General features: G+C 69.8%; 81 protein-coding genes, 1 tRNA gene and 1 pseudogene (2 of these 83 only partly in view). 49 read left to right on the top strand and 34 right to left on the bottom strand.

Features of this window, described 5'->3' with window-relative positions:
- Positions 1-1,748, bottom strand: the 5' portion of a protein-coding gene (locus GF068_RS08290) for an ABC-F family ATP-binding cassette domain-containing protein (RefSeq protein ID WP_153818775.1). The gene continues 271 nt to the left of window position 1, outside the view; 1,748 of the gene's 2,019 nt are visible here — the first part of the coding sequence; the start codon lies at positions 1,746-1,748; its stop codon lies beyond the left edge, outside the window.
- Positions 1,749-1,851: 103 nt separating this feature from the next.
- Between GF068_RS08290 and GF068_RS08285 the strand changes: the two genes are divergently transcribed.
- A complete protein-coding gene (locus GF068_RS08285) occupies positions 1,852-2,475 on the top strand; it encodes a hypothetical protein (RefSeq protein ID WP_153818774.1) in 624 nt (207 codons plus the stop codon).
- A 294-nt stretch (positions 2,476-2,769) separates the two neighbouring features.
- A complete protein-coding gene (locus tag GF068_RS08280; protein ID WP_153818773.1) occupies positions 2,770-4,062 on the top strand; it encodes an iron-containing redox enzyme family protein in 1,293 nt (430 codons plus the stop codon).
- A gap of 91 nt (positions 4,063-4,153) precedes the next feature.
- Here the strand turns inward: GF068_RS08280 and GF068_RS46160 are convergent, their stop codons facing one another.
- The 8 genes from GF068_RS46160 to GF068_RS08240 form a co-directional block, all read right to left on the bottom strand.
- On the bottom strand, positions 4,154-5,299 hold the full coding sequence (locus GF068_RS46160; protein ID WP_153818772.1) for a DUF4388 domain-containing protein: 1,146 nt from the start codon (positions 5,297-5,299) through the stop codon (positions 4,154-4,156).
- Positions 5,300-5,306: 7 nt separating this feature from the next.
- Entirely contained in the window at positions 5,307-6,332 is a 1,026-nt protein-coding gene (locus tag GF068_RS08270; protein ID WP_153818771.1) for a two-component system sensor histidine kinase NtrB, read from the bottom strand.
- A gap of 79 nt (positions 6,333-6,411) precedes the next feature.
- Complete coding sequence (locus tag GF068_RS08265) at positions 6,412-8,166, bottom strand: coiled-coil domain-containing protein (RefSeq protein ID WP_153818770.1); 1,755 nt, start codon at positions 8,164-8,166, stop codon at positions 6,412-6,414.
- A 19-nt stretch (positions 8,167-8,185) separates the two neighbouring features.
- A complete protein-coding gene (locus tag GF068_RS08260; protein ID WP_170319360.1) occupies positions 8,186-8,848 on the bottom strand; it encodes an OmpA family protein in 663 nt (220 codons plus the stop codon).
- A gap of 62 nt (positions 8,849-8,910) precedes the next feature.
- On the bottom strand, positions 8,911-9,285 hold the full coding sequence (locus GF068_RS08255) for a roadblock/LC7 domain-containing protein (protein WP_338046281.1): 375 nt from the start codon (positions 9,283-9,285) through the stop codon (positions 8,911-8,913).
- 186 nt (positions 9,286-9,471) lie between these two features.
- Positions 9,472-9,888: a V4R domain-containing protein gene (locus GF068_RS08250; RefSeq protein WP_206079420.1), complete on the bottom strand. Its 417-nt coding sequence runs from the start codon at positions 9,886-9,888 to the stop codon at positions 9,472-9,474.
- Positions 9,889-10,574: 686 nt separating this feature from the next.
- A complete protein-coding gene (locus tag GF068_RS08245) occupies positions 10,575-12,686 on the bottom strand; it encodes an ATP-binding protein (protein WP_153818767.1) in 2,112 nt (703 codons plus the stop codon).
- A gap of 48 nt (positions 12,687-12,734) precedes the next feature.
- A complete protein-coding gene (locus GF068_RS08240) occupies positions 12,735-14,453 on the bottom strand; it encodes an ATP-binding protein (RefSeq protein ID WP_240806737.1) in 1,719 nt (572 codons plus the stop codon).
- 194 nt (positions 14,454-14,647) lie between these two features.
- Here GF068_RS08240 and GF068_RS08235 point away from each other — a divergent pair, with 194 nt between their 5' ends.
- Both GF068_RS08235 and GF068_RS08230 read left to right on the top strand, forming a co-directional pair.
- A complete protein-coding gene (locus tag GF068_RS08235) occupies positions 14,648-16,012 on the top strand; it encodes a vWA domain-containing protein (RefSeq protein ID WP_153818766.1) in 1,365 nt (454 codons plus the stop codon).
- 122 nt (positions 16,013-16,134) lie between these two features.
- Positions 16,135-16,599 carry a DoxX family protein gene (locus GF068_RS08230; RefSeq protein ID WP_153818765.1) on the top strand — a complete coding sequence of 155 codons (465 nt, stop codon included), beginning with the start codon at positions 16,135-16,137 and terminating at the stop codon, positions 16,597-16,599.
- Here the strand turns inward: GF068_RS08230 and GF068_RS08225 are convergent.
- The 3 genes from GF068_RS08225 to groES all read right to left on the bottom strand — a co-directional run bounded on the left by GF068_RS08225 (position 16,539) and on the right by groES (position 19,581).
- Positions 16,539-17,465: a YihY/virulence factor BrkB family protein gene (locus GF068_RS08225; RefSeq protein WP_153818764.1), complete on the bottom strand. Its 927-nt coding sequence runs from the start codon at positions 17,463-17,465 to the stop codon at positions 16,539-16,541. The genes GF068_RS08230 and GF068_RS08225 overlap by 61 nt on opposite strands.
- Before the next feature lie 154 nt (positions 17,466-17,619).
- A complete protein-coding gene (groL, locus tag GF068_RS08220; RefSeq protein WP_153818763.1) occupies positions 17,620-19,248 on the bottom strand; it encodes a chaperonin GroEL in 1,629 nt (542 codons plus the stop codon).
- A 36-nt stretch (positions 19,249-19,284) separates the two neighbouring features.
- Complete coding sequence (gene groES, locus GF068_RS08215) at positions 19,285-19,581, bottom strand: co-chaperone GroES (protein ID WP_153818762.1); 297 nt, start codon at positions 19,579-19,581, stop codon at positions 19,285-19,287.
- A gap of 504 nt (positions 19,582-20,085) precedes the next feature.
- Between groES and GF068_RS08210 the strand changes: the two genes are divergently transcribed.
- Both GF068_RS08210 and GF068_RS08205 read left to right on the top strand, forming a co-directional pair.
- Entirely contained in the window at positions 20,086-20,643 is a 558-nt protein-coding gene (locus tag GF068_RS08210; protein WP_153818761.1) for a hypothetical protein, read from the top strand.
- A complete protein-coding gene (locus GF068_RS08205) occupies positions 20,643-21,260 on the top strand; it encodes a hypothetical protein (RefSeq protein WP_240806736.1) in 618 nt (205 codons plus the stop codon). Before GF068_RS08210 ends, GF068_RS08205 begins: the two co-directional genes overlap by 1 nt.
- A gap of 20 nt (positions 21,261-21,280) precedes the next feature.
- Here GF068_RS08205 and GF068_RS08200 read toward each other — a convergent pair whose 3' ends face one another.
- Positions 21,281-22,291, bottom strand: coding sequence for an NAD-dependent epimerase/dehydratase family protein (locus GF068_RS08200; protein ID WP_153818759.1), 1,011 nt, complete (start codon positions 22,289-22,291; stop codon positions 21,281-21,283).
- A 254-nt stretch (positions 22,292-22,545) separates the two neighbouring features.
- Here GF068_RS08200 and GF068_RS08195 point away from each other — a divergent pair, with 254 nt between their 5' ends.
- The 11 genes from GF068_RS08195 to GF068_RS08145 all read left to right on the top strand — a co-directional run bounded on the left by GF068_RS08195 (position 22,546) and on the right by GF068_RS08145 (position 38,824).
- On the top strand, positions 22,546-23,307 hold the full coding sequence (locus GF068_RS08195; RefSeq protein WP_153818758.1) for a response regulator transcription factor: 762 nt from the start codon (positions 22,546-22,548) through the stop codon (positions 23,305-23,307).
- 283 nt (positions 23,308-23,590) lie between these two features.
- Positions 23,591-25,582 carry a hypothetical protein gene (locus GF068_RS08190; RefSeq protein ID WP_206079419.1) on the top strand — a complete coding sequence of 664 codons (1,992 nt, stop codon included), beginning with the start codon at positions 23,591-23,593 and terminating at the stop codon, positions 25,580-25,582.
- A 52-nt stretch (positions 25,583-25,634) separates the two neighbouring features.
- Positions 25,635-26,639: an AAA family ATPase gene (locus GF068_RS08185; protein WP_153818757.1), complete on the top strand. Its 1,005-nt coding sequence runs from the start codon at positions 25,635-25,637 to the stop codon at positions 26,637-26,639.
- A 14-nt stretch (positions 26,640-26,653) separates the two neighbouring features.
- On the top strand, positions 26,654-27,601 hold the full coding sequence (locus GF068_RS08180; protein ID WP_153818756.1) for a DUF58 domain-containing protein: 948 nt from the start codon (positions 26,654-26,656) through the stop codon (positions 27,599-27,601).
- A 3-nt stretch (positions 27,602-27,604) separates the two neighbouring features.
- A complete protein-coding gene (locus GF068_RS08175) occupies positions 27,605-29,500 on the top strand; it encodes a vWA domain-containing protein (protein WP_153818755.1) in 1,896 nt (631 codons plus the stop codon).
- Positions 29,497-32,301, top strand: coding sequence for a VWA domain-containing protein (locus GF068_RS08170; protein ID WP_153818754.1), 2,805 nt, complete (start codon positions 29,497-29,499; stop codon positions 32,299-32,301). The genes GF068_RS08175 and GF068_RS08170 overlap by 4 nt, the downstream gene beginning before the upstream one ends.
- 201 nt (positions 32,302-32,502) lie before the next feature.
- The gene (locus GF068_RS08165; protein ID WP_153818753.1) at positions 32,503-33,447 is read left to right on the top strand and encodes a homocysteine S-methyltransferase family protein; all 945 of its coding nucleotides are present in this window, start codon (positions 32,503-32,505) and stop codon (positions 33,445-33,447) included.
- Positions 33,448-33,481: 34 nt separating this feature from the next.
- Entirely contained in the window at positions 33,482-34,843 is a 1,362-nt protein-coding gene (locus tag GF068_RS08160; protein WP_153818752.1) for a glutamate--cysteine ligase, read from the top strand.
- A gap of 72 nt (positions 34,844-34,915) precedes the next feature.
- Positions 34,916-36,268: a hemolysin family protein gene (locus GF068_RS08155; protein ID WP_153818751.1), complete on the top strand. Its 1,353-nt coding sequence runs from the start codon at positions 34,916-34,918 to the stop codon at positions 36,266-36,268.
- Between the two features lie 43 nt (positions 36,269-36,311).
- Positions 36,312-38,636 carry a S9 family peptidase gene (locus GF068_RS08150; protein WP_153818750.1) on the top strand — a complete coding sequence of 775 codons (2,325 nt, stop codon included), beginning with the start codon at positions 36,312-36,314 and terminating at the stop codon, positions 38,634-38,636.
- A gap of 114 nt (positions 38,637-38,750) precedes the next feature.
- Positions 38,751-38,824 (top strand) — tRNA-Pro (locus GF068_RS08145).
- An 11-nt stretch (positions 38,825-38,835) separates the two neighbouring features.
- Here GF068_RS08145 and GF068_RS08140 read toward each other — a convergent pair.
- From GF068_RS08140 to GF068_RS08125, 4 genes are all read right to left on the bottom strand, one after another.
- Positions 38,836-39,774, bottom strand: coding sequence for a glycoside hydrolase family 19 protein (locus GF068_RS08140; RefSeq protein ID WP_206079418.1), 939 nt, complete (start codon positions 39,772-39,774; stop codon positions 38,836-38,838).
- A gap of 52 nt (positions 39,775-39,826) precedes the next feature.
- The gene (locus GF068_RS08135; RefSeq protein ID WP_153818749.1) at positions 39,827-40,243 is read right to left on the bottom strand and encodes a hypothetical protein; all 417 of its coding nucleotides are present in this window, start codon (positions 40,241-40,243) and stop codon (positions 39,827-39,829) included.
- Positions 40,244-40,631: 388 nt separating this feature from the next.
- On the bottom strand, positions 40,632-41,708 hold the full coding sequence (locus tag GF068_RS08130) for a glycosyltransferase family 4 protein (protein WP_170319359.1): 1,077 nt from the start codon (positions 41,706-41,708) through the stop codon (positions 40,632-40,634).
- A 35-nt stretch (positions 41,709-41,743) separates the two neighbouring features.
- Positions 41,744-44,308 carry an efflux RND transporter permease subunit gene (locus GF068_RS08125; protein WP_153818747.1) on the bottom strand — a complete coding sequence of 855 codons (2,565 nt, stop codon included), beginning with the start codon at positions 44,306-44,308 and terminating at the stop codon, positions 41,744-41,746.
- A 273-nt stretch (positions 44,309-44,581) separates the two neighbouring features.
- Between GF068_RS08125 and GF068_RS08120 the strand changes: the two genes are divergently transcribed.
- Both GF068_RS08120 and GF068_RS08115 read left to right on the top strand, forming a co-directional pair.
- Positions 44,582-45,478 (top strand): CDP-alcohol phosphatidyltransferase family protein, encoded by an 897-nt coding sequence (locus GF068_RS08120; protein ID WP_153818746.1) that lies wholly within the window; start codon positions 44,582-44,584, stop codon positions 45,476-45,478.
- Complete coding sequence (locus GF068_RS08115) at positions 45,475-47,349, top strand: glycosyltransferase family 39 protein (protein WP_170319358.1); 1,875 nt, start codon at positions 45,475-45,477, stop codon at positions 47,347-47,349. Before GF068_RS08120 ends, GF068_RS08115 begins: the two co-directional genes overlap by 4 nt.
- Before the next feature lie 3 nt (positions 47,350-47,352).
- On the opposite strand, the gene GF068_RS08110 is transcribed toward GF068_RS08115, so the two are convergent.
- Positions 47,353-47,670: a hypothetical protein gene (locus GF068_RS08110; RefSeq protein WP_153818744.1), complete on the bottom strand. Its 318-nt coding sequence runs from the start codon at positions 47,668-47,670 to the stop codon at positions 47,353-47,355.
- A gap of 348 nt (positions 47,671-48,018) precedes the next feature.
- Between GF068_RS08110 and GF068_RS08105 the strand changes: the two genes are divergently transcribed.
- Together GF068_RS08105 and GF068_RS08100 are read left to right on the top strand one after the other, a co-directional pair.
- Entirely contained in the window at positions 48,019-49,335 is a 1,317-nt protein-coding gene (locus tag GF068_RS08105) for a fibronectin type III domain-containing protein (RefSeq protein WP_153818743.1), read from the top strand.
- Positions 49,336-49,409: 74 nt separating this feature from the next.
- Positions 49,410-50,255 (top strand): hypothetical protein, encoded by an 846-nt coding sequence (locus GF068_RS08100; RefSeq protein ID WP_153818742.1) that lies wholly within the window; start codon positions 49,410-49,412, stop codon positions 50,253-50,255.
- Between the two features lie 14 nt (positions 50,256-50,269).
- On the opposite strand, the gene GF068_RS46155 is transcribed toward GF068_RS08100, so the two are convergent.
- Genes GF068_RS46155 through GF068_RS08080 form a run of 4 tightly spaced genes read right to left on the bottom strand, consistent with a single transcriptional unit; the run spans position 50,270 to position 54,414 of the window.
- Positions 50,270-51,091, bottom strand: a complete 822-nt coding sequence (locus GF068_RS46155) for a hypothetical protein (protein ID WP_153818741.1) — start codon at positions 51,089-51,091, stop codon at positions 50,270-50,272.
- A complete protein-coding gene (locus GF068_RS08090; protein ID WP_153818740.1) occupies positions 51,081-51,689 on the bottom strand; it encodes a hypothetical protein in 609 nt (202 codons plus the stop codon). The genes GF068_RS46155 and GF068_RS08090 overlap by 11 nt, the downstream gene beginning before the upstream one ends.
- Positions 51,690-51,694: 5 nt before the next feature.
- Positions 51,695-52,768 carry a type IV pilus twitching motility protein PilT gene (locus GF068_RS08085; RefSeq protein ID WP_153818739.1) on the bottom strand — a complete coding sequence of 358 codons (1,074 nt, stop codon included), beginning with the start codon at positions 52,766-52,768 and terminating at the stop codon, positions 51,695-51,697.
- A complete protein-coding gene (locus GF068_RS08080) occupies positions 52,768-54,414 on the bottom strand; it encodes a type IV pilus twitching motility protein PilT (protein WP_240806735.1) in 1,647 nt (548 codons plus the stop codon). The genes GF068_RS08085 and GF068_RS08080 overlap by 1 nt, the downstream gene beginning before the upstream one ends.
- Positions 54,415-54,509: 95 nt before the next feature.
- Between GF068_RS08080 and GF068_RS08075 the strand changes: the two genes are divergently transcribed.
- The 5 genes from GF068_RS08075 to GF068_RS08055 all read left to right on the top strand — a co-directional run bounded on the left by GF068_RS08075 (position 54,510) and on the right by GF068_RS08055 (position 61,840).
- Entirely contained in the window at positions 54,510-54,800 is a 291-nt protein-coding gene (locus GF068_RS08075; protein WP_153818738.1) for a hypothetical protein, read from the top strand.
- A 67-nt stretch (positions 54,801-54,867) separates the two neighbouring features.
- A complete protein-coding gene (gene ung / locus GF068_RS08070; protein WP_153818737.1) occupies positions 54,868-55,596 on the top strand; it encodes a uracil-DNA glycosylase in 729 nt (242 codons plus the stop codon).
- 391 nt (positions 55,597-55,987) lie between these two features.
- Positions 55,988-57,400, top strand: coding sequence for a hypothetical protein (locus GF068_RS08065; protein WP_153818736.1), 1,413 nt, complete (start codon positions 55,988-55,990; stop codon positions 57,398-57,400).
- A gap of 20 nt (positions 57,401-57,420) precedes the next feature.
- Positions 57,421-58,302 (top strand): hypothetical protein, encoded by an 882-nt coding sequence (locus GF068_RS08060; RefSeq protein ID WP_153818735.1) that lies wholly within the window; start codon positions 57,421-57,423, stop codon positions 58,300-58,302.
- Positions 58,303-58,405: 103 nt separating this feature from the next.
- Positions 58,406-61,840 (top strand): DNA methyltransferase, encoded by a 3,435-nt coding sequence (locus tag GF068_RS08055; RefSeq protein ID WP_153818734.1) that lies wholly within the window; start codon positions 58,406-58,408, stop codon positions 61,838-61,840.
- An 18-nt stretch (positions 61,841-61,858) separates the two neighbouring features.
- On the opposite strand, the gene GF068_RS08050 is transcribed toward GF068_RS08055, so the two are convergent.
- Complete coding sequence (locus GF068_RS08050) at positions 61,859-63,364, bottom strand: serine/threonine-protein kinase (RefSeq protein WP_170319357.1); 1,506 nt, start codon at positions 63,362-63,364, stop codon at positions 61,859-61,861.
- Between the two features lie 273 nt (positions 63,365-63,637).
- Between GF068_RS08050 and GF068_RS08045 the strand changes: the two genes are divergently transcribed.
- The 16 genes from GF068_RS08045 (at position 63,638) to GF068_RS07965 (ending at position 84,446) form a co-directional block, all read left to right on the top strand.
- Positions 63,638-64,498 carry a hypothetical protein gene (locus GF068_RS08045; RefSeq protein ID WP_153818732.1) on the top strand — a complete coding sequence of 287 codons (861 nt, stop codon included), beginning with the start codon at positions 63,638-63,640 and terminating at the stop codon, positions 64,496-64,498.
- Entirely contained in the window at positions 64,495-68,673 is a 4,179-nt protein-coding gene (locus GF068_RS08040; RefSeq protein ID WP_170319356.1) for a serine/threonine-protein kinase, read from the top strand. Before GF068_RS08045 ends, GF068_RS08040 begins: the two co-directional genes overlap by 4 nt.
- 30 nt (positions 68,674-68,703) lie before the next feature.
- Entirely contained in the window at positions 68,704-69,231 is a 528-nt protein-coding gene (locus tag GF068_RS08035) for a hypothetical protein (RefSeq protein WP_153818730.1), read from the top strand.
- Between the two features lie 395 nt (positions 69,232-69,626).
- Positions 69,627-70,028 (top strand): RNA recognition motif domain-containing protein, encoded by a 402-nt coding sequence (locus tag GF068_RS08030; RefSeq protein WP_170319355.1) that lies wholly within the window; start codon positions 69,627-69,629, stop codon positions 70,026-70,028.
- Positions 70,029-70,170: 142 nt separating this feature from the next.
- Complete coding sequence (locus GF068_RS08020; RefSeq protein ID WP_153818729.1) at positions 70,171-70,353, top strand: hypothetical protein; 183 nt, start codon at positions 70,171-70,173, stop codon at positions 70,351-70,353.
- Positions 70,354-70,530: 177 nt separating this feature from the next.
- Entirely contained in the window at positions 70,531-71,691 is a 1,161-nt protein-coding gene (locus GF068_RS08015; protein ID WP_153818728.1) for a hypothetical protein, read from the top strand.
- A complete protein-coding gene (locus GF068_RS08010; protein ID WP_170319354.1) occupies positions 71,688-72,623 on the top strand; it encodes an AEC family transporter in 936 nt (311 codons plus the stop codon). The genes GF068_RS08015 and GF068_RS08010 overlap by 4 nt, the downstream gene beginning before the upstream one ends.
- A 19-nt stretch (positions 72,624-72,642) precedes the next feature.
- Positions 72,643-73,116 (top strand): transcription elongation factor GreB, encoded by a 474-nt coding sequence (gene greB, locus GF068_RS08005; protein WP_338046280.1) that lies wholly within the window; start codon positions 72,643-72,645, stop codon positions 73,114-73,116.
- Between the two features lie 56 nt (positions 73,117-73,172).
- Positions 73,173-73,823 (top strand): hypothetical protein, encoded by a 651-nt coding sequence (locus tag GF068_RS08000; RefSeq protein WP_153818726.1) that lies wholly within the window; start codon positions 73,173-73,175, stop codon positions 73,821-73,823.
- A gap of 14 nt (positions 73,824-73,837) precedes the next feature.
- Positions 73,838-74,815: a fatty acid desaturase family protein gene (locus GF068_RS07995; RefSeq protein ID WP_153818725.1), complete on the top strand. Its 978-nt coding sequence runs from the start codon at positions 73,838-73,840 to the stop codon at positions 74,813-74,815.
- Between the two features lie 4 nt (positions 74,816-74,819).
- Positions 74,820-75,401, top strand: coding sequence for a CDP-archaeol synthase (locus GF068_RS07990; protein WP_153818724.1), 582 nt, complete (start codon positions 74,820-74,822; stop codon positions 75,399-75,401).
- Positions 75,398-77,950: a PEP/pyruvate-binding domain-containing protein gene (locus tag GF068_RS07985; RefSeq protein ID WP_153818723.1), complete on the top strand. Its 2,553-nt coding sequence runs from the start codon at positions 75,398-75,400 to the stop codon at positions 77,948-77,950. The genes GF068_RS07990 and GF068_RS07985 overlap by 4 nt, the downstream gene beginning before the upstream one ends.
- Positions 77,934-78,575 carry a hypothetical protein gene (locus GF068_RS07980; protein ID WP_153818722.1) on the top strand — a complete coding sequence of 214 codons (642 nt, stop codon included), beginning with the start codon at positions 77,934-77,936 and terminating at the stop codon, positions 78,573-78,575. The genes GF068_RS07985 and GF068_RS07980 overlap by 17 nt, the downstream gene beginning before the upstream one ends.
- 11 nt (positions 78,576-78,586) lie before the next feature.
- Positions 78,587-79,570, top strand: a complete 984-nt coding sequence (locus GF068_RS07975; RefSeq protein ID WP_153818721.1) for a class I SAM-dependent methyltransferase — start codon at positions 78,587-78,589, stop codon at positions 79,568-79,570.
- Complete coding sequence (locus tag GF068_RS07970; RefSeq protein ID WP_153818720.1) at positions 79,567-80,298, top strand: 1-acyl-sn-glycerol-3-phosphate acyltransferase; 732 nt, start codon at positions 79,567-79,569, stop codon at positions 80,296-80,298. The genes GF068_RS07975 and GF068_RS07970 overlap by 4 nt, the downstream gene beginning before the upstream one ends.
- Complete coding sequence (locus GF068_RS07965; protein ID WP_153818719.1) at positions 80,295-84,446, top strand: AMP-binding protein; 4,152 nt, start codon at positions 80,295-80,297, stop codon at positions 84,444-84,446. Before GF068_RS07970 ends, GF068_RS07965 begins: the two co-directional genes overlap by 4 nt.
- On the opposite strand, the gene GF068_RS07960 is transcribed toward GF068_RS07965, so the two are convergent.
- Positions 84,441-88,238: a serine/threonine-protein kinase gene (locus tag GF068_RS07960; RefSeq protein WP_170319353.1), complete on the bottom strand. Its 3,798-nt coding sequence runs from the start codon at positions 88,236-88,238 to the stop codon at positions 84,441-84,443. The genes GF068_RS07965 and GF068_RS07960 overlap by 6 nt on opposite strands.
- A gap of 116 nt (positions 88,239-88,354) precedes the next feature.
- On the opposite strand from GF068_RS07960, the gene GF068_RS07955 reads away from it, so the two are divergent.
- Complete coding sequence (locus GF068_RS07955; protein ID WP_170319352.1) at positions 88,355-90,238, top strand: WD40 repeat domain-containing serine/threonine protein kinase; 1,884 nt, start codon at positions 88,355-88,357, stop codon at positions 90,236-90,238.
- Between the two features lie 1,032 nt (positions 90,239-91,270).
- Here the strand turns inward: GF068_RS07955 and GF068_RS47320 are convergent.
- From GF068_RS47320 to GF068_RS07940, 3 genes and pseudogenes are all read right to left on the bottom strand, one after another.
- Positions 91,271-91,384 (bottom strand): annotated as a pseudogene (locus GF068_RS47320) (VCBS repeat-containing protein); the annotation flags it as partial.
- 68 nt (positions 91,385-91,452) lie between these two features.
- On the bottom strand, positions 91,453-97,377 hold the full coding sequence (locus tag GF068_RS07945; RefSeq protein WP_153818715.1) for an AAA family ATPase: 5,925 nt from the start codon (positions 97,375-97,377) through the stop codon (positions 91,453-91,455).
- A gap of 145 nt (positions 97,378-97,522) precedes the next feature.
- Complete coding sequence (locus tag GF068_RS07940; RefSeq protein WP_153818714.1) at positions 97,523-98,068, bottom strand: GNAT family N-acetyltransferase; 546 nt, start codon at positions 98,066-98,068, stop codon at positions 97,523-97,525.
- 127 nt (positions 98,069-98,195) lie between these two features.
- On the opposite strand from GF068_RS07940, the gene GF068_RS07935 reads away from it, so the two are divergent.
- The 5 genes from GF068_RS07935 to GF068_RS07915 are packed head-to-tail and all read left to right on the top strand — an operon-like array spanning position 98,196 to position 104,212.
- Positions 98,196-98,816, top strand: a complete 621-nt coding sequence (locus GF068_RS07935; RefSeq protein WP_206079416.1) for a hypothetical protein — start codon at positions 98,196-98,198, stop codon at positions 98,814-98,816.
- Positions 98,816-99,589: a DUF4159 domain-containing protein gene (locus tag GF068_RS07930; protein ID WP_153818713.1), complete on the top strand. Its 774-nt coding sequence runs from the start codon at positions 98,816-98,818 to the stop codon at positions 99,587-99,589. The genes GF068_RS07935 and GF068_RS07930 overlap by 1 nt, the downstream gene beginning before the upstream one ends.
- Positions 99,586-101,913, top strand: a complete 2,328-nt coding sequence (locus tag GF068_RS07925) for a glutamine amidotransferase (protein WP_153818712.1) — start codon at positions 99,586-99,588, stop codon at positions 101,911-101,913. The genes GF068_RS07930 and GF068_RS07925 overlap by 4 nt, the downstream gene beginning before the upstream one ends.
- 17 nt (positions 101,914-101,930) lie before the next feature.
- Positions 101,931-102,698, top strand: coding sequence for an ATP-binding cassette domain-containing protein (locus GF068_RS07920; protein ID WP_153819135.1), 768 nt, complete (start codon positions 101,931-101,933; stop codon positions 102,696-102,698).
- Positions 102,695-104,212, top strand: a complete 1,518-nt coding sequence (locus tag GF068_RS07915) for an ABC transporter permease/substrate-binding protein (RefSeq protein WP_153818711.1) — start codon at positions 102,695-102,697, stop codon at positions 104,210-104,212. The genes GF068_RS07920 and GF068_RS07915 overlap by 4 nt, the downstream gene beginning before the upstream one ends.
- Positions 104,213-104,227: 15 nt before the next feature.
- Here GF068_RS07915 and GF068_RS07910 read toward each other — a convergent pair whose 3' ends face one another.
- The 7 genes from GF068_RS07910 to GF068_RS07880 all read right to left on the bottom strand — a co-directional run bounded on the left by GF068_RS07910 (position 104,228) and on the right by GF068_RS07880 (position 112,035).
- The gene (locus tag GF068_RS07910; RefSeq protein WP_153818710.1) at positions 104,228-106,543 is read right to left on the bottom strand and encodes a nitric-oxide reductase large subunit; all 2,316 of its coding nucleotides are present in this window, start codon (positions 106,541-106,543) and stop codon (positions 104,228-104,230) included.
- A 131-nt stretch (positions 106,544-106,674) separates the two neighbouring features.
- Entirely contained in the window at positions 106,675-107,499 is an 825-nt protein-coding gene (locus tag GF068_RS07905) for a hypothetical protein (RefSeq protein WP_153818709.1), read from the bottom strand.
- Positions 107,500-107,539: 40 nt separating this feature from the next.
- Positions 107,540-108,502, bottom strand: coding sequence for a Hint domain-containing protein (locus GF068_RS07900; RefSeq protein ID WP_153818708.1), 963 nt, complete (start codon positions 108,500-108,502; stop codon positions 107,540-107,542).
- A gap of 72 nt (positions 108,503-108,574) precedes the next feature.
- A complete protein-coding gene (locus GF068_RS07895) occupies positions 108,575-109,996 on the bottom strand; it encodes a class I SAM-dependent methyltransferase (RefSeq protein ID WP_153818707.1) in 1,422 nt (473 codons plus the stop codon).
- A complete protein-coding gene (fabZ, locus tag GF068_RS07890) occupies positions 109,993-110,463 on the bottom strand; it encodes a 3-hydroxyacyl-ACP dehydratase FabZ (RefSeq protein ID WP_153818706.1) in 471 nt (156 codons plus the stop codon). The genes GF068_RS07895 and fabZ overlap by 4 nt, the downstream gene beginning before the upstream one ends.
- Positions 110,460-111,422 carry a UDP-3-O-(3-hydroxymyristoyl)glucosamine N-acyltransferase gene (locus tag GF068_RS07885; RefSeq protein ID WP_153818705.1) on the bottom strand — a complete coding sequence of 321 codons (963 nt, stop codon included), beginning with the start codon at positions 111,420-111,422 and terminating at the stop codon, positions 110,460-110,462. Before GF068_RS07885 ends, fabZ begins: the two co-directional genes overlap by 4 nt.
- A gap of 10 nt (positions 111,423-111,432) precedes the next feature.
- Positions 111,433-112,035, bottom strand: coding sequence for an OmpH/Skp family outer membrane protein (locus GF068_RS07880; RefSeq protein ID WP_153818704.1), 603 nt, complete (start codon positions 112,033-112,035; stop codon positions 111,433-111,435).
- 183 nt (positions 112,036-112,218) lie between these two features.
- Between GF068_RS07880 and GF068_RS07875 the strand changes: the two genes are divergently transcribed.
- Positions 112,219-115,343: the 5' portion of an MYXO-CTERM sorting domain-containing protein gene (locus GF068_RS07875; protein WP_153818703.1), read on the top strand. Its footprint extends 1,633 nt past the window's final position; the window shows 3,125 of its 4,758 coding nt (coding positions 1-3,125); its start codon is at positions 112,219-112,221; its stop codon lies off the right edge, out of view.

Raw genomic sequence — 115,343 nt, 5'->3', positions numbered from 1 at the left:
GCGCGCTTCTTGTCGAGCGGCGACTCCGGCCCCTTCGCCTGCGTCAGCACCGTCGACGCGCTCCGCTTCACCGCGCGCTTCGATCGTCCGTCCTCCAGGGACCGCTCGTCCCCGTTCGCCTCGCCGTCCTCCTCGGGCGCGACGCTCGGCCGGGACAAACTCGCCTGGAAGTCACGGTATCCGCCGGGGAAGAGCTCGATCTTGCCGCCCGAGAACGCGCAGATCCGCGTGGTCACCGCGTCGAGGAAGCGGCGATCGTGCGAGACGAGCAGCACCGATCCCTCGAAGCTCGCGAGCGCCTCCTCGAGGATCTCCGCCGCCGGGATGTCGAGGTGGTTCGTCGGTTCGTCGAGGAACAGGAGGTTGCGCGGCTCGAGCAGGAGCTTTCCGAGGGCGAGGCGGCTGCGTTCTCCTCCGGAGAAGCCTTCGACTTTCCGCAACGTGTCGTCGCCGTAGAACCGGAACCGCGCGAGGTACTGCCGCGCGGCGTCCACGTTCATGTCCCCGCGCACGCTGCGGATCTCGTCGACCGCCGTCTTGTTCGGATCGAGCGAGCCGAGGTGCTGATCGAAGTATCCCTCGCAGAGGTTCGTCCCGCGCTTGACCTCGCCCTCGTCCTCCTCCGCGCCGCGGCCCGCGAGGATCTTCAAGAGCGTCGACTTGCCACACCCGTTCGGCCCGAGGACCCCGATCCGCTCGCCGCGCCGCACGAGCAGATCGAAGCCCGAGAAGAGCTGCCGACCGCCTCGCTCCGCCGCGAGCCCCCGCGCGTCGAGCACGATGTCCCCGCTGCGCGGCGCCTGCACGAAGCGGAAGGCCACCTTCTCCGCGCGCGCCCACACGTCCTCCGGCCGGTCGATCGTCTCCAGCTTGTCGAGCATCTTCCGCCGGCTCTGCGCCTGCTTCGTCTTCTGCCCCGCGATGTTGCGCCGGATGAACTCCTCGGTCTTCGCGACGAACGCCTCCTGTCGCTCCGCCAGCTCGCGCTCGCGCTCGAGGTCCTCCTCTCGCGCCTCCGCGTACCGCGAGTACGAGAGCGGATACACGCGGAAGCTCCGCCGCCCGAGCTCCATCGTGATCGGGCAGAGCGCGTCGAGGAACGCGCGATCGTGCGAGACCACCAGCATCGCGCTCGAGAGCCCCGCGAGGTGCCGCTCCAGCCACGAGATCGTCTCGATGTCGAGGTGATTCGTCGGCTCGTCGAGCAGGATCAGATCCGGCTCGTTCGCCAGCGCCACGCCGAGGTGCAGACGCCCGCGCTCGCCGCCCGAGAGGCTCCCGAGCGCGCGGCCCATGTCCTCGTGCGAGAAGCCGAGGTGCGAGGCCAGCATCTCGATCCGCCGCTCCAGCGTGTCCCCACCCGCGAGATGGTACCGATCCGTAACATTCGCCAGCCTGTCGAGCGCCTCCTTCGTCCCGCTCGCGGCCGCGTGGGACGCCTCGTCGAGCTCCCTCCGCAAGCCGAGGATCTCCTCGAAACCAGACAGGAACGCCTCGAGCACCGTGCCGACCTTCGGCAGCTCGTGCGACTGCCGGACGTACGCGACCCGCGTCCCGCGCTTGATCACCACCGAGCCCGCGTCGGGCACGAGCTCGCGCGCGATCAGCCGCAAAAGCGTGGATTTTCCTGCGCCGTTCGGCGCCACGAGCGCGGCCCGCTCCCCGAGGGCGATCGAGAACGTCACCCCCTGAAAGAGCTGATTGGCGCCGTAGCCGAAGCCGAGACCGGAGACCTGAAGGACGGTCATGGCGGACCGTCTTAGCATGTCAGGCAGGCCTCAACCCCCCAGCGGGTCAGGGGACGCCGGAACCTCGCGCCATCCGCCCCGAACCTGGATAGGATGTGCCCTGATGACGAACGCCACGGACCTCGAACCCACCGCCATGGCCTGGACCGAGGAGCTCGCGCGTGCGCTTCAAACACGCACGGCGTGGAGTCAGCTCGGCACCGTGGAGATCGTCGAGCACTCGGGCGCGGCCACGCTGGGTGGTGTCATCGATCGTCGCCTCATCCGCCTCGAGCAGGGCAAGCCCGTCGTGGAGACGCTGGAGAAGTGGCGCGGATCGGCCGACGGTCGCATCGTCGACAGGCTCGTCGTGCAAGCGAACACGATGCTGCTCCGACGCTTGCCGCCGGCGCGTATGGTCGAGCCCTTCGGCCCCGAGTGGCTCGCCGACTTCGAGCCCAAGGGGCCGATCGTCGTCCTCGGCACGGCCGCGGATCTCGTCCACGTCGTGCGCACGTTCCGCGACACGCCGCTCGGCGCGCGCATCCGCCCCTCGGCGGCGGATTGCCGCCCCGGCTCGCTCGTGGCCGTGGCCGGCGAGGGCCTCACGGCGACGATGGTGTGCATGGTGTCCCTGTCGATGACCCCGCAGGGCATTCACGTCGTCAGCGTCGTCGACAACAAATCCCGGACGAACGCGAAGCTCTCGCGCGCCGACGCCACGCTCGCCCCGCAGCGCCCGGCCTGAATGCCGGAACCGTGCTTCGACCGGCGCGGGCACGATTCTCACGTTTCGCGTGCGCCCACGCTCGACGGCGCCTCGATGTAGGCGCGTTCGTGGCGCCATTGCTGTGGTTTTACGCCAGCATCGAACTGCGTCGCGTGGATCGTCCGCTGGAGCGTCGATCCGTCTGTTTTCATGGGCAAGGGCTCTTGAAACGACTCGCGAGCCGCCCGCAAACGGGATACGTTCGACATGCTCCCCGTCAATACGGTGACGTGAGGATCTGCCTGATACATCCTGCCGATCGAGGAGAAGCATATGTCCGGAGAGGCGAAGCATGAAAGCAACAACGTGGGCTGGGATGCCATGCCGCCTTCATCACGCGCGCCGGCCTTCGTGGTGACGCCGGAGGGGACGAACGACCCCGATCGGAAGGGCGCCGAGGCGGCGCTGCACAACCTGAAGCAGGCCCAGGCGGAGCACCCGTTCTGGAGGAACCGCTTCTTCAAGGCGTGCACGGCCGGTCACCTGACGAAGGCCGATTTTCAATTCTTTTTCGGCCAGTACTACCTCTACAACCGGAACTTCACGCGATACCTCGCCGCGCTGATGGCGAACGCCGACAACGATTACCACCGCGCCAGGCTCTCGGAGAACCTGTGGGAGGAGGGCGGCGGCCTCGAGAAGGACAAACGCCACGCCGAGATCTTCCGCAAGTTCTTGCGCGACGCGCTCGAGATCGACATCGACAACACCGACTACCTCGACGCCACGCGCTTCTTCGTGCGCGAATTCCTCGATTTCTGCCTGCGCTCCCACCCCGCCGCCGGCTCCTCGTTCCTCTCGCTCGGCACCGAGGGCATCGTCTCGCGGATGTATACGATCATGGTCGAGGGCATGCTCAAGGCCGGGATCGCCGAGGAGCACCTGAGCTTCTTCCGCATTCACATCGGCTGCGACGACGAGCACGCGGAGACGCTCGAGGACATGATGGTGTCCTACATGCACACGCCCGACTGGTACAACACGTGCCTGTCGTCGATGAATTACGCGCTGAGCCTGCGCCACCGGTTCTTCGAGAGCCTCTACGACGCCCTGCAAGGCCGCAAGCTCCAGGGCGTGATGAGCCGCATCCAGGCGCGCCGCTCCCTCGCCCCGCAATACCCGGATCCCAGCCTGATCTGCTTCGCCTCCGGACAGCGCGGCGCCCCGCTCCACGAGGCCGAGGCCGAGCGCCAGAACGTGAAGGTCTCCGTCGAGCGAATCCCCTTCAAGTCGGAGATCATCGACACGCGCGTCGTCCGCATCCCGCCCGGCAAGCTCAACGAGCGGCACAAGCACGCCCACGAGATGATCCTCCACGTCGCGGAGGGCACGGGCCGCGTGCAGGTGAACGAGTCGACGGTCGAGGTGAAGGCCGGCGACACGATCTTCGTCCCGCGCTGGTCGCTCCACCAGACGCAAAATACGGGCGACGGCGAGCTCGTGATGCTCGCCTTCACGGATTACGGCCTCACGCGCCGCGCCTATCAGAACGAGCCTCCGGCGCGGCCCGCCCCGCGCCGCGAGGACGCCGCGGTCGCGCAGGCCGTCGCCGACGCCGAGGAGTGACGGCAGAAGCGCGCAAAACGACGATGGCCCGGCTTCGAGGAGCCGGGCCATTGTCATTGGGGGACCAACGATCGGAGGACGAACGTCCGCTTCAGAATCGCTTCGAGGGATCCTGATCGAGCTTCTTCAGGTTGAGCTCGATGCGGCGGTTGCCCGGATCGAGCTCCAGCGCCTGCTGCCAGAACTTGCGCGCGTCCTCGCGCTGGCCGTTGCGTAGCGCCGTGAAGCCCTGATCCATGAGCGACGCGACCTCCTTCTCCTTGAGGCGCGCGGCGATCTCCTCGGGCGTCTCCTCGGGCGGCGGCGGCGGCGGCGGCGGGGGAGGCGGGGGAGGTGGCGGCGCGAAGTGCTGCGACGAGGAGAGGTCACGCGGCACCGGCGGCGCGTTCAGCGCGTCGAGGCGCATCCGCGCGTTCGTCGGGATCTGCGCCTTCTGCTGGAAGCCCGGGTCCGGGCCGAAGTCCCAGTCGTCCTTGCTGCCCTGCTGCTGCGTGATGCGACCGGGCCGCACCGAGGGCCGCGGCGCGTCGTCGTCGGACGGTCCGAAGCGCGCCTTCTCGTCGAGCTTGCGCACGCCCTCCATGAGGATGTGCTGGTAGTCGCCGGTGATCGTGCGCTCGAAGTCCGGCGGGAACGGCGCCATGTTGAAGACGCCGTCCTCGACCGCGATCATCTCGTGCACCGCCTCCTCGCCGACGATGTTGTCCCAGACGGCGTGCACGATGTCGCCGTTCTGGATGAGGATCACGCCCGAGACCTGGCCGCGCGCGATGCGCAGCGCCGTCGTCTTGCGGCCGAGGCAGAGCATCTGGATGACGTCGACCGCCGAGAGCTCGGAGAGGCTGCCGAGCAGGCTGTCGCGCGTCTCCATGGCCTGCAGGAGCGCCGCGCGCAGCTCGTGCAGATCGAAGGGCTTGCGCATCAGCTTGAGGCAGCCGACCGCATGCGCCTTGTCGCGGATCGTGGCGACGTCGAACGCGGTCATCACGATCGCGCGCGTGTCCGGCGTCTCCACCGCGGCCCAGCAGACGAGGTCCATGCCGCTCATGCCGGGCAGGTGGACGTCGGTCACCAGGACGTCGATCGGCGTCTCGCGCAGGATCTGCCGCCCGACCTCGGCGTTTTTCGCCAGGAGGACGTCGTAACGATGGTTGTCCTGGTAAAGGAACCGATGGAGGGCGAGGACGATCCCGTCCTCGTCGTCGACGATCAGCACTCTGTGGCGTCGCTGAGCCATGGCTGTTCTACCTGCCGGTCATGATGGGCAACGTGATCGTGACGCACGTCCCCGAGACGTTTCCGCTCCGTCCGCCGATCGTGATCGCACCACCGTGGTCGGTCACGATTCGATAACATATCGAGAGCCCGAGCCCCGTACCCGTGGGCTTGGTCGTGAAGAACGAGTCGAAGACCTTGTCGACGATCTCCTCGGGGATCCCGCTGCCCGTGTCCTCGACACGCAGGACCATCCGCTCGTCCTCGATGCCCGCGTAGACCTTCAGCTCCCCGCCCTCCGGCATCGCGTCGGCCGCGTTGATGAAGAGGTTCAGGAGGACCTGCTGGAGCTGATCCTGATCGACCCAGAGCGGGCGGAGCAGGCCGTACCGCGTGCTGAAGTGGATGTTGTTGAGCCGCCCTTCGGCCGCGCCGCGCGCGCGGTTCACGATGCTCGCGAGCTCCGCCTTGCTGCGCCGGGGCGGCCTGTGGCGCACGAAGCCGAGGAGCTGGCCGAGCATGTTGTTCAGCCGGTCGATCTCGCGGTTGACCGCGTGTAGCGAGTCGCCGAGCCCGGCCTCGGCGGCCTCGTGCTCGATGGACTGGATGGTCGCCTTGATCGCCGCGAGCGGGTTGCCGATCTCGTGCGCGACCATCGCGCAGGCCTTGCCGACCTCGCTGAGCCGCTCGAGTTGCCTTCGTTCGGCCTGGAAGCGCTCGGTCTCCGTGACGTCGTGCATGGAGATGATCGTCCCGAGCCGGTTCGATCGGATGAGGCGGTAGCCGACGATGGTCTTGTTGCCCGCGTCGTCGAAGGCCTCGACCGTGAGCTCCTTCGTGCGCTGCGGGCCGTCGCGCCCGAGCTCGTTTTCTACATGCTCGAAGATCTTGTTGAGCAGGGAGGAGCCGCCGGCGCGGCGCGTGATCAGGTCGTCGGCGACGCGGTTCGTCACGACGACCTCGCCCCCCTCGTCCACGATCACGACACCCACCCCGATCTCGTCGAGCAGGGTGGTCCCCGATGAAAACGGCACGTTGGGGCGGTTCTTCCTCATGGTTTCGGGGAGGGAGGCGCAGCGGAAGCGCGTGGAATGATCCTGCTACGCCGCTCGCGCCACCCCCGCGGTCTCAACGTCAACCGTAACCAAAGAGCTTGGTCACCGTCTTCACGACCTTCTCCTCGGCCGGATCCGGCGCTTCGTCGCGGAAGCCGAGCACGCTCAGCGCGAGCGTCTCGTCTTCCCATCGCAGCCACCGCGTCCGCATGACCACGTTGTTCACGTCGAGGATGTGGACGATGTGCGGCTCGGCGATCGGCAGGAGGCTCCTCATCCGATCACTCACCTCGGAGACGACCGAGGCCGCGGCCGCGAGCTCGTTCTGATAACGAACCTCGCCTGCCGCCGCGATCACGAGGCCGCGCGTATCCGCGAGCACGACCGCGCGCCCGCCCGTCTCCTCGCGGAGCAGCGAGCTCATGCCCTCTTCGAGCAGCGTCTCCAGGCGTTTGTCCGAGTTGCGGAAGCTGATCGGCGCCTGGCTGGCCGGCGCCACGCTCGGCGGAGCCTTCTCCATGGAGCGCGCCGCCGTCATGGCGAAGGCCTGCGCTTCGAGGTCGATGATGCGACGGCGCATCTGCTTCGCCTCGAGCGCGATCGCCTCGAGCTCCTCGAGACGCCTGCGCAGGTCGCTGTTCTCGTTCGAGTAGTAGTCGAGCTCCGCGGCCTTCTGCTCGAGGACGCGGATCCGGACCGCCTGATCCGTGGTCTTCTTCTGCAGCGCCTCGTGCTCCTTCGGCGAGATCGCCGAGCGCTTGAGCACGTCGATCTCGCCGCGCAGGCGATCGACCTCGGCCGTGCTCGCGCCGCCGCCCGACGAAGCGTTCTTGAGCTTCGCCTCGAGGTCCTGCACCTTCGAGCGCGCGACACCGAGCTCCATGCCGAGCTTCGCCGCCTCGTTCGCGGCCTGCTGCAGCGTGGCGATCTGCGCCTGGAGCTGCGCCACCTTGGCCTTCTCGGCCGTGAGCTCCTGCGAGACCTTGCCCGAGTCGCCCGTGGACTTCTGCGCCGCCGCGAGCTTCTGCTCGAGGTCGCGCACCTTGGCCTTCTCCGCCTGGATGTCCTGCGCGAGCTTGCTCGTGCCTTCGGCCGTCTTCTGCAGCGCCGCGACCTGCTGCTGGAGCTGCGCCACCTTGGCCTTCTCGGTCGAGAGCTCGGCCGAGAGTTTGTCCGAGCCACCCTGGCGCGTCTTGAGCTGCGCGTTCTCGGCCGCGAGCTGCTCGGCCCGCTGCGCCGAAGCGCGGAGCTGCTGGGCCTGCGCCTGCGCGGCCTGCACCTGGGCGTTCGCCTCGGCGAGGCGGCGCTCGAGATCCTGCCGCGCGCCGTCGTCCCCGCGCCCCGCCTGCGCCTGCGCCATCGCAGCTTGCAGCCGTTGCTCGAGGTCGTGGGCGCGCGCGCGCTCGGCTTGCAGCGCCTGGGCGGCCTGATCGGCCGCGGCCAAGCGTTGCCGCAGATCGGCGTTCTCCTGGCGAAGTTGCGCCTCCGCGGGGGATGGACCACTCGCCGCGGCCTTCGCGCGGTTCACCTCCGCCTGGAGCTGGTTCACCTGCTCGCGGAGCCGCTGCGCCTCACCTTGGGCCTTCTGCGACGCCTCGGCGCGCGCTCGCTCCGCGGACTCGGTGGCCGAACGCGAGAGCTCGGCGTTCTGCTGCTGCAAGGCCGCAAGCTGGGCCTCTGCTTGCTGGCGTGCCTCTTTCTCGGCCTGGACGAGGCTCGGATCCGCGGCGGCGCCGTCCTTCGAAGGGAACGCCCTGCTCACGAGCAGGCCGGCCCCGAAAAACAGCCCGGCCCCTGCCGCGGAAGAAAGCCATATCGATTGGATCAGGTCCATTCCTTCCTCAAGTCCTCGGCTACCGCCACTCGATCTCGACGCGCCGGTTTCGGGCCCAGGCCGTCGGGGTGTTGGTGGGATCCGCGGGCTTCATGCCGCCCACGGCCTCGGTCGTGATCCTGGAGTGCGGGATGCCGTTCGCGTGGAAGAAGTTCTCCACCGCCGCGGCGCGCTTGCGGCTGAGCTCCAGGTTGTGCTCGCGCGATCCGAGTTGATCCGAATGCCCCCGGAGGTGGATGCGCAGGCTCGGGTTCGCCTTCAGCTGCTTGAGGACCTCGTCGAGCGTGCTCTTGGACGACAACGTCAAGAGGTTCGAATCGATCTCGAAGAGGATGTCGGAGACCGCCGCGGGTTTGCCCGTGGAGACCACGGGCGCCGGCGGAGGCTCCGCCGTGGGGGCCGGCGGAGTCGTCGCGACCGCCGAGACCACCGGCAGCGCGGAGGTCGTCGCCGTGGGCTCGGGGGCCGCGTTCGGCGGCTCGGGCGTGGGGGTCGGTTGCGGAGGCGGCGCGACGGCGACGCTCGGGGTCGGAGTGGCCGGAGGCCGAGGCGCCGAGGCCTTCGCCGAGGTCGTCCCCTCCGGCCGAGCCCCAGGCACATGGGACTGCTTCGCCTGCTCCTCGGCGTACTCGGGCGCGAGCTTGAGGTTGATCAGCCCGAGATCCGCGATGCCGAGGAGCAAGAGCCCCCCCAGTGCCAGCCGAGCGTTTCCTGTCGTGGATGCCATAACGATTCAGGCCGCCGTCATACGATCTTCGCCAGCTCGGTCACGCGACGGCGAATGTCGAGGAACACGAGGCCGAGCTTCGCGTCGGGCGTCGTCAGCACGATCAGCAGCGCATCCGCGCCGACCGCATTCAGGATGACGTACCCCTGGCGGCCACGCACGTACGTCTGCTCCATGGCGCCTCCCATGAGCTCATGAGCGATACGCTCACCGACACCGAGCAACGCGGCGGCCATACCGGACACCAACTCTTCGTCGATCTCGTTCGGGAGCAGCGAGGCGATGATGAAGCCGTCGGTGCTCACCATCGCCGACCCGATGATGTCGGGCGATACCGAACGAAGATTGCGAAGAATTTCCTGGATTTTTTCGACTCGACTTCCAGCTGCCACGTCTCCTCCTGTGCGGGCAAGCCGAGCCCGAGGACGTCCTCGAGCTCATGATTCAACCCGGGCGCCGCGTCCGGGACATGTCCTGTCCTCTCGCACGTCTCTCCCACGAACCTGGGCCACTTCTCTCGCGAGGCCCAGGGGAGATACGGCGAGGGCGAGGCCGCCACATCGTCGTGGCGGCGTCGTTCAGCCCAATTCGACCGTCACCTGGCAGGTGCCTTCGCCATTGGCGCCGCACTTCGTCTCGTACGCCTTCGGCTTCTTCTTGATGAGGATCTCGGTGATCCCAGCGACGAAGCCGACCTCGAAGTGGCAAATGCGTTTCGAAATGCTCGCCATGCCCGCGCAGGTGATGCACTCGTCCAGGTCCACCACGAGAAGCTTGTCGTCGAGCTGGCGGGGGATGAGAATGCCGATTCGTGAGTCGCGCACGAACTGGACGACCTCCTTGAGGTAATCGTCCGTGTTCGGCTTGTACAGCATCTGGCCGGCTTCTTTGCCGAGCTCCCTACCACCGTTCTGGAAAACGACCGCCGCCCCGCGCCCCAGCACCTCCTCCACGTAACCCGCGGAGAAGTGACGGAACACGCGAAAGACCAACAACGGAATGTCGTTCCCCAGAATCGGCCTGTGGGTCTGAGCGACTTCTTGGATGAGACCCATTAGAGCACCTCATTGTCCTTGGATTGACCTGGACTCACACCAACCTCCTCGTACATCGGACGGAACCCTGCACGGCCGGCGCGGGGACACCCGCCACCCGCCGCTTGCAAACACCCTCGCCCGGGCAGAGCCGCGGAGTGAACCGCGCGCCCGCTCGGCGGGGTAGAGGCAGAGTATACCGTCGGTTCGACCATCACGTGAAAAGTTGGCGGGATGTCCAAGCGTTGACGTTGCACCCCGGGGGCGTGTGCCTACGAGGTCGCGGAGGCCGGGCGCGGTCCATGGACCCGCCCCCGTGTTCCGCAGAAACCTTGAACCAAGGCAGGATAGACTGAAACGGACCCCGTTGCTAGCCAAGAAATCCCCGCCAAGGGGCTCCGGGCACCGCGAGGATACGCGGCATCGCACGCGATCACAAGAAACCAACAGCCCCGTGGATCCAGCCCGACAGACCCGATCGAAAAACCGGACGAACCGTAGGTCGAACCGCGGACGTTCGGCGATGTGATCTGTTCAGGTTGAATGGATTGCTATTTTAGAACACGGCACATGTGCGGGACTGTGCCGGATCGTGTGAGGATGGGCCGGGAAGAGACGAGGCCCGGGCAGGGGGGACGGGAACGACGTCAGGCAGCGACCGGCGGGAGCGCCTGGAACGTGGCCGCCAAGAGGTCGGGCGCAGGTAGGCAGACCGACGAAAGTCCACGCCTTGCGGCTGGCAACCACGAAGCAGGATCTCCGACGATGTTTTTCGACATCGCCTCGAGCAGGCGTCGTCGCAGGAGATCTTTCCGCCGATAGAAGCTCGCTCCGTGCTCGGCGTTGGCGTGCGGGACGTAACTCGCCAAGGAGACGTGTGTCTTCTCGTGCAGCATCAGATCCACGAGCGCCCCGAACGCCGCCGGATCGTCCTGCTGGAGCACCGACACGAGCAGCGCCCGCACCCGCGCCGAGGCGAGGTTCACGCTGATGCCACTGCCGTCCGTGTGCGCCATCTCGTCCGGGCCATAAAGATCCTGGTGCACCGAGACCGGCGAGGGCGTGAGCTCCGCCGCGATCGAGATCGCCGCGTCGATCCCCTCGAGCACCGTCATCGCAGCCGCGAGCGCGTCGACGCCCGGCACCGCCTTCGCCGTCGCGAGAAGCGTCTCCCGATCGATGCGCTGCATCGCGAGCGCACCCACACGCCGGCCTCGTCGATCCTGCGAGCTCGCCGCCGCCGCCGCCGCCGAGGTCGCGACGAGCCGCCGCCAGAGCGCGTCCGCGAGCGGATCGTCGAGCGAGACGTACGTGAGGCCCGGCCGCAGCGGCTCACCCATCGGCCGGAGCGTGCCCGCGCGATACGCGACGAGCAGGTGTCGCAAGGTCACGATGCGCGGGTGCTGCTCGTGCTCGTCGTCGATGCTGAGCACCCGGAGCGCCGGCGTGTCGAGCAAGGCGTCCGCGAAACGCACGACCTCTTCGGGCGCGGCCACCGTGGGGCGCTTCTGGCGACGCTCGGACTCGGGCGGCATCGAGAGCGGCGGCGGCAGGATCGTCGCGGCCCTGGCCGTGCGCGGGGTCTCCGTGAGCTCCTCGGGCGCGCTCGCCGCCGCAGGCTGCGTGGGCTGGCCCGCGAGCGCCGCGCAGAGCAGGCGATCGAGGACCGACGAGAGCCGATGATCCACGGCGCGGAGCAGCTCCCGATCGTAGAGCGCGTCGTGCAAGACGAAGCGCTCGAACGCCGCGATGAGCGCCGACTCGACGGCCGCCGCGGCGTGCGCCGCTGGCGCCGAGCGCCCCTTGTTGAGCGGCACCTCGGCGGGGAGCTCGACGACGATGCCGAAGCCCGCCGACACGATCGCCCGCGCGAGGTCGCGGTGCAGCGAGAGCTCGGGCGCGGTGAAGAGGTCCTGCCTCACCGCGACGAGCAGGCCTCGCTGGGTGATCGTGACGTGCGGCAAGGCGCCGTCGCCGCGGCCGACCCAGATGGAGAGCTCGCCCATGGGCCCCGTGTGCAGGCCGCCGACCTGCGCGCGCGCGACGCGGCGCATCCGCGTGCGGGCGACGTTGATGAGCACACCGTCGACGTAGATACGCGCGACGGCGGGATCGACGAACGACGCGGCCGCGGCGACCTCCGACGCGAGGACGGAGCGGCTGATCGGCTCGTCGAGCAGGAGCCTCACGGACGTGCCCGTCCAGCCCTCGACGTGCGGCAGCGGGCGGAGCGACCAGGCGAAGTCGTTGTAGGGCGGGCCCTTGCCGAGCGGCTCGACGCGCAGGAGGTGGCCCTCGGTGCGCGTGCGTGTCTTCACCTCGAGGCGCGGCGCGATCTCGAGCGCGCTGAAGAAGCCGATGCCGTGCTCGCCGATCGCGAGATCCTCGCCCTCCTTGCCGCTGCGGAACGGGACGAGCAGATCCCCGAGGACCTCGTCGGCGGTCATGCCGCGGCCACGATCGGTCACGATGATCTCGGTGCCGCCGAGCCCCGACTGCACGTCGATCGCAGCTCCGCGCGGCGAGGCGTCGAGCGCGTTCTGCACGAGCTCGCGCAGCGGCGCGATACGCGTGGCGCTCTGCGCGTAGATCGTGCGGGAGAGGATCCGCTCGGCGAGGTCGGGCACCGTCGCCTCTCTGCGGCAGGCCTCCACGATGCCCGGGCGGGACGCGCGGCTCGCCGCGAGGTAGGCCGAAGAGCGGCCGTGCACGCGCACGAGCAAGAGGTCCGAGAGACGGCCAGCGTAGACTTCGGTCATCGGTTCCCCCCCAGTTCCCCCTGAGCCGCGCCGACGAGGCTCGTTCGGCTACACCGCCCCCGTGACCCCGATGGGCTCGCTGACGATAAGCTCGCGCTCCAGATCCGGCTCACGCATGCCCGTCGCGCGATCAAACGCGACGCGCAGCGCGTAGTGCTCGGCCCAGCCCACGCGGCGCGAGACCGCGGGAGCGTCCTCGCGCACGAGCAACGCGTGGCGTGTCCCGAGGCAAGGCAGCGGGCCCGGCGCGCTCTTGCGGCCACGCGCGAGCGCCACCGGGACGGCCTCGGGCCGCTCGGATCGACGGGCGAGCTCGACGATCCCCGGCAGATCGGGGCGACGCCGCGCGAGGCTCGACAGGCTCTCGGCGTGATCGATCTCGAGCTCGCGCGCGAGCAGCTCCCGCTCCCCGGGGACGTACCCTTGCCACTCGCGTTCGGCCCAGAAGCTCTCGGGCACGAAGAGCCGGTTCTCCACGTTGCCGCCGAGGAAGCCGATGAGCGGCTCGCGTCGCTCGGGGCCGACGAGGTACCGATCGGGGCCGAGCAAGGCGCGCGCGAGCTCGGGCGCGACCTCGCTCCACGCGGCCGACTGCAGCATGAGCGCGCTGATCTGCGCGGCCACCTCGGCCAGGCGATCACACGTCTTGCGGTTCGCCCCCGGTGCGCGCGAGAGGTCCACGAGCTTGCGGTAGAACGCCGCCGCCGTCGCGCGGAAGGTGCGGCACGGCTTGAGCGCGTCGCGCCCCTCGGTGAGCTCCACGGCCGACGGGAAGTCGATGAGCGCGAGCTCCGGGATCGCGAGGCAACCCTCGACCTTCACGCCCGCGTGGTACGTCGCGGCGCTGATGCCCGTCACGAGCGCGCGGCCGCCCACGTAGAAGCGCGCGAGCCGGCTCGGATCGTCGGGCGAGAGCGCGTCCGAGAAGAGCGAGCCTCCCGCGAGGTAACGGCCGTCGTTCACCGGCACGCCGTCGAGGTTCACGAGCGCGCGCTCCTTCGGGAAGAAGTGCAGCGCGTCGCGCAGGTAGGCGCGTAGCGGCTCGGCCTCGAGCAGCGACGATCGCACCTGCACGCGTGTCCCTGCGCGAGGCGTGAGCTTGCGGATCGCGCAGACCAGCGACGAGGGCTCCGGCCCGTCGGCGAGCACCGAGAGCGACCAACCCGACGCGCCGTCGCCCGTCTCCACGTCGATCGACAGGCTCGAAGGATCGGGCAAGCCGAGGCCGATCACCGAGAAGAAGCCCACGCCGAAGCGCCCGAGGTCCACGCCGGGCCGCTTGTCGGTGGCGAACGGCACGAGGAGCCTCGACAGGATCGCGCGCAGATCCATGCCGATCCCGTCGTCGTTCACGGTCACCACGCCCTCGCGGACGCGCACGTCCACGCGCGCGGGGTGCTCGGGCGTCGCGTCGATCCCGTTGAGCACGAGCTCGACCACGGGCCGGAGCGGGTGACCGAACTGCCGGCCCACCTCCTCATCGAGGATCTTGAGCAGGTAGGATCGGTCCATCGGCGGACGCGCGGGTGAGCCAGTGCCCGAGACGAGGGCCGAGAGCGCGGGCCGGTAGAGCCCGATGGCCACGAGCTCGTGCAGCGAGCCGAGGAAGCAGAGCTCGCCCTCCCGCACGCCGCCGCGGGCCATGGAGCTCGCGCGGGCCGCGGCGAGATCGACGTGCGTCCTCGTGAACGGCCCTGCGTGCGCCGATTGCTCGGCCGGAGGCGTCCCGAGGGGCGTGGAGTCCGGAGCGCTGCGTGCCGTCGCCATCGAGCAAACAATGGTGGGCCAAGTTACCTCGCGCGCAAGGGGGGGAGACCGCGCCGAGCGTTCTCTTTGGCTTGTGTTCTGGGCGTGGAGCTGTCGTCCGCCCATTTCGTTCTTCGTGCCGCTCGTCGTGGTCGATTTCGAGATGTGGCATCTGTTACGCTCTGGTCGTTTCCCTTACGACTGAGGAGGAAACGATGGCGCGCTTTCTGCGGTGGCTCGGTGTGAGCGTGGGGCTTGGCCTTTCGATGGGAATCGGGTTCGGCGGGGGCTGCGCGGCGGGGGGCGGCAACCTCCCGGGCGGCGGGGGCGAGGGAGGCGAGGGGGGATCGGGTGGATCGGGCAATGGCGGGTCGATCGGGCCCGGGCCCGTCGGGCCCGGTGGCGGCGGCGTGGGCGGCGGGGGCCCGGCTTGCGCGAAGTTCACGGCCGAGGCCCAGCAGGCGCCCGCGGCCATGCTCACCGTGCTCGACGCGAGCGCCAGCATGAACAAGCAGTCCAAATGGGGGACGGCGCAGCTCGCGATCAAATCTGCAATCGACAAGGACGTCTTCGACACGATGTCGCTCGGCCTGACGGTGTTCCCCGCGAGCCTGACGGATCCGCCCCTGTGCTTGTGCCAGGGGCTCGATTACGAGCTCTGCAAGCAGTTCATCGGCGGCGTCTCGTGTGGCTTTTCGTTCCTGCCGCAGGTCCCGGTGGCTCCGGCGGGTCTGGAGAAGACGAACGCGGCGACGGGCGTGCGGCGGCAGATGTACGACTGGCTCGTCAGCCACCCGCCGCTCAGCAACGTCGACGACGGCTCGCCCATTTACGACGCGCTCCAGGCTGGGTATGCGTCCTTGAAATCCGAGAACATCGAGCGGCGCATGCTCGTCTTGATCACGGACGGCGGCTTCTCGTGCACGTCCGTCGCGAGCCCGGCGCGCGAGGGGTACCAGGATCTCAATGGTTGTCCGGACTGGGAAAAACCGAAGAGCGTGAACGACCTCATCACGGCCGCCCGCACCGATCCGAGCAAGCCCATTTTCACGTTCATCGTGGGCGTGCCTGGCTCGAACAGCACGGGCGCGAAGGTCGACGGCTTCGACACGCCGCCTTACAACATGCTGCTCGCGCTCTCGACGTACGCCGTCAGCGGCTCGCCGGACACGGTGGATCCGACCTGCGACAAGGAGGCGGTCTTCTCGGAGGCAGGGGCCGCCCCCGCCAAACCTTGCCACATCGATCTCTCGAGCGGCGCGGCCTTCAATGCCGACACCCTGGCGAACGCCATCGCCGACGTCCGCGGAAAGGCCCTCGGCTGCGTCTACGACCTGCCCCCGCCGCCGCCCGGCGAGCAGATCGACAAGAACCAGGTCAACGTGAACATCACGCTCGACGGCGCGCCGCAGAACCTGAAAAAGCGCACGGATCCGCTGGATCTCTGCCCGCAGGACGGCTGCTGGGACTATACCGCGGACGGCAAGGTCGAGCTCCTCGGCAAGGCCTGCACGTCCCTCGGCGCCGCCACCGACGTGAAGGTCGACATCCAGGTCGGCTGCGAGACCATCCTCAAATAGAAAAACGTTTTTCTCGCCAAGCGGGTTTTCCTCCCACCCCGCCTCCGTCGCAATCGTGCGCCCTCACGCGGCTCGCCCGGTCCTCGGGCCTCGCGTGGCGTGCGGCGTGCTACGCCACGGGCATGAAGCTCCGATCCCTGCTCTATCCCGATCCGAGCCGCACGGGCTCGCTGGGCCTCTTGCTCGTCCGGCTCGCGACGGGCGTGCTGCTCGCGGCGCACGGGCTCTCCAAGCTCACGGCCGGCCCCGCCGGGCTCGCGGGTGGCCTCGCAATGAAGGGTTTTCCCGCGCCGACGCTGCTCGCCTGGTGCGCGACCCTCGCCGAGCTCCTCGGCGGCGTGTGCCTCGCGCTCGGCCTGCTCACGCGCCCCGCCGCCGCGGTCGTCGCGTTCAACATGGTCGTCGCCTGGGCCTCCATGCACCTGCCGGACGCCGCGTTTTTCGGCACCGGCAAGGGCGGGCCGTTCGAATATCCCTTCTTGCTCTCGATCCTCGGCCTCACGCTCGCCCTCACGGGCGCCGGCCGCTATTCGCTCGACGCCGTCCTCTTCGGCCGCAAGATCGACTCCGGCGGCGGCGGCGGCTGAATCGAACGCGGCCCCTCCGCCTTGGGCGTGAGCCACCGCTCGGGCATGTCGTCGTGAGGATCTCGCACGCCCTCGAGCTGCGCGTTAACCTCGCCGCCGACGAGCAGCGCGATCGAGAGCAACCAGAGCCAGAACAGGAGCACCGCGACGTTCGCGAGCGTCCCGTACAGCGTCGCGTACCGCGCCAGGCTGCGCACGTAGATCGAGAACACCGTCGACACGATCGCCCAGAGCGAGACGGTCACGATCGCGCCCGGCCAGACGCGCCTGCGCACCGAGGGCGGGCGCGTGATCGTGAGGCGGAAAAACGCCGCGATGAGCGCGGTCAGGATGAGCGCCGGCCCGAGCGCGGCCACGAGGGCCCCGCCGATCGAGCCCGTCAACTGCGTGAACGCGAGGCCGATCAACGTCGCGAGCCCCACGGCCGGGATCGCGCCGAGCACGAGGCCGAGCCCGACGAGGCGCCGCTTCCACCAGGGACGAGGCGCGCACACGAACATCGTCTCGAAGACGCCGATGGCCGTCGCCGCGCCGGCCGACGAGACCCACAAGAACGCGATGAGACCCACCGGCGCGAGCACGAGGGCCTTTGCGTCGGAGATGCGGAAGAAGTCCTCGCCGAGCGCGGCCGAGACGGCCGGCGGCGCCGCGCTGAGCAGCGATCCGAGCAGCTCCGCCGCCGCGTTACGCAGCCGATGCAGCGCCCAGCCGGCCACCGCGAGCAGCGGGATGATGCTGAGGAACGCGTCGAACGCCATGGCGCTCGCCGCCCGCGGCGCCTCGTGCAGGTCGAGGTAGTGGACCAGCCGGCCGAGGGCCCGGAAGGCGGAGCTCGCCAAGCCGGAGACGTGCCGCCGATCCCACATGCCTCCACTGTAGCAAGGGTCCGGCCCTCATGGCGCGCTGCATCGTTCGTTCGTGCGCCAAGAAAAAAACGAAGGCCGACCCCGTCGTTGTTCGACGGAGCCGGCCTTGTTGTCCGTTCACGATTGCGCCGTGGGTGTCACGGCGCGCTTCGGATCAGAAGTCGTGGCTGTGGCCCGCGTGCGCGCCACCTGCCGCCGCCTTCTCCTCCTTCGGACGCTCCGCGATGAGCGCCTCGGTGGTGAGCATGAGGCTCGCCACGCTCGCGGCGTTCTGGAGCGCCGAGCGCACGACCTTCACCGGGTCGATGACGCCCATCGCGAGCAGGTCGCCGTACTCGCCGCTCGCGGCGTTGTAGCCGTACGAGCCCTGGCCGTCGCGGACCTTCTGGACCACGATCGAGCCCTCTTCGCCGGCGTTCGCCGAGATCTGGCGGAGCGGCTCCTCGATCGAGCGGCGGATGATGTTCACGCCGAACCGCTGCTCGTCGTTCACCTCGAGCGAGCCGAGCGAGGCCTGGGCGCGGATGAGCGCCACGCCGCCGCCGGGGACGATGCCCTCTTCCACGGCCGCGCGGGTCGCGTGGAGCGCGTCCTCGACGCGGGCCTTCTTCTCCTTCATCTCGGTCTCGGTCGCGGCGCCGACCTTGATCACCGCCACGCCGCCGACGAGCTTCGCGAGGCGCTCCTGGAGCTTCTCGCGGTCGTAGTCGCTCGTCGTGTGCTCGATCTGGGCGCGGATCTCCTGCTGGCGCGCCTTGATCTTGTCCTTCTTGCCCTGACCGCCGACGATCGTCGTGTTGTCCTTGTCGATGAGGATGGTCTTGGCGCGGCCGAGATCCGAGATCGTGACGTTCTCGAGCTTGAGGCCGAGCTCCTCCGCGATCACCTGACCGTCGGTCAGGACCGCGATGTCCTTCAGCATCTCCTTGCGGCGATCACCGAAGCCCGGCGCCTTGACGGCGGCGCAGTGCAGCGTGCCGCGGAGCTTGTTCACGACGAGCGTCGCGAGCGCCTCGCCCTCGACGTCCTCGGCGATGATGAGCAGGTTCTTCTGCTGCTTCGCGATCGCCTCGAGGACCGGGAGGAGGTCCTTCATGTTGGAGATCTTCTTCTCCGAGATGAGGATGTAGCAGTCCTCCATCACGGTCTTCATCGCCTCGGCGTCCGTCACGAAGTACGGGCTGAGGTAGCCGCGGTCGAACTGCATGCCCTCGACCACGTCGAGCGTCGTGTCGGCGCTCTTCGCCTCCTCGACCGTGATGACGCCTTCCTTGCCGACCTTCTCCATCGCGTCGGCGAGGAGCTTGCCGATCGTCAGGTCGCCGTTCGCGCTGATCGTGCCGACCTGCGCGATCTCCTTCGCGTCCTGCGTGAGCTTCGCGACGCTCTTCAGGTGCGTCACGATGGCCTCGACCGCCTTGTCGATGCCGCGCTTGATCTCCATCGGGTTGTGGCCCGCCGCGACGAGCTTGGAGCCCTCGCGGTAGATCGCCTGGGCGAGCACCGTCGCCGTCGTCGTGCCGTCGCCCGCGATGTCGCTCGTCTTCGAGGCCACCTCGCGCACCATCTGCGCGCCCATGTTCTCGAAGCGGTTCTCGAGCTCGATCTCCTTCGCGACCGTGACGCCGTCCTTGGTCACGGTGGGCGAGCCGAAGCTCTTCTCGATCACGACGTTGCGACCCTTCGGGCCGAGGGTGACCTTCACCGCGTCGGCGAGGGCGTTGACGCCCGCGAGGATCATGCTGCGCGCGGACTCGTTGTAGATGATCTCTTTGGCTGCCATCTCGATATCTCCAGATTCAGGGGGCCACGGCCCGCGTCACGCCTCGATCACGCCCAGGATGTCGTCCTCGCGCAGGATGAGGTGCTCTTCCCCGTCGAGCTTCACCTCGGTCCCCGAGTACTTTCCGAAGAGGACGCGGTCGCCTTCCTTCACGTCGAGCTTGCGGACGGTGCCGTCCTCGAGGACCTTGCCATTGCCCACGGCGAGGACCGTGCCCTCCACGGGCTTCTCCTTGGCGGAGTCCGGGATGTAGAGCCCGCCCTTGGTCCTCTCTTCTTCCTTGAGTCGCTTGACGATCACGCGGTCCTGCAGAGGCCTGATCTTCGTCGCCATCGTGAAACCCTCCGGGGGTGGCCGGCGGCCACCAGATCCCATTCGCAATGGGCAGGCGCGAGCGCGCGTTCGTGCTTGGGCGCCCCCGCCACATGCCCGATGAGCTTGCGGTTTTTCGATTGTTAGCACTCACGGGGGGTGAGTGCTAACGAACGGCGCGGAAGATAGTCATGGTCGTTCGGCTGTCAAGCGGCTGAAATTCTCGGCTGGGCCGATCGTTGGCAGCCGCCCCCCGGGGTGGCCACAAATCCTCGGAATCCCTCGTAAAACCGTCCGCCGTGTGCTGGGCGCCGAGCGCCCCCTGCGGTAGATTCCGTTCATGGGGCCCGCGTCCGGTCGAAAGCCGACCGCGAAGCCCCACTCTCCGGTCTTTCGAGGACGAGTTGTTCAACCGGGCGCGTGGCGCCTGCTGGATCCCGGTCCCGAGGCGCCCCGTCCAGGACGAGGTGCCCCGTGAGCCGTACAACCAGCATTGCGATCTCTCTCAGTATATCCGACTACTTCATGAGCGCCGTCGGTGATGCGCTGCGCTCGCGGAAGATCGAGGCCTCCGCGGCGGCGTCTCATTATCTCGTCGGTGTTCTGTGTGACTATGCGCACCCCAGCGAGGAGAACGAGTCGGCATTTTCCCGACCCCTCGCCTTCCAGCTCCACGACGCGCTCGAGGCCTCCGGGGTCACGCGCTTCAAGCGCCTGCGCGCGCTCGGCGACGGCGTGCTCTACGGGGTCGGCTTCTTCGGCGGCCACGTCGAGCTGCGCGGGATCAATCGCGGCTACGTGATCCGCGTCGGCCGGGCCGCGTACGACAACGCCTCGGCCATGCTGCGCGCGCCGGGCCAGCGCGCGACCCACGACGTCCTCACCGAGCTCGCCGACCGATTCGAGCAATTCGTGGCCGTCCTGAACGAGGTGGCCGACGGCGCGATCGCGAAGGGCGCGCAGGGCCAGCGTGGGCTGATCAAGCTCTACGAGCGCTGGCTCGAGACGGGCTCGTCGAAGATCGCGGAGGAGCTCGGCGCCCGCGGGCTCGTGCCGCAGCGCGGAAAGGAGGGCGTCCACTGATGGCGCCCTCGCTCCCTGCGCGGATCCAGGCAGAGCTCTGCCACACGTACGGCATCCCGGAGGCGCCGCCGGTCGAGGATTTCATCCAGCCCATCGACGAGGCGGACGAGGCGGACGAGGCGGGGCGCGAGGTGCTCTTCGTGCGGGAAGACGAGGACGGCGTCTCGCTCGCGCTCCACCTGCCGCGCGCGGCGCTCGAGCCAAAGAGCCCGCCCTTCGACCTGCTCTGCCAGGTCGTCGAGGGCGTGAGCCATTTCCTGTACCTCGCCGAGCGCGCGCGGCGCGAGCTGCCGGCGACGCAGCTCGAGCTCGAGCTCCAGGCCGAGGTCGACAAGTACGTCCTGCTCGTGCACGGCCCGCTCGCCGCGCGGCGCTTCGATCCGGCGCGCGCGGCGCGCATCCGGGCGCGCCTCTTCGAGGCCGTGGTGTACCTCCACCCGCCGGGCACCGAGCGCGGCGATCGGTACCGCCTCGCCAACGATCTCGCCGCGCGCTTCGCCGGCAGGCTCGAGGAGAGCTTCGCCCGCCGCGGCCACTTCGACCGCATGCGCCGCGCGCTGCGCTCCTTCTACGCGGCCGGCCAGTCCGACAAGATCACCCTCGCTCGGGCGGCCTGATCCTCCTCATCCGTTGGGGCTCAAACCATCCCGTTCGCCCGGAAGTACTCGATCGCGCGCTCGACCGAGGTCCGGAGGGGCGTCACGGGCAAACCGAGCTCGCGCCGGGCCTTCGAGCCGTCGTAGTAGGCGTGGTGCTGCATGTAGCGGACGCTCCTGTAGGTGGCGATCGGCGGCGTGTGGCTCACGTGATCGGCCCAGGACTCGAGGCCGAAGGCCATGGCGCGCGCGAGGCCGGCGGGGATCGGCAGCCGCGGCGGCTTCTTGCCGGAGACCTCGGCGACGAGCTCGAGGAACGCGCGGAACGTGACGTTGTGGTTGCCGAGGATGTACCGCTCGCCGATGCGCCCGCGGGTCTCGGCGGCGACGTGCGCGATCGCGACGTCGTCCACGTCGACCGCGCAGAACCCGCCTTTGCCCACGCCGGGCATCTTCCCTCGCAGGAACGAGAGGATGATGCCGCCGGTCGGCGTGGGCCCGATGTCGCGCGGGCCGAAGGGGAACGCGGGGTTCACGATCACCACGGGCAAGCCCGCCTCGGCGAGGCGCGTGACGACGCGCTCGGCGTGGTATTTCGAGGCGATGTAGTCGTTCGCGAGGTCCCAGAGGTTCCACGGCGTCGACTCGTCGGCGGGCGTGCCGTCGTCCTTCAAGCCGACCGCCGCGATCGACGAGGTGTAGATCACGCGGCGCACGCCCACGTCGCGGGCGGCGAGCAACGAGGTCAACGTGCCCTCGATGTTGACGCGGTGGATCGGCGTGGGATCGGGCATCCACACCTTGTAGATGGCCGCGAGGTGGTAAAACGCGCTCGCGCCTTCGAGCGCCTTGCGCATCCCGGCCGCGTCGCAGACGTCGACCTCCACGCGCTCGACGCGCTCCGCGGGCAAACCCTCGAGGTTCTTCGGGCTCGCTCCGGGCTCGACGAGCGCGCGCACACGGCGGCCCTGGTCGAGCAGCTCGCGTACGACGGCTGATCCGATGAATCCCGTGGCGCCGCTCACGGCGGCGAGGTCCTGGGTGGTGGTCATGGCGCGGCTGCATGATCGCAGGAGCCGGCGGGCGGGGGAACGAGGTACGTCGTGGCGAAGTTCGTCCGGCGATCCCCGAGGGCGCGCCTTCGCGTACGGGCAGGACTTTACGACGGCGTCGGGAATGTCCAGGTGTCCTCGCCGCTTGGGGGCGGCGGCGCCTTGCGCCGGGCCTGCCGAGGTGATGCGGCGAAAGTGCCGGGCGCATGTAGGCCTTGACCTTCCACCCTTCCGCGTACTCTCATCCCGACACGATGTCGTCCGCCAGCACCAGCACGAAGCCTCTCACCGTCGTCGTCGCCGAGGACGAGCCCGCCATGCTGAGCCTGGTGGCTCGCCATCTCCGGACCCTCGGCTTTCACGTCCACGATGCCGCCGACGGCGAGACCGCGTGGCGCCTGATCCAGCAGCATCACCCCGAGCTCGTGATGCTCGACGTGATGATGCCGCAGATGAGCGGCTGGGAGGTCGCGAAGCTCGTGAAGGCTCCGAACGCCGCGGGCGGGGCCCTCGCGAACACGCCGGTCCTGATGCTCACGGGCATCGGCGAGAGCATGAACGCGATGACCTCGCCGCTCTTCGCCGACGGTTGGCTCGACAAGCCCTTCGAGTTCGCCAAGCTCGACGAGAAGATCCGCGAGCTCCTGGCGAAGTACGGCAAGGAGATGCCGCCGCGTCGGGCGCTCGACGAGGTCGAGCTCGACGAGGAGCTCGCCGCGGAAGAAGAGGCGGCCCCGCCGAAGCCCGCGCGCGCCGCGAAGAAGGCGACGAAGAAGGCCACGAAGAAGCCGGCGAAGAAGGCGGCCGCGAAGAAGGCCGGAAAGGCCCCGGCGAAGGCCACGAAGAAGGCCACGAAGAAGGCGGCGGCGCCCGCGAAGAAGGCCACGAAGAAGGCGGCGGGCGGCGGCGCGGCCAAGGCGCCGGCGGCGAAGAAGGCCACGACGAAGGCGAAGGCGACGGCGGGGCGGAAGGCGACGGCGAAGAAGCCGCGCGCGGCGGCGCGTCGATCGAGCTGAGAAGCGGCGGTCCTCGGTGAGGGCGCGGCGGGCGGTCTTCGTCTGCGGCGCCCTTCGTCGTTTGTGCCTGCGGGTGTCGCGAGCTTCCTGGAGGCGGGTAGGGGGGCGCCCCGAACGTGCTTTCGCTCCGGGGGAATCCTCCCGGCGCGGCGCGCGTAAGATCGCGCTGCGCGGCGCGTTCCCCCCGCAGGAACTTACGGGCGCCCGAAACGTCAACAGCTACAATGACGCCCCTCACCTCCCGGCGATCGGTCCTCCCGGGGCGATCGGAGCGACTTCTACCGTGAGCGATCACCGTACCCAAGGGCTCTCTCGCATCCGCCGCGCCGCCGCGATCGTCTCGTTTCGGCTCCGCGTCGCGCGGGCCGTGCGTTACCTGCCGAACGCGCTCACGCTGGCGTTTGCCGTCGTCGCGGGCACCCTCGCGTGCCGCAAGTTGTTCCCCGACCACCTCTCCGAGCAGCGCGCGCGCCAGATCCTGATCGGCGCTGCGGCGGGCGTCGTCGCCGTCGCGCTCGTGGGGCTCCTCCGCAGGCTCCCGCCGCGGGCCGGGACGATCGCGCTCGATCGCCATCACGGCCTCTTCGACCGGCTCACGAACGCGCTCGCCTTCGACGCGCTCCCCACCTCCGAGCGTACGCCGCTCATGGAGGTGGCCATCGACGACGCGTGCGAGAACACGCGGGAGCTGAAGCCGAGCAAGGCCGCGCCGATCCGTTTTCCTTCGGACTACTTCGCGGCGGCGCTCGTGGGCCTCGGCGCCTTCGCGGTCGCGCTGCTCGAGATCCCCACGCTCATCAAGGAAGCGCCGCCGCAGCTCCGCACGATCGACGCGGTCGCGCTCTCGGACGACGACCTCGAGCTCTTCCGCGAGGCCGCGAAGGAGCTCGCGAAGAAGGATCAGACGCCCGAGGTGCAGGCCGCGATCGAGCGGTTCAACCAGCTCGTCGAGGACATCGCGAACAAGCGCCTCGATCGCACGGAGGCCTTCCGCAAGATGGAGGCCATCGAGCGTGATCTCTTGAAGGGCGCCGAGGCCGATCGGAAGGCGCTCGAAGAGGCGCTCGAGCAGATGGGCAAGGATCTCGAGTCGAGCGAGCTCTCGAAGCCCGTCGGCGAGTCGCTGAAGAAGAAGGACCTCGAGAAGGCGAAGAAGGACCTGAAGGACCTCGCGGAGCGGCTGCGTGACGGCAAGAAGAAGCCCGACAAGAAGTCGCTCGAGCGGCTTCGGGACGCGCTGAAGAAGGCCTCCGAGCGGCAGAAGGACGCGCTCGCGGCGATCAACGAGAAGCGCGCCGAGGCCCGCGAGGAGCTGCTCAAGAAGAAGCAGAAGAAAAACGAGCAGGACGCGGGTCCGCAGGACGAGCAGGAGGAGCGGCTCCTCAAGAAGAAGGAGCGCGAGCTCGAGAGGCTCGATCGCGAGGCGGAGAAGCAGGAGCGCCTCGGGCGGCAGCTCGACAAGCTCGATCGGGCGCTCGCGAAGGCCGCCGAGGATCTGATGCGCGAGCTCGGCGCGTCGGCCGAGGATCTCGAACAAGCGGCCGAGGACATCAACCGCATGCAGCAGGAGGAGATGTCCGAGAAGGAGAAGGAAGAGCTCCGGCAGCGCCTCGAAGAGCTGCGCGAAATGCTCCGGCAGCAGGGGCAATCGGGCAAGCAGCGCATGAAGCGCATGATGCGCTTCGGCAAACGCGCGCGTGGAGGCTCGGGCCAGCCGCAGCAGGGCCAGGGCCAGCAAGGCCAGGGCCAGGAGGGCCAGGACGGTCAAGACGGCCAGGAAGGCGAAGGCCAGGACGGCCAGAACGGCCAGAACGGCGGCCAGCAGCCCGGTGGTCAGGGCAAACAGTGGGTGATTGGCCCGGGCGGCAAGAAGATGCTCGTCCTGTCACAAGGGGGCGGGCAGGGGCAGGGCGAAGGCCAGGGGGAAGGCCAGGGGCAAGGCCAGGGCGATCAGCAGGGCCAGGGCGGCCAGGGCACGGATCCGGGCGGCAAGGGCGTTGGCTCGGGGCACGACGGCAACGTCGCCGGAAAACGCACCGATCCCAAGATGGGGACGCAGGACGTGCAGGCCCAGGGGCTCGACACGGGGGAGGGCCCGTCGAACAGCGAGGTGATCCTCGCGGCGGCCGAGAAGGGCTTCCGGGGCGGCGGCTACAAGAAGGTCTTCACGCAGTACAAGACCGTCGCCGAGGAGCAAATCAACAAGGAAAAGGTGCCCGACGGGTACCGATTCTACGTGCACCGCTATTTCCAGCTCATTCGACCGAGGGAGTGAGCGGCGCGGGCGGGCACGATTGGTTTTTCCAAGTAGAACGACAGGGGAAGAGATGGCCGAGAAGAACAAGGATCTCGCGCGCGCCGAGGTCGCCGATTTTCAGAAGAGCATCGGCGGGCTGCGCGAGGAGGTGGGGAAGGTCATCGTCGGCAACCGCGAGGTCGTCGACGGCGTGCTCACGTGCATGCTGGCCGGCTCCCACGCGCTGCTCGAAGGCGTGCCGGGGCTCGGCAAGACGATGCTGGTCCGGACGATGGCGCAGGCGCTGGAGCTGCAGTTCTCGCGCATCCAGTTCACGCCCGACATGATGCCGGCCGACATCCTCGGGACGACGATGATCGACGAGGGCGCGGGCGGGCAGCGCGCGCTCTCGTTCCGCAAAGGTCCGATCTTCGCGAACATCGTGCTCGCCGACGAGATCAACCGCGCCACGCCGAAGACGCAGAGCGCGCTGCTCGAGGCGATGCAGGAGCACCGCGTCACGGTCTCGAAGACGAGCTACACGCTCGAAGAGCCGTTCTTCGTCCTCGCCACGCAGAACCCGCTGGAGAGCGAGGGCACGTATCCGCTGCCCGAGGCGCAGCTCGATCGGTTCTTCTTCAAGCTGCACGTGCCGTTCCCGGGCCGCGAGGAGCTACACGGGATCCTCGATCGCACGACGGGCATGGAGGCGCCCGAGGCGAAGCCCGTGGTCGACAAGAAGCGGCTGCTCGCCATGCAGAAGCTCGTGCGCGAGGTGCCCGTGGCGCGGCACGTCCAGGACTACGCGGTGCGCTTGCTCCAGGCGACGCACCCGGAGGGCAAGTCGCTCGACCTCGTGAAGCGCTTCGTCAAGTTCGGCTCGTCGCCGCGCGGCGCGCAGGCGCTCCTGCTCGCGGCGAAGATCCGCGCGCTCTTCGAGGGGCGGTTCGCGGCGTCGGTCGACGACGTGAAGGCCGTGTGTCTGCCGGCGCTCCGGCACCGCGTGCTCCTCAATTTCGAGGGCGAGGCCGAGGGCGTGAAGACCGACGACGTCCTGCTCGCCATCATGAAGCAGCTCCCCGACACCGCCGAGTAGGGACCGTCGTCGCCATGGGTGTGCTCGAGTTCCTGGGGCTCCGGCCCGACAAGCCGTCCTTGCGCCGCGGCGGCGCGAGCGGCGAAGACGACCTCTTCGACGACGAGTTCCAGCGCAAGCTCGAGTACCTCGCGATGGTGAGCCGCCGCGTCTTCTCGGGCGCGATGCGCGCGGAGCGGCGGACGAAGAAGACGGGCTCGGGCATCGAGTTCGCCGATCACCGCGACTACGCGCCCGGCGACGACATCCGTTACCTCGACTGGAACGCCTACCAGAAGTTCGATCGGCTGCTCATCCGGCTCTACGAGGAGGAAGAGGATCTCGCGATCTACTTCATCCTCGACACGTCCTCGTCGATGGGCTTCGGCGAGGGCGAGAAGCTCCGGCAGGCGAAGCGGCTCTGCGCGGCGCTCGCGTACGTGGGGCTCGCGAACCTCGACAGGATCGCGATCGTCGCGGCGACCGACGAGATCAGCGGGCGGATGCCGACGACACGCGGCAAGGCGCGCATCTTCCGCATCTTCCGCTTCCTCAACGGCGTGAAGGCCGAGGGCGCGACGGATCTCGGCGCGGCGATGAAGACCTTCGTCGCCCAGCACAAGCGCCGCGGCCTCGCCGTGCTGCTCACCGATCTCTACGATCCGGAGGGCTTCGAGCGCGGGATCAACGTGCTGCGCTTCAACCGCTTCGAGCCCTACGTGATCCACCTCGTCGACAAGAACGACGCGAAGCCCGACATCAAGGGCGACGTGCGCGTCTACGACTGCGAGACGGGCGCGGAGCGCGAGGTCACGGTCACGGCCAAGGTGCTCGAGAAATACCAGCAGGCGTACGACGGCTACCTGGAGGAGGCGCAGCGGTTCTGCACCACGCGCCAGGTGAGTTACTTCCGCGCCGACGTCGACGTGTCCTTCGACGAGCTCATCCTCCGCGTCTTCCGCCGCGGCGGCTTCCTCCGGTAGGCCATGCATTTCGTCGGCGTCCCGCTCGCGACCCTGCTGCAGATCGGCGCCCTCGCCGGCGCCGTGGTCGTCGTCTTCTACATCCTGAAGCTCCGCCGGCGGCCCGTCGCCGTGCCCTTCGAGAAGCTCTGGGAGCGCATCCTGCGCGACAAGGAGGCGACGAGCCTCTTCTCGCAGTTGAAGCGCCTCCTCTCGCTCCTCCTGCAGCTCGCGCTGCTCGCGCTGCTCCTGCTCGCGCTCGGGGATCCGCGGCCCGCGGCGAACATCCTCGAGGGCCGGAACATCCTCGTGCTCGTCGACGCGAGCGCGAGCATGAAGGCCACCGACGCCGCGCCTTCGCGCATCGAGGCCGCGAAGGAGGAGGTCAAGCGGATGGTCCGCGGCCTCTCCGGCAGCGATCGCATGCTCGTCGCGCAGATGGACGCGGCCGTGACGCCGCTCTCCACGATGACGAGCGAGATCCCCGACCTCGAGGCGGCCGTCGCTTCGATCAAGGCGACGGACGCGGGCGCTGACTTCGCGCGGGGCCTGCGCTTCGGGGTCGATACGCTGCGGGGGCTCTCTTCACCGGAGATCATCGTCGTGTCGGACGGCGCGCTCGGACCCACCGTCGACGCGGCCGGCCCGGTGGAGCTCGGCGACGTGCGCCTCTCCTTCGTGCCCATCGGATCACGCTCGGCGAACGTGGCGATCACGGGCTTCTCCGTGCGGCGTTACCCGCTCGACAAGAGCCGCTACGAGGTGATGCTCGAGGTCACGAACACGAACGACGAAGCCGTGGACGTCGAGCTCTCGCTCTTCGGCGACGGGCAGCTCACGGACCTCTCGCAGATCCGGCTCGGCCCGAAGGAGCGGCTGCCGCGCTTCTATCCGAACCTCTCGGGTGCGTCGAAGACGCTCGAAGCAAAGATCGCCTACGCGAACGGGAGCCGCGACGATCTGCCCGCCGACGATCACGCGTTCGCGCTCTTGCCGGAGCGCAGGCGCGCGCGCGTGCAGGTCGTGACCACGGGCAACATGTTCCTCGAAGCGGCGCTCCTGCTCGACGAGTACCTCGAGGTCACGAGCGTCGATCCCTCGAAGTATCCTGCGAAGGGCAACTTCGACGTGACCATCTTCGACGGCGTGACGCCGAACGTCACGCCGGGCAGCGGCAGCCTGCTCTACCTGAACCCCTCGGGCGAGAACGTGCCGTTCGAGGTGGGCAAGCCCGTCGAAGATACGGATCCGAACTATCGGCTCGGCTTCGACGAGCTCGACGAGAAGCACCCGATCCTCCGCTACACGGTCCTCTCGGACGTCAACATCGGGCGCGCGCGTCCGCTGAAGGGCGAGAAGGAGGACAAGGTGATCGGCCGGAGCTACAAGGGCCCGATCCTCATCGCCGGCAGCCGCGCGGGCGTGAAGTTCGTCGCGCTGGGCTTCGACATCCGCGAGAGCGATTTCCCGCTCCGGATCTCCTGGCCGCTCTTCCTGCTCAACACGATCAACGAGTTCGTCGAGGAGGACGTCCAGTACATCTCCTCGTTCCGTACGGGCACGGTCTGGCAGATCCCGGCCTCGTCCGCGGCGCAGATCGCGACGCTCGAGATGCCCGACGGGGCGAAGCGCGACGTGCCCGTGAAGGACGGCCGCGCGGTCTTCCTCGGCCAGCAAGCGGGCTTTTACAAGCTGTCCACGGGTCCGGACGAGGTCACGACCTTCGCGGCGAACCTCGTCGATCCTGCCGAGAGCGAGATCAAGCCCGCGACGGAGCTCGTCGTCGGAGGGCGGGCGGCCGGCGCCGTGGGTGAGTTCAAGGTCGGCGTGCGTCGCGAGATCTGGATCTACTTGCTCGCCGCGGTGCTCCTCGTCACCGCGATCGAGTGGCTCACGTACCATCGGAGGGTGACGGTTTGAAAAAGCGCCTCCGGGTCATCGCTTGGGCAACGACCTGCCTCGCGCTCGCAGGGCTCCTCTTCTGGGCCTATCGGCGCTTCGTCCTGCTCCACCCCGATCCCACGCTGACGTGGGTGCGCGGCGGGGTCACCTACGAGCTGCTCAACCCGAAGATGCTCGGGGCGATCCTGCTCGCGCCCTGGTTCGTCGGTGTCCTCTCGCAGTCGCTCGCCGATCTGCCGTGGCCGCAGCGCGTGCTCTCGGTGCTCCTCAGGATCACGTTCGTCGTGCTGCTCGCGCTCGGCCTCTCGCGGCTCGCGCGTACGGCCACGACCGAGAAGGTCTGCACCGTCTACCTCGTCGACGTCTCGGACTCCGTGACGGACGAGGCGCTCGACGACGCGCGCGCGGCCGTGCAGCGGGCCTGGGCCGAGAAACCGAAGGACGGGATCGTCAAGCTCGTCACGTTCGCGAAGCGGCCACGCCTCGTGGAAGGGCCGCCGGGCGAGGGCGCGGAGAACGAAAAACCTCCGCCGATCACGCGGCACGAGAGCACGGACAAGGCGCAAGCGGAGTCGCTCGGCGCGGGGTCGAACCTGCAGGCCGCGCTCCAGCTCGCGTACGGCCTCTATCCGCAGGGCTACCTCAAGCGCGCCGTGCTCCTCACGGACGGCGTGCAGACCGAGGGCGACATCCTCGCCGAGTCGAACCGCGCCAAGGAGTTCGGGATCAAGCTCTTCACGGTCCCGTACCGCAGGCCCGCGCCGCCCGAGGTGGCCGTGCGCGAGCTCAAGATGCCCGAGCGCGTGAAGGTCGGCGAGACGTTCGCGATCCACGCCGACATCTACGCGACGCGGCCGACGAAGGCGCGCGCGCGGCTCTACCAGGGCGAGGCGCTGAACGGCCTCGAGGGCATCAAGGAGCTCGATCTGAAGGCCGGGCCGAACGACGTCGTCTTCAAGAGCGTCGTGCGTATCGCGGGCCAGGTGACGTACGCGTTCGAGCTCGACGAGATCCCGGCCGACAAGTTCAAGGAGAACAACAAGTACGCGACCACGATCGACGTGCCCGGACGCCCGGCGGTGCTCTACGTCGAGGGCACGCCGCAGCACGCGGGGCCGCTGTCGAGCGCGCTCACGGCGCAGCAGCTCGACGTCGACGTGCGCCCGCCCGCGGGCTTCCCGGCCTCGGTGAAGGAGATCGAGCGCTTCGACTTCGTGATCCTGAGCGATACGCCGAAGGACGCGGTGTCGCTGCAGGCGCAGGAGCTCATCGAGACGTACGTGCGAGACCTCGGCGGCGGCTTCCTCTTCGCCGGCGGCGAGGCGGGCTACGGGCTCGGCGGCTGGTACCACACGACGATCGAGCGGATCTTGCCGGTCCGCATGGACAACGAGCGCAAGAAGGAGATGCCGAGCGTCGCGCTGGTGCTCGTCATGGATCGCTCCGGCTCGATGACCGGCCTGCCGCTGGAGATGGCGAAGGCCGCGGCGAAGGCGACGGCGGGGGTGCTCTCATCCGACGATCTGCTCGAGGTCATCGCCTTCGACACGGCGCCGACGCGGTACGTGAAGATGCAGTCCGCGCGCAACCGCTCGCGGATCGCGGGCGACATCGCGCGGATCCAGCCGGGCGGCGGTACCGAGATCTTCCCCGCGCTCGACGCGGCCTACCAGGACCTCACGGTCACGCAGGCTCGCAAGAAGCACGTCGTGCTCATGACGGACGGCAAGGCCTCGAGCTCGGGCATCCGGGATCTCGTCTCGGCCATGATCGCCGAGTCGATCACGGTGACGACCGTCGGCCTCGGCGGCGACGTGGACGAGCAGCTCCTCAAGATGATCGCCGACGTCGGCGGCGGCCGTTACCACGCCGTCGCCGACGCGAACAACCTGCCGCGCATCTTCACGAAAGAGACGGAGATGATCGCGCGCGCCGCCGCGGTCGAGGAGTGGTTCCCCGTCACGCAGGTCGGCGACGCGGCCTTCTTGCGGGGCGTCGACGTGCGCACCGCGCCGAACCTGCACGGCTACGTCTCGACGAAGATGAAGCCGCCGCCCGCGGTCGAGCTCCTGCAGAGCGACACGGGCGAGCCCATCCTCGCGCGCTGGCGCGTGGGGCTCGGCTGGACGCTCGCGTGGACGAGCGACGTGAAGTCACGCTGGGCGGTCGAGTGGCTCCGGTGGCCGGGGTTCGAGCGCTTCTGGGGCCAGCTCGTGCACGAGCACATGCGGCAGAAGCACCGGCGTGAGCTCGACATGAAGGCCGAGGTCGTGGGCGGGCGATTGCGCGCCTCCGTGGACGCCTTCGGCGCCGACGAGCGCTTCGAGAACAACCTGACCTCGAAGCTCTCCATCATCCAGCCGGGCGGCGAGACGAAGGTCGTCGACTTCCGGCAGACGGCGCCCGGTCGGTACGAGATCGATCTTCCGCTCGACAAGTACGGCTCCTTCCTGCTCCGGGCCGAGCACATGCGCGAGGCGGAGGGCGGGGCGATGAAGCAGGTCGCCGTGAGCTTCGGCCACGTGTCGAACCCGTATCCGAAGGAGTACGCGAGCTTCGAGGCCGATCTCTCCACGCTCGAGAAGGCGGCCCTCGCCACGGGCGCGACCGTCGATCCTGCCTCCGTGCAGGCGATCTTCGATCCCGCCGGCGAGAAGGTGACGTACCACGAGGAGCTCTGGACCCGCTTCGTGTACGCGGCGATCGTGGTCTTCCTCCTCGACCTCTTCGTCCGTCGCGTCCGCCTGTTCGACCGGAAGTTCCTCCCCAAGCGTGGGGGACGGGGGAGCGGGCAGGCGGCCTCCCCGCGGGCGGCGTGAGGCGCGGGCGTGCGGCGTCGCGTGACATGCGCATGACGGCCCGCGGGCCGACCGGGACGGGAAATGCACGTGGCTGCCGCGTCTCCCGTTCCGTGTTTCCAGGTGAAGTGGTAGAAGGGGACGAAGGTTCGTCCTGCTGTCGAACGGATTTCGGCCGATCTTGGACATTCCTCCTCGGCCCCCGAAACCCTGTGAGATGACGTGAGCTCTCTCGATGCCCTCCTGACCCGCCTCGAAGCGGGGCGCCCGCTCGTCCTGGGTGGCGATCCGGTCTCGTCCTTCGCGGCGAGGGGCGTGGAGACCTCCGGCGCGGCGCCGCTCGGGCGCGCCGTGCGCGAGAACCCCGGCGCCGTCTCCGAGCACTACCGGCAGGAGATCACGGCGGGAGCGGACGTGATCGTGGCGGTCACGGACGAGACGATGCCGCGGGCGCTCGCCCAGATCGGCATGGCGTTCCGCTCGGCCGCGCTCACGGGCACGGCGGTCGACCTCGCGATCGAGGCGGCGAGCGCCGCGCCGCGGTCGGTCGTGGTGGCGGGCCTGCTCGGGGCGCGCTGGATCGCGCCGGCGCTGCCGGAGCGGATCACCGAAGAGTACGCGATGCACGCGACGCGCCTGTCGACGTCGGGTTGCGAGCTCATCATCGCGCGGGGCTTCTCGCCGGAGGCCTTCCGGCATGGCACGCAGCTCGCGCGGATGGCGAGGCTCTCGGCCATCGTGAGCGCGTGCGCCACGCAGCTCCCGACGTGGGCCTTGCTCGAGTCGACGGACGGCGAGCGAGTCGTCGATGGTGATTCGCTGGAGGAGGGGGCACGCGCCGCGGTCGAGGCCGGGGTGCATGCCGTGCTCGTCGACGTGCCGAGCGAGGGCGCGGCCAAGGTCGCGCTCGACATCGTGACGCGCGCGGGGGCGCCTCGCGTCGGCGTGCTGCTCGCGGCGAGCCCCGAGTGTCAACATGGCGTACCAGACACCACGACATCGGTGGATGCGTGGGTCATGGCGTGTAAACGTCTGGTCGACGGAGGCGCGAGGTTCGTCGGAGGTGGCGCTGGCACCACGGCGAAACACGTGGCTGTCCTCGCGCGTGCGTTCGGTCCGAAGGGGTCCGGCTCGGAGCGCTCACCGATGTGGCCGCAGGCCGTGTAGATCCGTAGACCCCCTCCGAACAGAACCACCCACGATGGCCGAAGCGAGCCTCTCGAATCAGGCGGAGATCATCCGCGGCATCGACGATCTCCTCATCCCCTTCCACGCGGCCATGAAGCCGCGGGATCGATACCGCATCGGCGCGGAGGCCGAGAAGTTCGGCGTCGACACGACGACGGGCGACCCGCTCCCTTACGAGGGCGCGCGCAGCGTCCTCACGGTGCTCGAGGCGCTCGTCGAGCGTCATGGCTGGAAGATGGACCGCGAGTCCGCGACCGGGCCGATCATCGCCCTCGAGCGCGCGGGCGCGTCCGTGACCCTGGAGCCTGGGGGCCAGCTCGAGCTCTCCGGCGCGGCGTTCGACAACGTCCACCAGATCTGCCTCGAGATGAGCGGACATCTCGCGGAGCTGCGCGACATCTCCGGCGAGCTCAACCTGAGCTGGCTCGGCATCGGCTTCCATCCGCTCGCGCGGCAGGACGAGCTGCCGTGGGTGCCGAAGTCTCGGTACGGCATCATGCGCCGCTACCTGCCGACCGTGGGGACCGGCGGCCTCGACATGATGCGCCGCACGGCCACGGTGCAGGCGAACTTCGACTACTCGAGCGAGGAGGGCGCCATGCGCGCGCTCCGCGTCTCGCTGCGGCTCTCGCCCGTGGTGACGGCGATGTTCGCGAACTCCCCCTTCGTCGAGGGCGCGCTCTGGGGCGGCAAGAGCCGTCGCGCGCTCACGTGGCTCGACGTGGATCCTGCGCGGCAGGGGCTGCTCGAGAACGTGCTCGAGCGGGGCAAGCGGTTCGTCGACTACGTCGAGTGGGCGCTCGACGCGCCGATGTTCCTCATCAAGCGCGGCGACGTCGTCCTGGAGAACACGGGCCAGTCCTTCCGTAGCTTCTTGAAGCATGGTTTTCGGGGTCATCACGCGACCTCGACCGACTGGCAGACGCACCTCAACACGCTCTTCCCCGAGGTGCGGCTCAAGCGCACGATCGAGGTCCGTGGCGCGGACTCGCAGTCGGCGGCGCTCACCTGCGCGCTGCCTGCGCTCTGGACGGGCATCCTCTACGACGACCGCGCGCTCGACGAGGCCGAGGCGCTCACGGAGAGTTTTACCTTCGCCGAGCTCGAGGCCCTTCGCCCTGCGATCACCCAGCAGGCGCTCGAGGCGACGTTCCGGGGCGAGCGGCTGGCCGCGCTCGCGGAGCGTGTCCTCGTCATCGCCGAGGGCGGGCTCGCGCGGCGCGCTCGGATGCGCAATGGCAAGGACGAGCGCGTGCACCTCGCGCGGCTCGGCAGCCTCGTCGAGAAGGGGCAGTGCCCCGCGGACGCCCTCGTCGAGGGCCTCGGTGAGGGCTCGGATCTGCGCCGCGAAATCCTCGTGCGGTCTCGTATCTAGAGCGGCGTTCGCAGGGAGAACGAGCCATCGTTTGGGCGCGCTCTCCCGCTCCTGGGGGACGGGGTCCGGACGATGTCGACGATTTTTTATCTGCTCGCGACGGCGCTGCTCATCCTGCTCAACGCGTTTTTCGTCGCGTCCGAGTTCGCCATCGTCAAGATGCGCCCCTCGCGCCTGGAGCAGCTCGTCCGCAGCGGCGACGCGCGGGCCAAACGGGCGCTCGCGATGTCGCAGCGCCTCGACGCCTACCTCTCGGCCAACCAGCTCGGCATCACCCTCGCGAGCCTCGGCCTCGGCTGGATCGGCGAGCCTGCGGTCGCGCACCTCCTCGAACCTGCGCTCATCCGGCTCGGCGTCGGCCCCGAGGCCACGCACGCGATCGCCCTCGGCGTCGCCTTCACCTTGATCATGTCGCTGCACACGATCATCGGTGAGCTCGCCCCGAAGACGCTCGCCATCCAGCGCACCGAGAAGGTCACGCTCTGGGCTGCGCAGCCGCTCCACGTCTTCTTCGTGCTGATGTGGCCCATCATCTGGGTGCTGAACTCCGCGGCGAACGCCTTCGTGCGGGCCTTCGGCCTCCAGCCCGCGCACGAGGAGGAGATCGCGCACACCTCCGAGGAGCTCCGCATCCTGCTCACGAGGAGCCCCGCGGGCCTCGATCCTGCGCTGCGCAGCATGCTCGTGCGCATCTTCGATCTGCGCCGTCGCACCGCGCGTCACGTCATGTCGCTGCGCAGCGAGGCCGCGACGCTCCGGGCCGCGATGAGCATCGACGAGGCCGTGAAGATCGTCGCCGAGGCCGGTTATTCGCGGTATCCGGTGCTCGACGCCCAGGGCCACACCGTGCTCGGGTACTTGCACCTCCGTGACCTCTTCGACGTCCTCTCGGGCCGCCGCAAGGCCGCGCGTGTCGCCGAGCTCCTCCGCAAGCCGATCTTCGCCCGCGAGACCACCTCCGTCGAGCGGCTGCGCCTGGAGATGCAGGCCAAGCAGATCCCCGTGGCGATCGTCACGAGCCCGACCGGGGAGTTCGTCGGACTCGTCACGATCGAGGACGTGCTCGAGGAGATCGTCGGCGAGATCCGCGACGAGAACGACGAGGAAGTGCCGCCGATCCACCGCCGCGGTCCGGGCCTCGTCGAGGTCGATGGGCGCGTGCTGCTCGTCGACCTCGAGCGTGACGCGGGGATCGTCCTTTTGCCCGAGGCGAAGACCGTCGAGACCGTGGGTGGCTACATCCTCGAGCGGCTCGAGCACCCGGCCGAGCCTGGAGATCGTGTCGAGTGCGAGGGGTACACCCTCATCGTGACGGACGTCGTCGGCAGGCGCGTGCGTCGCGTCCGCATCGTCACGACCGACAGGTCCGTACCGCCGCCGCCGCCGTCTGCGGCCGAGGCCGAGGGCGGCGCGTTGCCCGAGTGATGGCCGGGGTGGACTCGGGCTCGGTCTCGATCTAACCGAGGGCATGCACAAGGGACAGGGTTTGGCGGGCGTCCTCGCGCTCGCGGGGGTGCTCTCGGGTTGTGGTGGGGCCGGCGAGCCGTGGCCCAAGCGTCCGCTGCTGAGCGAGATGACGAAGGACCACGCGGCCGAGGGCGCGCCCGGAGCGGCGGCTCTGCCGAACGCCGACGCGACGCACGCCATGATCCTCGGGCCGGAGAAGAGCGCGGTCTCGTTCGAGCGGATGATCAAGATGCCGGAGCCGGGGTGGAACATCCCGCGGCTGATCAAGCCTTCGCCGGACGGCAAGCTCGTCACGTATCTCGCGAGCGAGTCGGGGGACATGACGATGTCGCTCTTCGCGTTCGACCTCGACAAACGCACGTCGAGGGTGCTCCTGCGCGCCTCGGATCTGCCGGGCAGCGGCAAGCCGCTCTCGCGTGAGGAGGAGCTCCGGCGCGAGCGGCAGCGACAACGCGCGATGGGGATCGTCGGCTACCAGTGGGCCGAGAAGGCGCCCGTGATGCTCGTGCCTGCGGCGGGGGACGTCTTCGTGCGCGCCGCGGACGGCAAGCTCTCGCGGCTCACGGAGACGCAGGAGCCCGAGCTCGACCCGCAGCTCTGCGCCACGGGCGAACGCGTGGCGTATGTCCGATCGGATGATCTGTGGGTCGTGGACGTCGCGACGCGCAAAGAGACGCGGCTCACGACGGGCGGGCCCAAGGGCACGACGCGCGGGCAGAGTGATTTCCTCGGGCAGGAGGAGCTCGACGAGCCGCACGGGTTCTTCTGGTCGCCGGGCTGCGACAAGATCGTGTATCTCGAGGTCGACGAGCGTGACGTCCCCGAGCATCCGGTGCTCGGATATCGTGGCGAGGCGCCCGATCTCATGATGCAGAAGTACCCGGAGGTTGGCGAGAAGAACCCCAAGGTCCGCGCGGGCATCGTCGATCTCAAGACGAAGAAGACGACCTGGTTGAAATGGCCTGCCGAGGCCGAGCGCTACATGGCGCGTTTCCGCTGGGCGCCGGATGGTAATGCCCTCTATTTGCAGACGCTCGATCGGCTCCAGAAGCGCCGCGCGCTCGTCCGCGTGGACGCGAAGAGCGGCGAGGCCAAGGAGCTCTTCGCGGAGACCTCGCCCACGTGGATCGAGTTCATCGATTACCACCTCCTCGAAAAATCGCCGCGTTTCGTGTGGCCGCACGACGTGGGTGGTCATATCCACCTGGAGCTCCGCGACGCGACCACGGGCGCGTCGATCAAGCCCCTCACCTCCGGCGACTGGGACGTGCATGCCCTCGGCCGCGTTGACGAGGCGGCCGGGCGCGTGTTTTTTATTGGCGACGGCAAGGACACGCCGCTCGACAGGCATCTTTATTCGGTGCCGCTCGAGGGCGGCGCGCCGAAGCGCTGGACCGAGGAGCCCGGCGTGCACTGGGCGGCGGTCGATCGCGGGGCGAAGTTCGTCATGGACATCCATTCCGCGATGGATCGGACGCCGAAGGTCGTCCTTCGCGAGCTCGGCGGGCCGGTGCTCGCGGACCTCACGCTCCCGATGGATCCCGATTTCGCCTCGCTCGGCGTTCGCTCGCCCGAGATCGTGAGCGTGGACGGCCCGGGCGGCGTGAAGCTTTATGGCGCGCTCTTGCCGCCGCGCGTGATCGAGCCTGGGAAGAAGCATCCGGTCGTCGTGATGGTGTACGGCGGGCCGGGCGTGCAGACGGTGCTCAACATGTGGAGCGCGCGCCTCCTGTGGCAGCACCTCGCCGATCGGGGCTTCGCCGTGTTCCAGCTCGACAACCGCGGCACCGCGGGGCGGGGCCCGGCGTTCGAGGCGCCGCTCTACAAGAACGTGGGCAACGTCGATCTCGCCGACCAGATCGCCGGGATCGACGCGATCGCGAAGCGCCCGTACATCGACGCGAGCCGCGTCGGCATTCATGGGCACAGCTACGGCGGCTACATGGCGGCGCTCGCGCTCCTCAAGGCGCCCGATCGGTTCCACGTGGGCGTCGCGGGTTCGCTCGTGACGGATTGGCGCCTCTACGACAGCGCATACACCGAGCGTTATCTCGGCAGCGTGAAGGACGACGAGAAGAGCTACGACGCGGCGGACCTGACGAAGCTCGCCGGGAACCTCCGGGGCAAGCTCTTCCTCATGCACGCGCTCATGGATGAGAACGTGCATTTCCAGAACACGGCGGAGCTCATCGACGCGCTCGTCGCGGCGAACAAGCGCTTCGACCTGCTCGTGTTCCCCGGGGAGCGGCACGGCTACCGGGCGCCTGCGGCGAGGCTCTACGCGACCCAGCGGACGGTCGAATACTTCGTGGAGAACCTGCGGTAGGCGGGCCTGCGGGCGGAGGGGTCGAGCCACGCCCTGAACCCCCCGAACCCTCTTGCTTCGGCCGCCCACGTCGTCTAGAGTGCCGCCGCGCGGTGCCCGTGAGCGGGCGGCGTCCGGGGAGTCGCACAGTCCGGTAGTGCACGAGCTTTGGGTGCTCGTTGTCGTGGGTTCAAATCCCACCTCCCCGACTCAGCATTCGTCAATAAGACGCCATCTTGTCGCAATACAGGTTCGGGCCGGGGTCCACCCCGAGCATCTGCGTGTATCGCAGGTAAAACCCGACGCGGTCCTCCACCTTCGTGTTCGTCGGCTGGTTGCACTCGAGCCCGCCGTTGATGATGTTGATCGTCATCCCGAACCCTGGCGCGCGGCCGAGCATTTGATCCTGCATCGACGGCGTCCACGCCCCCGTCATCACGTCGTGGCAGGACGGCTTCGGCGATTGCGGCGTCATCCAGAACCACGCGCCCGTCCGGAAGGCCACCGTGCCGTCCGAGGTCACCTGATCCGGATCGGTCAGGAGCGGCAGCCCGAGGGCGTCGCCGGCCTGGCCGTAGTTGTAGTTCCACGAGAGCTGGATGGGCCCGCGCCCGTGATAGGTCTTCCCCGGCGCGCAAGGCCACTCTTGGTTCGTCGCGTCGCAATACCCCGTGCAGCCCCCGTTCTCGCAGCCGACCTCCTGCGTGAAATAGAGCCCCCACGCATACGGGCCGTCCGGGGCCGCGGGCCAGCCGCCCGTGGTCTCGTGCGAGATGTTCGCGAGGAACGCGGCCGCCTCGCGTCTCCGGTCGTCGAGGCTGCCCTCGTTGCAGAACGCCGGGAACGTCTCCGCCGCGGCGACGAGTGATTCGTAGGCGTAAAGCGCGTTTCTGTGCAGGAACATCGCGTCGTAGACCTCTTTCGACACGATCGCCGCGAATCCCCCGCCATTGCCGCCCCCGGCGCCGCCCATTCCGCCGGCGCCGCCCGCGCCGCCCCTTCCGCCGACGCCGCCGTTGCCGCCGCTGCCGCCGCTGCCGCCGCCCGTGCCGCCGCCGCTGCCCGCGCCCCCGCTCCCGCCTTCGCCTCCCTCACCGCCCCCGCACGCCGCGCCGAGGAGGGCCATCACCACGAAGAAGCTCGTCCACCGGGTCTTCATGGGCCGCCATCGTCACCCGAGGCGCCCTCGAAATCCATCCCGGCTTCGACCCTCAATACGCGTCGCGCTGCCCCGCGACCCACGCCCGGGCCGCGCGTTCGTCTTTCAGGCACATTGGCATCGGCTTGCCGAGCGCCCGCCCTCGCAGGAACCAGCCCGCCGTCGTCGCGAGCTTCACCACGAGCTGCTGCTGGAACGTGCCCCCGAAGATCACGAGCCCCGCATACGCCGGCGGCAACTGCCGTATCGCAGCCGCCCGCCTCGCCTCCGGGCTCACGTGGCCCACGCCCGCCACGTCGATGAGCAGGTACGCGCGCCCGGACGCCACTGCGAAGGGCTCGAATACATCGAGCAGGCGCGACACCTCCGCCTCGCTCACATCCCCCACGAAACACGCGAGCACGATGTCGGGCGGCTCGAGCGTGATCCGATGCGCTCCGATCGTCAGGGGCTCGCCGTTCGCGCTCACGGTCCCTGAGGATACATCGCCGCGCTTACGCCGATCCTGTCCGAGTTTCGAGGCCGTCCCGGCCGAACAGGTGTGACCTCACGCGCAGGGCCTGCCCGCACGCCCTGGTCGAACGCGGGTCCCGGCCGTCCGGGACCCGCCTCCCCCTCGCTTTGCTCAGCCTTGGCCGTCCTGGGACGTGAGCTCCACGCCCGGGCCAAGGAAGACAACGGCAAGGGCCAGTCCCACGAACTTCAGAACCTGGTGAACGCGGTCGCGCATCGTGCCCTCCTCCATGTCAAGGTGAAGGACAGATTGTTACAGGACGGTGACACCCGTGCAAGTTTCTTTTCGCCGACCTTGACTTTTTTCCTTCCCAAGCTAGCCGCGTCGCGTTAGGGGAGGGCGGTTACCGGCGCACGACCTCGCCGAAGACGGCTTCGAGCTCCTCCGCGTGGTGGCTCCACGTGTACCTCGACCGAACGAGCGAGGCGCCGGCCGAGCCGACGCGGGCGCGCATGTCCGCGTCCGTGAGCGCCTTCATGAGCGTTCGGCGCAGGTCGTCCGGATCCTCGGCCCGGTAGAGGAGGATCTCCTCGTCCGCCTTGAAGAGCTCTCGCATGCGCGGCGTGTCGATGGTGATCGCCACCTTCCCGAGCGCCATGTACTCGAGCACCTTGATGGGGTCGCGATTCATGCCGTACACGCGGAAGATGTAATGCTTCGAGGGCGCATACGGCGCGACGCACACGTCCGCCGCGTCGATGTACGCGCCGATCTCCCCGTGCGGGACCCGCCCCGCGAAGACGACCCGCCCCGCGACGCCCCGCGACGCCGCCAGCCGCTCCACGTACGATTTGTCCTGTCCGTCCCCCACGAGCAGGAAGACCACGTCCGGCCCCGACCACGACCGCGCGACCTCGACGAGGACCTCGACCCCGTGCCAGTCCGGGAAGCTGCCCGTATAAAGCACGATGCGCTCGCCCCGCGGCGCATGGCGCGCCCGCAAGGCCGCGCCGCTCTTGCCGACGAGCCCGTCCACGTCCACGCCCCAGTGCACGATCCGCAGTTTGTCCCGGTATTCCACAGGGATGAACTCCGCGCTCGTCGCCACGATCCGATCCGAATACCGGAACGAGAGGGCGCTCGCGTCGCGGTCGAGCGTCATGAGCACGCACGGCGCGCCCGTCGCCCGCGCGAGCAAGGGCCCGAGCCCGAAGGCCGAGTACCGCTCGTAGATCACGTCGGGCCGGAAGCGCCGCACGGCCCCGACGGTGGCCGCGAAGGCCGCGGGCAAGAGGCCTTTTTGCAGCACCGGGTGCACGTTCAAGCCGCGCGAGAGCGCCCCCGGCTCGGTCGAGCCCGCGCGGCAATAAAGGAGCACGTCGTGGCGCTTCGAGAGCTGGCGATACACGTTCGTCACGTGCGTCGAGCCGCCGTGCGTGCCCGGGACCGGGATGTTCGGAGCGAGGTAGGCGATACGCATCGAGGTGAGAATCGAAGGAAGTGGCAGGGGTCGGGTCACGACGCCGCAGGATCGACCTTGTCTTCGGGGGAGGCGGCTTCCGGCAGCGCGGCCTTGCGACGCTGCTCGAGCCATACGAGGAACGACGGCAAGATCAGCACCGCGGAGAGCAAGCAGGCGATCTCCCCGACCGCCGCCGCGAGGCCGAAGCTCGCGATCCCCCTGTTGATGGAGAACATCAGCGCGAAGTACCCGATACACGTGGTCATCGAGCAGAGCACGAGCGCGCCGCCCGTCTCCGTGAAGACCCGATCGAGCCTCTCGCCGCCCTCCGAGAGGTATCGTTGCATCAGGTTGTGCGAATACTCGGCCCCGATCCCGAACGTGATCGGCAGGACGATGAAGCTCAAGATATTGAGCTTGATGCCCCGCAGGTAGAGGAACCCGAGCAGCATGCTCACGCCGAAGAGCCACGGCACGAACACCCCGAGCGAGCGCGGGCTGCCGCGGAATGCGATCAGGATGATCACCACGACCCCGATCGCCGCGAGCCCCACCGCCTTCGGCGCGTCCTCCACCACGGCCTGGATCATGTCCGCGTAAATCACCGCGCGACCCGAGCCCTTGATCGTCTCGCCCGTCGGCAGCGTCGTCGACCGGAAGCTATCGGCCCAGCGGATGAGGTAATGCGCGTCCCACACGCTCTGGCCCTGCTTCGGCACGATGTACACGATCCGCCCGCGCGTCCCGTCCTTCTCGGTGAACGGCCGCGCCACGGGCTCCGGCAGGTCCGCGATCGTGATCGGTTTCAGATCCTCCGCGGGCATGTACGGCCCGATCTCGGCCCAGTCCTCGTCCGTGATGAGCTTCCGCTTCCGCGCCTTCGTCACGATGCGCCGGATCTCCTCGATGAGCGGGAGCTTCTCGGCCTGATCCTTCGGGATCAGCGAGTGGATCGTCACCACCTTCTCGAAGGGTTTTTGGTTCGCGGGCGCCGCATCGAGCCGCTTTTGCAGCTCCGCTTCGAGCAGCGGCACCTGGTCCAGGCGGTCCGTCATGACCGCCATTCCGTCCTGCGACATCCGCCCCACGATGTACCCCGCGCGCACCGACAGCTTGACCGCCGCGTTTTCGAGACGCTCGTTGTCGATGTTGCGCATGTCGTACTCCATCGGGTCGCTCGACAAATAGCGGTACGTCAGCCCCACGGAGACGAGCCCGATCACGACGCCGATCGCCCCGAGCGTCCGCGGCGCCGCCAGCGCCAGCTTCGCGAAGAGCACGCCATAATAACCACGCGCCTTCGTCCGCTCCTGGCTCGGGAAATACACCGGGCGGACCCGCTCCGTCGCCGCGAGCAGGGCCGGCGTGCACAGGTACGTCGCGAGCCAGCAGAGCAGCATCCCGTACGCGCCGATGATCCCGAAGTGCTTGAAGCCCCGGAAATCCGTCAGCATGAGCGAGCCGTACGCCAGCATCGTCGTCGCCGAGCCCGAGAGCGTCGGCAGCCACGTATCCTTGTGCGCCGCCTCGATCGCGCCCTCGACGTCGGCATTGTCGTCGCGGCGCGCCTCGAGGTAACGCGCCATGTACATGATGCCGTAGTTGATGCCATTGCCGGCGATGATCGTGACCAGGAAGCCCGTCGAGCTGGTCAGGTATCCGATCGTGAAATACGTCAGCCCGAAGGTCCACACGAGCCCCACGAGCAGGCTGCCCGCCATCACGAGCACCGTGCGCACCCGCAGGAAAAAGAGCAGCACCGGCACGAGCACGCCGAGCACGCCGCTGATGCCGACCTCCCCGAGGTCCTGCACGATCGCGTCGTACGCCTCGCCGCTGATGATGAGGTCCCCCGTGTACCGGACCTCCATCGTCGGATCGAACTTCTTTGGCCCGATCTCCTCGACGATCCGCTCGATCTTCCGCCGGAGCTCCTCGCGGTCCGCCTTCTTCGACAGGCTCGTGCGCGCGATGACCGCCACGAACTTGCCGTCGCCGCTCATGTAATACCCGTTCGCGTGCGGGCCCCGGTCGATCTCCGCCTGGCTCTTCGGTTTTGCCGGCGCCTCGCCCGCCTTTTTCCCCGTCAGCCGCTCTTTCAGCGACGCCGCCGTGATCGGCGGGGGCGGGTCCGACTCGTCGAGCAGCGTGCCCGTCTCCTTCTGGACCTCGTACTCGTACCGCTCGACGACCTCGTCCCGCGCCTTCTGGAGGTCGGCGAGCTCCGCGAAGAGCAGCTTGTTCTCGTCGAAGAACTCTTTCGTCGCCCGCGAGGTCCAGTCGACCTGCTCGACCCACGGCGGCCCGAGCGCCGCGAGCTTCGGCACCAGCGCGTCCACGAATGCGCGCAGCGCCGCCTCGTTTTTCCCGTCCGCGATCTCGGCCGTGACCGTCAACGTCGTGATGCCCGAGAGCCGCGCCGAGACCCGGCGCATCTCGATCACGCTGTCCTTGTTGTCCGGCAATAACTCCGAGAAATCGGGCCGAAAGCCGATCTTCGTGGCGAAGAAGCCCGCCGGCAGGAGCGAAAGCAGGGTGAAGAGAAGGACCAGAAAAGGCCGGCGCGCCTGGAATCGACCGAGGACGCGGAGAGGCCGGGGGGAAGTACGTTCTTGCATTGGAAAAAGCGTGTCTCGGCGCGCGATCCACGGCCGGACGCGGCAGGATAGTGCACGGGAGAGAGGCCCTGCAACCCCGCGCGCCGGAAAGGCCCGGCGGAGAACGTGCTCGCCGCTACCTGTCCTACGCACCCTCACGCGGGGCGTGAACCTCGTTCACACCGGTGATCGCTCTGCCAGGGATGGTTTTCTACCGGCCTTCATGCCAAATGGGGCGTCCTCGTGTCCCCGAGGGCGTGTCGAGGACGACAGCTTCCCTTTGCGTTCCAAGCGATGACCATCCGCCTCAGCGACGTGATCAAATCCCCCGACGTGGAGGACCCCGTGAACCTCCACGTGCATCGGCCGCTCCAGCTCCTGCTCGCGCGGCCGCTCGTGAAGACCTCCATCACGCCGAACCAGGTCACGTTCCTGTCCCTCTGCGCGGGGCTCGGCGCTGCGGTTTGTATCGTGGAGGGCAGCCTCTACGTCCGGCTCCTCGGCGCGGCCCTGCTCTTCGCGTCGGCCATCCTCGACGGCGTCGACGGCATGATCGCGCGGCTGAAAAAGACCTCGTCCGAGACGGGCCACGCCATCGACGGCGCCTCCGACTACGCGGTCAACGTCGCGACGACCCTCGCGGCCGTTTACCACCTCGGACAGACCTCGGGCCGCCCGCTGCTCGCCGCCGCGCTTGGCCTCGGCGCGCACGTCGCGTGGGCGCATCACCTCATGCTCTACGATTTCCACTGCGCGCTTTACTTGCGCTTCTTCTCGGGTGGCAAGCACCAGGGCGGCGATCGCGAGCGCGCGCAGAAGACGCTGGAGAAGGTGCGCGAGGGCGGTTCGCTCTTCCAGCGCGTGCTCATGACGGTCTTCGTCTGGCAGCTCGGCAACCGTCAAAACCTGCTCGCCAAGGTGAGCCCCCTCGGCGTACGCCTCTCCGAGCGGCCGGCCGACGACGCGTTCGGCAAGACGTACGTCGCGGCGCACCGCGCGCCTATGCGGTTATGGGCGCTCTGCGGCAACGCCCCGCACATGGATCTGATGGTCCTCGCCATCGCGCTCGACCGTTTCGAGGTTTATTTCGTGCTTCGTATCGTGGTCTTCACGCTGATTGCGATCGTCGCGACCGTATGGGAGCGCCGCGTGCTCGAGGGCCACCGCGAGCCCGGCGGGGTCCTCTCGTGACCACCGTGCCGGTCCGGGAGGAGACGCCCGCGCCCTCGGCGGAGGCGCTCGTGCTGGCCAAGGTGCGCCGCGCGGTCGTGCTCATCGCGCTCTTCACGGCGATCTTCTACGTGCCCTCGCTCCGCTGCGGCTTCTTCGCGGACGACTGGTTGCACAGGCTCGCGCTCGATCAGTTCCCGGACATCTTCCGCGAGCATTTGAACCTCTTTGGCCTCATCCGCTCGACCGAGGAGGTCGTCGCCTTCAAGAAGTTCGGCCTCGCGCCCTGGTGGACCGATCCGGACATGCGGATCAACTTCTGGCGCCCGATCCCGTCGATCACGCACTGGCTCGAGTACCAGCTCTTCGGCCACAGCGCGATCGCGGCGCACCTCGTCAACATCGGGTTTTACACGGCCACGGTCTTCCTCGTCCACCGCCTGCTCGCGCGGTTCCTCCCGCCCTCGCGTTCGGCGCTCGCGCTCGTCTTCGCGGTGGCCGTCTTCGCGCTCGACGACGCGCACGCATTGAACATCGTCTGGAGCGCGAACCGCAACGAGACCGTGGGCGCGATCTTCGTCCTCGCCTCGCTGCTCGGTTTCATCCGATATCGGGAGGGGGCGGGCCGCGTCTTCGCGGCCTTGTCGCTGCTCTCGTATGCCTGCGCGCTGCTCTCGAAGGAGTCGGGCCTGGTCTTGCCGCTCTTCGTGCTCGCGCACGTCGTGGTGTTCCCGGAGCGCCCGGGGCAGGCCTTCTTTGCGCGGATCCGCCCGCACCTCGGCATGCTGGCCGGGTTCTTCCTGGTCAGCGTGGCGTTCCTCGTCCTGTATTTCGTCGTGCTCGGGCACGGCGCGAACTCGGTGTATTACATCAACCCCCTGAAGAACCCTGGCCTCTGGGCCGAGCATTTCTTCCGGTCGGGTTTTTACCACGCCGTGATCCTCGCGACGGGCGTGCCCTTGCACGTGCTCTCGAGCACGCCTGCGCAGGACTATCCCCTCGCGGCGCTCGGGCTCGGGGCGGTGACGCTCGGCTTCTGGGCGCTCGCGTGGCGCTGGCTGCGTAACGACCGACCGCTGCGCTTCTTCGTGCTCACGATGGTGGCGGGGCAGGTCATCGTGACGACGAGCTTCCCCGACCCGCGGAACCTCTTCTTGCCCTCGATTGGCTTCGCCTACATGGTCGCGCGGGTCCTCGAGGAGGCCGTCCTGCGTTTCCCGAAGGGCCGCGGGCCGCGTGTCGTGGCTGGCGCGCTCGTGTTCTTGCACCTCGTCCTCGCGCCCGTGCTCTGCCAGGTGTGCATTTACATCGTGGCGACGTTCGAGGGGCGTTTCCGGGTGATCTCGGACTCGCTCGCGAAGTCCATCGATTACCAGCGCCTGCCCGAGGACAAGCTCGAGGTGTATTTCCTGAACTGGCACCAGCGCGAGATGACCGCGCTCTACGGCCTCTATCTGCGCCGCGTGCTCCCGACGGGCGTGACCGATTACAAGCCGATCACGCACAACCCGAACATCTCGTACGTGGACAAGCTCTACCAGGGCCTCGGGGGCGAGCGCATCCATTACTACTCGCTGTCCTACGTGGTGGGCGAGGTCGACGTGGAGGTGCTCTCCGAATACGAGATCTCGATCCGCCCGAAGAAGGGCGACTTTTTCCCGACGCTCTTCGAGCAGCTCTACACGACGGGCAAGCCGTGGCGGGCGGGGCAGGTCTTCGAGCCGGGCACGCACCGGGCGACGATCGAGGAGGTCTCGCCGGAGGGGGAGGTCACGAAGGTGCGCTTCACCTTCCCGGAGCCCCTGAGCTCGCCGCGATATCGCTTCATGAAATGGGACGGCGAGCGATTCGTGCCGGTGTCGTTCGTGGCCGTGGCGGGGCGGGGCGGCTGAGGATCAGCCTCCCCACACGATGTAACCGTCCTCGGGGCAGGGCACCTCGATGACGTTGCCATTCTTGTCGTACGTGTAGCAGCGCCCGTCGAACCCGCCCCAGATCTGATAACCGTCGGCGCCCGCCTCGCCCGGATCCTCGTCGTCGCCGGGCTCGTCGATCTCGTCGTCGTACCAGATGAGGTTCTGCTCGGCCTCGCCGACGGCCTCTTCCTGCGTCTCCTCCGCCGCGCCCGCGACGTCCCACTCGGGACAGCCCGTGAGCACGAGCGAGAGCGAGGTCATGAGCGTCATGGCGAGGGCTTTGATCGAGCTGTTCATGCTGTCTTCTCCGTATTTCCGAGGTTCGGACGGAGGCCCAAGCAGAGGACGTGCCAGGTGCGCACGGGTGGGGGAGAGGCGCGTTTTCGCGGGGAAAGATGTCAGGGCAGGGGGCGTGGGTCGAGAGCCTGGATCGATCGATCGATCCTTCGGTCGATCGATCGATCGATCCTTAGGTTGATCGATCGATCGCGGGCGGACGGGGACCGTACGGCACGCCTCGACACCGTGCGTCTTGTAAAACGTATCCTTCCGTGACGAAAAGAATCTCCCGGCAGGCGTGGATGTCCGGGCCGCGAGCGCATTGTGAGGTGGTGTGGTAGCCCGTGTGCCGAGGGGAGGGCGTATATGCCTTTCATTCGCAAGGGGACGGGTCTGCTCGTCGCGGTCGTGATGGTGGCCGCTTGTGGGGGCGGGGAATGGTTTGGCCGGACGGACGTCGACGGCGCAAACGAGGAGCCGATCGGCGTTTCGACCGAGGCGCTGGAGATCCCGTGCGCGGCGGCCCCCACGCTGGAGGCGCTCGTCGCGTGTGTCCGCGACGCGATGCCCGTGCGGGGCTCGGAGGGGTACGTGGCGCCCTCCGCGACGGCCCTCGCCGAGATCGGCGACGCCGTGACGCGGATGATGAACGGGTATTGTGATTTCGAGCTCGGGGCGAGCATCGCCCCGATCATGCGGCTCCGGACGTTCACGGACGGCGAGAACGGCAAGAAATATTGTGTCATGCTCGAGGTGGTCGACGGGAATGGGGACGGGTTCGTGGATCGAGGCTGGGGCACGTTCATCGTCGACCCCTCGGCCTCGCGCGAGCTCTCGCACCAGGCGCCACACCCGCTCTCGGATCTCGACACCGAGCTCGAGGCCGTCGGCCTCTTCAAGCGGACGGACGCGCGCAGCTTCCTGCTCTGCGGCGCGCATCGTCACGCCAATGGCACGCGCGCCTGCGACAGGGACTATCAGAAGGCCGACTGTGCGCACGACGCGGGGAGCATGTTCTTCGTCGCGTCGCGCGAGATCGCCAGGTTCTACGGGTCCCGCCCGCATCATCAGATTCAATGGCACGGCATGGGGACGGACACGTGTGAGGGCGTGACCGCGTATCTCTCGCCCGGGATGACCGGCGCGCCTCCGGCGGACTCCCCCGTGCGCACGCTCGACGCCGAGGTCGAGGCGGCGCACCCGACCTGGAGCGTCAAGATGCCGGGCAGCGGGACGTGTACGCTGAATGCCACGGACAACGTCGAGGGGCGTCATTTGAATGGGGTATCGCCGGACAGCGTGTGTTCGACCGCGGCGACGAGCACGAGCGGCCGGTTCATTCACGTCGAGCAGAAGCGCGAGGCGCGTGACCCGCTCCTCTGGGTCACCCCCGTGACCCGGGCGTTCCCCATCCCGACCCCCACGCCGCCGACCTCGGTCAATGCCACCGCGAGTGGCGGCGGCGTCACCGTGTCCTGGGTCGCCTCGACCGGCGCGAGCAGCTACGCGGTCCAGCGCGGCACCACGAGCGGCGGCCCGTACGAGGTCGTGGCGAACGTGAGCACCACGAGCTGGGTCGACACGAACGTCGTCTCCCGTTTCCGGTATTATTACGTGGTGACGGCGACGAATTCGCGCGGCACGAGCGCGCCTTCGAGCCAGGTCGTGGTCCGAGCTCGCTGAGGGCCATCTCCCGTTTGCTCCCGGATGACGAGCCGCGCCGCGAGGCGTACACTCTCGCCTCCGGGAGCAAAGGCATGACCTACCGCGACGAAAGAGACGCCCTCCGCGGGCGGATCCAGGGCCTCGAGCAGGACCTCGACGAGGCCCGCAGGTCCCAGCAGACGGCCGAGGAGAAACGCGCGCGTATCGCGCAAATCGAGGGCCGGATGCGCGAGGCCGAAGTGGACCTCAAAGCCATGCGGAGCGAGCTCGCCGCGCTGCGCGGCGCGCCGCCGCCGCGGAAGAACTCCCCCGTGCTCTTCTTCGTGCTCGCGGGTGGCGTCGCGGCCCTCGGCGCCGCCGTGAGCGTCGTGTACCTGGTGGCCTCGCCGCCGCCCCCGCCCGCGCGGGTCGTCGTCGAGCCGCCCATCGCGGACGGCACGATCATCGACGACGAGCGCGCCCCCGTCCCGCCCAAGAAAACCGAGGCGCCGCCCGCGCCGGCTCGTTCTGTGGCGGCGCGGTGGGAGGGCAAGGTCGTCCGCGCGACGGGGATCGCGCTCGCGCCCGGCGCGAGCTGCGCCGTCGACGCGACGCTCGAAATGAAGAACGAAAAAAGCCGCGTCGCGAAGCTCCTCGTGACGTGCGGCGGGCGGCCCGTGTATCGCTCCACGGACACGCTCGAGGGCACGAGCATGTACAGCTCCGGCTTCGCCGAGCAGCCGGGCAAGGAGGCCGGGACCTTCACCTACGCCATGCGTTACAGCGACATCGGCGCACGCTCGGGGCCTCGCACGCAGATATCGCTCGACTCGACGCAGGGCCAGGCCGCGGTGTGGAGCGAGGTCGTGCCCATCTTCCGCGTCGAATTCAAGCTGCCCGCCGAGAGCGCGGCGGTGCGCGGCGAGCGGCTGCTCCCGCCCGCGGCCGCGGAGCAATAACCCGCCGCCGCTCCTCAGAACGGATACAGCACCGAATAAAGCCGAAACTCGGCGATGCCGTCGCCGGGGATGGTCGGCTCGATGGAGTCGGCGAGGCTGAAGCGCGCCTCGCCCATGAAGGAGACCCATCTTCGTGGGCGCCAGGCGAGGCCGAAGCCGAAGCCGCCCTGGAAGAGCACGTCCTGCTTCTGGTTCTCCTCGGAGATGAGCGCGCCGAGCGAGGCGAGCAGCAGGTACGGCTGGAGGCGCTTGTCCTCGCGATAGAAGATGAAGGTGTTGAAGAGGATCGGTATGTCCTTGCGGTCGATGCCGAAATAGCTGTTGTAGCCGCCCTCGATCTCGAGCTCGAGATAACCTCCGTAGAAGCGGAGCCCGCCCCCGCCGCCGATCCCGAATTCATTGCGGTTGACCATCCAGAGCGACGAGAACCGCCCGGAGAAGGCGAGTATGGGCGACGATCCCATCATCGGCGCAGGGCCACTCTTGCCCGGCGGGGTGGATGTCACCGGCGGCGTATAGACCGGCGGCGGTGGAGGCGGTGGAGGCGGTGGTGGCGGCGGCGGCGGTGGCGGCGGCGGCGGCATATAAACCGGCGGCGGCGTATACACCGGCGGCGGCGTATACACCGGCGGCGGCGGCGGTGGAGGCGGCGGTGGAGGCGGTGGTGGCGGCGGTGGCGGCGGCGGCGGCGGCGGCGGCTTCATCCCCGTGCCCATGGGCCCCGTCGCGTGTACGTCGGGCACCACGATCATCTGGCTCGTCGCCGCGACCGAGACGACGATCAGCACGGGCAGGAGGCGCACGCAAGCGCCGTGCGGGCGGCGCTCAGAAGACATAAAAGACCCCCACGAGCTTGCCGTCGATCAATCCCTCGGCCGGGAACGGGCCTTTGTCCCCGCTGCCAATGGTCCCGCCGCCGCGCACCTGCGCCCCCACGAAGACCGTCCTCGTGCGATATCCGACGCCGAACCCCCCGCCGAGGTACCACCGCACGTCCCGCCCCGCGTCCACCTGGCCGAGCGAGCGACCCGCCGAGGCGATCATGTACGGCTGCCACTTGCCCGAGGCGAACATGATCATCCCCGACCCGCCATAACTGAGCTCGTAATGGTTCGTGCCGAGATACCGATCATAACCGACCTCGAGCTCGAGCTCGAACGGCATGTAACTCGCCGGCCTCGACGGATAGGAGACCGGGTGCATCCGGATCACGGCGCCGCCGCCCATCGCGAACCTGTTGCGCGGGATGTTGTAAATGGTCGAGACACGCGGCCCGAACCCGAGCGAGCCCCAGTAGACCTCCCGGCCGCGATAACGCGTGTACGTCGCCTGCGACGGGCCCTGTGGCATCGGCGCGACCTGCTGCGCGAGCGACGCCGCCGGTGATGACAACACGAGCGCCGCGAGCGCGAGCCCCCCCATTCTTCTCGACATTCGCATCATCCACCCGCGAGGCGCTGCGCGACGACCTTCTGGAAGCTCTCCTTGTCGATCGCCTTCTCGAGCGCGACCTCCGGCGAGATCGTCCCTTTTTGCACGAGGCGCTCGAGGGCCATATCCATCGTCTGCATCCCCTGCGCCTGCCCCGCCTGCATGATGTTCGGGATCTGGAACGTCTTGCCCTCGCGGACCATCGACGCGAGCGCCGCGGAGCCCACCAGGATCTCGTGCGCCGCCACGCGCCCCTTGCCGTCCGCGGTCTTGAGGAGCTGCTGCGCCACGATCGCCACCAGGCTCTCGGACAACATGCCCCGCACCTGCGGCTGCTCGTCGGCGGGGAAGGCGTTGATGATGCGGTCGATCGTCGCCGCCGCGCTGTTCGTGTGCACGGTGCCGAAGACGAGCACGCCGAAGCTCGCGAGCTGCAAGGCGAGCTTCATCGTCTCGTTCGTCCGCAGCTCGCCGATGAGGATCACGTCCGCGTTCTCCCGGCCCGCGCTGCGGATCGCCGAAGCGAAGCTCGACGCGTGCGGCCCGACCTCGCGGTGCGTGACCTGCGACATCTTCGGCGGATGCACGAACTCGACCGGATCCTCGATCGTCAGGATGTGACAGGGCCGCGTCGTGTTGATGTGATCGATCATCGCCGCGAGCGTCGTCGACTTGCCGCTGCCCGTCGGGCCCGTGACGAGCAGGAGCCCGCTGCGTTTGTCCGCGAGCTTGCGGACGACCGGCGGGCAGCCGAGATCGTCGAGCGTGAGGATCTTCGTGGGGATGATGCGGAAGACCGCGGCGAGCCCCGTGATCTTGTGGAAATAGTTCGCCCGGAAGCGCGCCTTGTCCTCGTACTGGTAGGCGAAATCGAGGTCGAGCTCGTTCGTGATCTTCTCGCGCTCCTCGCTCGACGTGATCTCGAAGAGCAGCTCCTCCATCTCGTCCGCGTCGATCGGCGCGTCGCGCATCGGCACGAGCTCGCCGCGCGCGCGGAGCAGCGGCGGATACCCGACGCCGAGGTGCAGATCGCTGCCCTTGCGAGCGAGCAGCTCGTCGAAGAGCCGGTCGATGCGGGCCATCACGCGCCTCCCTTCTTGCCGACGAGCGCCTCTTCGAGCTTGTCCGGCGCCTCGGCGACGAGCAGCGCGTCTTCGAGCGAGGCGCGCCCCGCGCGGACGAGCTCGGCGAGCGAGTCGTCGAGCCGCACGATGCCGAAGCCCTTGCCGCGTTGCTGCAGGCTCGGGATCTGCCAGGTCTTGCTCTCGCGGATGAGGTTCCAGAGCGGCACGGATCCGGGGAGCATCTCGACGGCGGCGATCATGCCGGGGCCGTCTTTCCGCGGCAAGAGCCGCTGGCTCACGACGAGCCGCAGGCCACCGGCGAGCGTGACGCGCACCTGCTGCTGATCGCCGGGCGGGAAGAGGTCGATGAGCCGGTCGATGGTCTTCGCCGCGCTCGGCGTGTTCATCGTGCCGAGCACGAGGTGCCCGGTCTCGCTCGCGGAGAGCGCCATGCGCACGGTCTCGGTGTCGCGCAGCTCGCCCACCACGATGACGTCCGGATCCTCGCGCAAAGACGCCTTGAGCGCCGATGGAAAGGTCCTCGTGTGTGAACCGACCTCCCGCTGGCTCATCATCGCCTTCTTGCGCGGGTGGACGTACTCGATGGGGTCCTCGACCGTGATGATGTGGTGCGAGGTCTCGCTGTTGATGATGTCGACGAGGGCGGCGAGCGTGGTGGTCTTGCCGTGCCCCGTGGGGCCGGTGAGCACGATGAGGCCCTGGTGGTGGCGCGTCGCGAGCGCGATGGCGTCGGGCAGGCCGAGCTCGGCGAGGGTCGGGATCTCGCGGGAGACGAGGCGGAACGAGGCCTTCAGGCCGGTGCGCTGGCGCGTGACGTTGACGCGCGAGCGGCCGATGCGGCGGTCGTCGAGCGCGAAGTCGCAGGAGCCGTCGAGCGCGAGCTGGTCCCGCAGGCGCTCGGGGAGCCGCGGCGTGAGCATACGCTCGAGGGCCTGCGGCTCGACGACCGGGCCACGCGGGACGAGCTTGCCGCCGATACGAAAGAGCGGCGGGCGGCCCGCGACGAGGTGCAGATCACTCGCTCCTTCCGAGCGCGCCGTGAGCAGGATGTCGTCGAGCGCGCCCGTGGCGAAATGGGCGGCGGACGCGGCGGCCGCGAGCAACGTGGGATCGGCCGGATCGTCGAGGGTGATCGCGAAATTGCGCGGGCGCGTGGCCTCCTTCGGCGCGGCCGGCGGGGCTTGTGGGGGCGCGGGCGTGCGGCGGTCGTCGAGATCGAGCTCGAACGAGGGCGAAGCCGCGTGGATCATGGGGGCCGGGGCGATCATGGATGCCGCGGGGAGCGAGGCCTGGGCCGGCGGAGGTGCGGGGGCCGGGGGCTGGGCTTCTTTGCGTGGATCCTGGGCGAGGCGCGTGAGCCGGGCCTGCACGGCGTTCGTGTTCCGCACGGCGGCGATGGCGATCGCGCCGATGCCGTCCACGCGGCAGCCCCACTGCACGGGCTTCGGGCCGAGGCCCTCGACGTGGCGGCTGCCTCCGGCCGTGACGAGCATCTGCAGGATGTCTTCCGTCGACAGGATCGAGCGGTCGATGATCTCGTAGACGCCGCCTACCTTGGCGCAGGGGTTCCGGCCGGTGGCGAGGGCGACCTCGGTGACGTCGGGCCGGAGGAGGTTCTCGAGCAGGGCTTTGAGCTGGGGCATCGCGCTTTCGGATCGCGGGAGACGGCCATCGTATCGGAGGGCTCGATGTTTCGGCAAGGACGGCGCCGTTCGCGATACGATCGCCGCGGATCGCCATGGAACACGCCCCCCTCCTCGCCGCGCTCCTCGGCGCCCTCGCGGGCGCGCTCGAGGGATTCGTGCTCGCGATCGTCGTCGCGCATCACCAGCACCGGCGCGGCGTGAAATCCGGCGTGTCAATCCTCCCGTACCTGCTCTTCGGCTCGTTCTCGGGCGGGCTCACCGCGGGGCTCGCGGGGATCTGGCTCCCGCTCGGCGCGGCCGTGGGCGCTGGCGCCGCGGCGTGGCCGCTCCTGTTCGGCGTCCTGTGGATCCTCACGCAGACGAGCCTCCGAGGGCGGCCGTGAGCGGCGGCGTGGCGGTTCGACCTGGCCAAACCCGTCCCGACGCCCTACGATGGCCCGTGTCCACGCCATGAAGGTCGATTTGCCTCGTTCCTGGAAAAACGTCCTCTCGGCTGAGCTCTCGCGCCCCTCTTTCGCCGAGCTCTGCGCGTTCGTCGACGAGGAGCGGAGAACCCACGTGGTGTATCCTCCCGAGCGCGACGTGTGGAATGCATTCAAGAAGACCCCATTCGCGGAGGTCCGCGTGGTCCTGCTCGGCCAGGACCCGTATATCGGGGAGGGTCAGGCGCACGGGCTCTGCTTTTCCGTTTGTCACGGCCGCCGTGTGCCGCCCTCGCTCGCCAACATGTTCCGCGAGTTACGCGCCGACATCCCCGGCTTCGAAGTGCCCGACCACGGCTGCCTGGAGCCCTGGGCCGCGCAGGGCGTCTTCCTCCTGAACACCATCCTCACGGTGCGCGCGGGCGAGGCGGGATCTCACCGCGGCAAGGGGTGGGAGACGTTCACGGACGGCGTGATCGCGGCCCTGTCGGCGCGCGAGGAGCCACTCGTCTTCGCGCTCTTCGGTGCACACGCGCAGAAAAAGGCGCGCCTCGTGGACACGTCGAGGCACCCGATCGTGAAGACCGGCCACCCCTCGCCGCTCTCCGTGCGGAGTTTCGCGGGGACGAGGCCATTCTCCGCCATCAACGCGGCATTACGTTCGATCGGGAAGGCGGAGATCGACTGGAGGTTGCCGCCGAGAGAGGCGCTCGGCGCGGCGGCGGCGCTCGCCGGGACGGCGGGGGCGCGAGGGTAAGAGCGGCGCGTGCCTTGCGTCCGTGCGAGGCAGGTCCCGCGGAGTGTGGGGAGTGTCTTGAACCGGTTCGAGGCAGGTCCCGCGGAGTGTGGGGCGTGTCTTGAACCGGTTCGAGGCAGGTCCTGCGGAGTGTGGGGCGTGTCTTGCGTGCGTTCGAGACAGGTCCTGCAAAGTGTGGGGCGTGTCTTGCGTCCGTTCGAGACAGGTCCTGCGGAGTGTGGGGCGTGTCTTGCGTGCGTTCGAGGCAGGTCCTGCAGAGTGTGGGGCGTGTCTTGCGTCGGTTCGAGGCAGGTCTCGCAGGAGCCAGGAGGCTTCTCGCGTCCCCGCGAGCGAGCTTGACAACGTTTCCGCGGCCCTTTCGCATGGACGCATGTGGAGGGGAGCGAGGTTGGTGAGGGGCGTTGCGTGGGTGTGTCTCCTGCTGCTCGTCGTGGGGGGGCTCACGGCGCCCGCGCGCGCGGACGCGCCGCCGAAGAAGACGCCCTGGGTCGTCGCGGCGTGTATGCGTCCGCATGGGCCGGGGATCGTTCGGTGGACGTACGACCATGCGGGCAAGCCGGTCACCGAGGAGCCTTGGATCACGCTGATTGCGGAGAGCAGCGCGCACCATCCGATTTTCGTCTTCAATCCGCGGGTGGGGTCGAAGACGCATTACCTGATCCCGACCGAATACGGTAACCACCCCTGCGAGCCCGTGCCGCCGGATCCGAAGCCGCCTCCGCCGCCGAAGCCTGCTTCCGCGAAGCGGCCTGCGCCAAAGGAAGAGGCGGAGGACGGAGACGATGGCGGCGGCAAGCATGAGGAGAGCGTCGAGGAGCGCGTCGAGCAGCACCGTATCCGGAGCGAGAGCCGGCCGGAGAAGCCGAGGAGGCCGAAGAACAACGTGCACGGCGTGTTGTCGAAGGAGCCGGCGCTGCCGTCGTCGACGGGCATTTTGAGCAAGGAAGGCGCCTTGCCCCCGCGCGACGAGGTGCGTCCGCCGAGATGCGTGGATGAGCCATGCACGCTGGTGGACCGAGGCGGCGCATTGCCGGAGATCCAGCATCGGCAGGGGCGACCGCTCGTGAGCGTGGTCTCCTGCAAGCAGACGAAGGAGGGCTGCAAAGGCGAAGCTGCGGGCGACGGGACAGGCAAGGCGAAGCCCCTGACGCCGCTCGAACGGATGGTCCGCGAGCTCTCGATCGCGTCCGCGATGCTGAACGGCGAGTTCAATCACGACCTCGCGCGCAAGGACGGCAAGCGGTTCGGCATCATCGGCGGGAGCAGCGAGGACGGCGTCGATAGCGCCATCGTCCAGGCCGCGGCGGCGATCGCGCAGGTCGCCTCGGGGGTGCTCGTCGGGCAGGCGGAGACGTTCGCGAAGAAGCTGGAGGAGGCTTGCGCGAAGAAGGCGCCGCTCATCATCGAGGGGGCCGAGAAGGTGTCAAAGGAGACGGCGGAGCTCCTGGCCCAGCAGTATGGGAGGGCGATCGCGGAGGCCCTGGAGCAGAACGGCGCGATCGGGCCGTACAAGACGATGCGCGAGTTCACGCGGGGCCTGGAGGGGGACTTCCAGGCGCATCACATCCTGGAAAAGGCGATGGGGCGAGACCTGGGGATCACGAAAGAACTTGACAATATACCGTCGGTGATCTTGACGGAGGCCCATCACAAGAAGATCACGAAGGCGCTCGACGAGGCCAGGAAGCGCATGATCGAGGAGGGAAACGTATTGCGTCCACGTACGCTGTGGAAGATGTACGAGGAAGTGTACGTAGATCATCCGCACTGGCTGTCAGCGATCAAGCCGTACTTCGGGAAGTAGCCGAGCAATCGAGGAGCTAGATGAGGACAGAGGTTCGAATCCTGGTCAGAAGCGATCGCATGCCAGGAGGGCCACGTGCGCTGCTTGGCTCCGTGGGGTGCGGTCCCGATGTCGTACAAGTCCGAGAAGATGCGATCTTCACAATCGTCACGCTCGACGAACGGGACGAACGCTTGCCGCGCCTCGTGCAGCTACTCACCGAGCGCGGCATTTCCTGGCTGGAAGGGCGACACGACCGTTTTACCGACGACGAGCTCGAAGCGGCGCCACTGCTCATCATGTCGTACGACGTCAACGCCAGGGTCTTCGGCGGCCCTCGCGTGGGCACGACCTACGACATGTCCGAAGCCTGCGAACGCTGCGGCGCCGGGGCTCGGCAGACGTCCGCGATGATCATCGACGGCGAAGACCTCCACAAACTCGAAGGCCGGCGCGCGGCCACGACCCCCTACGACGACGTACTCGTCGACGAGAAGCTGGCTGCCGTGCTCGCGGCGAGCGGCGCGACGGGGCTGTCGTTCCGGGGCGTATTCGCGGCGTTCGAGAAGAGGGGCCACATTCAGCTTCCGTGGCGTCAGCTCTGCGCCACGCACACGATGCCGCCGATGTCCCCACGTTCGACCGGGATCGTGCCCGACGACCTCTGCTCTTGCAGAAGGAGCGGATTCGATACGCCCTCGGAGATCCCCACCCGCCTCGTCTACCGCGCGGCGGATTTCACAGAGATCCGCGATGTTAACGTGACCTGGGAATGGTTCGGCGACACGCACTACGAAGGGGACGTGGGTGATGCCCTCTTCGCATATCCCAGGTTCCTCGTGACCCCCAAGGTCCGCTGTATCTTCCTGGACGCAGGCGTCACCGGATTCGACTGGCTCCCCATCCGCGTCGTCGAGGACTGAAGCCCGAGCTCGTGCTGTCGTCGAGGAAACACGCGTGCGCGTTTTGCCTGCGCCATCTGCCTTCCCGTCGGGCGTGTCCGTGGGCTAGCCTCGCGCCCCCGCCATGGACGTAGCCGCCTTCGTCGACAAGTGGAGCGCCTCCGGCGCCTCCGAGCGCGCCAACAAGGACCTCTTCCTCGCGGAGCTCTGCGACGTGCTGGGCGTGCCCCGACCCGAGCCGGCCACGGGGGACCCGGCTCGCGATCGGTACGTGTTCGAGAAGCCGATCCCGATGACGCACGAGGGCGGCAAGGTCACGACGAAGCGCGCGGACCTGTACAAGCACGGTTGCTTCCTGCTGGAGGCGAAGCAGGCGGTCGCGGCGGGGACGAAGGCGAAGAGCGGCAAGGCGCAGCGGGGGACGGCGTCCTGGGATCTCGCGATGGACGACGCGTACGGGCAGGCGATCGGATACGTGAGAGCGCTCGACGTGCCGCCGCCGTTCCTGGTCGTCTGCGACATCGGCTACGTGTTCGAGCTTTACGCCGACTTCGACGGCTCGCGCCGGTGGCTGGCGTTCCCGAACGCGCAGAACCGGAGGATCTACCTCCGCGATCTGGCGAAGCACGTGGACACCCTGCGCGCGGTCTTCACGGATCCGCTTTCGCTCGATCCCTCACGGCGGGCCGCAGTGGTGACGCGCGAGGTCGCCGAGGATCTCGCGGAGCTCGCGCGGACACTGGAGGAGAAGAACCCGCCCGAGGCCGTGGCCAAGTTCCTCATGCGCTGCATCTTCACGATGTTCGCCGAGTGGGTCGAGCTCCTGCCGTCGCGGCCCTTCACGACGGGCCTGGAGCATTACTGGCTCTTGAACCCGCGGTCCTTTCCCGCGACGATCGAGGGGCTGTGGCAGGCGATGAACGATGGCACGCCGTTCGGATTCGTTGGAAAGCTCCTCCGATTCAATGGCGGGCTCTTCAAGCAGCCGACGGGCCTGTCGCTCTCCAAGGAGTCGCTCGCGCTCTTGCTCATGGCCGCGCGGCGAGACTGGTCCGAAGTGGACCCGGCCATCTTCGGGACGCTGCTCGAACGCGCCTTGAACCCGAAGGAGCGGCACAAGCTCGGGGCGCATTACACGCCCCGCGCCTACGTCGAGCGGTTGATCCGTCCGACGATCGAGGAGCCGCTGCGCGAGGAGTGGGAGAACGTGCGGACGGCGGCGCGCAAGCTTTATCAGAGCGGCAAGGAGAAGGAGGCTCGCGCGGCGGCAAGGGCTTATCACACGAAGCTCTGCGAGACACGTGTCCTCGATCCGGCGTGCGGGTCGGGGAACTTCCTTTACGTGACTCTCGATCTCTTCAAGCGGCTGGAGAGCGAGGTTCTTGCGCTGCTCAACGACCTCGGGGAGCGGCAGGAGCTCCTGCATGCGGAGGGGATCCGCGTGAGCCCCGGGCAGTTCCTGGGGATCGAGGTGAAGCCGTGGGCGAAGGAGATCGCGGAGCTGGTGCTCTGGATCGGTTACCTGCAATGGCACTTCCGGACGTACGGGAAGCTGACGCCGCCGCCGGAGCCGGTGCTTCGAGACTTTCGGAACATCGAGTGCCGGGACGCGGTGCTCGCGTGGGATGACGTGGAGCTCGTGCGGGACACGAAGGGCAAGCCCGTGACGCGGTGGGACGGGGAGACGATGAAGAAGCACCCCGTCACGGGGGAGGACGTGCCGGATGAGAAGGCGACGGTGCCGGAGTATCGGTACGTGAACCCGCGGAAGGCGCACTGGCCCGAGGCCGATTTTATTGCAGGCAATCCGCCGTTTGTTGCCAACAGGAACATGCGTAGTTTCTTCGGGGATGGCTATGTGGAGGCGCTCCGCACGGCGTACCCTGAGATCCGAGACGCTGTCGATTATGTCATGTATTTCTGGTGGCGTGCGGCTAGTTCGGTAGGCACACGAGCGGTACGCCGGTCAGGTTTGATTACGACCAACAGCATTCGCATGGTCCAGAACCAACGCGCTGTTCGCCAGGTGCTTGCCTCCAATTGCAAGCTGGTGTTCGCCATACCGGACCATCCCTGGCCAGATGATCCCGCCAATGCCAAGGTGCGCATATCGATGACAGTCGTGTCCCATAAGGACGATCCTGCGTCGCCTCGGCTATTGTTGACGCCCATGCATGATCGGGTGGCACGAGGCCAGGATCGAGGCGCCGTCGTAGCAGAGTCGGACCTTCGTGTCGTGGATGTGTCAGCAATCTCTGCTGACCTCTCGCCGCAGATTGACGTTTCGGAACTTCGGGATCTGCGTGCCACCGAGCAACTCGACAGCGCGGGCATGAAGCCCTATGCAAAGGGGCTCGTCATCTCGTCCGACCTTGCACGCAAGCTCCTTCCGGATGCCAAAGTGCGCGCGCGCTACGCTCCCCAATACCGTAATGGTCAGGATATCGGACAGGTTCCCCGGGGCGTGCACGTGTTGGATCTGTTCGGGTTGTCCGAGGCATCCCTTCGCACCACGCTACCGGCAGCATATCAGCACGTATATACCCACGTTAGACCGGGGCGCCTACTAGAAAGGAATCAAAGGCTTCGCGACGAGTGGTGGCTGTTCGAAGCTAACCGCCCGCAGCTCCGTGAAGCGATCAAGGGACTCAAGCGTTACATTGTAACGGTTGAAAACTCGCCGGTCAGGGTGTTTGTGTTCCTTGATAGCGACGTCCTGCCGGATCAGAAGCTCCGCGTAATCGCGACCGCGGATGCATTCGTTCTCGGTGTTCTTTCGTCTCGGCCTCATGCTATATTCGCCAATCGGCTTGGCGGTAGGCAGGGGGTGGGGAATACGCCCGTTTACAACACGCGCTGCTTTAGAAAGTTTCCGTTTCCTACGCCTACAGATAAGACGATGCGCTGCATAAAGGATTTGGGCGAGTCGTTGGATGCGCATCGGAAGCAACAGCAAGCGGCGCACCCCGCATTAGCGCTGACCGACATGTACAACGTCCTCGAGAAGCTCCGCAGCGGCGAAGCTCTCACCGACAAGGAGCGAGCCATTCACGACAAGGGCCTCGTCTCCGTCCTGAAGCAGCTCCACGACGACCTCGACGCCGCCGTCTTCGAAGCCTACGGCTGGCCCTCGGACCTCACCGACGAGCAGATCCTCGAAAAACTCGTCGCCCTGAACGCCGAGCGCGCCGCCGAGGAAACTCGCGGGCTCGTCCGCTGGCTCCGCCCCGCGTTCCAGAACCCGAGCGGCACGAAGGCCGCCACGCAGACCACGATCGCCACCGTTGAGGAGGCGACCGACGAGGAGGAGACCCCGGCCGCCGCAAGCCCGAAGGTAAAACCCTGGCCGAAGAAGCTGCCCGAGCAGATCGCCGCGGTCCGGGATCGCGTCGGCGCGCTCCGCGGCGCCTTCACCGCGGACGACGTCGCCGCCGGCTTCAAGGGCGCGAAGAAGGCCGACGTGGCCGATCTGCTCGATGGCCTCGCCGCACTCGGCGTCGTCGTCGCCATGGAACGTGGCAAGCGGTGGAAGGTCACGCGCCTCCGCGCGGTATCCTGATCCAACCCGGAAAGCCGCTCAGGTCCCCGGCCTGCCCTGACCGGACACCATCGTGAGCGAGGGCTTCGAGCGGCGCGTCGCGGCCCGCCGGACGAGCGTCGTGCCGCTCGGCCCCGGCTCCAGGAAGAAACCACCCGCGCTGCCGCTGAGGCCTTCGATGGCGGCGCTCGTGGCCACGAGCGCGTCCACGTTGCCCTGCGGCGCCCATGCCTCCGTGCGCGCGAGGTCACCCGAGGCGATGTCGAGCTCCGCGCCCGTCCGCACGTTCACCGCGTCCACGTGGATGGCCACGTTCGCGTGCACCGCGCTCCCTTCGTCCTGCTGCTGCAGGGCGGCGTGTAGCGTCAGGGCGAACTGCACGGCCGAGCGGCGCTCGGTCTTCGCGTGCACCGGATCGGCCGAGAGCAGGCGGACCCCGAGGAGCTGCGTGCTCGTCACGGTGACGAGCAAGAAGCCACCCGAGCGCATGCAGTCCTCCGCGCGCTCGAGGGTCTGCGCGAGCGCGACGACGAGCGTCTCGTCGGTCTCGTCCGCGCCCTCGGGGAAGCGCAGGTCCACGTGGATCCCGACCGCGCAGAGCTCGGTCTCGTGGTGCGGGGTCTCCTCCGATCGGCCGGCGCTGACGGCCTCGCGGAGCGCGTCGAGGAAGGCGCCGACGGATTCGAAGCGCCGGTCGGGCTTCTTCTCGAGGCAACGGAGCACGATGGCGTCGAGGGCGGGGCTCACGGGGGCGCGCAGGCTCGGGCGCGGCGGAGGCGCCGCGAGGTGCTGCTCGACGAGGTCGCCCTGCGCGTTGGATTCGAAGGGCGGGCGACCCGTGAGCAGGACGTGCAGGAGCGCGCCGAGCGCGTAGATGTCGGTGCGCGCGTCGATGGGACCACAAAGGATCTGCTCGGGCGCCATGATCGAGGGCGTGCCGAGCTGCTGGCCGATCGAGGTGAGCCCGGCGCGGCCCGGCTCGGGCGCGAGAAGCTTGGCGATGCCGAAATCGAGGAGCTTCACCACGCGCGGCGGGCCCTCGTGGATCATGATGTTGCTCGCCTTCACGTCCCTGTGCACGATGCCGTCCTCGTGCGCGGCCGTGAGCGCGGCGCAGACGGGCTCGAGGATCGAGAGCGCCTCGTCGGGCGCGAGCCTGCCGCGGGCGCCGAGGTAATTTCGCAGCGTCGTGCCCTCGAGGTACTCCATCACGTACCAGGGCGTGCCGTCGGGGAGCGTCCCGAGCTCGTGCACCTCGACGATGTTCGGGTGGTGCAGGCGCAGGATGACCTCCACCTCCCGCACGAATCGCTCGGCCATACGCGGCAGCGCCATGAGCGACGGGTGCATCACCTTGATGGCGACGCGGTCGCCTTTCGCCTGGTGGCGCGCTCGATAGACCGATCCGTGGCCGCCCGACGAGGCGAGGTCCTCGATCACGTAATCCCCGACGATCGTGCCCGGCCGGATCTCGCGCGTTCGCCCGACCTCCTCGACCTTGCCGTGAGGCTGCGTGGTCTTGTCGTTCATCCTCGCCATGGCCATGCCCCCCCTGGTCTCGGAAATCGAAAACCGAGACATATCAACCATGACACGTCCGGCGCGTCGAATCGCGTCCGGGAACAAAAAAAGCATTCTGCGAACGACGTACGATCGTTATGGCGCGTGTCGCGGACGGACGCGCCCGCCGCCCACCCGGCGGATCTTTTCGCCCCCCTGCATTTTCGGTTCGTCTGCTCTTTCCGGGTGCTAGAGTAGCGCCGACTTTCTTCCTGATTTCATATTTTTCATGTTCGAGCCAGGGTGGGGGAAACACACATGCGAAGCATGACGCTCGCGTCGCTGATCATTTCGTTGGGGACGCTCGTGGGCTGCGGGGACGCCGGGGAGGCGCCGGGGGACGAGGATACGATTCTCGTGGAGGACGCCGAGATGGGCCTCGTCGAGGAGAACGCGATCCAGCCGAACGCGATCCAGCCGAACGCGATCCAGCCGAACGCGATCCAGCCGAACGCAATTCAACCAAACGCGCTCACGCCGACGGCCTTCGGCCCGAGCACGCTCGCCGCGCTCGAGGACCCGGGCGAGGCCGGATACCTGTCGCGGATGTTCGTACGTTATGCCGTGAACTGCGCATTCGATCCGTCCCAGTCGCTCAGCCTGTCGTGGACGGACCTCGGCGGCGTCGTTCAGACGGAGACGTACGTCGGAAAGCTGGGGCTCGCGCCTTCCTGGGCGACCGGGCCGCTCGACGAGACGGGGCAACGATGGGTGTCGGCGTGCCTGGCGGCACGGACGAACTGGTACGGGGTGACGGTCCTGATCTCGATGCGCGCCGCCCACGACGCGATCAAGCAATCGAGCTCGCTCGAGCAATTGATTTTCGGGAAGGAGGAGGGGGCCTTCTGGGGCAACCTGTTCGCGCCGACGCCCTACCTGCACGCCTGCGTGTACGTCCCGAACGCCAATCACAGCCGCAACCTCCTGCGAGACTGCGCCGCCGGGCACGTGGGGACGGATGGCCTCGAGGACTGCGGGATCATCGAGCGGCGCGGGTCCTGCGACGCGCTTTGTGACCCGCTCGATTCGAACAATGCATTTCGTCCGAAATGCGTATACGATGCGTCTGTGGTCCCCCCTCGCAAGACGACGGAGGTCATGACGGTGTTCTTGTTATGACGTTCGTCCCCGGCGCGACGCCCGAAGCGGGCCCGGTCTGCCTGGGCCCGAGGCGAGGCACCCGATGCCTCGCGTGCGGGCGGCGCGTGCCGGTGGACGGATGCCCCGAGCACGGCCCGGGGGCAGAGGAGATCACGCCCGAGCCTGCCGAGCCGCCCGCGCCGGTGTTTCCGGGCTACGAGGTCACGGGCACGCTCGGTCGCGGGGGCTTCGGCGTGGTGTACGCGGCGCGGCGCCTCGAAGACGGGAGGCGCGTCGCCATCAAGCTCGCCCATCCCGACGTGCCCGAGGCCGCGCCGCGCCTCGTCCGCGAGGCCTCGGTGATGCGCGCGGTCGGCCCACCCTACGTGCCAGCGTTCTTCGCGCTCGATGAGCTCGCGTCCTCGGGGACGTACGTGATCATGGAGCTCGTCGCCGAGAGGACACTCGCCGATCACCTGCTCGCCCGCGCGGGGCCGCTGCCGGCGCGCGACGCGATCGTCCTCGGGCTCGCCATCCTGCGCGCGCTCGAGGCCATCCACGCGCGAGGCTACGTGCACCGCGATCTGAAGCCGGAGAACGTCCTCGTCGACGCCGACGGCAAACGCGCGGTGCTCCTCGATTTCGGCATCACGTACGCCGTCGCGGCAGAGGCCGCCGCGCTCACCGCGGCAGGCGCCGTCGTGGGCACGACCGAGTACATGGCGCCCGAGTCGTGCGAGGGGCGCCGCGCCCTGGACGCGCGCGCCGACATCTACGCGATGGGCGTCTTGCTGTATGAGATGCTCACGGGGCGCCCGCCGTTCTTCGGCCCCGCGGCGATCGTGCGCGAGGGCCACGCGAGCCAGAGGCCGCCGCCCCCGACGGCCGTCGCCCCGCCGCCGTTCGCGCGGTCGATCCCGCCGTCGATCGAGGAGCTCGTGCTCCGTTGCCTCGCCAAGGATCCCGCCGAGCGGCCCCCGTCGGCCGCGTACCTGCGCGCGAGCCTCGCGGCCGCGCTCGCGCTCCCGGACGAGGAGAGCCCCGTCCTCGCAGTGCCCGCGCTCGATCCGCCGCCCGGCGCGAAGGCGCCGAAGACCGCCGAGCGCCGCGTCGTGTGTGTCGCGTGTTTCGCCTCGACGCTCGACGCGATCGCCCTGCGGCGCGCGCTCGAGCCGTTCGGCGCGCAGATCGTGTACGCGTCCGCGGGCCGGTACGTCGCGGCCTTCGGTCACGAGGTCGACGAGAACCCCGCGCGGCGCGCGCTCGAGGCGGCGCGCGCGCTCACGGAGCAGGGCGCCTGCGAGCGCGTCGGGCTCGATCTCGCGGCCGTCGCGGTGCACCTCGGCCCCGATGGATCCCGCCGCATCCTGGCGCCGCGTATCGCCCGGGAGGACCGGTTCCCGAAGCCCTCGGCGCCGCCCGGCGTCTCGCTCTCGACGGCCGCGCGCGCGGTGCTCGAGGCCTCCGGCGTCACGCCCGATCTCGCGCCGATGTACCTCGACGGCGAGGAGACGCCGCCCGCGTCGTCGAGCGAGACCACCGACGCCACCTCCTCGCGTGGTGCGATCCCGGCCTCCGGGCGCGAGCGTGTGCTCGACGCGCTGGCGGAGCTCGGGCGTCAGGCGATCGAGGAGGCGCGCCCGTCGGTCGCCCTCGTGCTCGCCGAGGCGGGGTGCGGCAAGAGCTTCCTGAAGCGCGCCCTCACCTCGCGGATCGCGCAGGTCTTGCCCGGGACGCGGATCATCGCGTTCTCCGCGCACGAGCCGGTGCACGGCGCGGGCGGGAGCGGCGTGCGCGAGCTCTTGCAGCGCGCCCTCGCCTTGCCCGACGAGGCCCCCGCGGACGGCGGTCGGGAGCTGCTCGCGGCGAGGCTCGGGCCCGCGCGCCACGCCGAGGCCGGCGCGAGCGTGGCGCTCTCGCTCGGGTGGATCTCGAAGGGCAGCGGCGCCACGATCACGGGCGCGGACGGCCTCCACGCGATCGAGGCCGCGCCGGGCGCGCTGCGGACGCTGCTCACGGCGAGCGTGGGCGAGGCGATCCGGCGCAGGGCGATCGAGGAGCCGCTCTGCGTGATCCTCGACGACGTGCACTTCGCCGACGACGCGACGCTCGCGATCCTGGATCTCGCCGTGCGGGCCGAGGCGCGCGCGCCGCTCTTCGTGTGCGCGCTCGGCAGGCCGTCGTTCGAGCAGGACCACCCGTCGTGGGGCGCGCGCGCGAGCCGCCGCGTCATCCATCGCCTCGGTCCGCTCGACCCCGCGAGCGCCGCCGCGCTCTGCCGCGAGCTCTTGCGGCCCGCGGAGAACGTGCCGGAGTCGGCGGTCGCGCGGATCGCCGCGCGGGCAGAGGGCGTGCCGCTCCTGCTCGTCGAGCTCGTGCGTGGGCTCAAGGCCCAGGGGATCGTCCGCAAGCACCCCTCGGGCAGCGGGTATTTCCTGGCCACGGACGAGCTCGACGATCTGCCGGATCTGCCGCTCATCGAGTGGCTCGCGCACCGCGATCTCGACGCGCTCCCGCCCGCGGCGCGCGCGCACGCTTGCCTCGCCGCCGTGCTCGGCGCGGAGGTGACGATCGCGGAGATGCAAGGCGTGCTCGGGCGGCTCGATCGGATGAGCGCGGGCGGAGACTTCCCGCTCGACGCGCGGGTCGGCTCGGAGCGGCTCGTCGCGGCGGGGCTGCTCGCGCGGCAAGGCGCGGGGCGGTACGCGTTCCGGCACGCGCTCGTGCGCGAGGCGATCGCGCGTTCGGTGCCGGAGGCCCAGCGCGCCCGGATCCACCTCGCCGCCGCCGCGTATTTCCAGCAAGCCTCGGGGTGGGACGGCGGCGCAGAGCCGAGCGGCGACGAGCCCCACCTCGCGCAGCTCGCGCACCACGCGACCCACGCAGGCGAGCGCGCCCTCGGCGAACGGGCGTACCTCGCGCTCGCCGAAGCCGCGCGGGCGCGGCACGACTGGCTCGACGCCGAGCGGTGTTACACGCGCGCCCTCGAGTCGTTGGGCGCGAGCGCGGGGGCCGTCTCCTCCGCCAGACCCATGCCGGGACAAGCCGAGCTCGTTCCCCGCACGCCCGGGCTCCGGCCGCGGGCCTTGCGGGGGCGGGGCCTCATGCGTTATCGGCTCGGCCGCTACCAGGACGCGCTCGACGACCTCGCCCTTGCCCGTGCCCTCGCCGCGCGCGAGGCCTCCGCCGACGATCCTCTCGCGGCGGTGGAGATCCTGCTCGACGAGGCCACCGTCCTCGACTGGATGGCCGACTACGAGGCCTCGCGCGAGCGTGTCGTCGCGGCCCTCGGGCTGCTCTCGGACGCGCCGCCGCCCGTGCTCCTCGCTCGCCTCCTGCTCGGCCAGGGTTTGTCGCTCGTCCGCTTCAGCCGCGAGGACGAGGCCGTCCCGCTCTTCGAGCGCGCGATCGAGGTAGCGGACACGATCGGGTACGAGGCCTACGAGCCGCGGATCGTCGCGCTCACCATGCTCGGCTTCGTGCTCCCGGCGCTCGGCCGCCTCGCGGAGGCCGAGCGGGCGATCGCGCGGGCGATCGACCTGTGCGAGTCGCACGGCGACGACCTGCACCTCGCCAGCGTGGTCAACGCGCGGGCGCTGCTCGCGGCGCTCGTGGGGGACAAGGCGCGTATGGTCGCCGATTTCGAGCGGGTGGCCTGGCTCGGCCGCGAGCTCGGCCAGGATTGGCTGGAGATCCTCGCGCACCACAACCTCGGCGAGTACCTCTACCTCTGGGACGATCTCGACGCGGCCGAGCCCCACGCGGCGCGCGCGCTCGCGCTCGAGGTGCGGCACACGGGCGGCGCGCCTCGGCCGGTGATCGCCTTGCTCGACGGGCGCCTGCGCCATTTCCGCGGCGACCTCGTGGGCGCGCGCGAGGCGGCGGCGCGTATCCGCGAGCAGGCGGGCCCCGCGCTCCCCGTGCCGGCGGAGGACGTGCTCTGCGTCATGCTCGAGCTCGCCACGTCGGACGCGGACGACGCGGCCTGGGACGCGCTCGAGGCGCGCTCGCGCGAGTTCTCCATGGGGCAGGAGCGCCTGGAGGTGACGGAGGCGCGGGGGCTCTCGGCGCTTCGGCGCGGCTGCCCGGCCGAGGCGCGCCGCCATTTCGAGCGCGCGCTGGAGATCGGCCGGGCGCTCCCGAACGTCATGGCGCCCCGGATCGAGCGCCTCCTCGCGCGGACACGGGCGGACGAGGCCACGTTGCCGTCGTAATGCCGAGGGGCTCCGCGTATCCTCCGGTCGATGGAGTTCGACCGAAATGGCTGGGCGAACGTCCGTGTCGAGGCGCTCCCGGCGTCACGCGCGTACACGCTCCTCGCGCCCGATCCTTCGGCCCGCATCGACGTCGCGCTCTGGGCGCACAAGGCCCGCACGTTCTTCGGCGTGGCGCTCGAGCTCTCGCAGCCGAAGGCGTATCCGAGCGGCGAGGCGCCCGCGGCCGACGCGGCCCTCGTGGAGATCGATCGCAAGGCGCGTGGCGGCAAGGCGCGCGTGCTCGTCGTGACCGTGCCCGTGGAGGAGGCGCCCGAGGCGCGCCTCGTCGCGGAGGCGGGGGCGGCTGCGATCGGCGGCGCGGGTATGGATGTGCTCGTCGCGCGCGCGCGGCGCGTCTGGCAGGTGTCGAGCGAGGTCGCGCAGGGCGAGGATCCGGACGCGCCGCTCGCGCTCGCCGCGATCCTCTCGTCCGTCCTCCTCGCGCCGATCGTTCCGCCGGGTGGGGGCACGATCTTCGGTGTCAAGGGCGCGCGGGAGCGGCTCGGATTGGCTTGACGAACGCGTTTCCCGGACGAACCCGCGGTCTTCCCCAGGACGCTTCCTCTCTTGCGTCTGCTCGAAGCCAGGTTTTTCCGTCCCTTTTCCGATCTCCGTCCGCAGTCCGCAGAGGCCTGGCGGCGTCCCCGAGAAAAGGCCGCGACAGGCTTGCGACCTACGGCGCGTCGGGTTACGGTAGGTGCCTCACGAACGTCACTGGCCCTCGACACGACGCTTTCTTTCCTCCCTCCATTCGGAGGGGGACGTGGCTCGCTCGAACGACTGGCAGACGCAGCGTGTGCTGGCGCGGACTGACCCGCGCGGCACGTCCCCGTTCGATCGCTACGGCTTCGTCGAATGGTCGGCAGAGATGGCGCGACGGCGCGCAAAGGAAGCCGTGAAAGCATCATGTCATGGGAAATCGTCTCTACGTAGGCAACCTCTCCTACAGCACCACCCGCGAAGCCCTCGAGCAGGCGTTCTCGGCTGCCGGTGAAGTCCGCGAGATCGCGATGCCGACCGACCGTGAGACCGGTCAGCCGCGCGGTTTTGCGTTCGTCACGATGGGCTCGGCGAGCGCGGCGACCAACGCCATCTCGCAGCTCAACGGGATGATGCTCGACGGCCGCACGCTCAAGGTCAACGAGGCCCAGGAGCGCCCCCCGCGTGAGGGTGGCGGCGGCGGCGGTCGCAGCTTCGGCGGCGGCGGTGGTGGCGGCTTCGGCGGCGGCGGCGGCCGTGGCGGCGGCGGCGGCTACGGCGGCGGCGGCGGTGGCCGCGGCGGTCGTGGCGGCGGCGGTCGTGACCGTTACTGATCGGTAACGGTCGGTCGACTGGCAGGCTGTTGAGGAGAGGAGCGGCGCGGCGGTTTGCCGAGAGGCACCGCCGCGCCGACTCGTTTTTTGTGCCCCACGTCCTGCGGGACGCGCAGAACCCCCAAGCGAAAGGCATAACCGCATGCAGAGGCAGGGAGCGCTAAAGCGCCAGAAGGAACGCGCTCGTCAGGAGAAGCAGCGCGAGAAGAACGCGAACAAGCTCGAGCGCCGCAAGGAGAAGGACACGCGCGGTGATACTGCACCGGGTGAAGATCCGGACATCGCGGGCATCGTCCCGGGCCCCCAGCCGCCTCCGGCGGACTGAGCCCGAAGCTCCTCCCACGCCCTTCCCCTCCACCCGTCGCGCACCGGCGCGCCCTCCGCGTCACGCGCGTCCCCGGATGAGCCACGTCTCCCTCGTCGATGGGCCATGTCTTCGTGGCACGAAGGGACATCGTGGAGCCGTTGTGCCGAGGCGCGGCGCCGTGGTAGGCAGCCTCCCATGACGCGTGCGGGAGTCGTGCTGGTCCTCGTGCTCGCGGCGTGCGGCGGGGGAGGGGCGCAGGCCGTGATCACGACGGCTCCTCCGGGAGACGCGGCGAAGGGCCCGGGGGAGGCCGGGGGCGAACGGATCCACGAGGCGCCCGAGTCGCAGAAGCCGAACCGGTGCGCGAAGGGCGGCGCCTTCCCGCCGCTCCTGGTGACGCCGAGGCCCGCGACGGAGCCCGATCGGCTCCCGTGCCGCGCGAGGGACCAGGCGACCGAGAGCTCGATCGCGGCGGACCTGCGGGCGCAGTTCAAGCCCACCATGCAGGGCAGCACGCTCGACGTCTCGTTCGGGTGTGACGGGCTCGATCAGCCCGTGGCGCGGCTCGTGTACGAGCGGGGCGCGGGGCACGGTCGACAGCTCGAGATCGTGCAGATCTCCCGCTCGGATCCGGCCGCCGCGGCGTACGACGTGATCGGGGTGCGTGCGTCGCACCCGTTCCCGAGCAAGGCGAAGGCGCCTCCGTTTCAGGTCGCGCGCGCGACGCTCCCGACCGACGCCGTGCACGCGAAGATGCCCTTCGTGCGCGCGGCGCTCCACGCGACGATGCGCGAGAATCGTCCGAAGGCGAAGAACTTCGGGGTGATGGGGTTCGGCTCTTCGGCGAGCGTGCACGTGCTCGTTCGCCTCGAGGACGCGGCGGGGCGGTCGGTCGAGAAGCAATACACCGACGCGATCGACAGCGACGGCCAGCCCCGGTATTTGCCGCTCCTCCGGGCCGACGCCGAGCTGCGGCAGCTCGTGGACAAACTCCCGTGGCAGGGCGAGCCGGCGTCGGGGGAGGTCCTCCGGCTCTTCGAGGAGCGGTTCCTCGAGGCGATGATCGAGTCCGCGGAGCCGGGCGCGTGGTGGGTGCGCGGGGCGTATCTGGAGCTCGCCGGCCTCGCCGGGGCCCGATCACTCGTGCCGTCGATCCTCGGGGTGCTCGGCGCGCCGCGGCCCGAGGGGCCCGGCTCGGACGCGTGGGAGCACAACCAGGAGGCCGCGTTGTCCGCGCTCGTCGCGCTCACGAGGTGGGATCCACGCAAGGACGAGAGAGGCGCGCCGCGCCCGCTCGAAGCCGCCGCCCGCGATTTCCTGACGGAATGCGGCAAGCTCGTGTCCGCTCGGCAATGACCCAGGCGCTCGGTCCGCTGCTCGGGGGGCTCACGCTCGTGCTCGCGCTCGGCTTCGTGCTCGCGCGCGTGCGGGGCTTCGGCCCGCGTGAGGCCGACGTGCTCAACGGGCTCGTCGTCGACGTGACGATGCCGGCGCTGCTCTTCGCCGTGCTCGCGCGGGACGGCATGGCGTGGGGCGCGGCGCGCGTGCTGCCCTGGTCGGCGCTCGCGCTCTTCGCATCGCTCGGCCTCGGCGCCGCCGTGGCGCGGGCCTTCGGCCTCGACGCACGCGCGATCGGCAGCGCGGGGATCGTCGCGTCCTTCAGCAACACGGGCTTCCTCGGCCTGCCGCTCCTGCTCACGTTGTTCCCGGGCGACGCGGACGCGAGCTCGGCGGCGATGCTGATCGACCTCGTGATCACCACGGTCCTGCTCTGGACCCTCGGCCAGGCCTACGCCGAGCGCCTCGGCCGCGGCAAGGCGTTCGACGCGAAGGTCGCGCTCCGCATCTTCAAGAAGCCCCTCGTCCTCGCCGTCCCGCTCGGCGCGCTCGTGCACCTGATCCACCTGCCGATCCCGCCGTTTTTGCTCGGCACGCTGGAGGGCCTCGGGCGCACCACGACGTACCTCGTGTTCCTCTCGCTCGGCCTCTCGCTCGACGTGCGCGCTCTCTCCGGCCGCGTCGCGCCGGCGATCGCGCTTTGTGTCGTCAAGCTCGTCTTCGCGCCTGCCGTGGCGCTCCTCTGCGTCCGCGTTTTTGTTGTGCCCGAGCCGCTCGCGACCGTCGCCGTGCTTCAGTCGGCGATGCCCTCGGCGCTGGCCAGCGTGATCATCGTCGCGCTCACGGGTTGTGACAGGCCGCTCGCGGCGGCGGTCTGCACGCTCGCGTCGCTCGCGTCGATGGCGACGTTGCCCGCCGTGGCCTGGGTCGTCGAGGCGACGAGGCCTTGAGCCTGCTATCCTCGCGGCCGTGCCGAACCCGAACTACATCACGCCCGAGGGGGCGCGCCGGCTCTCGGAGGAGCTCGGCCGGCTCCGGTCGGTGGACCGGCCGCGGATCGTCCAGGAGGTCGCGGACGCGGCTGCGCAGGGCGATCGCAGCGAGAACGCCGAGTACATCTACGGCAAGAGGAAGCTCCGCGAGATCGACCGCCGCATGCATTACCTCACGAAGCGCCTCGAGAGCGCGGTCGTCGTGGATCCGAAGGAGCAGAAGGGCGACAAGGTCTTCTTCGGCGCCGCCGTCGAGGTCGAGGACGAGGACGGCAAGCGGCACACCTATCGGATCGTCGGCGAGGACGAGATCGACAGCAAGGCCGGGCGCATTAGCTGGAAGTCGCCGGTGGGCCGCGCGCTGCTCGGCAAGAGGCCGGGCGACGTGGTGACGGTGCGTCGTCCGGCGGGCGACATCGAGATGGAGATCGTGAGCGTGAAGTACACGTGAGGTGATACGATGTCCGCGTTTTCCGTCGGGCACGCCGCGACGGACCGGAGCCATCGATGTCCCCGCGTCTCTTCTTGCCGCTTGCTTCTGCTGGATGTATCGCCCTGGGCGCCGCCGCCGCGCTCGCAGAGCCGCCGCAACCTTCGTCGCCCGCGCCGCCCGCGCCCGTGACTGCGCCGCCGCCTGCGGAGAGGCCCCCGTGGATGCGTCGGCCCCCGCAATCGCCCGCGCTTTACCCCGGGTGGAGGCTCGAAGAGGCGCCGCGACCGGGCGAGACGGCCGAACCACAATGGTACGGCTGGCAATCGCTGATGGGGATCATCCCTTCGCACGGTATCGCCCTTCTCGGCCTCACCGACAATGACCTCATCCCGCTGATTTACCTCGGCGCCGCCGGGCATGCTTTGACGTCGCCCATCGTGCACTGGGCGCACGGGAACGTGGGGACGGGCTTCTTGAGCCTCGGCGTCAACATCGGCGCGCCGCTCCTCGGCGGGATGATCGCCTTCGAGACCAGGTCGACCGGGCTGCTCTTCACCATGGGCTTCTTGACGATCGTGGGCTGGCCCGTCGTCGATACGCTCCTGTTGAGCTACGAGGACGCTCCGAAGTCGAAGGACAAGAGCGCGCGCCTGATCGACTCGTTCGCCGTCGTGCCGATGCTCGACGGCGACAGGAAAGGTTTGTCCCTCGTCGGCCAGTTCTGACGAGGCGCGGCGCCATGGCTCCCCGGAACGATCCCGCTCGTCCCCCCTCCGCGCGTGACGTGGTGGTGACGGGCCTCCGGCCGCGGGACGCGGAGGGCGCGCTGCATACGCTGATCGCTTGCTCCCTCACGGCGACGGGGATCGGTTTGTCCTCGTCCTCGTCCTCTGCCGCGTGGCTCGCGGGGCAGCTCGTCTTCGCCGTCTCCTTCGTGAAATGGTTCTCCCTGCTCCACGAGGCCGGCCATCACACGCTCTTCGCCACGCGGGGCCTGAACACCCTCGTCGGCCACCTCGCCTCGGTGATCTCGGTCCTCCCCTACACGAGCTGGAAGGCCATCCACCGCATGCACCACAAATGGACCGGCTATCAGGACAAGGATCCCACGACCTCCTCGCTCGTCCCGCGAAAGCTCGGCGCCTTCGAACGCCTGGCCATCAACGTCGCCTGGAGAGCGTGGATCCCGCTGTTTTCGGTCCTCTACCGGGCGCAGAGCTTCTGGCACCTCCCGCGCCTCGCCCGGCTCTTCCCCGAGCTGCGCGCCCGCCGCGCCTTCGTCGGCAACGTCATCGTCTTGCTCGCCCTCTACGCCGCGGCGATCACGCTCGTCGGGCCCGCCGCGCTCTTGCGCCTCGTCGGCCTCGGGCTCTTCCTCGGGTTCGCGTGGATGGACGTCATCATGTTGAGCCAGCACACGCACATCCCGCTCGAGCTCTCCCATGGCGCCGACGTCGCCCCGATCCCTGCGCCCGAGCAGGCGCCGTACACGCGTTCGCTCCGCTTTTCGCGTCTCGTTTCGACGTTCGTCCTGACCGGGTTCGACGCGCACGAGCTGCACCACGTCTTTCCTTTCGTGCCGGGCCCGCGCCTGCGCGAGATCCCGTGGACGCCGCCGAACGAGGCGCCCGCGTGGGCCTGGATTCGCAGGGCCAAGGCCGTCCCGGCCGAGGTCTTTTTGTTCCAGAACCGCAAGACCTCCGGCCTCTCGATCTGAAGCCGTGCAACCCGCTCCGCTCTCTCCGATCGCTTGTGCCGGGCTGCTCGTCGGCAGCTTCGTCATCGGCGGCGCCTGTCAATCCGCGTGGTTCGCGCACCCGCTATCGAAGCGCTTCACGCGGCCCCTCGACGGAGGACACACGCTCCGCGGGCGACGCCTCTTCGGCGACAACAAGACCACGCGTGGCTTCGTGGTCATCGTGCCGGCCACGGCCCTCGCCATGGCGGGCCTCGGGACGTTGGCCCAGCGCCTCGGCCTCGCCGTGTGGCCGGAGGCGCAGCCAGGGCTCTTCTTGCTCGGCGCGGTCGCGGCGCTCGGGCTCATGCTCGGGGAGCTGCCGAACTCGTTCGTGAAGCGCCAGCTCGACGTCGAGCCCGGATCACCGCCGAAGCACCCCGTGGGGCGCGTCGTCGCGGCCGTGGTCGACAGGCTCGACTCGGTCGTGGGCGCGCTCGTCGGCGCATCGTTGGTGGTCGAACTGTCGTGGGAGACGGCGCTCTATTGCCTCCTGATCGGTCCGCCGATCCACGGGCTCTTCAGCGTGCTTCTGTGGGTCCTCGGCGTGAAGAAGAGGGCAGGATGAGCGGGCGCGGGGGGATCGCGGGCGCGTTCGGGTGGGCGCCGCTCGTGCGAGGGTTCGAGGCCGTGGACGAGGTCGCGCTCGTCGGCGGGAAGGGGCGATCGCTGCAGGAGCTCCGCGCCGTGGGGGCGCCCGTGCCCGAGGGCGTGATCCTGACGACGGCGTTCTCCGCGGCGCTCCCGCACGAGGACGAACCCTTGCCGCCGCGTTGCGTGGAGGCGCTCGACGAGGCGCGCCGACGGCTCGGCGGTGGGCCCTTGATCGTGCGGAGCTCGGCCGTCGGCGAGGACGGGAGGACGGCGGCGTTCGCGGGACTGCTCGAGTCGATCTTCCCGGTCGACGGAGGGGATCCCGCGGCCCTCCTCTCGGCCGTGCGTCGCTGCGTGGCGTCTCGCGCGGCGCCACGCGTGCGCGCCTACGAGCAGGCCCGGAGCGTGCGTCTGCAGGGCGTCGCGGTCGTCGTGCAGCGGCTCGTCCAGAGCGCGGCGGCCGGCGTCCTCTTCACCGACGGCGTCTGGTTACGCGGCGAGTGGTGCCGCGGGCACGGACAGGCGCTCGTCGACGGCGCGATCACGCCGGGCGCCTTCCGCCTCGATCGCCGCGCCGCCGAGGCTACGCGTCGCGTCGCGCACGTCGAGCGTCCGCCGGAGGACGGCAGCACGTTCCCGCTCTCGGATCACGCCGCGCGCGAGCTCGTGAAACACGCGACCACCCTCGAGCGGCGGCGCGGCGTGTCCCTCGACGTCGAGTGGACCGTCGATCCCGAGGGCGAGCTCTGGATCGTGCAGGCGCGTCCCGTGACCGACCGGCGCACGTTCCTCTGGTCGAACGCGAACATCAGCGAGAACTTCCCGGCGCCCGTGACGCCGCTGCTCGTCTCGTTCGCGCGTGCTGGTTACGAGGCGTATTTCCGCAACCTGGCGCGCGAGTTCGGGATCGAAGACGCGCGCATCGCCGCGCACGACGAGGCCTTCCGGGACATCGTCGACGCGCACGGAGCGCGGCTCTACTACAACCTCTCGCACATCCACGCGGTGCTGCGGCTCATGCCGTTCGGGGACTGGTTCGTGGACAGCTTCGACGTCTTCGTCGGCGCGGGCGCCTCCTCGCCCGAGGGGCGGCGCGTGGTCGACGAGCTCGCCTCGCTCGCCCGCGTGCTCGCCCACGTGGCGCGCGCCTACCGTGATCTGCCGGCCCGCGTGAGCCGCTTCGAGCGCGTGGTCGACGAGGTCGCGTCGCGGCTTCATCCACGCGAGGTCGCGACGATGCCGTCGCCGCGGCTCGGCGAGGGGCTCGACGTGATCCTCGACGTGCGGCTCCGGCGCTGGATCGACGCCTCGCTCGCCGACTGCGCGGCGGCCGTCACCTACCGGGCGCTCGGGGCCCTGCTCCGCCTGATCGACCACGACGACGCGGGTGCGGCGCACGCCGACCCCGACCCTGCGACGCGACACCACGCGCTGCTCGAGGGCCTCGACGTCGCCGGCGCGTGGTCCTTGCGTGCGCTCTGGGATCTCGCTGTCGCCGTCGCAGCGGACGCGCGGGCGCGCGAGGCGCTCGTGGCGTGTGGCGGGTCGTTCGCCACGTTTCGAGCGGCGCTCGCGCCGGAGATCGGCGCGCGGGTCGACGACTGGCTCGATCGGTTCGGCTTCCGCGGCTCGGGCGAGCTCTTGCTCACCGAGCCCTCGCTCGCGGAGGATCCGGACCGCCTCTTGCCGCTGCTCACGCGGTACGTGGAGGCCGTTGGGGATCCAAACGTCGAGAGCCCCGCGCGTGCCCTCGAGCGCCAGCGCGCCGCGCGCGAGCGCGAGACGGCGCGGCTCCGCGAGCGGCTCGGGGGGCCTCGTCGCGTGCTCCGAGCGCTCTTCGATGCCCTGGTGCGGGCGACGCAGACCTCGGTGCAGCTCCGCGAGCGCGCGCGGTTCCGGCAGGCCTTGCTGTACACGCGCCTCCGCGGCGTCGCGCTCGCGCTCGGCCGGAGGTTCGTCGAGGCCGGGATCACGGACGCCGTCGACGACGTGTTTTTCCTCCGCTTCGACGAGCTCGTGGACCTCGCGGCCGACCGCGCTCCTCCGGGCGACGTGCGGGCCCTCGTCGCGTCACGGCGCGCCGAACACGCGGCGCTCTCCGCGCTCGATCTGCCCGACGTGTTCACCCTCCCCGCGGGTGCGTTCGTCCTGCCGACCGATCTCGACGTCGCCGCGTCGCCCTCGATCGAGCTCCCTCCCGAGGGCGGGGTCTTGCGTGGCGTGCCGGCGAGCGGAGGCCGCATCTCGGGGCGCGCGGCGGTGCTCTCCGGGCTCGCCGATGCGGGCAAGCTCGCGCCGGGGGACGTGCTCGTGGCGAAGCAGACCGATCCTGGCTGGGCGCCCTTGTTTTTCCTGGTGAAGGGCCTCGTCCTCGAGCGTGGCGGCATGCTCTCGCACGGCTCGATCCTCGCGCGTGAGCTCGGCATTCCTTCGGTCGTCGGCGTGCCCGAGGCGACGACGCGGATCACGCACGGGCGCGACATCGACGTCGATGGAGACACGGGGCATGTCCGCCTCGACTGACGCGCGCTGGATCCTCGCGTGGCTCCGCGAGCGGATCCTCGTGTCGTCGCACCTGCTCGTGCCGCTCGCGCTTTTTGTCGCGCTCGCAGGCGGCGTGGGCCGCGTGCTCGTGCGGACGGCGATCGCCTTCCTCGGCATCGTGGCCTTTCGCCTGTGGGACGACGTCGAGGACGTCCCGCACGATCGAGAGCACCACCCGACGCGTGTGCTCTGCCGCCTCGCCTCCACGCGGGCGCCCTTTTTCGTCGCGCTGCTCGGGCTCACGCTCACGGCGGCCCTGATCGCCTTCACCGGCGGCGCGCTCTGGCCGTTCGTCGGCGTCGTCGTCGCCTCGTTCGGCGCCTTTGCCGCGCGCGCGGCGTGGCCTCGCCTGCGCTTGCTCTTCACGCACGTGCTCCTGCTCAAGGTGCCCGCGCTTGCGCTCGCCCTCTCTCGCCCCGAGATGCCCCTCTTCTGGAAGGTCGGCGCCGTCCTTTCGCTTTATGGCGCCGTCACTGCGTACGAGCTCGTGCACGACGACGACGCGCGCCGCGCGCCCCTCGCGTCGGCGCTGGCCCTCGTCGACCTCGCCTGCCTCTTCGCCGGGCCTGTGATCTGGGTCCGGTTCCCTCGCGTTTTCTTTTGAAGGATCCGACGATGACGACGACCGAGGCCTCGATCCCGCAGCAAACCAAGCCCCGCATGGAAGACAACGCCTGCCCTGGTTGCGGCGGGCGTGACGCCGATTTCCTCCTCGAGGCCGAGGACGACCTCACCGGCAAACCCGGCCGCTTCCGCTTCGTCCGTTGCCGCGCGTGTGGCCTCGCCCATCAGAGGCCGCGTATCGTCCAGGCCGACATCGGCGCCTATTACGATTCCGAGTACATCGCCCACCGCAAAAAGAAAGATTGGGGCGTGTTCACGCCGCTCTACGAGTGGGGCATGAACGGGCACGACCGCCGCAAGGTCGAGCTCTGCGGCAGGTACGTCCCCTTGCGCCGCGGCATGCGCGTGCTCGATATCGGCTGCGCCGTGGGCAGCTTCCTGCAGATGCTCCGCAAAGGATACGGCGCCGCCGTCACCGGCGTCGACTTCAAGGATCTCCGCGGCCATCCGCTGCTCGAAGGCGTCGATTTCCGCGTAGGCGTGCTCGCCGACGTCGATTTCGGAGAGACGCGCTTCGACCTCATCACGATGTGGCATTTCCTGGAGCACGATTACGAGCCTCTGCAGACGCTCGAACGCGCGCGGGGCTTGCTCGCGCCCGGGGGGCGTATCGTCGTCGAGGTGCCGCGCCTCGATTCGACGACCTTCCGGCTCTTCAAGGACCGCTGGCCCGGGCTCCAGGCGCCACAACACACCGTGCTCTTCGACTGGAGCACGCTCCGCGCGATGTGCCAGAAGAGCGGCCTCTCCATCGTCGACCACCTGCCCTGGGGCGCGTTCCCGGCCTATTTCTACCTCTTCGCGGGCGCGGCGTTCCACGTGCTCCGCGGAAAGGGGCTCGACGTGGGCAAGGCGATCGGCCCGTACTTCGCGGGACAACTCGCGCTCTCGCCGATCTTGCTCTTCGAGAAGCAGCTCAACCTCGCCATGCAGACGATCGTCCTGGAAAACCCCGCGTCGGGGAACTCGCCGTGAGCCTCCAGCGCATTCGGGCCGTCGTCGCCCTCGTGCTGACCATTCTTTTCGTCACGGCGCTCTCGCCGCTCTTCGTCGTCGTGCGGCTCCTCTTCGGCCGGCGCGCCGCGGCCGAGAAGCTCGGGGCCTGGGCCGCGTCCGTGGTCCTCGGCCTCGCCGGCATCTCGGTCGAGGTGCGCGCGCCCGTGTTCCCGCTGCCGGAGCGCCGCGTCGTGTACGTCTCGAATCACACCTCCTCGATCGATCTCTTCGTGCTGCTCTCGCTCTGCCTGCCGCGCGCGTGGTTCTTCATGAAGCGCGGCGCGTGGGTCTTCCCGCCGGGCGCGATCGTGGCCATGTGCGTGGGCACGTTTTTCACGGTGCCCCAGGCGTACACCGAGAAACGCCGCGAGCTCTTCGCCGCCGCGTGTGAGGTGCTCCGAAGAACCGGCGACGCGGTGTATCTGAGCCCCGAAGGGACACGCGTGACGACCGGCTCCGTGGGGCCGTTCAACAAGGGCGCGTTTCACCTGGCGGCCGCGCTCGGGGCGCCGATGGTCCCGCTCTACCTCGAAATTCCGAAATCGGACAACCCGGGCAAGAGCTGGGTCATGCCGCGGACGAAGGTGATCGTCCACGTCCTGCCCGACGTCGACACGAGCGATTGGCGGCCCGAGACCGCGCGCGAGCACGCCGACCACGTGCGCGGCGTCTATCAGGCCTTCGAGGCCGAGCGAGCCGCGGCGTGAGCCCCGCCTTCACGTTCCTCCCCGCAAAACTACGTCGGCGCGCCGAAACGCGCGGGGACGAGCTCGCGCTCGGTTTCCTCGACAATGGCGAGGACGTCACGGACGAGCTCACCTGGGGCGGGCTCGATACACGCGTGAACGACGTGGCCGCCGTCCTCGTCGCGTCGTTCCCGGAGGGCACGCGTATCCTCTTGCTTTTCCCGCCGGGGCTCGATTTCGTGATCGCCTTCCTCGCCTGCCTCCGCGCAGGCAGGGTGGCCGTGCCGGCGATCCCGCCCGATCCCCACAAGCCGGCCCGGAGCCTCTCGCGGCTCGCCCACCTCGTGCGCGACGCCGCCCCCGCGGCGGTGCTGTCGACGGCCGCCGTGGAGCCTTATCGCCCGATCCTCGAAGGCGCCGTGCCCGCGCTCGCGGGTATGCCCTGGATCGACGTCCGCGAGGTCCCGCGCGCGAGCCTCACGATCGACGATCCCCGCGAGGAGGGCCTCGCCTTTTTGCAATACACCTCGGGCTCGACGGCCGAGCCCAAGGGCGTACGTATCCTGCGGCGGAACCTCTCCCATAACCTGCACGTCATTCACGGCGTCGCGCCCGCGACTCCACGCGCGTCCGTGAGCTGGCTCCCGCAATTCCACGACATGGGGCTCATCGAGGGGATCCTGCTCCCGCTCGACGGAGGCTGGCCCGCGTGGTTGATGCCGCCGTGGGCCTTCCTCGAGCGGCCCGCGCGGTGGCTCTCGGCCATCGAGCGATTCGGGGCGACGCGCAGCGGCGGGCCGAACTTCGCGTACGACCTCTGCGTGCGGAAGATCGACCCGGCCGCGCGCGCGAAGCTCGATCTCTCCTGCTGGGCGCAGGCGTATTGTGGCGCCGAGCCCATCCGCGCGAGCACGCTCTCCGCGTTCGCCGCCGCGTTCGCGCCGTCGCGGTTCTCCGCCTCCGCGTGGTTTCCGTGTTACGGGCTCGCCGAGCATACCGTGCTCGCCTCGTGCCGCACGTTTGCGCCCTTCACCGTCGAGCGCCTCTCGGCCGCGGCGCTCGCCCGGGGCGAGGCCGTGGAGGCGAGCGGCGAGCGCGGGATCGACGTGGTCTGCGTCGGAGAAATCCCGCCGCTCGTCACGCTGCGGGTGGTGGATCCGGAGATACGCGTGCCGCTCCCGGACGGGCATATCGGCGAAATATGGCTGCGCAGCGGCAGCGTCGCCGATGGATACTGGGGGCACGACGAGGCGACGCGCGAGGTGTTTGGCGCGACGCTCGCCGGATCGGTCGGAGCTGAAACCTTCCTCCGCACCGGCGACCTCGGTTATCGCCGCGGGGATCTGCTCTTCCTCGTGGGCCGGCAAAAGGACGTGCTCATCCTCCGCGGCGAGAACCACCACGCGCACGACGTCGAGCGCACGGCGGAGGGCGCGCACCCGGCGATCCGGCGAGGCTGCGTCTGCGCCGTTTTGCTCGAGGACCAGGGCGAGCTCGGGGAGGCGCGGCCCGTCGTGGTTTGCGAGGTGGGCGATTCACTCGACGAGGCGGGCCGCGCCGCGGTGATCGCCGCGGTCCATCACGTGGTGTCCTTCGAGCACGGGATCTCCGTCGATATCGCGCTCGTCCCGAAACACACGCTGCCGAAGACGTCGTCGGGCAAGCTCCAGCGGCGGGCGACGGCGGCGCTCCTCCGATCGGGCGAGATCGAATGGCCTGCTCCTCCGGCCCCCCTGCCGGATCCTCCGCCGGGGGAGGAGAGCACGATACACGCGGCGCAGCGCGCCCTCGCGAAGGTCACGGGGCTCTCTCTCGCCGAGATCGATATCGAAGCGCCCCCCGCTCGTTTGCCGCTCGACTCTTTGCAGGCCGCGGACGCCGCGGCGGCGCTGGGAGAGCTGCTCGGCCGGCCCCTCTCCCTCGACGCCTGGGGCCGAGCGCCGACGCTTCGCGCCCTCCTCGAGGGCTCGGGGCCGCTCGATACGCCGTGGATCCAGGACCTCGCGCGTCCCCTGCCGCGCCCTTCGCCGCGCCGAACGGGCGGCGGGGCCATTCTCGTCACGGGCGGGACGGGTTTCGTCGGGCGCGCCGTCGTCGACGAGCTCGCGCGGCGAAACAAGCGGGTGCTCGTGCTGGCGAGGGGAGCCGCTGGCCCCTCTGCTCTTGCGGGTGACGTCTCGTTGCCCCATTGCGGGCTCGCGGAGGACCAGTATCACGCGCTCGTCCGGGAGCTCGACGTGGTCGTGCACGTGGCCGGGGCCGTGAACTGGGTCTTGCCTCATGGATCCCTCGCGCCGACGAACGTGGGCGGGACGGCCGAGGTGATCGCCCTCTGCGCCGCCGCGGGGGCGCGCCTCGTCCACGTCTCCTCGCAGATCGTATGCCACGACGGCGCGGCCCTCCCGGGCGCGGTCCTCGGCGACGACGAGCCCCCCTCGGCCCTGCACGCGCGGCTCCCGCGCCTCCCGCTCGGTTATGCGTCCTCGAAGGCCGCCGCCGAGCTGCTCGTCACCAGGGCGCGAGAGGACGGGCTCTCCGCCACCATCGTGCGGCCCTCGCTCGTGCTCGCCGGAAAGGACGGCGAGGCGAGCGTGGACGACGTCGTGGCCATCCTGCTGCGCGCCTGCGTCGAGGCCGCCGCGGCCCCGGATCTCGATATCCCCTTTTCGGTTTGTCCTCGTGATCACCTCGCGCGTGTCCTCGCCGATCTCGCCTCCGCGGGGCCCGCGCTCGTCCACGTGGGCGACGAGTCGCGTAGCCTGCGCGAGGTGGTCGCGTGGCTGGCGCTCGCCGGTCATGACGTCCCCCTCGTGCCGTGGGAGTCGTGGCTCGCGCGTATCGAGGCGCTCGGCCTCCACCGGCGCGGGCGATTGCGAGGCCTCTGGCCCTTCTTCCGCGCCGGCACCTTGCGCCATTACGAACGCTCGCGGCGCGCCGCCATCCTCATCGACCCGGCCTTCCGCGGCGACGAGCCCGTCGACCCCGCGTTCCTCGACGATCGCCTCGCCGCGTGGAGGGCGGCCTCCGCGCTCCCGCCGCCGCCCCGCCGCGGCGCCCGCGCCACCGCGGCCTCACGCGCCTTGCCCGAGCCGCCTCGCGAGGTCGTCGTCGACGGCGCCGTGCACGAGGTCCAAGCCGCCCGCGTCCTTCCGGCCATCGCGGGCAGCGGCCTCTTGAGCCGCCTCGCGCGTGGCTTCTGCGATCGCCCCGTCGGCGTGTACCCGGCGACGCTCTCGCTCGACGACGGCCGCGTGCTCGACGTCGTCCTGAAGGCGCCCGCCCGCGGCGACGAGCTCCGCGCCCTTTGCACGGGCGTCGCGCGCGCCTCGAGCCCCGCCCTGGCCGCCGCGCTCGAGACCCACGGCCACTGGCTCGACGTCGCGGCGGCGGACACCCGCGAACGCGCGCTCTACGCGCTGGATCCTCCTGCCCTCGCCCGCGTACGACCCCGCTGCTTCTCCGCGTCCGGCGGCGCGATCGGCGCGCCGCTCGTCCTCGAGAGGTTGTCGGAAGGCGACCAGGTGGAGGCCCTCGACGCCATCGAAAAACCCTGGCCACTCGCCTCCGTGCGACGCGCCGCCCTCGGCCTCGCGCGCTTGCACGCGGCCTTGCGCGGGCCCGCCGCGGCGCTCTCCGCCGTGCCCTTCGCGCGGCCCGCGGGGACGGGCGCGGCCGAGCTCGTGCCCTTGTGGGAGGCGCTCTTCGAGCACGCGCGGACGCGTATCGACGCGGACGTCGCGCGGGCGGCGGCGCCCCTGCTCCGCGACGTCGGCTGGGCCGAGGCGCTCTCCTGCATGCCGGCGACGCTCCTGCACAACGACGCCAATCCGCGGAACCTCGCATTACGACGATCGCAGTCGGACGCGGAGATCGTCCTCTACGACTGGGAGCTCGCGTCGATCGGCCCCGGGACACGCGACCTCGCGGAGCTCCTCTGCTTCACGCTCTCCCCGGAGACGAGCGCCGACGAGGTGTTTCCGCTCGTGCGCGCGTACGCCGCCATCGCCGCGCCCGGCCTCGACGACGAGGCCCTGCGTGGCGCTCTCCGCGCCTCGCTCGCGTGGCTCTTCCTGGATCGATTGACCACGTACACGGTGGTCTCGCCGGTCTTCGATTTGCCGTGGCTCGGGCGGGTGCTCGCGACGTGGCGCAGGCTCGCCTCGTCATGACCACTCGCGGCCGAGCCTCCGGATGCGCACGTTCGCGGGGACACGCGTGAGGAAATGCCGGCGGTAGACCGGGTCGCCGATCGCGGCTTCTCGCGCGTCGAGCTCGTCGCAGGCGTCGCGCAGCGCGCGCCTCGCGGCCTGCGTCTCCCCGGCGGCCATGAGGGCCTCCGCGAGCGTGAGGAGCACGCGCTCGAGCCCACGCGGGCCGATGCGCCAGTGGAGGTTGAGGGCGTCGCGGGCGACCGTCACGGCCTGGGCGGCGCGGCCACGCGCGAGCAGGAGCCTCGCGCGGAACCACGCGCAGGCGGCCGCCACGAACGGGTATTCGCGGCTGCTCGTGGCGTCGATCAAGGTCTCCGCCTCCGCCACGGCGCCTCGCTCGACGTGGGCCTCGATGAGCGTGAGGCGGCCGATGGCGCTGACGACGTTGCCGTCCTTGCCGTGCGCGCGATCCGCGACGGCGCCCGAGATCGTGATGGCCTCCTCGAAGCGGCCCTGCGCGAGCCGGAGCTGGCCGGAGTACGCCGCGGCCACGTGCGCCGCCATGCTGGAAGGGCGCGCCGCCGTGCGTTCGAGCCACGACTCGGCCTCCTCGAACGCGCCGAGCTCGGTGCAGACGCCGACGAGCATCGCCGCGGCGACGGGGACGACGTGGCGCTCGCCGCCTTGCTCCAGATAGCGCACGGCGTCGAGCGCGTGCTCTCTCGCGAGCCACGGATTGCGGCCGAGGTTCTTCTCCACCATCGCCGACGCGTACGCGAGCGCGCCGGCCCTCGACGGCTCCACGTCCATCGTGGCCGCCATGATCGCGCGCAGCTTCTCGAGGAAGACGAACGCGTCGCCGTCGCCGCTCCCCGCGAGCGCCGCGATGAGCGGGGCGAGCGCCCGCGCGAGCGCCGAGAGCGCGTTCGGGGCGGGCTCCGTCGCGAGGACGCGCCGGCTGAGGTCGTGCAGGGTCTCGTGCCGGCCGAGCAACATGGCGCCCCCGATGGCGCCCTCGAGCGCGATGTAATGGGCGATGGAGCCGGGGGTCGTGCGCCGCAGGGCCTCCTCGGCCGCGGCGAGCGAGGCCTCGTAATCGCCGGACGCCGAGGCGATGCGGGCCCGGAGCGCCCAGAGGTCCGTCGCGACCTCGTCGGCGGGCCCGGCGGCGAGGCCCCGCTCGACCGCGCGTAGCCCCGCCTGGAGGTCGTTGCCGCGCATCGCCGTCTGGGCCGCGCGCGCGTGCCAGTGGGCGGCCCGCGAGCCCTTGCCGCCTCGCTCGAAATGCATCGCCAGGACCGCGGGGTCGGGCTCGCCCACGCGCTCGAGCCAACCGCCCGCGAGCCCATGGCCGAGGACACGATCCCGCTCCGTCAACATGGCATACGCCCCCTCGCGGAGGAGCGCGTGCCGGAAGGCATACTCTTCCTCGCCCACGAAGCGCCGCGAGCTCCGGCGCGTCACGATCTCGCGCGCGACGGCCTCGTCGAGCGCGGCGTCCACGTTCACCGGCCGGCGCCCGCCGAGCAGCCGCCGCACGCCGTTGGGCCAGAACACCTCGCCGAAGACGCTCGCCGCGCGCAGGAAATGGCGGACGTCGGACGGGAGCGCGGCGAGCCGGGCCTCGACCATGCCGAGCACGGTCTCCGGCAAAACGCCGCTCCGGCCCTCCGTGACGGCCCGGACGAGCTCTTCCAGGTAAAACGCATTGCCCTCGGACCTGTCGACGAGGGCCACGACGAACGCCTCGGAGGCGTCGTCGCCGAGCGCGGAGCGCACGAGCGCCGTCGCGGCGCGGCGAGGCAAGGGGCCGAGCCGGACCTCCTGCGCGCGCTCCGCCCAGAGCCGCGGGAACATGTCGTGGATCTCGGGCCGGGCGAACGCGACCACCGCGAAGGGTTCGTCCCGGAGCTCGCGGAGCGCCGTGTCCACGAGCTTGACCGACGAGACGTCCCCCCAGTGCAGGTCCTCGAGCACGAGGAGCGTGGGCCGGGCCCGGGACGCCGCGCGCATGAACTCGACCCAGGCCGCCTCGATTCGCTCGGCCATGAGGTGCGCATTCTCGCGCGCCGACCGCAGCCGCGGGTTTCGCTCGTCGGGGAAGGCCGCGCCCACGAGCTCGCCGAGGAAGGGCGCCGTGCCCTCGGCCGCCTCCGCCGAGAGCAAGGCGCCCACGGCCGCCGAGACCTTTTGCTGCTGGAGCTCGCGCCGCTCGCCGACCTCGATTTGCATGAGCATACGCAGCGCGGAGGCGATCACCGAAAAGGCGGCGCCCGAGCGCATGACGTCGGCGCGGCCGACCGCGAGGCCGAGGTCGGGGACCCGGCGGCCGAGCTCCGTGAGGAGCTCCTGCCGCAGGCGCGATTTGCCCATGCCCGCGGGCCCCGTGACCAGGACGGCCTGCGCCCGCTGCTCGTCGAACTCCTGCTCGAGCAGCTCGACGAGCCCGCGCAGCTCGCGCTCCCGGCCGACGAAGGGGCTCGGGTTGCCGAGCAGGGTGCGGATCTCGTCGCCACGCGCGTGCTCGCGGACGAGCCACGCGTGGCCGGCCTGCTCCTCGATCTCGAACCGAGGGTCGAGCAGCGAGCGCGTGACGTCGTCGACGATCACCCCCGACCGCCCGTTTTTCCTGGCGCGATCGAGCAGGAAGGCCACGAGCTCGACGAGCTCGCCGACGGGGAGCCGATCGGCGAGGTCGCTGCGGCCCGTCACGAGCCCGATGACGCGCGCCGTCGAGGCGGCGTGGATCGTGAGCGCCGCGCGCGCCGCGCGCGCCGCCTGATCGGTCGCATTGCCGGCGCCACGCATGACCATGAGGACGGTGCCCCCCGCGAGCGCGTCGACGGACGCGCCGAGGGGCTCGGCGACACGACGGACCTCGTCGAGCGAGCTGCGCCCGCCGGCCGCGATGGCGACGATCGACAGGAGCCGCCGCTCGCTGTCGCTGAGCCGAGAGGCGGGGATGCTGCGCACGGACGGCGAGCTCGACGAGGTCGTCACGGGAATGGACGCGAGCTCGGCCGCGAGCGCCGCCCCGTCGGCCGGCCTCTGGGCGGGGATCTTGGAGAGCATGCGGGCGCAGAGGCTCGAGACGGGGGCGGAGACGTCCGGGCGCACGATCGCGAGCTCCGGGGGCTCTTCGAGGAGGAGCTTCGCGAGCAGCGCCATCGGGTGGGAGCCCTGGAAGGCCGGTCGTCCCGCCAAACACTCGAAGAGGACGCAGCCGAGGGAGAACACGTCGGCGCGTGGGCCGACGACCTCGTCGCCGCGCGCCTGCTCGGGGGCCATGTAGCCGGGGGTGCCGAGCACGGAGCTCGGGCGCGTGAGCACGTCCCCGGAGGAGAGGCGCGCGATGCCGAAATCGAGGAGCTTGATACGGTCGAAGCGGCGCTCGACGAGGAAGATGTTGCTCGGCTTGATGTCCCGGTGGACGACGCCGCGCGCGTGCGCGGCGCCGAGGGCCTCGGCGACGCGGCGGACGAGCGCGAGGCTGGCGTCGATTTCGAGGGGCCCGCGCGAGAGGCGGGTCGCGAGGTCCTCGCCCGCGAGCCACTCCATGACGAGGTACGGCTCGCCGGCGCTCGTGACGCCGTGCCCGACGTGCCGGACGATGGTCGGGTGCTCGAGCCGCGCGAGGATACGCGCCTCGGCCAGGAATCGGTCGACGCCGTGATCGGGGTCGCGCAGGACCTTGAGGGCGACGGTCTCCTGCGTCGCGAGGTCGCGGGCGCGCCAGATGGTCCCCATGCCGCCGGTGCCGGCCTTGGACTCCAGCTCGAACCGCCCGTCGACGATCTCCCCGCTGCGCATGGCGGGGGGATCCTCGCCGAACGGCCCCATCAATTCAAGGATTTCACCGCGTCATCCATGCGGGATTCATGCCACGCGGCGCCCGCCCGGGACCAACTGCGGTAGGATGCGCGGTGATGCCGACCGCTGGTCATCACCTGACGCCGACGCTCAAGCTGGTTCGTCCTCTGGAGGCGGGCGCGATGGGTACGGTATGGGCCGCGGAGGACCTCGCGCTCGGCGCGCGGGTGGCGGTGAAGCTCATGGCGCCGGCGGACGCGCACAACGAGGCGGCCATCCTGCGTTTCCGACAGGAGGCCCAGGCGGCGGCGCGTATCAAGAGCCCGTACGTGGCGAGCGTGCTCGATCACGGGGTGACGGCGCAGGGACAGCCCTACATCGTGATGGAGCTGCTCGAGGGCGAGACGCTCCGCAGGCGCATGAAGCGGCTCGGGCCCTTGCCGTGCGAGGACGTGGTGCGGCTCTTCGGACAGGCGGCGCGGGGGGTCGGGGCGGCGCACGCGCTCGGCGTCGTCCATCGCGACATCAAGCCCGAGAACCTGTTCGTGATCGAGGTCGAGGGCGCGCCTTTCTTGAAGGTGCTGGATTTCGGCATTGCGAAGCAGCTCGACATGACGTCGCGATTGACATCGACGGGCGCGGCCATGGGGACGCCGCCCTACATGAGCCCGGAGCAATACGACGACACGAAGAGCGTCGATCACCGCACCGATCTCTGGGCGATGGCGGTCGTCGTGTACGAGATGCTGACGGGGCAGCTCCCGTTCACGGGCGCGTCGCTCGTGGCGATGGCGTACGCCGTCGCCAAAGGCGAGTTTTTACCGCCGAGCGTGCTGCGCGCCGAGGCGCCGAGGGCGGTCGACGCGTGGATGGAGCGGGCATTCTCGCTCGACATGGAGGCCCGGTTCGGCTCGGCCCTGGAGATGGCGGAGGCATTCGCGGCGGCGATGCAGCCCGCGGAGCCACGCGCGCCGCGGTCGGCGAGGCTGCATCACCCGCGGACGAGGGGCCTCTCGCCGCCGCCCGCGCCGGCGCCGGAGGGAATTCGAGGCGGCGGGGAGCTGCGGCTGCAGATCGTCGAGGATCGAGCGCGCGGGTTTTTGTCCGTGTCGGCGCCCGGCACGTGGGCGCGCGCCATCGCCTTCGACGAGCGCGCCGAATCTCTTTTCATGGCATTCGCGACGGGCGAGGTGTCGTGCCTGGACCTCGCGACGAAGCGGCTGCGCTGGTCGTGCCTGCTCCCCACCCGGCTCGTTTGCCTCGGCGTGGGCGCGGGGGTGCTCGCCGTGGGCGCGACGGACGGCAAGATTTTCCTCTTCGACCCGGTCCGCGGGAGGTTATCGAGCACGTTGGTCCACGACACGACGGTGGTGCGCGCGCTGGCCATCGACGCCGGAGCGGGGACGCTCGCCGCGTGCAGCGACGGGGCGCGCATCAGCTTGTGGCGCCTCTCGACCGGGGAGTGTCTCCGGGTCGTGGAGGACCACGCGGACGGGGTCCGCGGGATCGCATTCGACAAGATGAACCGCCTCTGGGCGTCGGCCTCGCGTGACGCCACGGTGCGCTTGTGGGACGCGGGTCTGCGTCCCGTGCACGTCCTGCGTGACCCCCAGAGCGCGGTGGGTTGTGTGGCGTTTTCGCCGGACGGCAGCTTCCTCGCGGCGGGCCGCGGGGACCGGAGCGTGCTGGTGTGGGCGGTGCGCGGCTGGGTTTTGCGACGTACGCTCACCGGCCAGCGGGGGCGCATCTGCTCTCTTTCTTTCCTCCCCGACGCGGGGATGCCGGGCGCGCTCGTCTCCGGCGCGGAGGACGGCACCATGCGCGTCTGGGCCGTGGAGAGCGGCAAGGTCCAGGTCACGCTGGGCGCCGGCGGGGCCGTCGTCGAATGTGTCGCCGCGAGCCTCGACGGCCAGCGTATCGCCTCCGCGTCCGCCGATGGGAAGGTCCACGTGTACCGATGGCCGATCCATCCGAGCATGCTCGACACCGTCGTGAAGTGATCCGACGGCGTGTCCCGGCGAGGTGACGTGCGCCTTCGGGCGCATGTCGTGCGGAGACGTGTATGTATCGTTCAGGACTGTGCACGTGTCGTTCAGAACCGTGCATGTGTCGTTCATAATACTTTGTGCGTCGTTTAGAACTGTGCACATGTAGTTCAGGCGAGTGCACATGCTGCTCCGAGCTGTGTACATGGTGATTCTCGCCATGCGCGTAGTGTGTCGAAGGATGCAGAGCAGCTTCCTGACGTCGTGTAGGGCTTTCCGAAGTCTGCGGGCGCCTTACAGTGTCCGGTGACGTGCATGCGGCTTCATGCACGTGGCTTCCGACCTCCTGCACGAGGTGTCCGCTCGATGATCCCGCTCGCCGTGAAGGAAACGCACCCCCGGAAGGACTTCACCAGCATCACGCAGCTCGGCCTGAAGGCGCTGCACCTGGGGCAAGCGCACGCGGGCGCGCTGGAGGAGCGGCTCCCGGAGGGGCTCTGCGCGGGCCTCGCGGAGGACCTTCAGAAGCTCGGAGAGGTGATCCCCGCAGCCCTGAAAGCCCGCGCCCAGGCCGAGGCCGCGACGGCCGAGCAACAAAGCGCGGTCGAGGCGGGCGCGACCCTCGTGCGACAGTTCCGCGCCGCCGTGCGCCGGGCGAAGGCGCCGGTCGACGTGCGACACGGCTACGGGATCGGCCGGTACATGAACCCGCGTATCGTGCGCGACGTGAAGGCCGCCCTGCAGCAGATCCTCGCGCGCGGGAAGGGTAACCCGGCCGAGGCGAAGTCACTCGGGATCGTGAAGAGGGACCTCGACGGGATCGAAGCCGCGCTGGCGGCGATCACGGAGGCAGACAGGGCGCAGGAGAAAAAACGCGCGAGCGCGCCAGAGTCGACGCGGGAGAGGAACCGGGTGGCAAACCGGATCCTGGCGGCCGTCGCGCGGATCGAGGGGGCCGGGCGGCTGGAGTTTGCAGGCAATGAGGGGATGCGGGCGCAGTTCGAGGCGCTGGGGGGAGGGCAGAGGGGGCGGAGGAGGCGGGCTTCCTCAGAGAAGCGGGGCGACGTAGACGCCGTCGTTGCCAAAGCCGATGACGTCGAGCCGACCGTCGCCGTTCGTGTCGGCAAGCAAGCGAGGGTGACGGTCCACGCGCCACTTCCCGGGTCAGCGGCCGTTCTGCGAAGTGAGCAGGGCGGCGAGGTCGGCGGGGGGATTGGTGCCGGCTGCCCTTAGTTATGCGTGCCCCCCGCGCTCTCGGTCGAGAGCGGCAGCTCGACGCAGAAGGTCGAGCCCCGGCCGACCTCGCTCGACAGGCGAATTCGCCCGCCGTGCGCCTCGACGATGGTGCGCGTGATGTAGAGGCCGAGCCCGAGCCCCCCGTAATGCTGCGACGAGACGCCGCGGCGAAATCGCTCGAAGAGCTGCGCCTGCACCTCGGCCGGGATCCCGATCCCGTGGTCCGTCACCGCGAGCCGTGCGACCCGATCTTCCGCGGTGACGGTGATCTCGATCGGCGCTCGTTCCCCGAACTTGATTGCATTGGTGAGGAGGTTCGTCACGACCTGCTCCAGGCGGTGTGGGTCCCACCTTCCGATGACCGGCTGCTCCGCGCGCACGGCGAGCGTGCTGCCCGACCGCGCGATCTGGTTGTCGAGATGGGCGACGACCTCGCCGACGAGCTCGCGCAGATCGATGGGCGTCCTGTTCAGCTCGAGCCTCCCCGCCTGGATCCGCGAGACGTCGAGGAGCATGTCGACGAGGTTGTCGAGGCGCTTGATCTGGCGGCCGGAGAGGGCGACCGCGGATCGCACGCGCTCGACGTCCATGCCCCGCGCGAGCGTTTGCCCTAGCGATTGAATGGCGAGCTGCAGGGTGGTGAGCGGGGTGCGGAGCTCGTGCGAGGCGATGGAGAGGAACTCGTCCCGCAGGCCGACGGCCTTCTCCGCCGCCGCGCGCGCGCGGCGCTCGTCTATGAGGAGCCGATCGCGCTGCTCTTCGGCGCGCACGCGCGCGGTCACGTCGCGGAAGCTCCAGACCCGCCCGACCACGCGCCCGTCGAGGCGCTGCGGCTGCGAATAACGCTCGAAGACGCGTCCGTCCGCGAACAGGATGATATCGAAGCTGCTCTCCCCGGGCGAGGCATAGAGGGCGCGGACCCTTTGCAGGAACGCCTCGGGCTCGAGGAGCTGGTCGCAGACGAACGTACGGAACGTGTCGTCCGACCCGGTGGCGAGGACCTCGTCGGGGATGCGCCACATCTCCGCGAACCTGCGATTCTGACGCACGACGCGCAGCTCGCCGTCGACGACGAGGATGCCGTCCGCCGTCGATTCGAGCGTGGCCTCGAGGAGCGAGTAGGAATGGCGCCGCACGTCCTCGGCGTGCTTGCGGGAGGTGATCTCGGTCGAGATACCGCAAATGCCGCCAGGTGTTCCGGTGGGATCGCGGAGCGGGAACTTGAGGGATATGTACGTGCGTGCGCCGCCGCTCTGCGGGGCCCGCTCCTCGATCTCCATGAGCCGACTCTGCTGCAGGACGAGCAGATCGTTGGCGCGATACTCATCGGCCTGCGCGCGTGGGAAGAGTTCATAATCGGTCTTGCCGATGACCTCCTCGCGGCGCAAGTGGAAGAGCTCTTCGAACCCGCGGTTGACGAGCATGTAGCGCCCCTCGGGGTCCTTGGCGAAGATGACGGCGGCCGTGTTGTCCACGATCGACCGGAGGAGCTCCTGGCTCTCTCGAACGGACGCCTCCGCGCGCCGGCGCACCGCGTTCTCCTGCTGCAGGTCCGCATAGAGGCGCGCATTCTCGATGGAGATGGCCGCCTGGGCTGAGAGCAGCCGGATCACCTCGACGCGATCGGGGGTGAACGCCGAGCGGGTGAGGCCGTTCTCGAGATAGATCACGCCGGCGAGGCGGCCCTTGCAGACAATGGGCGCGGCAAGCAAGGAGCGAGGCCGCGCGCTCGCAAACCAGGGATCACGCCCGAACGGCTCGTCGCTCGCGCGGTCGTCGAGGACGACCGTCTCGCGCGTGCGCGCCACGTACGTCACGACGCCGGCCGGCAGGTCCGGGCGGCCCTCGAGGGGCGTCGCGCCGAGCATGTGGACGGCCGCCTCGCCGATGCGGTGCTCGGCCTCGACGACGAGCCGTCCGTCGCGCAGGAGTAGGAGGACACCGCGCCGCGCGCCGGCGTTCTCGACCAGGATGCGCAGGATCCCGTCGAGCAGGCGGTCGAGGACGATCTCGCCCGAGATGGCCTGGGAGGCCTTGAGCACCGAGTTGATGTCGAGCGCGGCGCCGGCCTGCGGGCTGCTCTCGCCGCGGAGGATGTCGCCGGGGACGAGGTCGGGGTAGGAGCGCTCGAGGCGCCGCATCGCCTCGGTCGCGCCCCATCGGCCGTACGCCCGGTGCGCCTCGGTCAGGTAGGCGCGGGCGATGGTGGTCTTGCCGAGCGCGCGGAAGGAGAGGCCGGCGAGCTCGTTGGCGAGCGCCTCGTCGTGGAGGTAGCCGCCGCGCTGCGCGAGGGCGATCGCCTCGTCGTAGCGATCCCCCGCGGCGTGTCCATTGCCGCGGACGCGCTCGAGCTCGGCGCCGAGCAGGGCGCTGCGGTGCGCCATGTTCTCCGGGCAGAGGTCCGCCCAATGCGAGAGCTTTTCAGCGAAGGTCTCCGCGCGGGCGAGGAAGAGCGCGCGCTCGTCCGGGGAGACCACGTCCGCCGCCCGGGTGAACGCGATGCCGGCGTAGCCATGGAGGGCGGGGGTGCCGAGCCAGGCCGCCACGGCCGGGATCTCGAGGTTCAGCGAGAGCGCGGTGCGCGCCGCTTCCTCGAACGCGCCCTGAAAGACGCCGAGGAGCACGGTGTAGCAGCAGGCGCAGAAGAGCGTGCCCTGGTCGTCGATCCGGCGGGCCTCCTCGAGCACCTCGTCGATGTCCATCCACGCACCCTTGAGCTTGGCCGGGTGCGCGGTCTCGACCGAGAGCTGGTGCGCGAGCTGTCCAATCGCGTCGACTTTCCAGGTGATTCTGCACGTGTCGAGCTTGCATATCGGCTGGTAGCTCTGCGCCTCTGCGAGAAGACCGGAGAGCGGGACGCCGCGGAGTAGGCTGTACTCCAGCGAGTTCCCCGCGTTGTAGAACGACCAGACGTACTGGCCCGTCTCGAGCCCGGCGTGCATCCCCGCGAGCACCGACTCCTTGCAGGCGGGGTAGCCCTCTCTCCAGTGCTGCACGAAGGCGCCCCACATGTTGCGGAGCATCGCTTCGGACTTCTTGTCCGGGTGGCGCTCCGAGAGGTCAATGGCGGCGCGGCCGAAGCGATAGCCGAGCTCGATGTCGCCACGGCCGCAGAGGAACATCCCGAAGTTGATGCAGCCGAAGATCGCGTGCTTCGATAGCCCGTGGCGCAGTGTGTTCTCGAGGATCTTCGCGACCGTGATGGCGAGGTTGTTGGGGCTCAAGAACCAGCAGGGGAGGAACAGCTCCTCGAGCACGTCTTGTACGGCGCGGATCTCCGGGTCCGCGAGCGGCGGCAGGTCTGGCATCGCCTCGAGCGTCGTTTCCCGGACGAGCGCCAGCGTCACCCGGAGTTGGGCGTCGACCATGGCGTCGTCAGGGAACAGGGGCAGGTCGATCCCGAACGGGCGCAGGGCCGAAAGTCCCTCTGCGAGCGCGGCGGGCAGGTCGTTCTCGACCACGTGCACGCCCATCTCGAGCCGCAGCACCTCGGTGCGATCGAGCCGGCTCGTGGCCCGCTCCAGGCTATCGGAGAGGCTCGCAAGGGCGTCGCCGTGCTGGCCGCAGAGCGAGAGCATGAGGGCAATCTTTTTCCCGTACTCCAGGCGGAGCGGGTACTGCGACGTCCAGGCGTCCTCCGGAAGGCGCAGGAGGCCGCGCTTCAGGTAGCGCAGAGCGGCGCCGAAGGCGGCTGAGTCCTCGGCGCGGCAGGCGGCCTCGAGGTTCATGCGGGCGAGGCGAAGGCGCTCCGCGGGGGCCGACACGAGGTCGCCCGCGCTGTTCATGTGGCCGACGACGTCGAAGAGGTTCCGGCTCTCGGAGAGATCCAGCTTGGCCGCGAGCAGCCGGCCGATCCGAAGGTGGAAGGCAGGCCGGTCCGCCTCCGGGATCATGGCGTAGGCGCCCTCCTGGACCTTGTCATGAGCGAAGCGGTAGCCCCAGCGCCCGCGTGTCACGAGCCCCTCGCTCACGGCGGGATCGAGGCGGCCGTACGCGTCCTCCGGCGAGCACTCGCTCACCGTGGCGAGCACGTCGAGCCCGAACCGGTTGCCGATCGCCGCAGCGAGCTTCAGAGCAGCCTGGGTCGTCGCCGGTAGCCGCGCGATGGTGCGCACCATGAGGTCGACGACGTTGTCCGTGTACGCGAGCGCGTCGATCCTGGCGAGGTCCCAGCGCCAACCTGACCCGGCTGCGAACGTGAGCACGCCGTGGTCGTGCAGCGATCGGACGAACTGCTTGACGAAGAACGGGTTGCCGCCGGTCTTCTTCATCACCGCGTCGGCGAGCGGCCCGCAGTCGCCGCGCCCGAGGCTGTCCGAGAGCATCTCGAGCAGGTGCGGGCGCGCGAGCGGGGCGAGGACGATGTCGCGCACGACGAGCCCGGCGTGCTCGAGCTCCTCGATGGTCCTGACGAACGGGTGCCCGGGCGACACCTCGTTGTCGCGGTAGGCGCCGCAGAAGAAGAGCGCCTCGCGCGAGTCGTCGGCGAGCAGCGCGCGGAGCAGCCCGAGGCTCGCGGGGTCGATCCACTGGAGATCGTCGAGGAACAGGACGAGCGGATGCGCGCGCCGCGCGAACACCGAGACGAACAGCAAGAAGCACCGGCTCAGGCGGTTCTGCGCCTCGAGCGGACCGAGCGCGGGGACGGGCGGCTGCGGGCCGATCACATGCAGGAGCGAGGGAACGACGTCGCAGACGACCTGTCCGTTCGGCCCGAGCGCCTCGAGGATCGCGCTCCGCCAGCGTTGGACGCGCTCCTCGCTTTCGGTGAGGATCTGCCGCACGAGGCCGTCGAACGCCTGGATCACCGCGCTGTAGGGCGTGTCGCGGTTGTACTGATCGAACTTGCCGCTCGTGAAGTAGCCCTTCTGCCGTGCGAGCGGCTGCAAGATCTCGTGCACGAGCGAGGACTTGCCGATGCCCGAGTAGCCGGAGACGAGGACGACCTCGCGGCTCCCCGCGAGCGCGTGCTCGAACGCGGCGGTGAGCGCCTCGATGTCCTGCTCGCGGCCGTAGAGCTTCTGGTGGATCTGGAACAGATCCTGGCGATCCCGCTGACCAGCGACGAAGGGCTCGATGGTCCCCGTGTGGCGTAGCGCCTCGCGGCAGCGCTCGATGTCGGTGAGCAGGCCCTCGGCGCTCTGGTAGCGGTCCTCGGCGTTCTTTTCGAGCAGCTTGAGCACGACGGCGGAGACGGCCTCGGGGATCGTCGGATCGACGCGGGAGGGCGGCGTGGGCGCGAGGGCGAGGTGCGCATGGATGAGCTCCATCGGGTCGAGGGCCTCGAAGGGGCGCCGACCCGTGAGCGTCTGGTAAAGGATGACGCCGAGCGCGTAGAGGTCGGTCCGGTAGTCGACGCCGCGGTTCATGCGGCCTGTCTGCTCGGGGGAGACGTAGGGCAGCACGTCGGCGAGCACCTCGGGAGCGTAGAGCCGCTCGTGCGCGCGGGTGATCTCGGCGTCGACGCCGAAGCTTTGGATTTTGACCGCGCCGCGCGCGCCGGAAAGCACGTTGTGCGGGCGCAGATCGCGGTGGACGAGCCCCGCCGCGTGCACCGCGGCGAGGGCTTCGGCGAGCGCGGCCGCGAGATCGAGCGCCTCGCCGACCGGCATTCTGCGCGCCGGGCGCGCGGCAAGGACGCGCGCGAGATCGTGGCCCGGGAAGTCCTCGGAAACGACGATCAAGGAGCCGGCGAGCTCCTCGACGCCGTGCACCGCGACGAGGCGGGGCGACGCGATGCGCGCGATGCGCTCGTACTGGTGCTTGAAGCGCGCGACCTCGGCGCCGGTCGATCCTTCCGCGCGCAGGACTTTCAGCAAGACCCGGACGCCATCTCCCTCGCGGCGCGCGCGGTACAGACGAAAGTTGGCGGTCTGCTCGATCTTCTCGCAGAGCGCGTAGCCTCTCACGACGGTCATCGAAAACCTTGCTCGCTCGCCTGCGGATGGTGGCGCAGACGATCAATCTATATGCCAGAGGGAGACCTGGTACCGGCGTTTTGGCAGCGCGACCGGGGGGGCTCGAGTTGCCAACGGATCGGTTTTTCCGGGACGTCGCCCCCGTTCAAGCAATACGGAGCGACATCGAAATGTCCGTCACCAGCATGCCCGAATCGATGCGGAATGCGTCCTTGCGCTTGCCATTCTCGACGAATCCCACCCGCTGGTAGAGGCTGCGCGCGGGCAGGTTGTGCTCGAAGACGCCGAGGTCGATCCAGGCGATCTTGCCCGTCCGCTTCGCCCAGCCGACCGCGGCCTCCATCAATTGCTGGCCGTGGCCCTGGCGCACGAAGCCCCGCTCGATGCCCATGCCGAGGATCGCGCGGTGCATCTCCGCCGAGAAGCGACCGCCACGAAGCTCGAGGTGCCCCACGACCCAGCCACGCGCAGGCTCGATGAGCACGAAACAGCGGCCCCAGAGCGACTCCGAGAGCGCGCGCTCCCAGCGCTGCCGCGCGTGCTCGCGCACGCTCGCGCGCTCGGGCGAGCGCGAGATCGCGAAATGCAAGGAGCCCTCGCGCCCGCTCTCGGCCGAGTGCCGGACGATGTGATCGGCGAACCCGTCGAGGTCGGTGATGTCCGCGAGGCGGATGAATGGGCGGCTCGACATGCGAGATCCAGCTCGACGTGTACTCCTCCTCGACGCGCGCGGCCAGAGGCTCGAGGGCCGAGCCCGTTCGCCGACGCAAGGCCGCGTTCACGGCCCCAGCGCGCCCGTTTTGTACTAGGCTCCGCCCGTGCCCCGGTCCGTGACCCTCGCGTGCCTCGCGCTCGCACTCGCCGCGTGCGGCGGCTCCGCCATGCCCGACCCGAAGGACGCCGTGAAGGCCTACGCCGACGCGGCCGCGCGCGGGGACGCCGACGCGATCCACGCGATGATGAGCAAGAAGGGAAAGCGCAGCCTCTCCCGCGAGGACGTGCGCCGCATCGTCGCCGAGGAGAAGAGCGAGCTCGCCGATCAGGCCAAGGCCCTCTCCGCGCCCGGCGTCACGATCAAGGCGCACGCCCGCGTCCGGTACCCCGACGGCGAGGACGCCACGCTGGAGCTCGAAAACGGCGTCTTCCGCATCTCGGCCGCCGACGCATTGCCCGCAGGCGCGAAGACGCCGGCCCAGGCGCTCGAGCAGCTCCGGCGGGTCCTCGCGAGGCGCAGCTACGCCGGCCTCTTGCGCGTGCTCTCGCCGTCGACGCGTAGCGCGATCGAGAACGATCTGCGCTCGCTCGTCGAGGGCCTCGAGCACCCCGAGGGCCTCGAGGTGCAGGTCTCCGGCGATCGCGCGACCGTGCAGGTGCCCGGCGGCCACGAGGTGAAGCTGCGCCGCGAGGCAGGCGTGTGGCACGTGGAGGATTTCGATTGATGCGCGCGCGGGTGACGTCGCTCGTCCTCGTGCTCGTGGCGGTGCTGCTCGTCGCGCTCGTGCCGCGGCCGTCGCGGGCGTTCGGAGAGGAAGGGGCGTTCAACCCGCGGATCCTGCTCACAGGCACGGCGCGCTGGGAGGGCGCGCGGACGACCGGGCCCGCGCGATGGTCCGAGGAGCTCACGCGTCGCACGAGCGCGCCCGCGCGGCTGTCCCCCACGACGGTGCGCGCCGACGCGCCCGCCTTGCTCGCCGAGCCCTTCGCGATCTGGGGCGGCGAGGACGACGTGCCGCCGCTGACGGAGCGCGAGGTGCTCGGGATCCGGCGCTTCCTCGCGCTCGGCGGCGTGTTGCTCATCGACGACTTCGCGCCCGAGTCGGGCGCGTTCGGCAAGGCGGCGCGGCGCGAGATCGCGCGCGTGTTGCCCGACGGCGCGCCGATCCCGATCGGCACCGAGAACGTGGTGTTCCGCTCGTTTTACCTGCTCCGCCGCGCCGTCGGGCGCGTCGAGGGGCAGCCGAAGCTCGAGGCGATCATGCGCGGCGGCGTGCCGCAGGTGATCTTCGCGAAGCACGACCTGCTCGGCGCGCTCGCCCGCGCGGCGAACGGGACGCATCCGTTCGTGGTGGTCCCGAACGGCGAGCCACAACGCGAGCAGGCCGCGAGGCTCGCGGTGAACGTGGCGATGTTCGTGCTCTGCTCGAACTACAAGGACGACCAGGTGCACGCGCCCTTCCTGATGCGGCGTCGCGCGGCGGAGCCCTCTCCATGACGACGAGCTTCGCGCCGTCGGGGGACCTCGCGCCGTCGTACCAGATCCTCGCCGCCCTGCTCACGGTCCTCGGGATCGTGCTGCTCGTGATGGAGCTGCGGCGCTCGCGGGGGGCGCAGCGGAGCCCCCGATCGTCGATCGCCGCGTTCGTGACGGGCGCGCTCGCGTCGATCGGGTTGCTCCTCGCGGTGCTGCGGCCCGTGGCGATCCAGAGCAAGGGCAGTTTGGTGGGGCCACGCGTGGTGGTGCTCGCCGACGTGTCGCGGTCGATCGATCTGCCGGGGCCCGCGGGAAAGACGCGCCGTCAGGAGGCCGCGCGCGCGCTCGGGGAGCTCCAGAAGCACGGCGCGGAGGTGCGGCTCTACGGGCTCGCGTTCGGCAAAGGGAGCCCGACGCCGCTCTCCGCGGCGCTCGCGAGCGGCGCGGCCGAGGGGGCGCAAAACACACCGGAAGGTCAGCTCGCGCAGGCGCTGCTCGCGGCGCGGCCGATGCCCCGATCGGATCTGGCGGGCGCGATCGAGGCGGTCGCGCGCGCGGCGGACGAGCGGCCCGCGGCGATCGTGGTGCTCTCGGATGGAAGGCTCGACCGGCCCGGCGAAGGGCAAGCAGGCGAGGGGATCCGCGCCGCGCTCGGGACGCTGACGGTGCCGGTGCACGCAATCTCGCTCGCCACGGAGGCGCCGCGGGACGCGAGCGTGCGCGTGGTGCGGGCAGCCGGCGCGGCCGTCGCGCATCAGCCGCTCACCCTGCGGATCGAGATCGGATGCGCGGGCGGGCTCGACTGCGACGAGGTCCCGGTGTCGCTGCGCGAGCTGCGCGAGACGGGGGAGCCGACCGAGCTCGCGAGGGGCAAGGCGAACGCGTCGAGCGGCGCGGCGACGCTGGAGCTCGAGGTGACGCTCGACCGCGCCGGCGCGCGGATCCTGGAGGTGTCGATCGACGCGCCGGACGGCGACGTGGTGCCGGACAACGACACGCGGTACGTGACGATCGACGTGGCGCGGGACCGCGTGCGCGTGCTGCACGTGGCAGGCAGGCCGACGTACGACGTGCGCGCGCTCCGGATGTGGCTGAAGGCCGACGCGTCCGTCGACGTCGTGGCCTTCTTCATCCTGCGCACGCCGACCGATGACGTGGTCGCGCCGAGCGAGGAGCTCGCGCTCATCCCGTTCCCGGTCGACGAGCTGTTCAGCGAGCACCTGCCGAGCTTCGACGCCGTGGTGCTGCAGGACTTCAACGCCGCGCCGTACGGCCTCGCCAAGCACCTGCGTTCGTTGTCGCGGTACGTGGACAAGGGCGGAGGCCTCATCATGGTCGGCGGCCCGGACGCGTTCGTGCCGGGCAACTACGCGGGCACGCCGCTCGCCGAGGTCTTGCCGGTGGAGCTCGATCGCGGGCCAGGCGCGGAAGGCTCGGACGTGGCCTCGTTCGTCCCGCGCACGACCGAGGCAGGACGCGCGGCGCCCGTGCTCGGGCCGCTGCGGGACCTCATCGGCGAGGAGTGGCCCGAGATGCCGGGCGCGAACGTGGTGGGCGACGCGCGGCCAGGCGCGACGGTGCTGCTGGAGCACCCGACGCGCAAGACGCCGAAGGGCGGGCCGATGCCGATCCTCGCGCTCGGCGAGCACGGCAGCGGGCGGACGATCGCGCTCGCGATCGACGGCTCGCACCGGCTGCTCTTCAGCGCCTTCGCGGCGAACGCGGCAGGGCGCGCGCACGGCGCGTTCTGGGACGCGTTGCTCGGCTGGTTGATGCGGGACCCGCGCTTCGAGCCCGCGGTCGTGGATCTCGCGGACGGCTGCATCGCGGGGGAGGACACGACGCTGACGCTCCGGCCGCTGCCCGGGCAGAAGGGCGACGCGAAGATCACGATCCGCAAGCTGGGAGCGGGCGAGGTCCTGCGCACGCTGTCGGCGCGGCTCGACGGCAAGGGCGAGCCACTCTCGCTCGACGCAGGCAAGCTCGAGCCCGGCGGTTACTCGGCGACCGTGGAGATTGTGCCGAGCGAGGCCGGCGCGGCGGCAGACGGGACGACCTCGGCCGAGCGAGGGCCCACGACGCGGCGCGATTTCGCCTGCGAGCGTGGCGGCGACGAGTGGGCAGACACGCGGCCCGATCCCGAGCGGCTCGCGGCCATCGCCGAAGCGACGGGCGGAAAGAGCGTGACGGCGGACGGAATCGGGAGCCTGCCGCTGCCCGCAGCGACGCAGATCGCCGCAGAGAGGCGGGTCTCGCCGCTGCTGCCGCCCTGGGCGTGGACGCTCGGCGCGGCGATGCTCGTCGGCGTGCACTGGATCGTACGTCGACGCAGCGGTCTCGCGTAGTCACGCTTCCAGGCGTGATGATCGAGCTGTGCGACGTGACCAAGCGTTACGGCGAGACCGTCGTCGTCGATCACGTCTCGTTGTGTGTCGCCGAGGGCGAGCTGCTGGTCCTGCTCGGCGCGTCCGGCTCCGGGAAGACGACCACGCTGAAAATGGTCAATCGGCTCGTCGAGGCGACGTCCGGACGCATTCGCGTGGCGGGAGAGGACATCACGCGCGCCGTCCCGCACGAGCTGCGGCGCCGCATCGGGTACGTGTTCCAGGCGCTCGGGCTCTTTCCGCACCTGACCGTGGCCGAGAACATCGGCGTCACGCCTCGGCTGCTCGGCTGGGACGAGGGCCGCATCCGGGCGCGTGTCGCCTCGTTGCTCGAGCTCGTCGAGCTCGACCCCGGCGTCATCACGAGCCGCTTTCCCCACGAGCTCTCGGGCGGCCAGGCGCAGCGCGTCGCCGTCGCGCGCGCGCTCGCGGCCGAGCCGCCGGTCCTGCTGCTCGACGAGCCTTTTGGCGCGCTCGACCCCCTCACGCGCGAGCGGCTCCAGGCCTCGTTTGATGGCATCCGCAAGAAGCTCGGGGTCACGGCCATCTTCGTCACGCACGACATGGTCGAGGCCATGACGCTCGGGGATCGCGTGGCCGTGATGAAGAGCGGAGAGCTCCTGCAGGTCGGGACGGCCTCGGAGCTCGCGCGCGCGCCGGCCGATCCTTACGTGAAGGAGCTCGTCTCCGCGCCTCTGCGGCGAGCGGCCTTCGTCACGGCGAAGCTCGGGGGAGGTGAGGCTTGAAGGAGCAGCTCGCGCTTCTGCCTGGCCTGCTCGCGGCCCACCTCGGGCTCTCGCTCGTCGCGCTCGCGCTGGGGATCGTGGTCAGCGTCCCGCTCGGCGTCGTCGTGTCGCGGTCCCCGAGGCTCGCGCCGCCGATCGTCGGCGCGGCGAGTGTCCTGCAGACCATCCCGAGCCTCGCCTTGCTCGCGTTCATGGTCCCCGCGCTCGCCGCGCTCGGGGCCCGGAGCATCGGGTATCTGCCCGCGCTGATCGGGCTCGTCTTGTACAGCCTCTTGCCCATTCTGCGGAACACCGTGGCGGGGTTGTCCGGCCTCGATCCGGCCGTGCTGGAGGCGGCGAAGGGCGTGGGCATGACGCCACGACAATCGCTGTTTCGTGTCGAGCTCCCCCTCGCGATGCCCGTGATCGTGGCCGGCATCCGTATCTCCGCCGTCTGGACCGTCGGGACGGCCACGCTCTCGACCCCGGTCGGCGCGCCGAGCCTCGGCAATTACATCTTCGGCGGGCTGCAGACCCGCAATTACACGTCCGTGCTCGTCGGGTGCGTGGCCTCCGCCGTCCTCGCGCTCGTCATCGACGGGCTCTTGCGTGGCGTTCACGTGGGGCTCTCGCAGCGGCGGCGGGGCGCGCTGGCCGTCTCCCTCGTGGGCTTCTTGTTGCTCGCGGCGTACGGCGCCGCGCCTTTCGTGCGGGCAGCGGCTTCGCGGGAGGAGGCGCCGGTGACCATCGGCGCCAAGACGTTCACGGAGAGCTACATCCTCGCGGAGATCCTCGCGGCCGAGGTGCAGCGCCGGACGGGTTCGCCCACGCGGACCGTGGGTTCGCTCGGGTCCACCGTCGCCTTCGACGCGCTCCGGACAGGGCAGATCGACGCTTACGTCGATTACTCGGGCACGCTCTGGGCCACGGTGCTCGGGCGCGGCGAGGCGCCGGCCGATCGGGAGACGGTGCGCGCGGAGGTCGAGCGGCTGCTGCCCGAGCGATACGGGGTGCACGTCGTCGCGGCGCTCGGCTTCGAGAATACCTATACGCTCGCCATGCGCCGCGCCGAGGCCGAGCGGCTCGGGCTGCGCCGCATCGGCGACCTCGCCCCGCTCGCGCGGCGCCTGCGCGTCGGCGGCGATTACGAATTTTTTCTGCGGCCCGAGTGGAAGAACATTTCGCGCGTCTACGGCCTCGTGTTCGCCGAGGAGCGCAGCATGGATTCCTCCCTCATGTACGAGGCCGCGAAGAACGGCGCGGTCGACGTGATCGGCGCGTTCTCCACGGACGGCCGCATCGCCGCCTACGACCTCGTCGTGCTCGAGGACGACCGCCACGCGATCCCGCCGTACGACGCGCTCGTGCTGGCGAGTGATCACCTCGTGCGCGAGCGCCCCGAGGTGATCGACGCGCTGCGCGCGCTCGCGGGCCGGATCGACGAAGGCACGATGCGGCGGCTCAACCGCGAGGTCGATCAGGAGAAACAAACGCCGGCCGCGGTGGCCGGCGCTTTCCTGGAGCGCCTGCGCTGACGGGCCCGCCTATCGTCAAACTTCCTTCTCGCTGGGCGGGCCGATCACGAAGGGCCTGCGCTCGAGCGGCAGCCCCGGGTCCCCCTCGGCGCGCAGCGACCAGCCCGTCTTGAGCCCGAGGACGAACCAGCCGAGCGCGAGCGCGCCCGCGGCGAAGATCGTATCCCCGACGACGCGTAACCACCGCAGCGTGTCCATACGCGGCGTCTGCAGGAACTCCGCCGAGCGCGCATACCACATGCCGTGTTCGACGCTGGCCCAGGTCTGCAAGAGGCCGAGCGGGAGCAGGCTCAGGAGCACCATCAGCGCGAGGCCGATGTTGATCGCCCAGAACGCGAAGGAGAGCGCGCCCGTCCTCCACACGCGGTGCGTCGACAACCCCTTGAGGCAAAAGAGCATGAGGCCGATGCCGAGCATGCCGTAGACGCCGAAGAGGGCGGTGTGGCCGTGGACGGGCGTGGTGTTGAGGCCCTGCATGTAATAAAGCGCGATCGGCGGGTTGATGAAGAAGCCGAAGAGGCCCGCGCCGACGAGGTTCCAGAACGCGACGGCCACGAAGAAGTAAATGGGCCACTTGTACGCGGCGACCCAGGGCCTCGCGCGCGAGAGCGTGAGGTTTTCGTAGGCCTCGAAGCCGATGAGCACGAGGGGCACGACCTCGAGCGCGCTGAACGTCGCGCCGAGGGCGAGGACCGAGGTCGGCGTGCCCGTGAAATAGAGGTGGTGGAAGGTGCCGATGATGCCGCCCGAGAGGAAGAGGATCGTCGAGAAGAGGACGGCCGTGGTCGCGGTCGCGATCCGCAAGAGGCCCATACGCGCGAAGAGGAAGGCGATCACGACGGTGGCGAAGACCTCGAAGAAGCCCTCGACCCAGAGGTGCACGACCCACCAGCGCCAGTATTCGGCCATGGCGAGGTTCGTCTGGCGCCCCCACATGAGGCCGGCGGCGTAGAACAGGGCGATCGCCGCCGAGGCGATGAGGAACAAGGCGAGCAGGTGCTTGCTCTCGCCGCCCTTCTTGAACGCGGGCCACATCGCTCGCCCGATGAGGAAGAGCCAGAGGAAGAGGCCAACGAGCAGGAAGATCTGCCAGAAGCGGCCGAGGTCGACGTATTCGTAGCCCTGGTGGCCGAACCAGAAGTTCGCCTCGAAGCCGAGCTTCTGCCGGACCCCGAACCACTGGCCGGCGAGGGAGCCGACCACGATGACGAGCAAGCAGACGAAGAGGAAATTGACGCCGGCGCGCTGGTATTTCGGCTCGTGGCCGCCGACGGCCGGCGCGATGAAGAGGCCGGTGGCGAGCCAGGCCGTGGCGATCCAGAAGATGCCGAGCTGGACGTGCCAGGTGCGCGTGACGGCATACGGTAGCCACTGGTCGAGGGGGATGCCGTAGAAGCCGGAGCCCTCGACGCCGTAATGGGCGCTCACCGCGCCGAGGCCGATCTGCACGACGACGAGCGCGGCGACGACCCAGAAATACTTGCGCGTCGCGCGCATGGAGGGCGTGGCCTGGAGGCCGAGCAGGGGATCCCGCGTGGGATACTCGGGCTCCTTCTCGGGGCGGTGGCGCTGGGCCGCGAAGTACCACGCGAGCGCGCCGATGCCGGCGAGCAAGAGGACGAAGCTCACGACGGACCACACCACGAGCGCGCCCGAGGGCGTATTGCCGATGAGCGGTTCGGAGGGCCAGTTGTTGCTGTAGGTGATGGTCGCGCCGGGGCGCTCGGTCGCGCAGGCCCACGCCGCCCAGAAAAAGAAGGCATTCATGAGGCGCTGGCGCTCGGGGTCCCGGAGCGTCTCGGCCGGGATGGCGTAGGCGTCGCGCAATTCGGCCATCGCGGGGTCGGCGCCGAAGAGGGCCGTGTAATGCCTGGAGACCTCCTCGATCGCGCGGGCGCGGAGCGGGCTCACGGTGATCGCGCCCGTCCGGGGGTCGTAGGTGTTCGTCCGCATCTCGGCCTTGAGGCGCTCGATGAGGGAGGCGCGATCCGGGGCGGGGAGGTCGTCGAAGGTCGTGCCCTTTTCGTCGCGCGCCCAGACGTCGAGGATCCACGTCGCCTCGCGGTGGAGCCAGTCCGCCGACCAATCGGGGGCGACGTAGGCGCCGTGCCCCCATATCGAGCCGACCTCCTGGCCGCCGAGAGATTGCCAGACGTTCTGGCCGTCGCGAATGTCCTGACCCGTGAAGAGGGTGCGTCCCTCCGAGGCCACGACGACACGATCCGGGATGGGCGGCGCTTTGCGGTAAATCTCGACGCCGAACCAGCCGAGCACGGCGAAAGAAAACACGATGACCGCGCCGAACGCCGTCCACAGCCTCGTATGACGCATTCGATCCCCCCGCTCGGTCATGTGCCCTCCGTGGCGCCCCGGCCGCACGCTCGGATCGCCGCATGCGCGTTCGAGGTGAACCTATTGCTGGGAGGGCGGAGGCGGGAGCGGGGTGGGGGGCGGGTGGCTGTTCAGCCTCGCCCACCCTTGCGCCGCAGCGCGATCCCCACGCCGAGCAGGCTCATGAGCGCGGCCCAGCCGACGCCGCCCCGATCCGATACGTCGACCGCGCATCCCGCGCAGCCGCCGCCGCTCGACGGCTTGGTCATGTTCGCGGGCGCCGGAGAGGTCGGGCTTGGATCGCCGGGCTTCTGCGGGGCGTCGGGCAAGGCCGGCTGTGCTTGGCCGTCCTTCAGCACGGGATACGGCGGCTCTGCGCCCCCCGAGGCGGCGACGTAGGGCGCGGGGACGGCGCTCGCGGGTACGCGCTTGGCGGCCTCGATGCGCGCGGCCTCGTGCCGCTCGAGGCGGCTGTCGGAGCAGGTCAATCGCTTCCGGCACTCGGCTTTGGGGAATGCGGCGCAATCGGAGGTGGTCTTGCACGCGCCACGCGCGACATCCATCACGAAGCGCCCGAGGTCCTCCTTCTCGATGCAGAAGGGCATGTCCCCGCAGGTGCCGTGGGCGCAGGTCTCGCCGGCCCCGCCGCAGCGCTCGTTGAAGACGCAGGAGGCCTGGTCGGGCGCGGTCGACTCCCAGTGCAGGCCCCTCGAGCAAGGCGCGGGGGGAGGCGCCTCGCAGTACGACGTGGAACGGACGACCCTCGGCTCGTACCCGGGCGGGCAATCGGCGCGGAGCGGCGGGACGCAATAGGGCCCCTCGTGGGAGACGTCCTTCTCCGTGCCCGTCGGGCAGGTGATGGGCATGTCGTGGATGACGTCGGCGAAGGCCGAGGTCGACGAGGCGACGCCGAGCCCGAGGACGAGGGGAACCACGAGGGGAGGACGCATCGCCATTCGTCGAAGTTATCCCGGCTCGTGCGCGCGCGTCAATGGGTCAGGGCTTGCAACCGGAGACGCGGATCCCCCCGTCGCTCACCACGCAGCCGCAGCTCGCGACGCCGGCCGCCTCGAGGCATTCGCAGGTCGCCTCGGCGCCCGTGCAGCTCGGCGGGAGGTCCTCGCATGCGACGGTGAGATATCCCTCCAGGCAATACTGCGTTTCGAGGGCGCAGGTCCCGTTGCCGCAGTTGTACATGCCTTCCGGAGGGGCGCACGCCTCCGGGCGCTTGTCGATGTTGACGTCGTTGACGCTGGGGCAGTTGTCCGCGATGTGTGGTTTGCCGTCGCAACCACAGATGGTGCGGAGCGGGCCGTCTTCACAGACGATCTTCTCGCAGGTCGCCTCGACCGCGCCGCAGAGGCCGTCGGAGGTCGGCACGCAAAACAGCCCGCCGGGAGTACAATCCGCATTCGAGGCGCAAGGCAATCCCTGGTAATTGTTGCCGGTGGTGGGGACATCCTTGTTGTGGACGAGCAATCCCTCCGCGAAGTAGTTGTGCTCGGGTCCGTCGATCGTCAAATTGAAGACCTCGACCTTGCCACGGGCGGACACACTCCGGTGCTCGGTGATCTCGAGCTCGCGGACGTCTGCGGCGCCGAGCCACGCGACGAGCCGCGTCCCTTTTTGGAGCTCGCCCGCAGGGGCATAAGCCCCGAGCTCGGCGTCATAAAACGGGTGCTCGGGCGTCACGCCGGCGAGGACGAGCTCACCCGCCGCGATGTGGAGGATCTCCGCCGCCTCGGCCCGGAGCACCTCCGCCACCCTGCGCACCACGGGCCGCCGCGTCGCGAGGTCGAAGCTGTACACCTCGTCGCCCACCACGAGGTCCTCGATGCGGCGAAACCCCTGCGGCGTCACGATGCGCGTCCCACGCACGAAGCACGACGACCAGCAGCCCGCCCCCATCAGCCAGAACCCGAGCCCGAGCGCCCCCATGCCCTTCCACGTATTCTTCATAAGTCAAGCCTCCGCGTGAAGGGGAGCACAGGCGCCCGGGAGGTGCAACGCTCGGCCGACGACGGAAAAATGCTACCCGCGCGCGCCGCCGAGCGCCGCGAGCGATATCGACTGCAAGAGGCCCTTGCCGATCGGGCGCTTGTCCTCCCAGAACACCCTCGCCTCGAAGAACACGCGCGCCGCCTCGCTCTGCAATGCCAGGAGCGCCGCCTCGGCCTGCTCGCGAGCCTCGAACGGCAAGAAGTAACACGTGTCGTCGAGCACCACGGGTCGCCCCTCGTGCGGCTCCACCAGCGAGAACGCGAGCTTCTTGTACAGCCCGCAGATCGCCACCTTGTACGGCGCGAACGTGTACGGGCCGATCCCGAACACCGAAAACGGCGGTTTGTCGCGGTAAATGGAGCTCTTCCGCACGTCGAGCTTCTCCTCGTGCCGGACGAGGTACGCCCAGGCCCGCGGCGCCTGCTCCCTGAGCGTCCGCGTCTCCTCGCCGAGCCAGCGCTGCGTGACGAGCACGAAGCGCCGCCCAGGCCGCCGGCCATTCGCCACGTCCGAGCCCTTGAGCAGAGGGAACACCACGAGGTCCTCGATGTCCACCCGCTCGCCGAGGCCATTGACGAGCGCGCCGCCCTTGGCTTCGAGCTCCATCACGGGCGCGCAATCGTGCTTGAGCCCCGAGCGCCAGGCGGGCGTGCAATCCCCCTCGAGGGCCTTCGTCCGCTCGAACCGCTCGATGTCGCTGTAGAGCCGCCCGCCGTGTACGCCCATCGTCCTCTCGGGCCGCTCGGCGTCGAGCGAATCGAAGACCGCCCAGCCGCGCGGAGGCGCCTCCCCGGGCGCGCGCGTCGCGAGCGTCATCACGACGGCCGCCGCCGCCACGTCGAAGGCGCCTCGCGCGTCGATCCGGTACGTCGCGCCCGCGTAGGGGGTCCCCTCGCGCGCCACGTGCTCCATAACGCGCCGCGCGACGCTGCTCTTGCAGAGCACGGCCACGCGGAAATCGCGCCCCCGGAGCGCCGCGAGCAGGCGCAGGAGGATCCACTCCGAGACGTCGAAATTGCTCTTGCCCGTCATCGCGTCGAGCCCCGAGAACCGCTTGAAGTTCGATTTCGGAGGCAAGTTGCGCGAGCCGCGCGCGCCGAGCTCCGCGCTCGTCACCCAGGGCGGATTGCCCAGCACGAGCAAGGGTTCCGGCATCTTGGCGAGCACGTCCTCCCAGGGGACGTCGAAGCAATCACCGACGTCGATCGCGGCCGGCCGGCCCGCGAGCGCGAGGCGCGCCCGCTCGACATGCTCGACGTTGATGTCGAAGCCACGCGCGAACGTGCCCGGAAAAACCTCCGCGGCGGCCTGGAGGAACGCGCCTCGGCCACACGTGGGCTCGAGGATCGAGGCCGGGCGCGCGCCGAGGCGCGCGGCGAGGTGGCTGACCTGCCTCGCGAGATCGAGCGGCGTCTGCCAGTCCCCACGCTCGACGCGCGAGGCGCTCTTCACGGGGATCGATCCGCGACCTGCGCCAGCATCTCGGCCTCGGCGCAGAGGTTTCCATCCACACGCGCCTCGCCCCGGAGCTTCCAGACCGGGCCCCGCCGCTGCAATGCCGTGGCCGAGAGGTCGAGCCTGTCACCCGGCACGACGGGCCTGCGGAAGCGCGCCTTGTCGATGCCGAGGAAGAGCACGACCTTCGGCTGCGGCCCAGGCGCAGGATCGGAGGCGTGCGCGAGCAGGCCGCCGATCTGCACCATCGATTCGATGATCAGGACGCCAGGCATGATCGGGTGCGCGGGGAAATGGCCCTGGAACCAGGGCTCGTTGTACGCGACGCACTTGTGCCCCGCGATGCGCTCGCCCGGGACGAGCTCCGTCACGCGATCGACCATCACCAGGGGATAACGATGCGGCAAGATCGTGAGGATCTCGCGCACCTCGATCGGGAGCTTCACGCCCGTCGTCTCCGTCATCCGGATCGTCCCTTCCGTTTGCGCTCGGGCTCTTCGAGGAGCCGGGCCGTCCCGCGGAGCCACCGCGTCTTGTCCACCGCGGGATAGCCGCCGAAGACGGCGCCCGCAGGCACGTCGCCGATGACGCCCGATTTCGCCGCGAGCCGCGCGCCCGCGCCGACCTCGCAGTGGTCGGCGACGCCGACCTGCCCGCCCACGAGCGCGCCGGGGCCGATACGCGACGAGCCCGCGAAGCCCGATTGGGCCGCGATGAGCGCGCCCGCGCCGATCTCGGCGTTGTGGCCGACGTGCACGTGCGCGTCGAGCTTGGCGCCGCGGCGGAGGATCGTCGGCGCGAGCGTGCCAGCGTCGATGGTGCAGAGCGGGCCGATCTCGACGTCGTCCTCGATCACCACGCCGCCGAGCTGCGGGACACGCACGACGTCGCCCGCAGGGGACGTCGCCCAGCCGAAGCCAGGGCGGCCGAGGACCGACGAGGCGCCGACCGTGACGCGCGCGCCGAGCGTGACGCCGCCGTACACGACGACGTGCGGCTCGATGCGGCAGCGCGGGCCGATCTCGGCGCCGGCATACACGACGGCGAAGGGGCCGATGATGGCGGTCGGATCGACGATCGCGGCAGGATCGATCCGCGCGTGCTCGCGCGCGTCCGAGGGCCCGGGCCGGGCCACGCGCTCGAGCACGCAGGCGAGCGCATACGCGGCGCGCGGGTGGATCCAGCGCTTGCCGGCCGGGACGAGCGAGGCGAGCTCCGCATCGACGAGCAAAAACGCCTCGCTCGCGTGCGCCGCGGCGAGGTAGCGGCGGGAGAGGAGCGGCGCGAGTGTCGCCTCGTCGCCTCGGGGCTCGGCCGCGTCGACGGGCAGGACGCGGGACACGACGGCGTCCTCGATGCCGGGATCGAGCCTCCCGCCGTGTGCCGCCGCGAGCTCGCGGAGGCGCACGGGCGCAGGGAGCACGGCGCCGCGGCTACTTCTTTTCGTCGCCGCCTCCCGACGGCTTGTCGCCGCCGCCCTCGGGCGGGGCGTCGCCGCCGCCGTCTCCCCCGGAGTTGTACATCTGCACGACCTGCTCGGTGAGGTCGAGATCCGGCCGCGCGTAGGGCGTCGCGGAGCGGTCGAGGATGAGCTCGTAGCCCTTCTTCTTCGCGACGCGCGTGATGATGCCCATCATCTTGCGCAGGATGGGCCCCGTGAGGTCGCCCTGCTTCTTCTGGAGCTCTTTGTTGTAGTCGACGAAGCTCGTCTGGAGCTCGACCATGCGGCGCTGCCAGTCTTCCATGCGACGGGCGAGGGCCTCGCGCGAGAGCACGCGGGCCTGGCGCTCGATGTCCTCGCGCGCCTTCTGGAGCTCCGCCTGCTTGGCGTCGAGCTCCTTCTGGCGCTTGTCGAACAGCTTCTTCAGCGTGCCCTGGGCGCGGATGCCGTCCTCGGTCTGCATGACGGCCTGCTGGACGTCGACGACCGCGATCTTGCCCTCGGCCGAGGCCGATGCAGGGGCGAGCGAGACGAGCGCGGAGAGCACGGTAGCGGCGAGGGCCGCGTGGAGGCGGGGGAGGCGACGCGGTAGCATGAAGGCGATGAAGCTCGCTTACCCGCGCGCGGAGGGGCGGTCAAGCATGCCGCACGCCGCGCGGTCCGGAAGCTGAGCCGCGTGTCGGCGAGCCACGTAGGAGAAAAGCGGGAAGGGTGCGCCGTATCGCCCTTGCGTCGTGTTTGTCATCGCGGTTATGTCGCAGGACCGTACGAGGACCTCATGGGATTGTTCGACTCTCGCAGGCGCCGGGGGCGCAGCATCGCGCTGCTGTTCGGGCTCGCTGCCACCACGCTCTCCGCGGCCGCGACCGCGCAAACCTTCCCGGCCGACGCGACGTGGGCCGCGCTCACGCGCTTCGACGCAGGCGCGGGGCAACACGTGCCGATCGGCGACGTCTCCGGCGACGACGCGCCTCAGCGCGACATCGTCGGGAACGCGGCGAACCCGCTCGCGTACGTGCACAGCGACGGCACGCACTTCTACTTCCGCCTGCGCGTCAACACGACGGCCCTCGCAGGGCCGACGAACTTCGACAACGTGTCGAGCTTCGGGTGCGTGATCGACGCGGACAACGACGCCACGGACTTCGAGTTCAGCGCGCTCGTCGACGGCATCTCGGCGCCGGACGCCGTGCGGTTCTGGTTGAACACGACCCAGCAGGCGTCGGGCTCCGCGAGCGACACGCCCGAGGTGATGGTGAAGGCCTACCTCGGCCCGCTGCAGCTCGGGCAGCCGGGCTTCGGGTATGCGCGGCACGTCGCGGCGGGCGCGGTCTTCCCGATCGCCGCGCCGGACGCCGATTTCTTCGTCGACTGGGCCGTGGAGAAGCTCCTGCTCCAGGCCGCGGGGGTCGGCGACGCGACGCCGCTCCGCTTCGCGTGTGGCACCGGCGTGAGCACGTCCACGCTCTCCACGGATTTCAGCGGCGCGCCGACCCTCGCGCTTGTGCTCAGTGATCCGTATTTCTGCAGCAGCTCGGGTTGCATTCCCCAGACGTGCGCGGGTTACGGTCAGCTCTGCTCCGCCGGGGTCGGGGCGTGCGCGGCGTCGGGCACGCTCACCTGCAACGCGGCGGGTTTGGCCGTATGTGACGCGTTCCCGGGCGAACCCTCGCAGGAGACGTGCAACGCGGTCGACGACGACTGCGACGGCGCGGCGGACGAGGACAACCCCGACGGCGGCGGCGCCTGCGTGACGGGCCTGCTCGGCGTGTGCAACGCGGGGACCCAGAACTGCATCACCGGGGGTTTGCAGTGCACGCCGAACGTGCTGCCGGGGTCGCAGGCCGAGACGTGCAACGGGCTCGACGACGATTGCGACGGCCTGGAAGACGACGGGTTCGGGCTCGGCACGGCCTGCACCGAGGGGCTCGGCGTCTGCGCGGCGGCGGGCGTCATCATCTGCGACGGGCAGGGCGGGGCCACGTGCGACGCGACGCCCGGAACGCCGCAGGCCGAGATGTGCAACGGGCTCGACGACGATTGTAACGGCTTCGTCGACGACGGGGATCCGGGCGGGGGACAACCTTGCGTGACGGGCCTGCCCGGCGTCTGCAGCGTGGGGATCACGGCCTGCTCTTCGGGCAACGTCGCCTGCGTGCCGGCCGTCCTCCCGGGCGAGCTGCCGGAGACGTGCAATTTCACGGACGACGATTGCGACGGCGTGGACGACGACGGCCTCGGCCTCGGCGCGGCGTGCGTCGAGGGCGTGGGCGCGTGCGCCGTCGTGGGCTCGATCGTGTGCGACGCGCAGGGCGGCGCGGTGTGCAACGCCGTGCCCGGGACGCCGAGCCCCGAGGTCTGCGGCGACGCGATCGACGACGATTGTGACGGCGCGCTCGACAATGGCTGCCCCGACACCGACGGCGACGGGCTGATCGACGCGATCGAGGCGCAGATCGGGACCGACCCGAACGACGCCGACAGCGACGACGATGGTATCGCCGACGGCGAGGAGCCCGACTACAGCGCGGATACGGACGGCGACGGGCTCATCAACGCGCTCGATCCGGACAGCGACGACGACGGCTTGTTCGACGGCACCGAGTCGGGCAAGGATTGCAGCGGGCCCGGCACGGACGCGGCGGCCGGCCATTGCAGGCCCGACGGCGACGCCGGGCAGACGACGACGGACCCGCTCGACGCGGATTCGGACGGCGGCGGCACGATGGACGGCTCGGAGGACGTGGACCTCGACGGCGTGGTCGACGCAGGCGAGACGGACCCGACGGCAGGGAACGGCGCGGACGACGCCCAGGCCATGGACGCGGACGGCGACGGGCTGAGCGACGGGCTCGAAGCGACGATCGGCTCGGACCCGAACGACGCCGACAGCGACGACGACGGGCTGCTCGACGGCGACGAGGCGAACCCGTCCGACGACACGGACGGCGACGGGCTGCCGAACCCGCTCGATCCGGACAGCGACGACGACGCGCTCTTCGACGGCACCGAGACCGGCCACGGTTGCTCGCACCCCGCGACGGACCCGGCCGCGGAGAACTGCCGGCCCGACGCGGACGGCGGCGTGCTCCAGACCTCGCCGGTCGACCGGGACACGGACGGCGGCGGCGTGAGGGACGGGGCGGAGGATCGGAACCTCAACGGCCGGATCGACATCAACGAGACCGATCCGACCGAAGGCAACGCGCCGGACGACCAGCAGCTCTCGAACCTGGACAACGACGGCGACGGGCTGACGAACCAGCTCGAGGCGTTCCTCGGCTCGAACCCGAACGACGCGGACACCGACGACGACGGCGTGCTCGACGGCGACGAGGCGAACCCGTCGGACGACACCGACGGCGACGGGCTGATCAACGTCCGCGACATCGACAGCGACGGCGACGGGCTCCGGGACGGCACCGAGGTCGGGAGCGATTGCCAGCACCCGGCGACGAACCCGGCGGCGAACGCGTGCACGCCGGACGCCGACCTGGGCGCGACGAAGACCTCGATGGTCGACTGGGACTCGGACAACGGCGGCGTGTCCGACGGCGACGAGGACAAGAACAAGGACGGCGCGCTCGATCCGGGCGAGACCAACCCGACGAAGGGCAACGGCGAGGACGATCCGCTCGACAGCGACGGCGACGGCCTGCTCGACAAGGTCGAGCTCATGCTCGGCACCGATCCCTTCGACTGGGACACGGACGACGACGGCGTCTCCGACGCGGCGGAGCCGAGCCCGGGCGAGGACACGGACGGCGACGGGCTGATCAACGCGCTCGATCCGGACAGCGACAACGACGGGCTCCCGGACGGGCTGGAAATGGGCATGGGCTGCGGCAACCCGGACACCGATCCGGCCGCGGGCCATTGTATTCCGGACGGCGACGGCGGCGC

Origin of the sequence: Polyangium spumosum (assembly GCF_009649845.1) — a bacterium.
Lineage (GTDB): Bacteria > Myxococcota_A > Polyangia > Polyangiales > Polyangiaceae > Polyangium > Polyangium spumosum.
Note: the sequence above shows the minus strand (reverse complement) of the source record. Positions and strands in the feature narration are given on the sequence as shown.

Bases quoted from the DNA above. Each gene is read 5' to 3' on its own strand.
- GF068_RS08285 (WP_153818774.1), top strand. From the start codon at position 1,852: ATGACGAACGCCACGGACCTCGAACCCACCGCCATGGCCTGGACCGAG.
- GF068_RS08280 (WP_153818773.1), top strand. From the start codon at position 2,770: ATGTCCGGAGAGGCGAAGCATGAAAGCAACAACGTGGGCTGGGATGCC.
- GF068_RS46160 (WP_153818772.1), bottom strand. From the start codon at position 5,299: ATGGCTCAGCGACGCCACAGAGTGCTGATCGTCGACGACGAGGACGGG.
- GF068_RS08270 (WP_153818771.1), bottom strand. From the start codon at position 6,332: ATGAGGAAGAACCGCCCCAACGTGCCGTTTTCATCGGGGACCACCCTG.
- GF068_RS08265 (WP_153818770.1), bottom strand. From the start codon at position 8,166: ATGGACCTGATCCAATCGATATGGCTTTCTTCCGCGGCAGGGGCCGGG.
- GF068_RS08245 (WP_153818767.1), bottom strand. From the start codon at position 12,686: ATGACCGAAGTCTACGCTGGCCGTCTCTCGGACCTCTTGCTCGTGCGC.
- GF068_RS08240 (WP_240806737.1), bottom strand. From the start codon at position 14,453: ATGGCGACGGCACGCAGCGCTCCGGACTCCACGCCCCTCGGGACGCCT.
- GF068_RS08235 (WP_153818766.1), top strand. From the start codon at position 14,648: ATGGCGCGCTTTCTGCGGTGGCTCGGTGTGAGCGTGGGGCTTGGCCTT.
- GF068_RS08230 (WP_153818765.1), top strand. From the start codon at position 16,135: ATGAAGCTCCGATCCCTGCTCTATCCCGATCCGAGCCGCACGGGCTCG.
- GF068_RS08225 (WP_153818764.1), bottom strand. From the start codon at position 17,465: ATGTGGGATCGGCGGCACGTCTCCGGCTTGGCGAGCTCCGCCTTCCGG.
- groL (WP_153818763.1), bottom strand. From the start codon at position 19,248: ATGGCAGCCAAAGAGATCATCTACAACGAGTCCGCGCGCAGCATGATC.
- groES (WP_153818762.1), bottom strand. From the start codon at position 19,581: ATGGCGACGAAGATCAGGCCTCTGCAGGACCGCGTGATCGTCAAGCGA.
- GF068_RS08210 (WP_153818761.1), top strand. From the start codon at position 20,086: ATGAGCGCCGTCGGTGATGCGCTGCGCTCGCGGAAGATCGAGGCCTCC.
- GF068_RS08205 (WP_240806736.1), top strand. From the start codon at position 20,643: ATGGCGCCCTCGCTCCCTGCGCGGATCCAGGCAGAGCTCTGCCACACG.
- GF068_RS08200 (WP_153818759.1), bottom strand. From the start codon at position 22,291: ATGACCACCACCCAGGACCTCGCCGCCGTGAGCGGCGCCACGGGATTC.
- GF068_RS08195 (WP_153818758.1), top strand. From the start codon at position 22,546: ATGTCGTCCGCCAGCACCAGCACGAAGCCTCTCACCGTCGTCGTCGCC.
- GF068_RS08185 (WP_153818757.1), top strand. From the start codon at position 25,635: ATGGCCGAGAAGAACAAGGATCTCGCGCGCGCCGAGGTCGCCGATTTT.
- GF068_RS08180 (WP_153818756.1), top strand. From the start codon at position 26,654: ATGGGTGTGCTCGAGTTCCTGGGGCTCCGGCCCGACAAGCCGTCCTTG.
- GF068_RS08175 (WP_153818755.1), top strand. From the start codon at position 27,605: ATGCATTTCGTCGGCGTCCCGCTCGCGACCCTGCTGCAGATCGGCGCC.
- GF068_RS08160 (WP_153818752.1), top strand. From the start codon at position 33,482: ATGGCCGAAGCGAGCCTCTCGAATCAGGCGGAGATCATCCGCGGCATC.
- GF068_RS08155 (WP_153818751.1), top strand. From the start codon at position 34,916: ATGTCGACGATTTTTTATCTGCTCGCGACGGCGCTGCTCATCCTGCTC.
- GF068_RS08150 (WP_153818750.1), top strand. From the start codon at position 36,312: ATGCACAAGGGACAGGGTTTGGCGGGCGTCCTCGCGCTCGCGGGGGTG.
- GF068_RS08140 (WP_206079418.1), bottom strand. From the start codon at position 39,774: ATGAAGACCCGGTGGACGAGCTTCTTCGTGGTGATGGCCCTCCTCGGC.
- GF068_RS08130 (WP_170319359.1), bottom strand. From the start codon at position 41,708: ATGCGTATCGCCTACCTCGCTCCGAACATCCCGGTCCCGGGCACGCAC.
- GF068_RS08125 (WP_153818747.1), bottom strand. From the start codon at position 44,308: ATGCAAGAACGTACTTCCCCCCGGCCTCTCCGCGTCCTCGGTCGATTC.
- GF068_RS08120 (WP_153818746.1), top strand. From the start codon at position 44,582: ATGACCATCCGCCTCAGCGACGTGATCAAATCCCCCGACGTGGAGGAC.
- GF068_RS08110 (WP_153818744.1), bottom strand. From the start codon at position 47,670: ATGAACAGCTCGATCAAAGCCCTCGCCATGACGCTCATGACCTCGCTC.
- GF068_RS08105 (WP_153818743.1), top strand. From the start codon at position 48,019: ATGCCTTTCATTCGCAAGGGGACGGGTCTGCTCGTCGCGGTCGTGATG.
- GF068_RS08100 (WP_153818742.1), top strand. From the start codon at position 49,410: ATGACCTACCGCGACGAAAGAGACGCCCTCCGCGGGCGGATCCAGGGC.
- GF068_RS46155 (WP_153818741.1), bottom strand. From the start codon at position 51,091: ATGTCTTCTGAGCGCCGCCCGCACGGCGCTTGCGTGCGCCTCCTGCCC.
- GF068_RS08090 (WP_153818740.1), bottom strand. From the start codon at position 51,689: ATGTCGAGAAGAATGGGGGGGCTCGCGCTCGCGGCGCTCGTGTTGTCA.
- GF068_RS08085 (WP_153818739.1), bottom strand. From the start codon at position 52,768: ATGGCCCGCATCGACCGGCTCTTCGACGAGCTGCTCGCTCGCAAGGGC.
- GF068_RS08080 (WP_240806735.1), bottom strand. From the start codon at position 54,414: ATGCCCCAGCTCAAAGCCCTGCTCGAGAACCTCCTCCGGCCCGACGTC.
- GF068_RS08075 (WP_153818738.1), top strand. From the start codon at position 54,510: ATGGAACACGCCCCCCTCCTCGCCGCGCTCCTCGGCGCCCTCGCGGGC.
- ung (WP_153818737.1), top strand. From the start codon at position 54,868: ATGAAGGTCGATTTGCCTCGTTCCTGGAAAAACGTCCTCTCGGCTGAG.
- GF068_RS08060 (WP_153818735.1), top strand. From the start codon at position 57,421: ATGAGGACAGAGGTTCGAATCCTGGTCAGAAGCGATCGCATGCCAGGA.
- GF068_RS08055 (WP_153818734.1), top strand. From the start codon at position 58,406: ATGGACGTAGCCGCCTTCGTCGACAAGTGGAGCGCCTCCGGCGCCTCC.
- GF068_RS08050 (WP_170319357.1), bottom strand. From the start codon at position 63,364: ATGGCCATGGCGAGGATGAACGACAAGACCACGCAGCCTCACGGCAAG.
- GF068_RS08045 (WP_153818732.1), top strand. From the start codon at position 63,638: ATGCGAAGCATGACGCTCGCGTCGCTGATCATTTCGTTGGGGACGCTC.
- GF068_RS08040 (WP_170319356.1), top strand. From the start codon at position 64,495: ATGACGTTCGTCCCCGGCGCGACGCCCGAAGCGGGCCCGGTCTGCCTG.
- GF068_RS08035 (WP_153818730.1), top strand. From the start codon at position 68,704: ATGGAGTTCGACCGAAATGGCTGGGCGAACGTCCGTGTCGAGGCGCTC.
- GF068_RS08030 (WP_170319355.1), top strand. From the start codon at position 69,627: ATGGGAAATCGTCTCTACGTAGGCAACCTCTCCTACAGCACCACCCGC.
- GF068_RS08020 (WP_153818729.1), top strand. From the start codon at position 70,171: ATGCAGAGGCAGGGAGCGCTAAAGCGCCAGAAGGAACGCGCTCGTCAG.
- GF068_RS08015 (WP_153818728.1), top strand. From the start codon at position 70,531: ATGACGCGTGCGGGAGTCGTGCTGGTCCTCGTGCTCGCGGCGTGCGGC.
- GF068_RS08010 (WP_170319354.1), top strand. From the start codon at position 71,688: ATGACCCAGGCGCTCGGTCCGCTGCTCGGGGGGCTCACGCTCGTGCTC.
- GF068_RS08000 (WP_153818726.1), top strand. From the start codon at position 73,173: ATGTCCCCGCGTCTCTTCTTGCCGCTTGCTTCTGCTGGATGTATCGCC.
- GF068_RS07995 (WP_153818725.1), top strand. From the start codon at position 73,838: ATGGCTCCCCGGAACGATCCCGCTCGTCCCCCCTCCGCGCGTGACGTG.
- GF068_RS07985 (WP_153818723.1), top strand. From the start codon at position 75,398: ATGAGCGGGCGCGGGGGGATCGCGGGCGCGTTCGGGTGGGCGCCGCTC.
- GF068_RS07980 (WP_153818722.1), top strand. From the start codon at position 77,934: ATGTCCGCCTCGACTGACGCGCGCTGGATCCTCGCGTGGCTCCGCGAG.
- GF068_RS07975 (WP_153818721.1), top strand. From the start codon at position 78,587: ATGACGACGACCGAGGCCTCGATCCCGCAGCAAACCAAGCCCCGCATG.
- GF068_RS07960 (WP_170319353.1), bottom strand. From the start codon at position 88,238: ATGCGCAGCGGGGAGATCGTCGACGGGCGGTTCGAGCTGGAGTCCAAG.
- GF068_RS07955 (WP_170319352.1), top strand. From the start codon at position 88,355: ATGCCGACCGCTGGTCATCACCTGACGCCGACGCTCAAGCTGGTTCGT.
- GF068_RS07945 (WP_153818715.1), bottom strand. From the start codon at position 97,377: ATGACCGTCGTGAGAGGCTACGCGCTCTGCGAGAAGATCGAGCAGACC.
- GF068_RS07940 (WP_153818714.1), bottom strand. From the start codon at position 98,068: ATGTCGAGCCGCCCATTCATCCGCCTCGCGGACATCACCGACCTCGAC.
- GF068_RS07930 (WP_153818713.1), top strand. From the start codon at position 98,816: ATGCGCGCGCGGGTGACGTCGCTCGTCCTCGTGCTCGTGGCGGTGCTG.
- GF068_RS07925 (WP_153818712.1), top strand. From the start codon at position 99,586: ATGACGACGAGCTTCGCGCCGTCGGGGGACCTCGCGCCGTCGTACCAG.
- GF068_RS07920 (WP_153819135.1), top strand. From the start codon at position 101,931: ATGATCGAGCTGTGCGACGTGACCAAGCGTTACGGCGAGACCGTCGTC.
- GF068_RS07910 (WP_153818710.1), bottom strand. From the start codon at position 106,543: ATGCGTCATACGAGGCTGTGGACGGCGTTCGGCGCGGTCATCGTGTTT.
- GF068_RS07905 (WP_153818709.1), bottom strand. From the start codon at position 107,499: ATGGCGATGCGTCCTCCCCTCGTGGTTCCCCTCGTCCTCGGGCTCGGC.
- GF068_RS07900 (WP_153818708.1), bottom strand. From the start codon at position 108,502: ATGAAGAATACGTGGAAGGGCATGGGGGCGCTCGGGCTCGGGTTCTGG.
- fabZ (WP_153818706.1), bottom strand. From the start codon at position 110,463: ATGACGGAGACGACGGGCGTGAAGCTCCCGATCGAGGTGCGCGAGATC.
- GF068_RS07880 (WP_153818704.1), bottom strand. From the start codon at position 112,035: ATGCTACCGCGTCGCCTCCCCCGCCTCCACGCGGCCCTCGCCGCTACC.